Origin of the sequence: Paraburkholderia sp. 31.1, assembly GCF_014397645.1 — a bacterium.
In the GTDB taxonomy this organism is placed as follows: Bacteria; Pseudomonadota; Gammaproteobacteria; order Burkholderiales; family Burkholderiaceae; genus Paraburkholderia; species Paraburkholderia tuberum.
Window position 1 is genome coordinate 1 of record NZ_VZQN01000010.1, and the last position, 115343, is coordinate 115343.

General features: G+C 64.7%; 105 protein-coding genes, 1 tRNA gene, 1 pseudogene and 1 riboswitch (1 of these 108 running past the window's edge). Of the genes and pseudogenes, 60 read left to right on the forward strand and 47 right to left on the reverse strand.

Annotated elements, in window-relative coordinates; all coding sequences use genetic code 11:
* Positions 1-33 precede the first annotated feature (33 nt).
* From F6X37_RS09225 to F6X37_RS09235, 3 genes are all read right to left on the reverse strand, one after another.
* A complete protein-coding gene (locus tag F6X37_RS09225) occupies positions 34-912 on the reverse strand; it encodes an Ig-like domain-containing protein (RefSeq protein ID WP_187611174.1) in 879 nt (292 codons plus the stop codon).
* Between the two features lie 2 nt (positions 913-914).
* Positions 915-1346: a hypothetical protein gene (locus F6X37_RS09230; protein ID WP_187611064.1), complete on the reverse strand. Its 432-nt coding sequence runs from the start codon at positions 1344-1346 to the stop codon at positions 915-917.
* A gap of 88 nt (positions 1347-1434) precedes the next feature.
* Positions 1435-1650 carry a hypothetical protein gene (locus F6X37_RS09235; protein WP_187611065.1) on the reverse strand — a complete coding sequence of 72 codons (216 nt, stop codon included), beginning with the start codon at positions 1648-1650 and terminating at the stop codon, positions 1435-1437.
* A gap of 121 nt (positions 1651-1771) precedes the next feature.
* Here F6X37_RS09235 and F6X37_RS09240 point away from each other — a divergent pair, with 121 nt between their 5' ends.
* Positions 1772-2419 carry a LysE family translocator gene (locus F6X37_RS09240; protein WP_184062202.1) on the forward strand — a complete coding sequence of 216 codons (648 nt, stop codon included), beginning with the start codon at positions 1772-1774 and terminating at the stop codon, positions 2417-2419.
* A gap of 255 nt (positions 2420-2674) precedes the next feature.
* A complete protein-coding gene (locus tag F6X37_RS09245; RefSeq protein ID WP_090803240.1) occupies positions 2675-3463 on the forward strand; it encodes a sulfite exporter TauE/SafE family protein in 789 nt (262 codons plus the stop codon).
* Positions 3464-3504: 41 nt separating this feature from the next.
* Here F6X37_RS09245 and F6X37_RS09250 read toward each other — a convergent pair whose 3' ends face one another.
* Together F6X37_RS09250 and F6X37_RS09255 are read right to left on the reverse strand one after the other, a co-directional pair.
* Positions 3505-3753, reverse strand: a complete 249-nt coding sequence (locus tag F6X37_RS09250) for a hypothetical protein (RefSeq protein WP_184055491.1) — start codon at positions 3751-3753, stop codon at positions 3505-3507.
* 260 nt (positions 3754-4013) lie between these two features.
* Complete coding sequence (locus F6X37_RS09255) at positions 4014-4358, reverse strand: BON domain-containing protein (RefSeq protein ID WP_090803235.1); 345 nt, start codon at positions 4356-4358, stop codon at positions 4014-4016.
* 570 nt (positions 4359-4928) lie between these two features.
* Here F6X37_RS09255 and F6X37_RS09260 point away from each other — a divergent pair.
* The 3 genes from F6X37_RS09260 to F6X37_RS09270 all read left to right on the forward strand — a co-directional run bounded on the left by F6X37_RS09260 (position 4929) and on the right by F6X37_RS09270 (position 8300).
* Complete coding sequence (locus F6X37_RS09260; RefSeq protein ID WP_187611066.1) at positions 4929-6332, forward strand: TAXI family TRAP transporter solute-binding subunit; 1404 nt, start codon at positions 4929-4931, stop codon at positions 6330-6332.
* Between the two features lie 160 nt (positions 6333-6492).
* Positions 6493-7149, forward strand: a complete 657-nt coding sequence (locus tag F6X37_RS09265; protein WP_184074231.1) for a 2-hydroxychromene-2-carboxylate isomerase — start codon at positions 6493-6495, stop codon at positions 7147-7149.
* A 200-nt stretch (positions 7150-7349) separates the two neighbouring features.
* Positions 7350-8300, forward strand: coding sequence for a LysR substrate-binding domain-containing protein (locus F6X37_RS09270; RefSeq protein WP_090803229.1), 951 nt, complete (start codon positions 7350-7352; stop codon positions 8298-8300).
* On the opposite strand, the gene xdhC is transcribed toward F6X37_RS09270, so the two are convergent.
* Genes xdhC through xdhA form a run of 3 tightly spaced genes read right to left on the reverse strand, consistent with a single transcriptional unit; the run spans position 8297 to position 12840 of the window.
* Positions 8297-8887 (reverse strand): xanthine dehydrogenase accessory protein XdhC, encoded by a 591-nt coding sequence (gene xdhC, locus F6X37_RS09275; RefSeq protein WP_187611067.1) that lies wholly within the window; start codon positions 8885-8887, stop codon positions 8297-8299. The genes F6X37_RS09270 and xdhC overlap by 4 nt on opposite strands.
* 31 nt (positions 8888-8918) lie before the next feature.
* Positions 8919-11288, reverse strand: a complete 2370-nt coding sequence (gene xdhB / locus F6X37_RS09280; protein WP_187611068.1) for a xanthine dehydrogenase molybdopterin binding subunit — start codon at positions 11286-11288, stop codon at positions 8919-8921.
* 34 nt (positions 11289-11322) lie between these two features.
* Positions 11323-12840 (reverse strand): xanthine dehydrogenase small subunit, encoded by a 1518-nt coding sequence (gene xdhA, locus F6X37_RS09285; RefSeq protein WP_187611069.1) that lies wholly within the window; start codon positions 12838-12840, stop codon positions 11323-11325.
* A 227-nt stretch (positions 12841-13067) separates the two neighbouring features.
* On the opposite strand from xdhA, the gene F6X37_RS09290 reads away from it, so the two are divergent.
* Positions 13068-14279, forward strand: a complete 1212-nt coding sequence (locus F6X37_RS09290; RefSeq protein ID WP_187611070.1) for an MFS transporter — start codon at positions 13068-13070, stop codon at positions 14277-14279.
* Positions 14280-14407: 128 nt separating this feature from the next.
* On the opposite strand, the gene F6X37_RS09295 is transcribed toward F6X37_RS09290, so the two are convergent.
* The 6 genes from F6X37_RS09295 to F6X37_RS09320 form a co-directional block, all read right to left on the reverse strand.
* Complete coding sequence (locus tag F6X37_RS09295) at positions 14408-15697, reverse strand: oligosaccharide flippase family protein (RefSeq protein WP_187611071.1); 1290 nt, start codon at positions 15695-15697, stop codon at positions 14408-14410.
* Between the two features lie 31 nt (positions 15698-15728).
* The gene (locus F6X37_RS09300) at positions 15729-17465 is read right to left on the reverse strand and encodes a hypothetical protein (RefSeq protein WP_187611072.1); all 1737 of its coding nucleotides are present in this window, start codon (positions 17463-17465) and stop codon (positions 15729-15731) included.
* A gap of 58 nt (positions 17466-17523) precedes the next feature.
* Entirely contained in the window at positions 17524-18438 is a 915-nt protein-coding gene (locus tag F6X37_RS09305) for a glycosyltransferase family 2 protein (protein WP_090803220.1), read from the reverse strand.
* Between the two features lie 157 nt (positions 18439-18595).
* Positions 18596-19801, reverse strand: a complete 1206-nt coding sequence (locus F6X37_RS09310; RefSeq protein WP_090803218.1) for a hypothetical protein — start codon at positions 19799-19801, stop codon at positions 18596-18598.
* Between the two features lie 4 nt (positions 19802-19805).
* A complete protein-coding gene (locus F6X37_RS09315) occupies positions 19806-20906 on the reverse strand; it encodes a glycosyltransferase (protein WP_187611073.1) in 1101 nt (366 codons plus the stop codon).
* A gap of 142 nt (positions 20907-21048) precedes the next feature.
* Entirely contained in the window at positions 21049-23268 is a 2220-nt protein-coding gene (locus F6X37_RS09320; RefSeq protein WP_187611074.1) for a GNVR domain-containing protein, read from the reverse strand.
* A 220-nt stretch (positions 23269-23488) separates the two neighbouring features.
* On the opposite strand from F6X37_RS09320, the gene F6X37_RS09325 reads away from it, so the two are divergent.
* Positions 23489-23872, forward strand: coding sequence for a hypothetical protein (locus tag F6X37_RS09325; protein ID WP_187611075.1), 384 nt, complete (start codon positions 23489-23491; stop codon positions 23870-23872).
* 463 nt (positions 23873-24335) lie between these two features.
* Here the strand turns inward: F6X37_RS09325 and F6X37_RS09330 are convergent, their stop codons facing one another.
* The 5 genes from F6X37_RS09330 to F6X37_RS09350 all read right to left on the reverse strand — a co-directional run bounded on the left by F6X37_RS09330 (position 24336) and on the right by F6X37_RS09350 (position 30840).
* Positions 24336-25580 (reverse strand): glycosyltransferase, encoded by a 1245-nt coding sequence (locus F6X37_RS09330; protein WP_187611076.1) that lies wholly within the window; start codon positions 25578-25580, stop codon positions 24336-24338.
* A 92-nt stretch (positions 25581-25672) separates the two neighbouring features.
* Positions 25673-26557: a polysaccharide deacetylase family protein gene (locus F6X37_RS09335; protein ID WP_187611169.1), complete on the reverse strand. Its 885-nt coding sequence runs from the start codon at positions 26555-26557 to the stop codon at positions 25673-25675.
* A gap of 61 nt (positions 26558-26618) precedes the next feature.
* On the reverse strand, positions 26619-27872 hold the full coding sequence (locus F6X37_RS09340) for an NAD(P)-binding domain-containing protein (RefSeq protein ID WP_187611077.1): 1254 nt from the start codon (positions 27870-27872) through the stop codon (positions 26619-26621).
* Between the two features lie 35 nt (positions 27873-27907).
* Complete coding sequence (locus F6X37_RS09345; protein ID WP_262419844.1) at positions 27908-28897, reverse strand: carboxylate--amine ligase; 990 nt, start codon at positions 28895-28897, stop codon at positions 27908-27910.
* 719 nt (positions 28898-29616) lie between these two features.
* Positions 29617-30840, reverse strand: a complete 1224-nt coding sequence (locus F6X37_RS09350) for a pyridoxal-phosphate-dependent aminotransferase family protein (protein ID WP_090803207.1) — start codon at positions 30838-30840, stop codon at positions 29617-29619.
* 223 nt (positions 30841-31063) lie between these two features.
* Between F6X37_RS09350 and F6X37_RS09355 the strand changes: the two genes are divergently transcribed.
* A complete protein-coding gene (locus F6X37_RS09355) occupies positions 31064-32059 on the forward strand; it encodes a 2-hydroxyacid dehydrogenase (RefSeq protein ID WP_187611079.1) in 996 nt (331 codons plus the stop codon).
* A gap of 44 nt (positions 32060-32103) precedes the next feature.
* On the opposite strand, the gene F6X37_RS09360 is transcribed toward F6X37_RS09355, so the two are convergent.
* A complete protein-coding gene (locus F6X37_RS09360) occupies positions 32104-32685 on the reverse strand; it encodes a plasmid fertility inhibition factor family protein (RefSeq protein ID WP_410451214.1) in 582 nt (193 codons plus the stop codon).
* Positions 32686-32827: 142 nt separating this feature from the next.
* Here F6X37_RS09360 and F6X37_RS09365 point away from each other — a divergent pair, with 142 nt between their 5' ends.
* From F6X37_RS09365 to F6X37_RS09395, 7 genes and pseudogenes are all read left to right on the forward strand, one after another.
* Positions 32828-33646: a crotonase/enoyl-CoA hydratase family protein gene (locus F6X37_RS09365; RefSeq protein WP_184062228.1), complete on the forward strand. Its 819-nt coding sequence runs from the start codon at positions 32828-32830 to the stop codon at positions 33644-33646.
* Positions 33647-33745: 99 nt separating this feature from the next.
* Positions 33746-34138 (forward strand): SRPBCC family protein, encoded by a 393-nt coding sequence (locus F6X37_RS09370; protein WP_090803201.1) that lies wholly within the window; start codon positions 33746-33748, stop codon positions 34136-34138.
* Between the two features lie 198 nt (positions 34139-34336).
* Entirely contained in the window at positions 34337-35494 is a 1158-nt protein-coding gene (locus F6X37_RS09375; protein ID WP_090805596.1) for an MFS transporter, read from the forward strand.
* A 613-nt stretch (positions 35495-36107) separates the two neighbouring features.
* Positions 36108-36530 (forward strand): hypothetical protein, encoded by a 423-nt coding sequence (locus tag F6X37_RS09380; protein WP_262419845.1) that lies wholly within the window; start codon positions 36108-36110, stop codon positions 36528-36530.
* Complete coding sequence (locus tag F6X37_RS09385) at positions 36527-37081, forward strand: hypothetical protein (RefSeq protein WP_090803198.1); 555 nt, start codon at positions 36527-36529, stop codon at positions 37079-37081. Before F6X37_RS09380 ends, F6X37_RS09385 begins: the two co-directional genes overlap by 4 nt.
* A gap of 74 nt (positions 37082-37155) precedes the next feature.
* Positions 37156-38317 (forward strand): annotated as a pseudogene (locus tag F6X37_RS09390) (MFS transporter).
* 126 nt (positions 38318-38443) lie between these two features.
* Positions 38444-40222, forward strand: coding sequence for a PQQ-binding-like beta-propeller repeat protein (locus F6X37_RS09395; RefSeq protein ID WP_187611081.1), 1779 nt, complete (start codon positions 38444-38446; stop codon positions 40220-40222).
* Between the two features lie 107 nt (positions 40223-40329).
* Here the strand turns inward: F6X37_RS09395 and fahA are convergent, their stop codons facing one another.
* From fahA to F6X37_RS09410, 3 genes are read right to left on the reverse strand one after another with little or no spacing between them, the layout of a single operon-like run.
* A complete protein-coding gene (fahA, locus tag F6X37_RS09400) occupies positions 40330-41628 on the reverse strand; it encodes a fumarylacetoacetase (RefSeq protein ID WP_187611082.1) in 1299 nt (432 codons plus the stop codon).
* Positions 41625-42971 carry a homogentisate 1,2-dioxygenase gene (gene hmgA, locus F6X37_RS09405; protein ID WP_187611083.1) on the reverse strand — a complete coding sequence of 449 codons (1347 nt, stop codon included), beginning with the start codon at positions 42969-42971 and terminating at the stop codon, positions 41625-41627. Before hmgA ends, fahA begins: the two co-directional genes overlap by 4 nt.
* Positions 42972-43027: 56 nt before the next feature.
* Complete coding sequence (locus tag F6X37_RS09410; RefSeq protein WP_187611175.1) at positions 43028-43174, reverse strand: hypothetical protein; 147 nt, start codon at positions 43172-43174, stop codon at positions 43028-43030.
* Positions 43175-43441: 267 nt separating this feature from the next.
* Here F6X37_RS09410 and F6X37_RS09415 point away from each other — a divergent pair, with 267 nt between their 5' ends.
* A complete protein-coding gene (locus tag F6X37_RS09415; RefSeq protein ID WP_184062236.1) occupies positions 43442-44275 on the forward strand; it encodes an EAL domain-containing protein in 834 nt (277 codons plus the stop codon).
* 15 nt (positions 44276-44290) lie between these two features.
* Here F6X37_RS09415 and F6X37_RS09420 read toward each other — a convergent pair whose 3' ends face one another.
* On the reverse strand, positions 44291-45100 hold the full coding sequence (locus F6X37_RS09420; protein ID WP_187611084.1) for an IclR family transcriptional regulator: 810 nt from the start codon (positions 45098-45100) through the stop codon (positions 44291-44293).
* Positions 45101-45194: 94 nt separating this feature from the next.
* On the opposite strand from F6X37_RS09420, the gene F6X37_RS09425 reads away from it, so the two are divergent.
* The gene (locus tag F6X37_RS09425) at positions 45195-46385 is read left to right on the forward strand and encodes an acyl-CoA dehydrogenase (RefSeq protein ID WP_187611085.1); all 1191 of its coding nucleotides are present in this window, start codon (positions 45195-45197) and stop codon (positions 46383-46385) included.
* 74 nt (positions 46386-46459) lie between these two features.
* On the opposite strand, the gene F6X37_RS09430 is transcribed toward F6X37_RS09425, so the two are convergent.
* The gene (locus tag F6X37_RS09430; protein WP_184055435.1) at positions 46460-47098 is read right to left on the reverse strand and encodes a peroxiredoxin; all 639 of its coding nucleotides are present in this window, start codon (positions 47096-47098) and stop codon (positions 46460-46462) included.
* A 348-nt stretch (positions 47099-47446) separates the two neighbouring features.
* Here F6X37_RS09430 and F6X37_RS09435 point away from each other — a divergent pair, with 348 nt between their 5' ends.
* The 3 genes from F6X37_RS09435 to F6X37_RS09445 all read left to right on the forward strand — a co-directional run bounded on the left by F6X37_RS09435 (position 47447) and on the right by F6X37_RS09445 (position 48843).
* Positions 47447-47749 (forward strand): YqjD family protein, encoded by a 303-nt coding sequence (locus F6X37_RS09435; protein ID WP_026225611.1) that lies wholly within the window; start codon positions 47447-47449, stop codon positions 47747-47749.
* A 131-nt stretch (positions 47750-47880) separates the two neighbouring features.
* The gene (locus tag F6X37_RS09440; RefSeq protein WP_090803186.1) at positions 47881-48270 is read left to right on the forward strand and encodes a phage holin family protein; all 390 of its coding nucleotides are present in this window, start codon (positions 47881-47883) and stop codon (positions 48268-48270) included.
* Between the two features lie 57 nt (positions 48271-48327).
* The gene (locus F6X37_RS09445) at positions 48328-48843 is read left to right on the forward strand and encodes a DUF3318 domain-containing protein (RefSeq protein ID WP_187611086.1); all 516 of its coding nucleotides are present in this window, start codon (positions 48328-48330) and stop codon (positions 48841-48843) included.
* A gap of 79 nt (positions 48844-48922) precedes the next feature.
* Here the strand turns inward: F6X37_RS09445 and F6X37_RS09450 are convergent, their stop codons facing one another.
* The 7 genes from F6X37_RS09450 to glyA all read right to left on the reverse strand — a co-directional run bounded on the left by F6X37_RS09450 (position 48923) and on the right by glyA (position 53738).
* The gene (locus F6X37_RS09450) at positions 48923-49354 is read right to left on the reverse strand and encodes a type IV pilin protein (protein WP_018419513.1); all 432 of its coding nucleotides are present in this window, start codon (positions 49352-49354) and stop codon (positions 48923-48925) included.
* A gap of 22 nt (positions 49355-49376) precedes the next feature.
* Positions 49377-49847 carry a pilus assembly protein gene (locus F6X37_RS09455; protein WP_187611087.1) on the reverse strand — a complete coding sequence of 157 codons (471 nt, stop codon included), beginning with the start codon at positions 49845-49847 and terminating at the stop codon, positions 49377-49379.
* Between the two features lie 128 nt (positions 49848-49975).
* A complete protein-coding gene (locus F6X37_RS09460; RefSeq protein ID WP_187611088.1) occupies positions 49976-50782 on the reverse strand; it encodes a PilW family protein in 807 nt (268 codons plus the stop codon).
* On the reverse strand, positions 50779-51228 hold the full coding sequence (locus tag F6X37_RS09465) for a hypothetical protein (RefSeq protein ID WP_187611089.1): 450 nt from the start codon (positions 51226-51228) through the stop codon (positions 50779-50781). The genes F6X37_RS09460 and F6X37_RS09465 overlap by 4 nt, the downstream gene beginning before the upstream one ends.
* Positions 51225-51791: a GspH/FimT family pseudopilin gene (locus F6X37_RS09470; protein WP_187611090.1), complete on the reverse strand. Its 567-nt coding sequence runs from the start codon at positions 51789-51791 to the stop codon at positions 51225-51227. Before F6X37_RS09470 ends, F6X37_RS09465 begins: the two co-directional genes overlap by 4 nt.
* 213 nt (positions 51792-52004) lie before the next feature.
* On the reverse strand, positions 52005-52487 hold the full coding sequence (gene nrdR / locus F6X37_RS09475; protein ID WP_008919734.1) for a transcriptional regulator NrdR: 483 nt from the start codon (positions 52485-52487) through the stop codon (positions 52005-52007).
* 3 nt (positions 52488-52490) lie between these two features.
* Positions 52491-53738: a serine hydroxymethyltransferase gene (gene glyA / locus F6X37_RS09480; RefSeq protein WP_187611091.1), complete on the reverse strand. Its 1248-nt coding sequence runs from the start codon at positions 53736-53738 to the stop codon at positions 52491-52493.
* A 178-nt stretch (positions 53739-53916) separates the two neighbouring features.
* Positions 53917-54043, reverse strand: a riboswitch (ZMP/ZTP riboswitch).
* A 247-nt stretch (positions 54044-54290) separates the two neighbouring features.
* On the opposite strand from glyA, the gene ydfG reads away from it, so the two are divergent.
* The 10 genes from ydfG to F6X37_RS09530 all read left to right on the forward strand — a co-directional run bounded on the left by ydfG (position 54291) and on the right by F6X37_RS09530 (position 63027).
* Positions 54291-55037, forward strand: a complete 747-nt coding sequence (gene ydfG, locus F6X37_RS09485) for a bifunctional NADP-dependent 3-hydroxy acid dehydrogenase/3-hydroxypropionate dehydrogenase YdfG (protein ID WP_187611092.1) — start codon at positions 54291-54293, stop codon at positions 55035-55037.
* Between the two features lie 103 nt (positions 55038-55140).
* Positions 55141-55605, forward strand: a complete 465-nt coding sequence (gene ybgC, locus F6X37_RS09490) for a tol-pal system-associated acyl-CoA thioesterase (protein ID WP_187611093.1) — start codon at positions 55141-55143, stop codon at positions 55603-55605.
* 187 nt (positions 55606-55792) lie between these two features.
* Positions 55793-56470, forward strand: a complete 678-nt coding sequence (gene tolQ, locus F6X37_RS09495) for a protein TolQ (RefSeq protein WP_090803171.1) — start codon at positions 55793-55795, stop codon at positions 56468-56470.
* A gap of 10 nt (positions 56471-56480) precedes the next feature.
* Complete coding sequence (tolR, locus tag F6X37_RS09500) at positions 56481-56927, forward strand: protein TolR (protein ID WP_090803169.1); 447 nt, start codon at positions 56481-56483, stop codon at positions 56925-56927.
* Positions 56924-57943 carry a cell envelope integrity protein TolA gene (gene tolA, locus F6X37_RS09505; RefSeq protein ID WP_187611094.1) on the forward strand — a complete coding sequence of 340 codons (1020 nt, stop codon included), beginning with the start codon at positions 56924-56926 and terminating at the stop codon, positions 57941-57943. The genes tolR and tolA overlap by 4 nt, the downstream gene beginning before the upstream one ends.
* A gap of 139 nt (positions 57944-58082) precedes the next feature.
* Positions 58083-59375 (forward strand): Tol-Pal system beta propeller repeat protein TolB, encoded by a 1293-nt coding sequence (gene tolB / locus F6X37_RS09510; RefSeq protein WP_187611095.1) that lies wholly within the window; start codon positions 58083-58085, stop codon positions 59373-59375.
* Positions 59376-59407: 32 nt separating this feature from the next.
* The gene (gene pal / locus F6X37_RS09515; RefSeq protein WP_018419502.1) at positions 59408-59914 is read left to right on the forward strand and encodes a peptidoglycan-associated lipoprotein Pal; all 507 of its coding nucleotides are present in this window, start codon (positions 59408-59410) and stop codon (positions 59912-59914) included.
* Between the two features lie 20 nt (positions 59915-59934).
* Complete coding sequence (gene ybgF, locus F6X37_RS09520; protein WP_187611096.1) at positions 59935-60684, forward strand: tol-pal system protein YbgF; 750 nt, start codon at positions 59935-59937, stop codon at positions 60682-60684.
* A 183-nt stretch (positions 60685-60867) separates the two neighbouring features.
* Positions 60868-60943, forward strand: a tRNA-Lys gene (locus F6X37_RS09525).
* A 344-nt stretch (positions 60944-61287) separates the two neighbouring features.
* The gene (locus tag F6X37_RS09530; protein ID WP_187611097.1) at positions 61288-63027 is read left to right on the forward strand and encodes a hypothetical protein; all 1740 of its coding nucleotides are present in this window, start codon (positions 61288-61290) and stop codon (positions 63025-63027) included.
* 100 nt (positions 63028-63127) lie between these two features.
* Here the strand turns inward: F6X37_RS09530 and F6X37_RS09535 are convergent, their stop codons facing one another.
* From F6X37_RS09535 to F6X37_RS09545, 3 genes are all read right to left on the reverse strand, one after another.
* Positions 63128-64510 (reverse strand): sensor histidine kinase, encoded by a 1383-nt coding sequence (locus F6X37_RS09535; protein ID WP_187611098.1) that lies wholly within the window; start codon positions 64508-64510, stop codon positions 63128-63130.
* On the reverse strand, positions 64488-65210 hold the full coding sequence (locus tag F6X37_RS09540; protein ID WP_187611099.1) for a response regulator transcription factor: 723 nt from the start codon (positions 65208-65210) through the stop codon (positions 64488-64490). Before F6X37_RS09540 ends, F6X37_RS09535 begins: the two co-directional genes overlap by 23 nt.
* 148 nt (positions 65211-65358) lie before the next feature.
* Positions 65359-65826, reverse strand: a complete 468-nt coding sequence (locus F6X37_RS09545; protein WP_187611100.1) for an acid phosphatase — start codon at positions 65824-65826, stop codon at positions 65359-65361.
* 287 nt (positions 65827-66113) lie between these two features.
* Here F6X37_RS09545 and F6X37_RS09550 point away from each other — a divergent pair, with 287 nt between their 5' ends.
* From F6X37_RS09550 to F6X37_RS09570, 5 genes are all read left to right on the forward strand, one after another.
* The gene (locus F6X37_RS09550; RefSeq protein WP_187611101.1) at positions 66114-68285 is read left to right on the forward strand and encodes a TonB-dependent receptor; all 2172 of its coding nucleotides are present in this window, start codon (positions 66114-66116) and stop codon (positions 68283-68285) included.
* Positions 68286-68299: 14 nt separating this feature from the next.
* Entirely contained in the window at positions 68300-68989 is a 690-nt protein-coding gene (locus F6X37_RS09555; RefSeq protein ID WP_187611102.1) for a MotA/TolQ/ExbB proton channel family protein, read from the forward strand.
* A gap of 2 nt (positions 68990-68991) precedes the next feature.
* Positions 68992-69390, forward strand: a complete 399-nt coding sequence (locus F6X37_RS09560; protein WP_090803146.1) for an ExbD/TolR family protein — start codon at positions 68992-68994, stop codon at positions 69388-69390.
* Between the two features lies 1 nt (position 69391).
* On the forward strand, positions 69392-70117 hold the full coding sequence (locus F6X37_RS09565; RefSeq protein ID WP_187611103.1) for a TonB family protein: 726 nt from the start codon (positions 69392-69394) through the stop codon (positions 70115-70117).
* A 100-nt stretch (positions 70118-70217) separates the two neighbouring features.
* Positions 70218-71282, forward strand: coding sequence for a YncE family protein (locus F6X37_RS09570; protein ID WP_187611104.1), 1065 nt, complete (start codon positions 70218-70220; stop codon positions 71280-71282).
* Positions 71283-71342: 60 nt separating this feature from the next.
* Here F6X37_RS09570 and F6X37_RS09575 read toward each other — a convergent pair whose 3' ends face one another.
* Positions 71343-71666 (reverse strand): hypothetical protein, encoded by a 324-nt coding sequence (locus tag F6X37_RS09575; RefSeq protein ID WP_184055405.1) that lies wholly within the window; start codon positions 71664-71666, stop codon positions 71343-71345.
* Positions 71667-72398: 732 nt separating this feature from the next.
* Here F6X37_RS09575 and F6X37_RS09580 point away from each other — a divergent pair.
* The 3 genes from F6X37_RS09580 to F6X37_RS09590 all read left to right on the forward strand — a co-directional run bounded on the left by F6X37_RS09580 (position 72399) and on the right by F6X37_RS09590 (position 74680).
* Positions 72399-73058, forward strand: a complete 660-nt coding sequence (locus tag F6X37_RS09580; RefSeq protein WP_316251950.1) for a hypothetical protein — start codon at positions 72399-72401, stop codon at positions 73056-73058.
* 235 nt (positions 73059-73293) lie between these two features.
* Positions 73294-73668 carry a hypothetical protein gene (locus F6X37_RS09585; RefSeq protein WP_187611105.1) on the forward strand — a complete coding sequence of 125 codons (375 nt, stop codon included), beginning with the start codon at positions 73294-73296 and terminating at the stop codon, positions 73666-73668.
* A gap of 193 nt (positions 73669-73861) precedes the next feature.
* Complete coding sequence (locus tag F6X37_RS09590) at positions 73862-74680, forward strand: mechanosensitive ion channel family protein (protein ID WP_187611106.1); 819 nt, start codon at positions 73862-73864, stop codon at positions 74678-74680.
* Between the two features lie 123 nt (positions 74681-74803).
* Here the strand turns inward: F6X37_RS09590 and F6X37_RS09595 are convergent, their stop codons facing one another.
* A complete protein-coding gene (locus F6X37_RS09595) occupies positions 74804-75475 on the reverse strand; it encodes a VTT domain-containing protein (RefSeq protein ID WP_176078921.1) in 672 nt (223 codons plus the stop codon).
* A 194-nt stretch (positions 75476-75669) separates the two neighbouring features.
* Here F6X37_RS09595 and mutL point away from each other — a divergent pair, with 194 nt between their 5' ends.
* A complete protein-coding gene (gene mutL, locus F6X37_RS09600; protein ID WP_187611107.1) occupies positions 75670-77775 on the forward strand; it encodes a DNA mismatch repair endonuclease MutL in 2106 nt (701 codons plus the stop codon).
* Between the two features lie 47 nt (positions 77776-77822).
* Complete coding sequence (miaA, locus tag F6X37_RS09605) at positions 77823-78764, forward strand: tRNA (adenosine(37)-N6)-dimethylallyltransferase MiaA (protein ID WP_187611108.1); 942 nt, start codon at positions 77823-77825, stop codon at positions 78762-78764.
* A 121-nt stretch (positions 78765-78885) separates the two neighbouring features.
* Here the strand turns inward: miaA and purM are convergent, their stop codons facing one another.
* Entirely contained in the window at positions 78886-79953 is a 1068-nt protein-coding gene (purM, locus tag F6X37_RS09610) for a phosphoribosylformylglycinamidine cyclo-ligase (RefSeq protein WP_187611109.1), read from the reverse strand.
* Between purM and F6X37_RS09615 the strand changes: the two genes are divergently transcribed.
* From F6X37_RS09615 to panB, 7 genes are all read left to right on the forward strand, one after another.
* Positions 79952-80155, forward strand: a complete 204-nt coding sequence (locus F6X37_RS09615) for a hypothetical protein (RefSeq protein WP_184062286.1) — start codon at positions 79952-79954, stop codon at positions 80153-80155. The genes purM and F6X37_RS09615 overlap by 2 nt on opposite strands.
* 74 nt (positions 80156-80229) lie before the next feature.
* Entirely contained in the window at positions 80230-80982 is a 753-nt protein-coding gene (gene hda / locus F6X37_RS09620) for a DnaA regulatory inactivator Hda (protein ID WP_090803130.1), read from the forward strand.
* Positions 80975-81661, forward strand: coding sequence for an HAD family hydrolase (locus tag F6X37_RS09625; RefSeq protein WP_187611110.1), 687 nt, complete (start codon positions 80975-80977; stop codon positions 81659-81661). Before hda ends, F6X37_RS09625 begins: the two co-directional genes overlap by 8 nt.
* Entirely contained in the window at positions 81658-83295 is a 1638-nt protein-coding gene (gene pcnB, locus F6X37_RS09630) for a polynucleotide adenylyltransferase PcnB (protein WP_187611111.1), read from the forward strand. The genes F6X37_RS09625 and pcnB overlap by 4 nt, the downstream gene beginning before the upstream one ends.
* A 51-nt stretch (positions 83296-83346) precedes the next feature.
* Complete coding sequence (gene folK / locus F6X37_RS09635; RefSeq protein ID WP_090803125.1) at positions 83347-83889, forward strand: 2-amino-4-hydroxy-6-hydroxymethyldihydropteridine diphosphokinase; 543 nt, start codon at positions 83347-83349, stop codon at positions 83887-83889.
* Positions 83886-84566: a deoxynucleoside kinase gene (locus tag F6X37_RS09640; protein ID WP_090803123.1), complete on the forward strand. Its 681-nt coding sequence runs from the start codon at positions 83886-83888 to the stop codon at positions 84564-84566. The genes folK and F6X37_RS09640 overlap by 4 nt, the downstream gene beginning before the upstream one ends.
* A 37-nt stretch (positions 84567-84603) precedes the next feature.
* Complete coding sequence (gene panB / locus F6X37_RS09645) at positions 84604-85419, forward strand: 3-methyl-2-oxobutanoate hydroxymethyltransferase (protein ID WP_187611112.1); 816 nt, start codon at positions 84604-84606, stop codon at positions 85417-85419.
* A gap of 48 nt (positions 85420-85467) precedes the next feature.
* Here the strand turns inward: panB and pabB are convergent, their stop codons facing one another.
* The 4 genes from pabB to grpE all read right to left on the reverse strand — a co-directional run bounded on the left by pabB (position 85468) and on the right by grpE (position 91574).
* The gene (gene pabB, locus F6X37_RS09650; RefSeq protein ID WP_187611113.1) at positions 85468-87354 is read right to left on the reverse strand and encodes an aminodeoxychorismate synthase component I; all 1887 of its coding nucleotides are present in this window, start codon (positions 87352-87354) and stop codon (positions 85468-85470) included.
* 18 nt (positions 87355-87372) lie between these two features.
* Positions 87373-88512 carry a molecular chaperone DnaJ gene (gene dnaJ / locus F6X37_RS09655; protein ID WP_018419484.1) on the reverse strand — a complete coding sequence of 380 codons (1140 nt, stop codon included), beginning with the start codon at positions 88510-88512 and terminating at the stop codon, positions 87373-87375.
* 269 nt (positions 88513-88781) lie between these two features.
* Positions 88782-90731: a molecular chaperone DnaK gene (gene dnaK, locus F6X37_RS09660; protein ID WP_184067307.1), complete on the reverse strand. Its 1950-nt coding sequence runs from the start codon at positions 90729-90731 to the stop codon at positions 88782-88784.
* A gap of 255 nt (positions 90732-90986) precedes the next feature.
* A complete protein-coding gene (gene grpE / locus F6X37_RS09665) occupies positions 90987-91574 on the reverse strand; it encodes a nucleotide exchange factor GrpE (RefSeq protein ID WP_090803117.1) in 588 nt (195 codons plus the stop codon).
* A gap of 365 nt (positions 91575-91939) precedes the next feature.
* Between grpE and F6X37_RS09670 the strand changes: the two genes are divergently transcribed.
* Positions 91940-92101 (forward strand): hypothetical protein, encoded by a 162-nt coding sequence (locus F6X37_RS09670; RefSeq protein ID WP_167368620.1) that lies wholly within the window; start codon positions 91940-91942, stop codon positions 92099-92101.
* Here F6X37_RS09670 and F6X37_RS09675 read toward each other — a convergent pair.
* The 3 genes from F6X37_RS09675 to hrcA form a co-directional block, all read right to left on the reverse strand.
* Positions 92073-92480, reverse strand: a complete 408-nt coding sequence (locus F6X37_RS09675) for an RNA-binding S4 domain-containing protein (RefSeq protein WP_018419480.1) — start codon at positions 92478-92480, stop codon at positions 92073-92075. The genes F6X37_RS09670 and F6X37_RS09675 overlap by 29 nt on opposite strands.
* An 8-nt stretch (positions 92481-92488) precedes the next feature.
* Positions 92489-93559 (reverse strand): ferrochelatase, encoded by a 1071-nt coding sequence (gene hemH / locus F6X37_RS09680; protein ID WP_187611114.1) that lies wholly within the window; start codon positions 93557-93559, stop codon positions 92489-92491.
* A gap of 181 nt (positions 93560-93740) precedes the next feature.
* On the reverse strand, positions 93741-94760 hold the full coding sequence (hrcA, locus tag F6X37_RS09685) for a heat-inducible transcriptional repressor HrcA (RefSeq protein ID WP_187611115.1): 1020 nt from the start codon (positions 94758-94760) through the stop codon (positions 93741-93743).
* Between the two features lie 209 nt (positions 94761-94969).
* Here hrcA and F6X37_RS09690 point away from each other — a divergent pair, with 209 nt between their 5' ends.
* Complete coding sequence (locus F6X37_RS09690) at positions 94970-95872, forward strand: NAD kinase (RefSeq protein ID WP_090803112.1); 903 nt, start codon at positions 94970-94972, stop codon at positions 95870-95872.
* Positions 95873-95938: 66 nt separating this feature from the next.
* Positions 95939-97606, forward strand: a complete 1668-nt coding sequence (gene recN / locus F6X37_RS09695) for a DNA repair protein RecN (RefSeq protein WP_184034466.1) — start codon at positions 95939-95941, stop codon at positions 97604-97606.
* A gap of 105 nt (positions 97607-97711) precedes the next feature.
* Here recN and glnE read toward each other — a convergent pair whose 3' ends face one another.
* The gene (gene glnE, locus F6X37_RS09700; protein WP_187611116.1) at positions 97712-100507 is read right to left on the reverse strand and encodes a bifunctional [glutamate--ammonia ligase]-adenylyl-L-tyrosine phosphorylase/[glutamate--ammonia-ligase] adenylyltransferase; all 2796 of its coding nucleotides are present in this window, start codon (positions 100505-100507) and stop codon (positions 97712-97714) included.
* 264 nt (positions 100508-100771) lie between these two features.
* On the opposite strand from glnE, the gene F6X37_RS09705 reads away from it, so the two are divergent.
* The 6 genes from F6X37_RS09705 (at position 100772) to F6X37_RS09730 (ending at position 109972) form a co-directional block, all read left to right on the forward strand.
* On the forward strand, positions 100772-105034 hold the full coding sequence (locus tag F6X37_RS09705) for a YhdP family protein (protein WP_187611117.1): 4263 nt from the start codon (positions 100772-100774) through the stop codon (positions 105032-105034).
* Positions 105035-105187: 153 nt separating this feature from the next.
* On the forward strand, positions 105188-106051 hold the full coding sequence (locus tag F6X37_RS09710) for a carbon-nitrogen hydrolase family protein (RefSeq protein WP_187611118.1): 864 nt from the start codon (positions 105188-105190) through the stop codon (positions 106049-106051).
* An 87-nt stretch (positions 106052-106138) separates the two neighbouring features.
* Positions 106139-107605 (forward strand): metalloprotease TldD, encoded by a 1467-nt coding sequence (gene tldD, locus F6X37_RS09715; protein ID WP_187611119.1) that lies wholly within the window; start codon positions 106139-106141, stop codon positions 107603-107605.
* A gap of 416 nt (positions 107606-108021) precedes the next feature.
* Positions 108022-109095: a 3-deoxy-7-phosphoheptulonate synthase AroG gene (gene aroG, locus F6X37_RS09720; RefSeq protein WP_090805593.1), complete on the forward strand. Its 1074-nt coding sequence runs from the start codon at positions 108022-108024 to the stop codon at positions 109093-109095.
* A gap of 203 nt (positions 109096-109298) precedes the next feature.
* Positions 109299-109643, forward strand: a complete 345-nt coding sequence (locus tag F6X37_RS09725; RefSeq protein ID WP_090803103.1) for a type II toxin-antitoxin system RelE/ParE family toxin — start codon at positions 109299-109301, stop codon at positions 109641-109643.
* A complete protein-coding gene (locus F6X37_RS09730) occupies positions 109640-109972 on the forward strand; it encodes a helix-turn-helix domain-containing protein (protein ID WP_090803102.1) in 333 nt (110 codons plus the stop codon). The genes F6X37_RS09725 and F6X37_RS09730 overlap by 4 nt, the downstream gene beginning before the upstream one ends.
* 54 nt (positions 109973-110026) lie before the next feature.
* On the opposite strand, the gene F6X37_RS09735 is transcribed toward F6X37_RS09730, so the two are convergent.
* Complete coding sequence (locus F6X37_RS09735; RefSeq protein ID WP_187611120.1) at positions 110027-110581, reverse strand: cob(I)yrinic acid a,c-diamide adenosyltransferase; 555 nt, start codon at positions 110579-110581, stop codon at positions 110027-110029.
* Positions 110582-110852: 271 nt separating this feature from the next.
* On the opposite strand from F6X37_RS09735, the gene F6X37_RS09740 reads away from it, so the two are divergent.
* The 4 genes from F6X37_RS09740 to glcF form a co-directional block, all read left to right on the forward strand.
* A complete protein-coding gene (locus tag F6X37_RS09740; RefSeq protein ID WP_187611121.1) occupies positions 110853-112271 on the forward strand; it encodes an FAD-linked oxidase C-terminal domain-containing protein in 1419 nt (472 codons plus the stop codon).
* A 153-nt stretch (positions 112272-112424) separates the two neighbouring features.
* Entirely contained in the window at positions 112425-113918 is a 1494-nt protein-coding gene (locus F6X37_RS09745; RefSeq protein WP_090803097.1) for an FAD-linked oxidase C-terminal domain-containing protein, read from the forward strand.
* 182 nt (positions 113919-114100) lie between these two features.
* Positions 114101-115189, forward strand: coding sequence for a glycolate oxidase subunit GlcE (gene glcE, locus F6X37_RS09750; protein WP_187611122.1), 1089 nt, complete (start codon positions 114101-114103; stop codon positions 115187-115189).
* Positions 115190-115197: 8 nt separating this feature from the next.
* Positions 115198-115343, forward strand: partial view of a glycolate oxidase subunit GlcF gene (glcF, locus tag F6X37_RS09755; RefSeq protein ID WP_187611123.1) — the 5' end (the start) only. Its footprint extends 1081 nt past the window's final position; 146 of the gene's 1227 nt are visible here — the first part of the coding sequence; it begins with the start codon at positions 115198-115200; the stop codon falls past the right edge of the window.

The window sequence follows — 115343 nt, forward strand, 5'->3', positions numbered from 1 at the left end:
ATGAGAGAAGAGGGGCTCGTTTGCGAGCCAAATTCACCGAAATGAGCGTCGATTCGATTCGTTATCCAGAAAATTTGACGCGTCTTGATCTGCAAGCCGATCCGACAGTTCATTAATCAGCGTTTCCCTAGAGGCAATATAAACCCGCGAACGCCCGGGAATAACGGTAGGATCAATAGCTATCGAACGATTCGCCACTACATCAGCAAACCGACCATGTGCGGCGTCAGTTTCACTCAGGCGCGCTTGTGCAGGCTTGTTGAGGATATCCGGATTTCCGGCTGCATTTTTATGCCATCCGCCGCCGCCACCATTCCACCGGACGAAACGACGATCCAACGTCTCGCCGGTTCCCTGCATTGGTACGCCGGCTGCACCATATAGGAAGTCGTGCCGATGACTTCCAGACACGCCAGCCGCCTGAACCATTGGGCCGTGCGCATCACGTTCGTCTGCGATGATGTAATGCGTAACCTGAAAGCCAGCTTCGTACCATGCTTCCTTCAGCTTTATCCGCAGAGGAACTGCCGTTATATCTTCGTCGGCGACCTCAAGTGTCAGGTCTCCTGATTCGCGCGATTCGAGAATAACCGTCGCGCAACCGTCTAAATCGGTCGGGCCCGAGACCTGTACTGTGTCGTTCGGACGGCTACTGCTGATAGATATGGTGCGACCGAAAACAGAATTTTGTCGACGACTTTTCACTGTGACTTTGATAGCCAGACGGTACAGAATCTTTCCGTGCATCACACGCGAGGATGAGGGAATGATAGGCAACTTGTCACCGTAACTGTTGTCTGGAATATTCCACGACAACAGGTTCGCTGCAATCCGAACTTCAACGCATGAGTCCGGGTTCGTGTTCGTACACGCGGTGTCGTGAACCGTTAGCCAATCCGGACTTTCCGGCATCCCTATTTCTCCAATTGAAGTTTGAGGCTTGCTGTTCCGCGAGTAACTACGCGCACAGTGTGTCCGCTCTGGCTTGTGGTTCCCGTTATCACCCGTTTACCGTCGACGACAATTCTGTAACGCACGTTGGCGAGGGGTTGGCCATCGCTTTTTTTGAGCACGTAATACTCGTCGTGAGTGCGAATTTTCGACGTCAGCGCTGAGGCCGCCGTGCGACCGCGGCAATCGCACGCCCATGCATAACCCAGGGCGTCGGCCATTTCGTAACCGTTCGAATACAACCGAAGCCTATCCTGCGGAAACCATTCGCCAGTTTCGACGTTCATCGCCATTGCAGACGGCATTGGCGGGAAGTTTGCGTATATTGAATAGGTGACACGACAAACTTGGCACTCTTCCTCGCCCGCGGCACCTGCCTGTTTCTGTTGTCCCATTCGACCTCTTTTGATTTTCCAGAAAACACCCGGCAAATTAAGCATCTAAACGGGGGCACGGTCAATGATTTTAATTTGAGACAAAACTTCATTGACAGATATTAACGATTGCTCTGGCCATCTCATTTTTAGGCGATTTTTTCCCGATATCACGGCCAAACAAAAAAAGCGGCATTGAGCCGTAATGCCGTTCAGTTAAGCAACTGAGCGGCATTTTTGTTTTTCTGACAAAAGAGCCGTTGTAAGCGAGCGCGGCGATGTCAGCTTTCATCGCCATGCCGGCCGATGCGCTGAAGCGAGTCATCGCGCGTCGAGTCTCACCCATCCCCGCCCTTGCCCGCGATTTTCGGGATGGCTATGCTGGCGGGTGCGCCGGCTGCCCGCAGGCGACCGCCCCAACCAGAACAACGCTCGATAACCTGCCCATGTCCACCACCAGTCTGTTTTTCACGGCCGCCGGCGTCGGCCTCGCGATCGCCGCGCCGGTCGGCCCGATGGGCATGCTGTGCATCCGCCGAACGCTGAGCGGCGGTCCGCGCGCGGGACTCGCGATCGGCTTCGGCATCGCCAGCGGCGACGCGGCCTACGGGCTGATCGCGGCGCTCGGCCTCGTCGGCATTTCGCAGTTCATGCTCGCGTACGACCGCCCGCTGCATCTGCTCGCGGGCCTGTTCCTGCTATATCTCGGCGTGCGCGCGCTGCTGCAGAAGCCGCCCGCTGAAACCGCCGACGGCAATGGCAACGGCAACGGCAAGCTCGCGCAGATCGGCCGCGCCGGCGCGCTGCGTGCGTACGCGAGCGCGCTGCTGTTGACGCTGACCAATCCGCAGACCGTCATCATGTTCGCGGCGCTATTCACGACGCTCGCACCGCGCGGCGCGTTCTCGCCGGCCATCGCGCTGACGACGGTCGGCGGTGTGTTCGCCGGCTCGATCGCGTGGTGGTGCTGTCTGGTGACCATGGTGTCGCTCGCGCGTCATGCGATCGGCAGCAGGCTACGCGTCGCGATCGATCGCGTGGTCGGCTTCACGCTCGCGGCGTTCGGCGTCGTCGAAATCCGCCGCGCGCTCTGAGCGGCACCTCACACGCCACGCGGCACATCAGCGCCGTACACGCCGAACGCAGCCCGCTGCCAGCCGCGACGCGCTCCCCCTGAACAAGTGCCGCACGCTGGCGCGGCAGTTTTGCGACAATAGCGCCTTTCGCCGCTGAGGCGCCGGCCGACGCGGCCGTGCAGCGCACCGCACACCGCCGCACCCACCCGCCCCGGCGCGTACGCCGGTCTTGCCGCCCAACCCTTCACCCGCGCTGCGTCAGCTGTCCGTTCAATGGCTCTACCCCACATCGATCTGCTGTACTCCGTCTCCGGCCTGTTCGTCGGCTTTCTGGTCGGGCTGACGGGCGTCGGCGGCGGCTCGCTGATGACGCCGATCCTCGTCCTGCTGTTCAAGGTGCACCCTGCCACCGCGGTCGGCACCGACCTGCTGTACGCGGCCGCCACCAAGGCGACCGGCACGCTGGTGCACGGGCTGAAGGGCTCGGTCGACTGGCAGGTCACGCTGCGCCTCGCGGCCGGCAGCGTGCCCGCGGCGACCGTCACGCTGATCCTGCTGCATCGCTATGGAATGGATACGCCTGGCGCGGGCCGGCTGATCCAGGTCGTGCTCGGCGCGGCGCTGCTGATTACCGCGATCGCGCTGGTGTTCCGTCCGCAGCTCGCGGCGCTCGGCGCGCGCAAGCAACGCGCGCCGAGCCAGGCACGCACGCTCGCGCTGACCATGCTGACCGGAGCGACCCTCGGCGTGCTGGTGTCGTTGACGTCGGTGGGCGCGGGTGCGATTGGCGTGACGGTGTTGATGCTGCTGTATCCGATGCTGCCGACGACGCGCATCGTCGGCTCCGACATCGCGCACGCGGTGCCGCTGACCTTGCTCGCGGGCGCCGGACATTGGCTGCTCGGCTCGATCGACTGGTCGATGCTGCTGTCGCTGCTGGTGGGATCGCTGCCCGGCATCGCGATCGGCAGCTATCTGGCCTCGCGCGCGCCGGACGCGCTGCTGCGCAATCTGCTCGCCGCGACGCTGACGCTGGTCGGCGTGCGGCTGGTGTTGTCGTGAGGCGCTGAAGACGCGTCAAGCGCGCACGCCGCAACCCGTGTCTATTTGAAAAACCGGCAGGTCAGATCCGCCTCGAACTGCCTGACCCACTGACCGTGGCGGTCGTAATACGACTGTGACCAGCTGCCGCGCCGCACGGTGACGACCCGCTCGTGCGCCGGCTCACCGGGTGCCACGCTCGCGCTGATGTCGAAATGCGCGGGCGCGAAACCGTGTCGCGCGCACACCAGTTCGAATGCCGCGCGATCGCCGATCGGCAGATCGATATAGCGAAACAGCGTGGTTTCCATGACCTTGGCTCCCCCTTCCCTCTTGGTCACAGTACGCCTTGCGATGCGTCGGTAATGTGTCGCAGCGCACGAATCCGCGACGGCCGCGCCTCCATCAGGACCTGTGCGTGCGGCAAGCCGCATTGCTGCGGTCCCGCAAACCTCGCGAGTGCCACGCCATAAAACCGGCGGCGAAAAAAAAGCTCCGGCGATCATGCCAGAGCCTCCAGGTTGACCACCGCGCGACGCGGGCCTTGCGGCGCCGCGCGCACGCGTACCGCTTACTGCTGCACCACTTTGAGCTTGTTCGACACTGACATTACGCCGTCGACACCCTTGGCGGCTTCGCCGGCCGCATCGATCTGTCCCTGGGTCGGCACCGAGCCGGTCAGCGTCACTGCGCCGCCGCGCGCGCGCACGGCGATGTGCGACACGTCGAGACCCTGGGTCTTCGTCAGCGCGTGGCGCACCTTACGGCCAAGTTCGTGATTCGCTGCCTTGCCGGCCTTGACGGCGGCTGCCGCCGACGCCGTATCGGTTGCCGGAGCGTTTTGGGCGTAGACGTTGCACGCCACCGCCATCGCCACCACCGGACCCAGTGCTTTCAGAAAACCGACCGTCTTCATAGCTCTCTTCTCCTTGGTTTCACATTGGACCGCATGAACAAGCGGCATTGTTACGACTACGGGCGGCCGTCATCGCGCGAACGCGCGCGTGAGCGACGGCCATCAACGGCTGTGACACGATGTGCAAGAGGCGAGAGAGGCTGATTACCGGTAACCGGTAACCGGCAAACCGCGACGTCCGCCGACGCACCCGGTTCTTGTCCGTCTTGCCGGGGTCGCGCCGCAAACGTTGGATCGCGGTAGCGATGCACAATTTAATCTAGCCGGCACAGAAGCGCAAAGGATTTAGCGCGCGGCGTGGCGCGCCGACAGCGGGTGCGTCATGCGTGCCGGAGAGAGCAGACACGCTCCGTGGTCGCGCAAGAATTTGCACGGGCATCATGCCAGCGCTCATGCCGGCGTTCACCGTGGTGCTCACCATTTGTTACGCGTTTGTCGGCGTGACGGGCGGCTACGCGTTTCGCGGCCGCGCCAATCTCAGGTACCATCGGCGCGACGCGTGCTGGCGCGCGCCGCCCAAGCCGCCTTCGCGCATTCGAGCCCGATCGACCGCCGCTTTCAGATGATCCGATGAAGCCTGACACCGGCCGCACCCGCCCTACCCATCTCGTCGCCCGTTTTGTCGCGATCTCGTGGCGCGACCTGGCGGTCTCGTTCGGCCCGCTCGTGCTGCTCGTGATCGTCGCAATCTGGGCCGCCGTGCGGCTGATCCAACCCGCCCCGCCGAATACGCTGACGATTAGCGCCGGTCCCGTCGGCAGCACCTTCTGGATCGCCGCGCAGAAGTACAAGACGATCCTTGCGCGCAATCGCATTACGCTGAACGTGCTGGCCTCGCAGGGCTCGCAGGAAAATCTGAAGCGGCTGTTGGACCCGAACGCGGACGTCGACGTCGGCTTCGTGCAGAGCGGCATCGCGCCCGCCGCGGTGGACAAGGACAAAAGCCTGATGTCGCTCGGCAGCGTCGCTTACGTGCCGCTCGCGATCTTCTACCGCGGCGCCCCCGTCGACTGGCTGTCCGGGTTCAAGGGCGAACGCCTCGCGATCGGCCCCGAGGGCAGCGGCACGCGCGAGCTCGCGCTCGCGCTGCTGAAGGCCAACGGCATCGTGCCGGGCGGTCCGACCCAATTGCTGCCGCTAACGGGCGACGCCGCCGCCGACGCCCTGATCGACGGCACGATCGACGCGACCTTCCTCGCGGGCGACTCGGCGCAGCCGGCCGTGATGGGCAAGCTCTACCGCACGCAGAACGTGCGCTTCTACGATTTTTCGCAGGCCGACGCGTACACGCGCCGCTTTCCGTACCTGACGCAGCTGAAGGTGCCGATGGGCGCCTTCGACCTCGGCAAGAACCTGCCGGCGAACTCGATCAGCATCGTCGCGCCGACCGCCGAGCTGATCGCGCGCGATTCGTTGCATCCGGCGCTGTCCGATCTGCTGATCGAAGCCGCGCGCGAGGTGCACGGCGGCGCGACGACGTTGCAGCGCGCCGGCGAATTCCCCGCCCCGCTCGCGCACGACTTCCCGCTTTCGGACGACGCCGCGCGCTACTACAAGTCGGGCAAGAGCTTCCTGTACCGAACGCTGCCGTTCTGGATCGCGAGTCTCGCGGACCGCCTGCTGGTGATCATCGTGCCGCTGATCGTGCTGCTGGTGCCGGCGCTGCGCATCGTGCCCGGGTTGTACGCGTGGCGCGTCAAATCGCGCATCTATCGCTGGTACGGCGCGCTGATCGCGATCGAGCGCAGCGCGCTCAGCGAACATGCGTCGGCCGAACGCGCGTCGCTGATCGAGCGGCTCGACACGATCGAAGACTCGGTCAACGGCATGAAGATGCCGCTCGCGTACGCGGACCAGTTCTACGTGCTGCGTGAGCACATCGGCTTCGTGCGGCGGCGGCTCACGGAAAGCCGCGACACGCGGGGCGGGCTGGACGAGGCTGACGAGCAGGCGGCCGAAAAAGTCAAAGGCTGAGCGCCCATGACGATACCGCCGGAACCTACGCCCACCTGCCGCCACCAGGGGATATCGACCGGTGCAAGCCGGGACCGCACCGCGTAAGATCGCTACAATTTTGATGAGGTAACGGACGCGCCGTCCGCGTCGTCCGACACAGGCAATCCGGGAGACATTTATGACCGTTGGCATCGACGCCCAACAGCGGCAGTGGTTTTATGATTTCGTCTCGCCGTTCACCTACCTGCTGCTCGAGCAATACGACAAATGGCCCGGCTTCGACTTCGCGTTCACGCCGGTCGTGCTGAACGATCTGTATCGCCACTGGAGCCAGCGCTCCGCGTACAGCGTGCCCGCCAAGCGCACCTTCATGTACCGGCACGCGCTGTTTCGCGCGGAGCAGCTCGGCATTCCGTACAAAATGCCGCCCGCCCATCCGTTCGATTCGATGAAGCCGCTGCTGCTCGCGACCGCCGCGAACGGCGACGTGCAATTCGTGCGCGAGATTTTCCGCTTCATCTGGCGCGAGGGGCGCGATCCGTCGAGCGACGAAGCGTTCGCCGAGCTGTGCGAGCGCGTCGGCAAGCCGGACGGCCCGGAACTGATCCAGGACGAAGCCGTGAAGGCGCAATTGCAGCGCAATACCGCCGATGCGGTCGAACTCGGCGTCTATGGCGTGCCGACGTTCCGTCTGAACGATCAGCTGTTCTGGGGCGAGGACGCGCTGCCGATGGTGCTGTACTGTGCGCGCACGCCGAACTGGCTCGAATCGCGCGAGGTGAAGCGGATCAGTTCGCTACCGTGGGGGCTGCCGGACAAACCAACACCGGCATAACACGGCGGCCGCTGCGGGCCGCGCCCTGGTTGCGGCTTCGGCCCGAACGAATCGATGCCGGCAGGCGTCGCGCTGATGCCGGGCATACCGTGCCCGCTATGCCGCCGAAGCGCAAACGCGCCTAAGGTTAAGCTTTCGCACCCCACGCGCGCGCCGCGCGGCGAGCTCATCGGCAGCGCCCGCGCCACCACGCTTCGATCATGGACGACACCGCCGCCTCACTCGATATCTGGCTCGTGCGCGTGCTGCGCACGCTGCTCGTCGAGCGCAGCGTCACGCAGACCGCGTTGCGGCTGAACCAGACCCAGCCCGCGATCAGCACCGCGCTGCGCAAGCTGCGCGACACGCTCGGCGATCCGATTCTGGTGCGCGGCAAGTCGGGCATGGTGCCGACCGAATACGGCGAGTCGCTGCTCGCGGCCGCGCAGCGCGTGTTGCGCGATGTCGATTTCGTCGCGACGCCGCATGGCGATTTCGACCCGGGCCGCTCGCGCCGCACTTTTCGCGTCGCCGCGCCCGACTATCTGAACGACTTCTTCATGCCGACCGTGATCGCGCGGTTTCGCGAAGCGGCGCCGCATGCGCGGCTCGAAATCGAATCGCTGGGGCCGCTGCTCGATCATTCGGCCGCGCTCGACGCCGGCGAACTCGATCTGGTGATCGGCAACTGGCCGAAGCCCGATCCGCGCTTCGAGCGCAGCGACCTGTTCGCCGATACCGTCGTGTGCATGATGCGCGCGGACCATCCGCTGACACACGAGCCGCTCACCCGCGAAGCCTATCTGGCCGCGCCGCATCTCGCGCCGACACCCTACAGCGGCGCGCGCGGCGGCGCGATCGATACCGGCTTCGCGCGGGCGAAGGCGAGCCGGCGCATCGTCGCGACGCTACCCTACTTCGGCCTCGTCGCGCAGACGCTACTGCAATCGGATCTGATCTTCACGACGACGCGGCGCTTCGCGATGCACTACGCGAGCATGTTGCCGCTCGCGGTCGTCGACGTGCCGATCGCGTTTCCGCGCATCCGCTGCTATCAGTTGTGGCATCCGCAGCCGGATCGACCGAGCGATATCGGCTGGCTGAGGACGTTGATGTCCGAGGTGTCGGGTGAGCTGGTCGCGCGCAAGCCCCCGTTGCGCCGTATGGCCTAAACCGTGATCTGCTTCGTTGCGCGGACGTGGTTCGCGGCCTGCCCCAACGCATGAACCGTCGCGGCCTGCCGTGTCCTTAGTCGCAGCAGTTGCGCGCACACCGCAATCGCGATCGCGGCGGGCGCCTTGCCGATGATCCCTTCGACGCCGATCGGGCAGGTCATCTCCGCGAGCCGCTCCAACTCCACGCCTCGTTCGAGCAGTCGCCGCTCGAACTTCACGCGCTTCGTGTTCGAGCCGATCATGCCGAAGTAGCTGAAATCACGCCGTCGCATGATGCGCGAGGCCAGCGAAAAATCGAGCGCATGGTTGTGCGTCATCACCAGAAACCACGCGCCGGGCGGCGCCGCGTCGACGATCGCCTCGGGCGTGTCGGTCGCTTCGACCTGCACGTTGGGCGGCGTTTCGTCGGGGAACAGCTCGTCGCGTTCGTCGACCCACTGGACCACGCACGGCAGGCTGCCAAGCAGATGCGCGAGCGCATGGCCGACGTGTCCCGCGCCGAACAGCACGATGTGCATCGGCGTCGGCCGCGGTGCAAGCTCGGGTCCGCTCCCGCCCGGAGAACAGTTCAGGCGTGCTTCCATATTGCGCTCCCAACTCGTTTGCCACTCGCCATCACGCCCGCCGCGCGGCCGCCGTCGCGGCCCGCACCGCGCCGACCGCCTTCAGGATTTCCTCGCTGGTCGCGGGCGCATTGAGCGGCGGATTGACCTGATGGCCGCCGACCGCCGACACCGCGTCGCGCACCGCGAAGAACACCGAGAACGGCAGCAGCAGCGGCGGCTCGCCGGTCGCCTTCGAACGATGGATGCTGTCTTCCGCGTTGCGGTTCCTGAACAGCCTGACATTAAAAACCGGCGGCACGTCGTTGACTGTCGGGATCTTGTACGTCGAGGGCGCGTGCGTCATCAGCTTGCCGCCCGCGTCCCACCACAGCTCCTCGGTGGTGAGCCAGCCCATGCCCTGAATGAACGCGCCTTCCACCTGGCCGATGTCGAGCGCCGGATTCAGCGAGGCGCCGACGTCGTGCAGCGCATCGGCGCGCAGCACGCGCATTTCGCCGGTCAGCGTGTCGATCACGACTTCCGATACCGCCGCGCCATACGAGTAGTAGTAGAACGGCCGTCCTTGCAGCTTCGACTGATCCCAGTAGAGCTTCGGTGTCGCGTAGAAGCCGTCGGACCACAACTGGATGCGCGCGAGATAAGCCTTCGCGACCACTTCCTCGAACCGCACGGCGACCTCGCCGACCATCACGCGATCATGCGCGAAGCGCACGTCCCGCGGATTCACGCTGCCCGCGCCGAAGCGCTCGGCCGCGAACGCGGCGAGCCGCTCGCGCAACTGGCGCGCGGCGTCCTGCGCGGCTTTGCCGTTCAGGTCGGACCCGGTCGACGCGGCCGTCGCAGACGTATTGGCGACCTTGCTGGTATCGGTCGCGGTCACCCGAATCCGGTTGAAACCGACGCCGAGTTCATGCGCGACGACCTGCGCGACCTTCGTGTTCAGCCCCTGGCCCATTTCGGTGCCGCCGTGGTTCACGAGCACCGAGCCGTCGGTGTAGATATGCACGAGCGCGCCGGCCTGGTTGAAGTGCGTGACGTTGAACGCGATGCCGAACTTGACCGGCGTGAGTGCCAGGCCCTTCTTCAGGATCTCGTTGTTCGCGTTGAAAGCGTCGATCTCCTTGCGGCGCGCGCGATAGTCGCTGGTCGCTTCGAGCTCGTCGATCAGCTCGTGAATCACGTTGTCTTCGACCACCTGGCCGTACGGGGTCTGGTTGCGCTCGGTCTTGCCGTAGAGATTGCGGCGGCGCACGTCGAGCGCATCGATGCCGCACGAGCGCGCGACGTTGTCGAGGATGTACTCGATCGCGAACGCGCCCTGCGGGCCGCCGAAGCCGCGAAACGCCGTGTTCGACTGCGTGTTGGTCTTGCCGCAGAAGCCGTCGATCGAGACGTCCGACAGCCAGTACGCGTTGTCGAAGTGGCACAGCGCGCGCGTCATCACCGGACCCGACAGGTCGGCGGAAAAGCCGCAGCGCGAGGTCATGTCGACCGCGACGCCTTCGATCACGCCCTCTGCGTCGTAGCCGACTTCGTAGGTGTAGTGGAAATCGTGACGCTTGCCGGTCACCATCATGTCGTCGTCGCGATCCGGGCGCAGCTTGACCGGGCACAGCAGCTTCCACGCGGCGAGCGCGGCGCAGCACGCGAACAGCGCCGACTGCGATTCCTTGCCGCCGAAACCGCCACCCATGCGCCGGCATTCGATCAATACGTTATGCGATGCAACGCCCAACGTGTGCGCGACGAGGTGCTGCATTTCGGTCGGATGCTGGGTCGAGCAGTAGACGTGCATGCCGTCGTCGTCCTTCGGCACCGCGTACGAGATCTGCCCTTCCAGATAGAACTGCTCCTGGCCGCCGAGCCACATCTCACCGGCCTCGCGATGCGCGGCACGCGCGATCTTCGCGCCGGCGTCGCCGCGCGCGAGCTTCATCGGCGGCAGCACGAACTGGTTCGCGGCGCGCGCCTGCTGCGCGCTCAGCACCGCCGGCAGTTCCTCGTAGACCACCTCGGCGCGCCGTGCGCCGAGACGCGCCGCCTCGTGCGACGTCGCGACCACGATCAGCATCGGCTGGCCGACGTATTGCACGACGCCGTCGGCGAGGATCGGATCGTCGCCATGAACGATCGGGCCGACGTCGTTGACGCCGGGGATGTCGTCAGCGGTGAAGACCGCGACGACGCCGGGAGTCGCGCGCACCTTGTCGAGCCCGATCGAGACGATCTTCGCGTGCGCCTTCGACGACAGCCCCAGCGCCGCGTGCAGCGTGCCGGCCAGCTCGGGAATGTCGTCGGTGTAGGTCGCGCGGCCGCTTACGTGCAGATGCGCGGACTCGTGCGGACGCGACACGTGCACCTGGGTGAAGTCGTCGAGTTCCTGAACCTCTTTCAGGAACGGTTCGGCTTGCTGGTTCATGGTTGTGTTCTCCGTATCCTTGAACGCGCGGGGCTCAGGCGCTCGCGCCGGCCGGCGCGACCGCGCGCACGTCGACCGCGCTCTTCGGCAGCGGCTGCCGCGCGCGCGTTTCGAGCCAGAAGCGGTACAGCGTGTTCTTCGCCGCTTCGAGGCGGTAGTCGCTGCTCGCGCGCATGTCGGTGAGCGGCGCGTAGTCGGTGCCCAGCGCGAGCATCGCGGCCTGCGCGGTCGCCTCGTGCCATTCGGCGTCGCGCAGCACGGCTTCGGCATTGAGCGCGCGCTTCGGCGTCGCGGCCATGCCGCCGAACGCGATGCGCGGCTCGCGGATCGCGTCGCCGTCGGCGATGAACGAGAACGCCGCGCAGACGGCCGAGATATCCGAATCGAAGCGCTTCGACAGCTTGTAGGTACGAAAGCGCAGGTTCGCGCGCGCACCGCCGCGCGCGGGCACCTTCAGGCCGACGACGAACTCGTGCCCGGCCATGTCCTTCTTCTGATACGCGAGGTACAGGTCTTCGAGCGGCATCTCGCGCTCGATGTCGCCGCCCCGCACGATCACGCGCGCGCCGAGCGCGATCAGCCCCGGCATCGAATCGCCGATCGGCGAGCCGTTCGCGATGTTGCCGCCGAGCGTGCCGGCGTTGCGGATCGGCAGCGACGCGAAGCGCTGCCACATTTCGGTCAGCTCCGGGTACTGCTTCGCGATCTCGGCATACGCTTTTTCGACGCTGACGCCGGCGCCGATCTCGATCCAGTCGTCATTGGTTTCGAGCTTTTGCAGCTCGGCGATCTGTCCGACGTAGACGAGGTTGCCGAGCTCGCGCATCTGCTTGGTGACCCACAGGCCGATGTCGGTGCTGCCCGCGAGCAGGCGCGCGGCCGGTTCCTGCTGTTTGATCCGCGCGAGCGCCGCGACCGTGCGCGGCGCGGCGAAGCGCTGGCCCGCGTGCTCGTACTGAAACGTGTCGCGGCGTTCGAGCGTCGCGAGCGTGTCGGCGAGCGCCTTTACGTCGACTGGCGCTTGCGGCGCGGGCGCGTCGAACATGCGCTCGGCCGCGTCGACGATCGGCCGGTAGCCGGTGCAGCGGCACAGGTTGCCGGTCAGCGCATTGCCGATCGCCTCGCGCGACGGCACCGTGCGGTTCGCGCAGCCATGCTCGTGGCCGTGCTTCTCGTAGAGCGCCCACGTCGACATGATGAAGCCCGGCGTGCAGAAGCCGCACTGCGAGCCGTGGCAGTCCACCATCGCCTGCTGCACCGGATGCAGCGAGCCGTCCGGCTGGCGCAGGTCTTCGACCGTGAAGAGCGCGCGGCCGTCGAGGGTCGGCACGAACTGGATGCAGGCGTTGACCGCCTTGAACTCGACGCCGCCCGCCGGATTGCGCTCGCCGATCACGACGGTGCAGGCGCCGCAGTCGCCTTCGGCGCAGCCCTCCTTGGTGCCGGTGCAATGCGCGTCCTCGCGCAGATACTGCAGCACCGTGCGGGTAACGGGCGCGTCCTCGATTTCGCGGATCGCGTTGCGGTGATAGAAACGAATCGGCTCGGTCATGTCTCGGTGCTCTCGTCTGTTGCGTGTTTGCGCGGACACGCCGCGTCGATGGTTTGAAAGCTATCACCGTCAATAAACCTAACCCATAGCCTGAATCGCATGGGGGACATATTGTTCGCGCGATATGACCCGCCATTGATTCGTCCCATTTTTAAGCAAACCCTGCAAGGGAATCGGTTCCATGGGAGAATCACGCCTTCCCGCCGAATTCAAGTGTGGTTTTCCCGATGTCCACCGACTCCGCGTCCGCCCGCAGCGAATTTGCGACGACCCTGCAGATCATTCCGGTCGTCTTTTTCACCTTTCTTTGCTACCTCGCGATCGGTATTCCGCTCGCGGTGCTGCCCGGTTATGTGCACGGCGACCTCGGCTACAGCGCGGTGCTGGCCGGCGCGGCGATCAGCGTGCAGTACCTCGCGACGCTCGCGTCGCGGCCGCTCGCGGGCCGCTCGGCCGATACGCTCGGGCCGAAGCGCACGGTGTCGATCGGCCTGCTCGGCTGCGGCGCGAGCGGCGTGCTGCTGTTGCTCGCCGCGCTGACCGGTCGCTGGCCGGGGCTGAGCCTCGCACTGCTCGTGTGCAGCCGGCTCGTGCTCGGTTTCGGCGAGAGCCTGTGCGGCACCGGCGCGATCCTGTGGGGAATCGGCCGGGTCGGCACCTCCAACAACGCCCGCGTGATTTCGTGGAACGGCATCGCGACCTACGGCGCACTCGCGATCGGCGCACCGCTCGGCGTGATGATCTCGCGCTCGATCGGCTTTACCGCGCTCGGCATTCTGGTGATCGCGCTCGCCGGGCTCGGCTATTACCTCGCGCGTCTGATCGCGCCGGTGCCGGTCGTGCACGGCGAGCGGATGTCGTATCGCAGCGTGTTGACGCGCGTGCTGCCGCACGGCATAGGTCTCGCGCTCGGCTCGGCCGGCTTCGGTTCGATCGCGACCTTCATCACGCTGTTCTATGCGGCGAAGCACTGGCCGAATGCGGCGCTGTCGCTGACGCTGTTCGGCACGCTGTTCATCGGCGCGCGCCTGCTGTTCGCGAACACGATCAAGACCTACGGCGGCTTTCGTGTCGCAATCGCGTCGTTCTCGTTCGAATGCGCGGGTCTGTTGATGCTGTGGCTCGCGCCCGAGCCGCATATCGCGCTCGCGGGCGCCGCGCTGACCGGCTTTGGCTTCGCGCTGGTGTTTCCGGCGCTCGGCGTCGAGGCGGTCGGGCTCGTGCCGCCGGCGAGCCGCGGCGCAGCGCTGTCCGCGTACTCGGTGTTTCTCGATCTGTCGCTCGGCATTACCGGGCCGCTGGCGGGGTATATCGCCGGCGAGTTCGGTTACGGCTCGGTGTTCCTGTTTGCCGCGATCGCGGCTGCCGCGGCGGTCGTGCTGTCGACGGTGCTGTATCTGCGTAACGCGAAAGTAACCAGTCTGTCTACCGCGCAGTAAGCACTCGCAGTAAGCACTCGCAGTGAACGCGCGCAACGAACGCGCGGCGCTGACGCAACAAGGCCGCGACGCGCAAAGTCTTCACGACGCGCGCCGCGGCCATTCGATCCCGCTGTCCATCCTCGCGGCTAATCTCTCTCCGCCGCCATCTCCTGCTTGATCGTCGTCTGCGCGCGCACCGCGATCTGGCCGTGATTGATTCGGCTCGACACGTTGTACACGCCGATCAGCATGAACAGCTCGGTGGCGGCCACCGAGCACGCGGTGCCGACACCGCCCCAGAAGTAGATGCTGATCGGTGCCTGCACCAGATGGAACAGCGCGCCGTAGATATAGATCCGCTTCAGCAACGACTGATTGCCCGACGCGATGATCGTCAGCATCACCTGGGTCGTCGTCATGCCGACGATCGCCGGCACGAACACGAGAATGCGCAAAATGCGGAACGTCTCGCCGAACGCCTCGCCGAGAAAACGTCCGACAAACCATTCGCCGAGCACCGTAAAGCCGACCAGAATCAGCACCGCCGACGCCGCGAACGCGACCATGAAGCCGCGGTTGACCTTGTGGATATAGGCGATGTCGTTGCGCTCGTAAGCGACGCAGATCTTCGGAAAGAACGCCTGGATGGCCGGCGCCGTGCACGCGCGTAGCGCGTTGGTGAGTCGCTCGGCCGCCACGTAATAGCCGACCGCGCCCGGGCCGCTGATCATGCGCAGCATGATCACGTTCGCGTACATGTACACGGACGTCAGCGCCGAACCGAGAAAGATGTGATACGCCTCTTTCGCCTCGGCCATCACGTCGGCCCAACTGACCCGCACGCTCAGCAGGATCTCGCGCTTCCAGATCAGCGCGCCCATCAGGATCACGCCGCACACGAAGGTCGGCGCATATTGCAGAGCGGCCGCGAGCATCACGTCGTCGCGAGTCCTCACGAACAGGAACAGCGGAATCAGCAGACCCACGCGCGTCGCGAGCAGCGTGCCCGCGAGCACCGGCAGGCGCTGCGTGCCTTCGTAGAAGCAGCCGGGCGTCAGCACGCCGCCCCAGATCACGAGCGAGCCCAGCAGCGTCGCACCGCGCTCCTGCGGCGACATGTGCGCGGCGAAGGCCCAGCCGACCAGCACCAGCGAGCACAGCAACGCGAGAATCGCGCGGCCGATCGTGGTCGACCAGTAGATGCGGTTCACGACCGCCGGGTTATCGATGTGCACCGCCACCTTGCGCGCGCTCGACAGGCCGAAGCCGAAGTCGACGATGACGAGAAGAATCTGCGAAATCGATTGCGCGTAACCGATCACGCCCAACCCGGCGGGCCCAAGTACGTGCGACAGATACGGCAACGTAACGAGCGGCAGCACGTAGTTCAGTGCGTACACCGAATACAGCGCGATGATGACGTTTCTCGTCGACACAATCGTCCTGTTTGCAGTAGGCGGTTAAAACTCACGTCGAAAAAACAGAGTACGACACGAAAGCAGGTTCACTTAGTGCGATATCGATCTTGTTGTAGCGATCGTCTTCGCCATTTGCGTTCAACACCGCGCTCTTCACCGCATTGCCGATCAGATTGCTGACCACGGTCTGGTAGTTGGCGTCGGTTGCGTCGGTTGCGAACAGGATTTCGGCGAGTAGAGCATGGCCGCGTGTGGCCGCGCGCAACACCACGCGGCCCGAGGTCGAGCGCAGCACGTTGATCGCGATGCGCGTCGTCTCCTGCGACACGGTCTGGTTTCCACAATGCAGCGCCGCCGCGACGCCGCCGCGTTCGTAGCCGACGCCGAGATTCAGCGCATGCACGAGGCTCGCGTCCTTGCCGCCCGCGATCGCGCCGCCGCCCGGATACGCCTTGGCGTAACCGACGATCGTGTCACCCGCGCGATCGCCGAAATTGCCCTGAATCGTGATGCCGTCGAGCGGTGTGCTGCCCGGCGCGGTCGAACTGCCGTACACGAACTGCGGGCCGTCGCAGCCGGCGTTCTCGTCGTCCTGGCCGGGACGGTAGCGATTGCCCACGATCGTCGCCGCCTGCTGGTAATCGATCTGGATGTGGCAACTCTGACCGGGCGGCACATCGAGGTACGACGGATGGCCGCGCGTCGAGAATTTCCAGCGGCCGATCTTGCCGTCGCCGCCGCAACCGTTGCGCGAGAAGTAATTGCCGTTCACCACCTTGCCCCAGTTACCGCTCTTCATATAGACGCCGGCAAAGCCATTGCGATCGAACACCGCGCCGACGATCAGCGACTCTGCGCCGAGAATCACGCCGTGTCGCGCGTTCCATTCCCAGCGTCCGCCGATCACCTGCCAGAAGTTGTCGACGATATCGGCGCCGGCCGTATGGCAGAACATGCCGATGCAATTGATCAGCGAGCCGTCGGTGTGCTCGGTCGCGTAGAAGCCGCGCTCGCACATGTACGCATAGCAGCGCTCGAGCGTCGAGGTGACGCCGAGTTCGTAGCCCGCGCGCGAAAATCCGATCGCCGTGCAATGACTAGCCCCGGCCGACGTACCGAAGTGGATGCCGATCGCCGTGTTGCCGGTGTGCGCCGGATAGTTGGCGAGGTAGTAGATGACCTTGTCGTAATGCGCGGGCCGCACCTGCACATGCTCGACGAACGCCGAGTCGCCGAGCGTCAGCGCCGCCGACCTCGGGCCGCCCGAGTCCTGTCTCTCCAGCACGGTCGCCGCCATCGCGATGTCGGTGATCACCACGTATTCGCCGCCGCCGTCGCCGCGCAGTCTCGAGCCGTTCGCGGTGGCCAGGTCGCCGGTGTAACGCCAGATGCCGCGCGGTAGATACAACCCGCGCGCACCGCTCGCGAACGCTTCCCTGAGTTCAGCGCCGCAGTCGTAACCGGACGCGCCGCGTTGGATTGCCGCCAGCCGGTGCGGATCGACGAAGCGCGCGACGCTGACCTCGAGTCCCGCGACGATGTCGCTGAGCGTCTTCAGATAGCTCGGCGCAACCGGTTCCGATGCGGCACGCTCGGGCACGGACGCGGCGACGCGCAGGATGCCGCCGGCGCCGTCGCCCGCGCCGTTGCCCATACTCGCGAACGCGCCGCGCTCGCGCAGCGCGTGCCCCGTCGCGCGCGCGATGCCCAAATCGGCTGTGCTTGCACTGGCCCCGGCCAGGCCACCGAGCAGGAACGTCTTGAGCGCCTGTCGCCGGGTTTTCATCTAGCCTTCCCCCATTGCGTTACTCCGTTCTTTTTTCACGTCGAGACATCGACAGGCATCAGTCCACCGTGATGCTTTGCCCCTGCTCGGCGGCCGCCGGACGCGCGCTCACGGTCATGGGAACCGGCACCGCACGCGCCTTCGCGCTGCGACTCAGGCCCTGCACGCCTGGCGGTCTGAACAGCGGCACACGATACTTGCGGCTGAAACGCCACAAGCTGTTCATATGCCGGCGCCCCGCCTTGCTCAGGAAGCCCGCCGCCGACGCACGCTGATGCTCGTGCGTGAGTCGCGCACCCGGCACGCACAGCACGCGGTAGCCCGCCTGCCAGATGCGCGCGCAAAAATCGACGTCCTCCATATAGAGAAAGAAGTGCTCGTCCATGCCGCCGAGTTCGCCGAATAGCGCGCGCCGCACGATAAAGCCCGTGCCCAGCACCCAGTCGGCCTCGAACGGCGTGCCCGCGGCCCACGCTTCGCGCATCATGTGGTTGTCGATGCGGCGCTTGAACGCGCCGAGCCGCCCGAGCGGCGAACGCCGGCCGAGTATATCGAGCACCGAATAAAAGCGCCGCGCGGAAAACTGCCGCTCGCCATCCGGATAGACCAGATCGAGACCGACGAGGCCGACATCCTTCTCCGTTCTGAACAACTGCACCGCGTTTTCGAGCGATGTATCGACGAAATAGGTGTCCGGGTTCAGCACGAGCACGAGTTCGCGCAGACAACCGACCATGCCGAAATTGACGCCGGCTCCGAAGCCGCGATTGATCGACGTTTTGACGAGCCTCACTCCCGTCGGAAGCGTCTCCCTCAGATAGGAAAACGAATTGTCGGGCGAAGCGTTGTCCACCACGACGATGTCCTCCTTATCCGCAATCGAAAGTTCTAGCACGGAGCGCACGCAATTTCCGACCAGTTTTGGCGTGTTGTAATTGACGATCACCACGCTAAACATTCCCTTCAGGTTCATCCCCACCTCCTGCTTTACATCAGGTGTTCGTGGAATTACCCCCAAACACGGCTTTCTGGTTCTTGCACCTTGCTTCGCGCTGTTCGCGCGCACTACCGACTACCCACTGCTCGTCCGCGCGATGCAGACGATCTGGAGCGCACTGCCTTCCGGTTCGCTACGTGCTGTCTGGACGCGGTCCGCCCACGTAATCGAACACTGGCAATGTCATCAGGATGAAGACAAACGGAATCACTTCGATCGATTGATAGAAGAGCGTTTGAAATAAAGCGGCCCACATGCACAACGAAATCCGGCTCGCGCTGCTCGCGAGTTTCGTCACCGATATCAGCACGCCGTAATAGAAGATCGCGCCCATCAGGCCGATATTCAGAATCTGCTGCAGCACGCTCGATTCGACGACGCCGAACTCCTGTTTTACCGGCTCGGGTGCCGAGTTCGTGACGAGCCCAAAGTACGTGCCGGCGATCACGTTGACCGGCAATACGAGCGACTTGGCCTTTTCCCATGCTTCGGTGCGGCCGTCGTTGCCGTCCGATTGCAGATCGGTCGCGCCCATCATCCGTTCGGTGCCGACGTTGACGACACTATCGTTCTGACTGCTCACCGCGACGCCGAAGATCATGATTGCCATCGTCGCGAACACGGTGGCAACGATCAGTTTCGCGTTTCTCGTGATGAACTGGATCGGCGCCTGCACGAACGCGAGCCCGAACGTGCCGAGAATGATCAGCATGCCGCTGCGCGACAGCGCCGAGAAAATCGCGAAGCTGAGCACCGCGCACGCGAGGCCCGACAGCACGTTCCTGCGCACCAGATAGTCGACGCCGCACAGCGACGCGGCAATCGCGACGAACAGCGGGTAGTGCAGATAGCTGCCGGTCAGCGACGGCGCGCGCAGATTGTCGAAGCCGTACGTCGCGCCGGGCAGATCGATCGGGAAGACGTTCTGCTGCTGCGCGAGCGCGACACCCGCCTCGATCAGCGCGATCAGCACGAGCCCCGCATAGGCGACGCGCGGCTGCACGAAGCGCCTCTGATAGTTCGAGATCGCGTAGAAGTAGATGAACAGCGTGAAGATGAAGACGAACAGATAGGACGGCCCGAACTCACCGGTGAGCGCGAGCGTCGCGACGATCGACAGCCCGGTCGAGAACAGCATGCCCACGAGGAAGCCGAACGACAGGCGTCCTTCGTCGCGGAAGTAAGCGGCGATCGCCGTCGGCGAGATGTACCACACGAGCAGCCCGACGATGCCGCCGACCTGGATCAGATAGGCGGCGTCCTTGCCGATCAGATACTCGAGCACGCCGCGCGAGGCACACAGCACGACGGCCAGCAGATAGGCGATGGTTGCGATCATGGTGTCAGGCCTGATACGCCACGGAGGCGTTGACGTTGACCGGATCACCGCGGTAGATGCGCTCGATCACGTCCTGGAACTCATCGATTTCGCAGACGTTGAGCAAGGTGCCGTCGTGCTCGACGCCTTCCGCGCCGAGCGGCGTCGAGACGACCGGCAGTTGCGCCGCGAGCATTTCGAGCGTCTTGAGCTTGACGCCGGCGCCCGACAGCAGCGGCACCACGCCGATATCGGCGGACTCGAAGTACTTGCCCGGATTTTCGACGAAGCCGGTCACGCAAATATCGTCGCCATTCAGGCGCTTTACGCGGTCGCTCGGATCGGAGCCGACCACGAACAGCTTCAGTTGCAGGCCGCGCCGGCGCAGCGGCAGAAAAATCGTGTCGATGAAATTGAGCAGCGCCTCTTCGTTTTCACGGCGTTGCATCGCCCCCCAGAACAGGATGTTGCCTTTCTCGACCGTGTCTTTCGAGCGCCGCACTTCCTTCAGAAACGCCGGCAGTGAGATCGGCACGACCTGCAACGTGCCGACCCCGGGGTACAGGCCGTTGATCAGCTGCGCGTCCTTGCTGGACAGCACGAGCACCTTGTCGGCCAGCTTCAGCAGACGCTGCTCGAGCATGAAGGTCTGCCGGGTGAACAGCCATCCTTCGATGGACTTGACGCGCAATATGACCTGGATCTGCAAGTCATGCGCGCACATCACGATCTTCACGCGGTCGTGGAAACGCTCGCGCAGATTCTGGGCATACGCAAAACATTGCGAAAACTCGAGCCGCACGGTGTCGTATCGGTTCCTGTCGACGAGTTCGCAGAGGAACTTGCCGATCGCGGGTTTATAGCGCGAGAACAGGCGCGGTGAAAAAGTCAGCGGATTCGCGAGGAACGACGGAATCAGGTCGAACCGGCTCACGTACTGGATGTACACGTTGCGCACGTTCGCGCGAAACTCGATGGCTTGTTCGTCGACCGGCACGCGCGACACGATCAGCACGTCGAGCTCCGATTCAGCGCTCAGTTTGATCAGGTAGTCGTAGGCCAAACGGTGGCCAGCTTGCGGCGCGTTTTTCTGAGGCAGAAAAGGCGTGACAAATAGCTGTTTCATCCGAGTAGTCCCTTGCCTGTACGGTATGCGCTCGGCAGGCGCGGCCGTAAGATCCCTTCGCATTGCCATGTTGCTGTTCTGATCGGTCCAGTCGGGCGCTACGCCCCGCACCGCGGGCGCGTCGCGAACCAGGCGCCCGGGCTTATCTGTCGTACGGTTTGTAGATGTAGGCCGCGTAGCGATAGCGTCCGTAGCCGTAGCTGTAGCGTCCCGGCCGCATCCGCAGTCCGTTCATGATCACGCCGCGCACCGGCAGGCCGACCTTCTGCATCTGGCGGACCGACTCACGCAGCTCGCCGATGCCCGTGACACCCTGACGCGCGACGAAGAACGTCGTACCTGCCACGCAGGCGAGCCGGACCGCATCCGCGGCGAGCAGCACCGGCGGTCCGTCGAGCAGCACGACGTCGTAGCCGGTCGCGACCTGGCGCAGCACCGCTTCGAGCCGTGTGTTCGACAGCACGTCGCTCGGGCTCGCCACCTGGCGGCCGCTCGCGATGAAGTCGACACCCTGGAAACGGGTCGCGCGAATCAGCTCCTCGGGACGGCACGCGCCCTGGATCAGATCGGTGAGGCCAGGACCGCGATCGCCGCCGAGATGCCGATGCAGGAAGCCGCGACGCAGGTCGCCGTCAATCAGCAGGACGCGCTTGCCGGTCGCACCGATTACCGCGGCGAGATTCAGCGACACGAACGACTTGCCGATGCCCGGCGTCGGGCCCGTGATCAGCACGATATGGTTGCGCGCCTTGGTCATCGTGAATTCGAGCGCGGTGCGAAAGCCACGCAGACTTTCGATGGCCGGATCGATCACCGCTTCGCCCGCAAGCACGAGCGCCTTCGATTCCGGACGGCGACGGCTGTGCGCGAACCGCTCTTCCTGACGGCTGAACGGCACGCTCGCGTAGACCGGCAAACCGGTGCGCAGCTCGACTTCGTACGGATCGTCGATCGCGTCGAACAGACGCTGACGCACGAGCGCGATCACCGAGCCGACGAACACGCCCAGCATCAGCGCGCCGATGATGATCAGCAGCGGCTTGGGCCGCACCGGCGTATCGGGCGCGACGGCGCCGTCGACGATGCGCACGTTGCCGGACTTACCCGCCTTGATCAGCTTCAGCTGTTCGAGCGTATTGCGCAGCGACGTATCGAGCTCGGTGCCGACCTGCACGTCGCGCTGCAGGCGCAGCACGTTCTGTTCGAGCGGCGGCAGCGATTGCGTCCGGCTCGCGAGATCTTTCGCTTCCTGTTGCGCCGCATGCAACTGCGCGTTGACCGACTGCACGGCCGGATGCTGCTCGGTGAAGCGCGTCAGCAGTTCATTGCGCTTCTGTTGAAGTTCCGCGAGCCGCGTCTGCGCCTGAACCGACAGCTGCAGCAGGTTGGTCGCTTCCTCGCCGAGATCGACGGTGCCATGCTTCGCGCGGAAGTCGTTGAAGCGCGTTTCCGAAGCGGAAAGCTGCTGGCGCATCTCCGGAAGCTGTATTTCGAGGAAACGGATCGAACGCTCCGCTTCCTCGGATTTGCGCTTCAGGTTCTGGCTCACGTATTCGCCAGCGATGGTCGCGAGAATCGCGCTGATCTTCTTCGGATCGCTGCCTTCGAGCGACACGCCGAGGATGTCCGATTCCTTGCCTTTTTCCGAAATCGTCAGTTCCTTGCGCAGCTTTTCGGTCGTCGTCAGCGCGGACTGGCGCCGCACTTCGAAGGTCGCGCCGGGATTCGCCTCGATCCGGTCGACGACGAGCGTGAGCGGCCCGTAGTTGGTCGTCGCGCTCAGCGGTTGGCCGACCGTGCCTTCGAGCTTCAGCTTGCCGTATTGCAGCTCGTAGCTCGATCCCTCGCCCATCTTCAGCACGAACGGACGGTCGAATAGCTCTTCGGGGACGTCGAATTTCGACACCGTGATGCGCTCGTTGCCGTACACGTAGCCGTGCGGTCCCGGCGTCGACAGATGATCGGAGTGACGGGCGAGCCAGCGGCCGAACAGCGGGAAGTAGCGCGGCGCCGCTTCGATGTCGAGATTGAGCTTGTCGACCGCGCGGCCCACCACCATGCGCGAGCCGATCACCTGTGCCTCGCCTGACGTCGCGGTCTTCACGTCGAACATCGCGGACACGTCGCCGATCACGCTCCTGGACGAGGTACCCGCGTTCTCCTCGACCTGCACCAGAATGTCCGCGCGATACACGGGTTGGGAGAACACCGAATAAGCGATGCCGAGCGCGACCGCGATGGCCGTCGTGATCGCAATCAGCTTGCGATTGTCGTACAGCGCATCCAGATAATTCGCGAAGCCTGCCGGCGCATGTTCGCTGTTGTTGTTGCGGCTATCGAATGGTGCACTGCTTTGGTTCATGCGAGTTCTCCCAAAGTCTCTACGGATTGCCACTTGTTCCCGGCGCCGGGACCGGCACCTCGCCGCATCCAGTCACGCCTGTGTCCAGCGAGCTGACCGCCTCGATCGGACGGGGGTAGCTGATTTACGCCACATCGGCTACCTTTGTGTGTAACAGCGCCTATGCGAGGTCGGCTCTTTTCCCTAACATCGCACCACATGCTTTCTTACGGATCCCGAAATGAAAAAACTTCTTGCCGCCGTCATGCCCGTCTTGCTGAGCGCCCAGGTGGGTTACGCCCAGAGCATCGTGTCCGCCGCCTCTTCGGCTTATGCGCCGAGTTATGTCGCCAAACACTCGCAACTCGACGCGATGACGCCTCATGCGGCCAGTTCCACCACGCTCTACGGCTCCCCGTCGGATTTCGCGTACGCTAAAAAGAACCGCTATGTCGCGCCCAACGTGTACACCCAAACCAAAAACAGCCTTCCGAAGCAGAAACGTACAAGCGTTGCACAGCCTGTCCGCGGCAAGAACTCAGCGGACCCCTACGGCAGCGATTTGTGGAATTCAGACCAGACCTACGCGTCTCCCGAGACCGCCGATCCGTACAGCGTGCGCTGAGCTGTAGCGCATCACCGTCTGGACCCCCCGTATCGCCGATGTGGCCGCTTGCGGCCACATTCCTGTTTGGTTTGAACTGACTGCCGGGCCCGGTCGCGAAGATTCCCCGATTAGCCGCGTCTCGTCCGCCGTTTTTCCACGCAAACGCTCACGACATGCACATGCTTTTGTTCTGATGAGTCTGGCTTTTTCGCCGACCGATTGAGCCGGTCATCGCCAACTCCGCGCCGTCACCGCGGCCTCGTTTACTCTGTCGAGCCACGCGCTTCAGCGCTCGATAAAATGCCTTTCCTTGGCGATCATAATATTCAGAGAGCCCGTCCTTACAACGTTCGGCAGCGCACACAAAAGCCGATTGCTACAGGATTGCTTCAGGCAAATCACGCGATAAAAAACACGTGTTCAAAACGACGATAACGGCACGGATATACACGCCGTTTGCCACAATCAGCGCCGACTATTTTCAGGGCGCCGGACGCGGATTATCCGCATAGCGCGCGCGACGGCGCGACGGCGCGACGTGCGTCGAACTTTCGCCGATGTGCATGATTTCAGCCAGACGCCGCGCGTAATGCTCGGGCAGATATTCTTCGACGTCGTACTTTCTGTGCTCATCGGCCAGATGAATGGCGAGTTCGCCGAGCGCCTGTTTCAGACTGCCCGGTTCGAACTTGAACTTGATCTTGTTGCCGACCGATTCCGCGGTCACCGCCATGCTGCCGCCATCGCGAACCAGCACCGGCAGACCGAGCATCGCCGCCTCGATCACGACAAGGGGCGCGTTCTCCGCGCCCACCGACGGCACGACCACCGCATCGGCGAACTCGCGCATGGCGGGAAACAACTGCTGCTGCGGCATCGTGCCGAACAGGATCAGCTTGCGCTGTGCGATCAGCGACGCGTAGCGCTGCTCGATCGCCGCGCGGTCCGGGCCGTCGCCGTACACGCCGATGCAATTGATGCGCTCGAAGCCCGTCGCCTCGCACAGCGTCAGAAATTGCAGCAGGCCTTTCTCCGGCGAGATCCGTCCGACGAACGCGATGTTGAAGCGCTCCTTGTCACGCACCGTGACGACTGGCATCGCGCTGGGCACCGCCGACGGATTGTGCACGATGACCGTATTCTCGATGCCGACGCGATGCAGCGCCTGCTGCATGAACAGGCTCGGACACAAGATCCTGTCGAACACGCGCGCGGGCTGATAGGCCGCGCGCACCGCGTGCCACCACGCCTTCGTCATCAGATCGTGCACGAGGCCCTTCGGCGTCGGCCGCAACGTGAAGACCGCGCGTGTGCGCAGCACGTCGAGCGGCAGAATGATCGGACGCTTATCCTTGTCGAAGTACTGCAGCGACGGGTTGTAGTAGACGAGGTGATAGTCGTGGCAGGTGTGATACGCGCGATAACCGAACTGACGCTCGTGCCGCGCGATCACGCTGAGAATCGAAGGCGACAGCACGTTGTGGTAGTTGTGCACCATCAGCCGATGCGGCCGGAAACGATGCAGCGCCTTTTCGAGCGCGCGCGCGGCGGTCGTGTTCCAGGAGCGCGACAGCATCGTCGAGCGCGCGGAAAACTGGCTATCGTCGAAACGCTCGACCTCGACGCCGGGCAGCGTGCCCAACAGCTCGGCCGATTGTTGATAGACCACTTCCGCGCCGCCCATGTGCGCGTAATCGTTGATCACCAGTACCCTGCAGCGCTGCATGTCCCCTCCTGTCGTATGCCCCTCGTGCCGTCTCGCGAAAAACCCGGACGGCGTTGCCCGGACGAATCGCTTCGTCCAGGCGCTCCCTCTGTTCAAAACTGCGGAAACTTGCCGCGCCAGCCTCCACCCTCGCGCAGATAGCGCAGAAACAGCGCAATGCCGCTCAATTGCGCCGCGAAGCGCAGCGTCGATGCCGCATCGTCGATGATGATCGTGCGCAGCCGGTACGGATCGGTGTGCTGATCGTTCCAGCCGATGTCGCAGGTGCGCGCGGTTTTGAAGCCCGCGGCCCGCACGAACTCCACTTCGCGTTCGCCGTAATTGCCGTTCGGATACGCGAAGTGTTCGCACGGTTGTTGCAGCAGCGCCGCGATCTCATGGCGGCTGTCGCGGATTTCGGCCTCGCTTTCAGCATCGCTGCAATGCGTGAGGATCGGATGGAAGCGCGTATGCGCCTGGAAGTCGATGTGCTCGCGCATCGCCTGCATCGCTTCGATCGACAGGCCGGTCGGCCGGTCGTCGCCGTCCTGCTGGTAGCCTTGGGCCGCCAGCGCGGCGAGGCGCTCGTCGTTCGTCATCCGCTTCAGACGTTCATGGCCGACGCGCAGCGAGCCCGGATGCAGCCACCAGTGACTGCGCGGCCGTCCGACAATGCGGCTGCACAGGAAGATCGTCGGGCGCACGTTGTGCTTGATGAACACCGGCAACAGCTTCGCGTTGCCCGCGTGGCCGTCGTCGAGCGTGATCGCCACGCGTGGCCGGCCGCGGCCGGGCGCGCTGACGTCGGTCAACGGCACGAACTCGCACAGCTTGCCGAGATAAGTCAGGTGACGGTCGAGCGTGTCCGGATCGGGATCGTGATAAAGCAGCACGGCCACGCGATCGCGCCACAGCACCTTGCGCGTGAACCACGCGAGACCCGAAATCAGGACGAAGCCCGCGAGCATCTCCTTCACGAGCGTCTTGTAGCGCTTCATGCGGCGCCCGCGGTCGCTGTCGGACAGGTGCGAGCGCGCAGACGCGCCCGTTGCTTGGGTCTTATTCACCTGAGCGCTCCGGCATGGGTGCATGGGCGACGGGCCACGTGCGTTGCCGCGCACCCGCTTTCAACGAACCGATAATGTGCCGCGCCACGGTCGGCGACGCGTGCTTGGTTCCATAGACGAAGCGCATCACGGGCCCGAAGCTGTGCGCGCACGCGGGTCCGATCACATAGAGGCCGCGCACGCGCGTTTCGTAGTGCGACGTCAGATCGGGCATGCCGCCCTGATTCGAAATCGCGTCGGCCAGATCTTTGGACAGGAACGCGTGCTGCCGCATGTCGGTTTTGAAACCGGTCGCGGCGATCACGTGATCGGCGCTCACCCGCGCTTGCTTGCCATCGCTCAGCACGTTCAGTACGACGCGGTCGTTTTCGATCGCCGCGGAGCGCACCACGGTGCGATGCGAGATCTGCACCTTGCCGACCACGCGATCGTGCAGCCACCACGCGCCGGACGCGCCGTACGTGTGCTCCATGATCTGCTTGCGGCGTCGCGGGTCGAGCATGTGGAACACGCCGGGAAATTCGGACAGGAACAGCGAGCGCCAGCCGCGCCCCAGTCCCGCGTCGGGCCCCTTGATGCGCGACAGGATGTTGCGACCGCCGTGCGGCCGCTCATGCCACACCACGCTGCTCTCGCGCATCAGCACATGGGCGCGCGCGCCGAGCTCGTTGAGCAGCGCGGACAGCCCGAGCGCCGACTGCCCGCCGCCGACGATCGCAATGTCCTTGCCGCGCGCCCACTCGAGGTTCCCATACAGCTCCGAATGCGACGCATATTGCGCCGGCAAGTCCCGCAGCGCCGGCGGGGTTTGCGCGAAGCCCTTCAGGCCGAGCGCGATCACGACTCTGCGCGCGGCGAGCGAGCGGCCGTCGCTCAGCGACAGCTGGAACTGATCGCCGACGCGGCGCAATGCGAGCACGTCGACCGGCTGGATTTCGCCGACCAGATTCGACTGGAACCACAGCCCGTACTCGACGAAGGTTTCGAGCGGCAGCGCCATGCCGAGCGGTTGGTAAGGCAGTCCTGTCAGGCGGCAGTAGTCTTCGACGGTAAAGCCGCTGCGCGGCGCGTGCAGGCTCGACGCGAAAGCCTCGGAGCGCAGCAGCATGCCGGGCGGCATGTAGTTGCGCCACGCTCCCATCGGTTCCCCGAGGATCTGGTGATCCACGCCGGCGGCCTTCAGATGCGCGGCAAGAGATGACCCGTAGGGCCCCGCGCCAATGATGATGGTATCGGTCAAAGACATGCTGGTCTCCAGGGGAACGGCTTTCGTTGCCAGCGTCAGGCTTTGGCCTGATGCGACTCGGGCGCCCTGATCGCTTTTTTCCAGCTGCGCTTCATGCGTCGCAGCGGATTCATCACGACATAGTGCTGCAACGCTGGGAGCGGATCGTTCCAGCGGAAATAGCCATCGAAAATTTTCGTGCGCTCGCTCAGCAATTCGGGCGGCGGCCGGTCGGAAAACGTCGCGCGCCACGCAACCGGTTGCCGGCTCAGGCGCTCGACGGGCAATGGCAGGCCGAGTTCATGGCGGTACGCAGCAAGCGGAATGTTGACGCCGCACAGCGTCGCGATCTCCTCCTGCCAGTCCGTGCGGCCGACCGTGGGCTCGACCATCACGAACTCGTTGTAGTTGTCGTCCCACTTGTACTCGATGCTGCCCATGCCGTCGAAACCGGCCAGCTCGGCGAAGCGCCGCGTCAGCGGTTCGAGCGTCCCGCGCGCTTCGGGCGCGGCCACGCAGATCGCGGTATTGCCGACACCCGGCGGCGAGCTCAACACCTTGCGGCCGGTGAACATGCTGACCATGTTGCCGTCGGCGCCGCGATAGAACAGCGTGAAGTGGATGTTGCTGTCAGGCCCCTCGATCCACTCCTGCGCGATGATGCCGCCCGGCGTCGCGAGCATCGCGATAGCGCGATCGCGTGCATGCTGCAGCGTGTCGACGCGCACCGCGCGTTCTTTCTCGCCGCGCAGCACGTTGCGCTTGTCGTCCGGTTTCAGCACGCACGGGTAGCGCAATTCGGCCAGCCGTTCGATGTCGGCAAGCTTGTCGAGCACGACCGAGCGCGGCACCGGAAAGCCATGCCGCTGCGCGAATTCGTGAAAGCGCGCCTTGCTCGACAACATCTTGACGGTGTCGTCGGCCGGCAAGCGGAACCGATACCAGTGCGACAAAGCCGCCCGATTTTCCGACACCGCATGCACCGCGTCTTCGTCGGTCAGAATCAGAACTGGCAGACGATCGAACCGCTTGCCGAGTTCGATCATTTCATCAACGAATATTTTCCCGACAAAACTCTTTACCTGATGCGCATGAACGTGTCGGCACCACGTCGCCGCGCGGGTCCTCGTATCGACTGCGACAACCGGAACGCGGGCCTGCGCGAGCGACCGCGCCACCCCCAGTCCGTTCAACTCTGCTCCAACGATAACCCCTGCCGATTGACCTGAGTCGTATGCGCTCGCCATAGTGTCGATATCCTTGCTTCGTACGTGCGTGGACCCTCGAAGACAGTCTTCGAGACTCCACGCGATCGAATTATCGAATCGGATAGAAATCCTTTTTTGTTGCCTCGCGGGGGCGCTTTGGCGTTAAAGCTTGGTTCCGGCGGCATGCATGCATGAGCGCGGCAGGCACGTCCTGGCACGCGCCGTGTGTCGAATCATGGTCTTGCGATTTACCGCAGCGTGAGCATTGCGCTGCTCTTGCCTTGACCTACTTTACGTTTCGGCCTGATCTCGATACGTGCGCCGGCGCACAGAGAACAATAGAAAGTAAGAAAGGAAGAAAACCCTTTAGAAAGGCGCAGAGCCTTATTCCGTAAGGGTTTGGACGATTTCGCCATTGTTATGTAAAAACGTTGCGAAGCATTAATTTATTGCAACACAATAATGGCGGAAAAAAACTTTCTAATGGGACTATAAAGTGCTGGATCGCACAAAAGATATGCGCTGCGAATGCTATTCGTAGCGCATCGGAAAAATGCTTATTTACCTTCGCTCAAGCCGCGCTCGAGCGCCGCGACACCCGCCGGCAGATCGACGTTGACGCCGAGATCGACCATCGTGCGGCCCAGCGCATGCACGGTGCGAAACAGGTTGTGCTCGCGGCACTGTTCGCCCATCTGGCCGATACGCACGATCGGCAGACCGAACGAGCCGGAGATTTCCACCTGATGCTGCCGCGAGATATGCGCGCAGACGTCGGTGGGACTGAGGCCGTCCGGCACTTCGATGCCGACCACCGAATTCAGGCGGCAATTCTCCGGCGCATACAGTTGCAGGCCCATCGCGGTGACGCCTTGTTGCAATGCGAGCGAGCATTTCAGATGGCGCGCGAAGCGCTTCTCCAGCGTCTCCGCGCAGACGAGCCGCAGCGCCTCGTGCAGCGCGAGCACGCCCGACACCGGCGCCGTGTAGTGATACCCGGCGTTGTGCCAGAAGTTTTCCGCCAGCGACGCATCGAGGCACCAGTGCGTATTGGGCGCCGTGCGGCCTTTGACCCGCGCCCAGGCCGCGTCTGAAAACGCAATCAGCGACACGCCCGGAATCGATGACAAGCCCTTCTGGCCGCCGGTGATCACCGCGTCGATGCCCCAGATATCCATTTCGAGCGGCATCGTGCTCAGCGTGCAGACAGCGTCGACGATCACGAGCGCGCCCGCTTCCTTCGCAAGCGCGGCAATGTCTTTCAGATGATGATTCCACACGGTGTTCGAGGTCTCGCCCTGCACGACCGTGACGACCTCGGGACGCTCGCGGCGTAGCGCGTCGGCGATCTGGTCCAGACTCGCGACCGTGCGGTCCGCGACTTCGAGCATGCTCACGCGCGCGCCGACGCGCCGGCCCATTTCGCCCATGCGGTCGCTGAAGAAGCCGTTCTTGATGCACAGCATGCGCGTGCCTTCCCACGCGAGATTGGAGATCGCCATCTCCATCGCGCCCGATCCCGGTCCCGCGACGCCGAGCACCCACTTCGACTGCGTCTGGAACACGTAGCGCGCCATCGTTTTCACCTGGTTCACCACCTTCGCCATCGTGCCGCCCAGATGGTTGATCACGATCGCATTGGCCTTCGCGACCGCGGCGGGAATCGGCACGGGGCCGGCGCCCATCATCAGCAGCGGTTCTTCGGGAAGGATGGCGTCGAGTGATTCGACAATTGGACAGGGGACGGACGAAGCAACGGTAGTAGAGGTTGAAGTCGGCATGATTGGTGTATGAATGTGAAGCGCAAAGGAACGAACGGCCTCGCGGCAGGCACGCCGCTCGAGGCCGTTCGTCCGATCATTCACCGAACCGCGCGATCGCGCAAGTTTTTTGGCCAAGGTAGCCAGCCGTCATGCGCGAGCGGTACCCGCGTTCACCACATCACCCTACTCTTTCATTCGCGAAGTCGCCTAACATCGAGAAACAGCTTCTTAGGAGCCCGATATGCGCACGATCCTGTTCAGCAGTCGTCAATACGACGTCGATACATTCACTGAGGCCAATGCCGCGCATGGCTATGAACTGCATTTCCAGGAATCCCCTCTCGACAGCGAGACCGCGATCCTCGCGCATGGCTACGACGTGGTCTGCCCGTTCGTCAACGACAGCGTCGACGCCGCCACGCTCGAACGGCTTCATGCGGGCGGCACGCGCATGATCGCGCTGCGCTCGGCGGGCTTCAATCACGTCGACCTCGCGGCGGCCGAGCGGCTCGGCATGCCGGTCGCACGCGTGCCGGCCTACTCGCCGTACGCGGTCGCCGAACATGCGGCCGGGCTGATTCTCGCGCTGAACCGGCGCCTGCCGCGCGCGGTCGCGCGCACGCGCGAAGGCGACTTCTCGCTGCATGGGCTGCTCGGCTTCGACCTGCATGGCAAGACGGTCGGCGTGATCGGCGCGGGCATCATCGGCCGGGTGTTCGCGCGCATCATGGCGGGCTTCGGCATGCAGGTGCTCGCCTACGATCCGGAGCCGCCGGCCGACGAACTGCTCGCGCTCGGCGCGCGCTACGTGCCGCTCGATACCTTGCTCGCCGAATCGGACGTCGTCAGTCTGCATTGCCCGCTGTTGCCCGACACCTATCACCTGATCGACCGCGCCGCGCTGGCGAAGATGAAGCGCGGCGCGATGCTGATCAACACCGGGCGCGGCGGGCTCGTCGAGGCGAACGCACTGATCGGCGCGTTGAAGGACGGCCAGCTCGGCCATCTCGGGCTCGACGTGTACGAGGAAGAAGGCGGCATCTTCTTCGAGGATCATTCGAATCTGCCGCTACAGGACGACGTGCTCGCGCGTCTGTTGATGTTTCCGAACGTGATCGTCACCGCGCACCAGGCGTTCTTCACGCGCGAGGCGATGACCGAGATCGCGCAGACCACGCTCGCGAACATCGCGGCGTGGCAGGCGGGCACGCCGCGCAACGTCGTGCAAGCGGGGTAGCCGTGATAACCCAGGCGTACGCGAATTGCCGCGGACCGCGAAAGTTAGACGTCGCTGTCGCTGCCCGACTGGGTCGCGCGAATCGCGGTGCGGGCATCATCGGCCGCGCCGCACAGCTCACGCAGCAATCCCGCCTCGCGCTCGTGCACTTCGACCGGACACCAGCGCGCGCCCGCTTCGGCCAGATAGCGCGCGCGATGCTGGCCGTTGCGAAACGCCACCACCCCCTCGCGCTCGATGCCGACCCAGCCGAGCAATCCCGGCGCGCGACGCGTGGAGATCGTCACGTAGGGCATCTGCGGAATCCGCGGGCTGTCGGGATCGAGAAACTCGCGAATGCCGCGGACCTTGCCCGCGTGCCATTCGGCGACCGGCTTCAGCACGTAATCGGTGTTGTCGCGATTCGCGCACACGAGCAGCTTGCGCAGATCGACGAGCACGACCTGGTGACGTGTGCCGTCGGCGACGAAGACGCGCTTCAGACGCACATGGTCGTACCACGCATGCTCGTGCAACGGCACGATCCAGACAGCTTCGGCGTAGCCCGGGGCGGGGGCCGGCGATGAATTGGGCAAAGGCAGGGACAAAGGCAGGCTCGGCAAGCTGGCGGCAGGACGCCAGAGCATTAATAGAGCGCTAACGCTACGAGCCGGACGTGACGGAAACATGACAGCCTACCGGATTAATTATGCTGCATGAGCGCATGGCAACACTGCCTGATCGACAGGCAAGCGGGGAGCTTCAGATACCCTTCAGGTACACATAACGATGATAGCCTTCCAATATTTTAATAACCATGTGCGAATCGAGTCGAATGACGGCAACGGCGTCGCTACGATCGTGCTGGAGAGGCCCGCGCGGCGCAATGCGGTCGATCGGCAGGTGGCCGAGGCGTTGAGCGCTGCGTTCAGCCGCTTCGAGGCCGAGCCGGCGTGGCACGCGGCCGTGCTGTTCGGCGCGGGCGGCACATTTTGCGCGGGCGCGGACCTAGGCGCGCTCGCCGACGCGCCGCGCCGCAATGAGCTGCACGCGGACGGCAGCGGCCCGGGGCCGATGGGACCGACACGCACATGCTTCAGCAAGCCGGTGATCGCCGCGATCGCCGGCTATGCGGTGGCGGGTGGGCTCGAGCTTGCCGCGATGTGCGACCTGCGCGTCGTCGAGGAAGATGCGGTGCTCGGCGTGTTCTGCCGGCGTGTCGGCATTCCGCTGATCGACGGCGGCACGATCCGGCTGCCGCGACTGATCGGTCTGTCGCGTGCGCTCGATCTGATCCTGACCGGCCGCGCGGTCGATGCGCGCGAGGCGCTTTCGTTCGGGCTCGCCAACCGCGTGGTGCCGAAGGGCGAAGCGCGCGCGGCTGCCGAGCAACTGGCCGCGGAGCTCGCCGCGTTTCCGCAGGCGGCGCTGCTCGCCGATCGTCGCTCCGCGCTCGAGAACAGCACGCTGGACGATCTCGCCGAGGCATTGCGGCGCGAAGGCGCGGGCGGCTACGCGGCGGTCTTCGCCGAGGGCGTGGCGGGCGCGGCGCGCTTTGTGTCCGGCGCGGGCCGTCATGGCGACACGTTCAACGCGGATCGCGGATAAGACGGCGCCGCGCGATCGGTGACAGGTTTGCAATCGCCGGTCGCGACACCCCCGCGCGCACGAGACCTGGGTTGCCCGAAACGAACAGGAGGAAATGCGATGGCGACGATCTACCGGGAAATCGCCGTGGCAACCACCGCGGCCGATGCGTGGGCCGCGCTGCGCGATCCCGCCGGGGTCGCCCGCGTATTCGCGGGCGTGCTGATCGCGGCGCGCATGGAAGGCGACCTGCGCTGGGTCACCTTCGCCGACGGCACCGTGGTCGAGGAACGCGTGATTGCCGTCGACGATGCCCACATGCGGCTCGCCTACTCGGTGGGCGGCGGGCGCTTCGAGCATCATCATGCGACGCTGCAGGTCGTGGCCGACACGTCCGCACATTGCCGCGTGATCTGGATCGCCGACTTCAAGCCCGACGATCGCAGCAACGTGGTCGAAGCGCTGACGGATGCGGGCTGCGCGGCACTCGGGCGCAACCTCGCGCGGCGCTGAACGCCGCCCGGCGGCTCGGGCTCCCGCCGCCGCGTTCCACAAAAAACAACAGCTTTCCGGACAGCCTGCAAGCCAGATTTGACTTAGGTAGAATCCCCTACTGTTTTTCCCTGGCCGGCGACCGCGTTTCCGCCTTCGGAATCGCCCGCCCGACGCCCGTTGTTCGCGCCGCTTCACGCGTCACACCCCATCATCGCCATGCCATTGCCTCTGCTTGCCCTTGCCGTTGCCGCGTTTGGAATCGGTACCACCGAGTTCGTCATCATGGGCCTGTTGCCCGATGTCGCGCGCGATCTGTCCGTGTCGATTCCGGCGGCTGGCATGCTGGTGTCCGCGTATGCGCTCGGCGTCACGATCGGCGCGCCGATCGTCGCGATCGCGGTTGCCAACATGCCGCGCAAGAAGGCGCTGATGAGCCTGATCGGCGTGTTCATCGTCGGCAATCTGCTGTGCGCGATCGCGCCCGGCTACGCGGTGCTGATGGCCGCGCGCATCGTCACCGCGTTCTGCCACGGCGCGTTTTTCGGCATCGGCTCGGTGGTCGCAGCCGGGCTCGTCGCGCCGAATCGCCGCGCGCAGGCAATCGCGCTGATGTTCACCGGCCTCACGCTCGCCAACGTGCTCGGCGTGCCGCTCGGCACCGCGCTCGGCCAGGCGGTCGGCTGGCGCGCTACTTTCTGGGCCGTGACCGGCATCGGCGTGCTGGCGGCGGCCGCGCTCGCGGTGTGCCTGCCCGCGAAGATCGAGATGCACAAGGCGAGCCTCGTGCGCGAATTCAGCGTGCTGAAGAACCCGCAGGTGCTGATGGTGCTCGGTATCAGCGTGTTCGCGTCGGCGAGCCTGTTTTCGACCTTCACCTACATCACGCCGATTCTCGAAGACGTGACCGGCTTCACGCCGCACGCGGTCACCCTGGTGCTGCTCTTGTTCGGCCTCGGCCTGACGGTCGGCAGCACGCTCGGCGGCAAGCTCGCGGACTGGCGGCTGATGCCCTCGCTGGTCGCGTTCCTGATGGCGATCGTCGTGATCCTGTGCGTGTTCGCGGGCACGATGCACGCGCGCACTCCGGCGATGCTGACCGTGTTCGTGTGGGGGGTGCTCGCATTCGCGATCGTGCCGCCGCTGCAGATGCTGATCGTCGATCGGGCGAGCCACGCGCCGAATCTGGCGTCGACGCTGAATCAGGGGGCGTTCAACCTCGGCAACGCGACCGGCGCATGGCTCGGCGGCATGGCGATCGGCGCCGGCGCACCGCTGACGACGCTGCCGTGGGTCGGCGTCGCGACCGCGCTCGGCGCGCTGTTGTTGACGTTGTGGTCGGTGTCGATCGAGCGGCGGGTGGCGGTGGCGGGGTGAGCTTGCCGGGCATATTGACGATGCGCGAAATGGGGTATTCCATTCCGGCGCGCGACAGCCGCTGTTCCGCGCCGATGCACCGGTATTCGATGTCCGCCAGCAACGACGAGCGGCTCTGAGGGTAAGAGCCTCGTTCGACAGCATTTCAGCCAGCGAGTGGAAATGATCTGCAACAGATCTTGAGCCGGGCGCCGAGGCCAATACCCGCTTCCACTCACGCTTTTCCGCGAACACAGCTTTCGCGACGTGCAGTGACGGGCGCGGCGTGCGGACCATCGTGCCAGGTTGTCGGCTCACCAATTCTCAACGCACGCAAGTTCGACGGCGACGCACAAACGCGTCCGACGGTGACAGCAAATCGTGACCGCTGTCATCGATTTCGAGCCAGGCAGTTTATCCACACATGTCCACGCCGTTTCCTTAAACAGTCTCCGAATCGTCGTTTGCCTGGAATGGTAAAAGACCGACAGTCAGGGCTCTCTTCGACGCCCGCCCACCCACCGTTCCACGTGATGCAAAGGCCATTTTCGACGAAGACCTCGGCTGCATCATTGGATACAAGAAGGAAGTAGCCGGCGTATTCCGTATCTATACATTGGACGGCGGGGAGTCCTTGAGCGAAAAGCCGCTGGAAGCCCCTCTGATCGATCCGCTCGACGTGCTGTTTCTCGTCGGTGGCATCTGGACGGCTGGCACTCGAGGCATCACGCGAGCAGGGATAAGAGGAGTAGGCTCCGCGATCGACCGGACCACGCTGTTTCGTTTACGTACGCGATACCATGCGCTGATGCAGCGGCCTTTGCGTTTTGCCGCTGCACCGCTCGCGCATATGGGAAATCCCGGACGCTATGTACCCGTTCACATCCTTCGCCTCACCCTGAAATATGGCAAACGTGCCACCGACCCCGCAGGGCACACTGGCGTGTTTCAATACACCTATCCAATCACGCGCAATGGCACAGCATATATGCTCGAAGTCGTCGTGCGGGAGAGCGACTACACCGTTCTGCACTTTGCCTATAAACCTCTTCCATGAAGCATCCCACCGTCTACACGACTGCCCCTGCCACCGGCGTTTCCGCCACGGTGCGGTGGGATGAAGAAAGCTCCACGCTGTTCTGCGAGGTCAACTATTCACCTTTGCCTTCGCCGCGGGAACCGCAAAGCAGTCTCAGCGACTTGCTGGACGTGCGCTTCGGCATCGGCACACCTTCCTATGTCCTGACGGCGGGCACCTTGTCGATGCTTCTCGATCAGCATCGCCGGTTGACCCGGTTGGACTTTTACACGAATCCCGAGCGGTGGACGGTCCGCATGTCTGAACCACTCACAGACCCGACCGACAGAACTCCGCACATCGAGACAGAATTCGACGAGCACGGACATGCGGACGACATGGAACCACCGGTGATCGTTTACGAGCCTCGTGACGGCACCCTTTACCTGTCGTGGGGCCCCGTGTCTCACTGGTACGGTATCGCGCCAGCGCTCGCGATCGGCGTCGCTGACGACAAGCGCCTCACGCAGATTCGTCTGCACGGTCTGACGATACCGCCGCGGAGCAGCAAATCCGCGCCTATCGAGTAAGGATCGCACACGAGATCGAGCAAATCTCGCGGCAAAGATACGCGCGACCCACACGCGTAGTAGCATCCCCGCCGATGAAAGTCATCTTCACCTGCGATTTCCTCGCGCTGATCCTGAGCGTCGCTGTCGTCGGACTCGGCAGCGGCGCCACCCTTCCCCTCACCGCTCTGGCGCTCGCTCAAGCCGGTTACGGCACCGACGCGGTCGGTCTGTTGAACCGCCGCGCAGGCGGGCGGCGGTCTCGCCGTGGTGCCGCTCGCCGGCTGGATCGCGGCGCACTTCGGTGGCCGCCAGGTGATCGTCGGCGCGGTGCTGGTGGTTGCTTGCGCGACCGCATTGATGCAGCTCACCGCGAACCTGTGGCTATGGGCGCTGCTGCGCGTGCTGTGCGGCGCGGCGCTGATGCTGCTGTTCACGATCGGCGAAGCGTGGGTCAACCAGCTCGCCGACGATGCGTCGCGCGGCCGCGTGATCGCGATCTACGCGACCAACTTCACGCTGTTCCAGATGTCGGGCCCGGTGCTGGTGAGCCAAATCGCGGGCTTCACGCAGGGACGGTTCCTGCTGTGGGGCGCGATATTCCTGCTTGCGTTGCCGCTGCTCGCGACGATCCGTGCCACACCGCACGCATCGAGCGACGAACACGCCGGGCACGGCGACTGGCGCCGCGTACTGCCGCGCATGCCCGCGCGCGTGATCGGCACCGGCTTCTTCGCGCTGTTCGACCCGATCGCACTATCGCTGCTGCCGCTGTTCGCGATGTCGCATGGCATGTCGAGCGAAGTGGCCGTGCTGTTCGCGTCGGCGCTGCTGCTCGGCGATACGACGATGCAGTTTCCGATCGGCTGGCTCGCCGACCGGCTCGGCCGCGAACGTGTGCATATCGGCTGCGGCATCGTGGTCGTCGCGTTGTTGCCGCTGCTGCCGTGGGCAGTCGGCTCGCCGTGGCTGCGCTGGCCGCTGCTGTACGTGCTCGGCGCGGCCGCGGGCGCGATCTACACGCTGTCGCTGGTGGCCTGCGGCGAGCGCTTTCGCGGTGTCGCGCTGGTGTCGGCGAGTTCGCTGGTCGGCGCGTTGTGGAGCGCGGCGAGCTTCGGCGGTCCGCTCGTCGCCGGCGCGTTGATGAAAACGGTCGGCCACGAAGCGGTGGTCGGCGTGCTGTTGTGCGCGGCGCTCGCGTTTCTGGCGGCGGCGTGGTGGGAGCGTCGGCGGATCGCGCTGCAGGCGCCGAGTTGACGAATAGACGCTAATTGCTGGCTTTTACGATCTATACGCAGGGTGATAATCTCAACCCACGTTGCGCGGACACTCGACGAACGGCCCATATTTCGTGGCGCCGCCGCAAGCAACGGGGAGTCCGCCATGGTCTCGATGCGCCTGTTGCTCCGTGCCAGCCTGTTGGGCACGGCGATCGCGGTAGCCGCGATCGTCGCGGCGAACTGTGGAGGCGGCGGAGGCGGAAACAGCAGTGCCCCGACGGGCGGGAGCGTCGGCGGCAGCGGCGCTTCCGGCGCATCGGCCCCGGCCGCAGCGAGCGGCGGCAGCACCACCAGCGGTGGCACCACGAGCGGCGGCACCACCACCGGTAGCACCGGCGGCTCGGGCACCCCGATGGGCGGCACATCGGCGGCAGCCGTGCGCGACGTGCTCACCTATCACGACGACATCGCGCGCACCGGCCAGAACCTCGGCGAAACCACGCTGACGCCCGCCAACGTGGCGGCTTCGACGTTCGGCAAAGTCGGCTTCTTTAGCGTCGACGGCAAGGTCGACGCGCAGCCGCTATTCGTCGCTGCGCTGGCGATCGCGGGCGGCACGCACAACGTGCTGTATGTCGCGACCGAGAACGACAGTGTGTACGCATTCGATGCCGACACCGGCGCGACCCTGTGGCAGGTGCGCACACTCGGCACCGGCGAAACCCCGAGCGACGACCTCGGCTGCAGCCAGATCGTGAACACCATCGGCATCACCTCGACACCGGTGATCGACCGTTCGCGCGGCACGCACGGCACGATCTACGTCGTCGCGATGTCGAAGGACGCGGCCGGCGGCTACCATCATCGCATTCACGCGCTCGACCTCGCGACCGGCGCCGAGCTGCTGAACGGTCCCGCCGAAGTCGCCGCCTCTTACCCAGGCAGCGGCGCGGGTAATACGAACGGCGTCGTGCCGTTCACCACGTCGTTGTACGCGGAGCGCGCGGGGCTGCTATTGCTCGGCAACACGGTCTACACGACGTGGACCTCGCACTGCGACGACGGCGGCTATACGGGCTGGATCATGGGCTACGGCGCCGACACGTTGCAGCAGACCACCGTGCTCAACCTGACGCCTAACGGCATCGGCGGCGCGATCTGGATGAGCGGCGCGGGACCGGCGTCGGACGGCTCGTCGATCTATCTGCTCGATGCCAACGGCACGTTCGACACGACGATGACGTCGAGCGGCTTCCCCGCCAGCAAGGATTTCGGCAATACGTTCCTGAAGCTCGGCACGGCGGGAGGCCTGTCGGTGGCCGACTACTTCGCGATGACGAACGTCGTGCAGGAGGCCCACGACGACATCGACCTCGGCTCCGGCGGCGCACTGGTGCTGCCGGACCTGACCGACGCGAACGGCACCGTACAGCATCTGACGCTCGGCGCGGGCAAGGACAGCACCATCTACGTGCTGAATCGCGACTCGATGGGCAAGTTCAACCCGGCGGCCGACAACATCTATCAGGAGATTCCCGCGCAGCTGGCCGGCGGCGAGTTCGGCATGCCCGCCTATTTCAACGGGCGCGTGTATTTCGGCTCGGTCGGCGATCATCTGAAGGCGTTCACCGTGACCAACGCGAAGCTGTCGATCACACCGACCGCGCAAAGCGCGATGACGTTCGCCTATCCCGGGACGACGCCGAGCATCTCGGCGAACGGCACCACGAACGGCATCGTGTGGGCCGCCGAAAACGGCACCGTCGCGGCCTTGCATGCGTTCGACCCGATCACGCTCAACGAGCTGTACAACAGCAACCAGATGGGCACGCGCGATCAGTTCGGCACGGGCAACAAGTTCATCACACCATTGATCGCAAACGGCAAGGTGTATGTCGGCACGACGAATGGGGTGGCCGTATTCGGGTTGCTGGGTGGGTGAAGCGGACGACGCGCCGATTCATTGCGACACGGTATGCCCAAGGTCTCGCACAAACGACGAGGGCCGGCATACCGCGCCGGCCCTCGCTCATCGTGACTGCCGCGCGCTCACCCTCGCGCCGGCAGAATCTCTGCGGCACACGCGCCGAACCCCACGCGATACCCGTCGCCCTGGCACCAGCCGACGAGCGTCAACTCATCGCCGTCCTCGATGAACGTGCGCGTGCCGCCCTCCTTCAACGCCAGCGGCTTCTTGCCGTTCCACGTCAGCTCCAGCAGGCTGCCGTACGAATCCTCGGTCGGCCCGCTGATCGTCCCCGAGCCCATCAGGTCGCCCACCCGCGTATTGCAGCCCGCCACCGTGTGATGCGCGAGCTGCTGCGCCATCGTCCAGTACATGTATTTGAAGTTGGTCCGCGCGATCGTGCTCGCTTGCCGCGCGGGTTGCGCACGCAATGTCACTTCGAGGTGAATGTCGAACGCATGCTTTCCTCGATGCCGCAGATAGGCGAGCGGCTCTGGCTCCTGCACCGGCTGCGCGACGCGGAAGGGTTCGAGCGCGTCGAGCGTGACGACCCACGGTGAGATCGTCGTCGCGAAGGTCTTCGCATTGAATGGGCCGAGCGGCACGTATTCCCATTGCTGGATGTCGCGCGCGCTCCAGTCGTTCAGCAGCACCATGCCGAAAATGTGCGCCTCCGCGTCCTCGCACGCGATCGGCTCGCCCAGCGCATTGCCGCCGCCGATGATGAAACCCGTCTCCAGTTCGATATCGAGCTTGCGGCTCGCGCCGAACACCGGACGCTCCTGGTCGGGCAACTTCAGCTGACCATTGGGACGACGCACCGGCGTCCCACTCACGACCACCGACGACGCCCGTCCGTTGTAGCCGATCGGCATCTCCGACCAGTTCGGCAGCAGCGCATTCTTCGGATCTCGGAACATCGCGCCGACATTGGTCGCGTGTTCCTTCGATGAATAGAAATCCGTGTAGCCCGGAATCTGCACCGGCAGATGCAGACGCGCATCAGCCGCGCGCACGAGCACCTTCGCGCGCAACGCGGCATCGTCGCGCAGCGTCGCGGTGTCGCGCGCGAGCAGTTGGCTCAGCTGGATACGCACGCTGCGCCACACGTCGCGGCCAAGTGCGAGGAAATCGTTCAGCGCATCGCGCGCGAACACGTTGTGCGCCGGCACGTTCAGCAGACCCGCGGCCTGCAATCCGGCGAGATCGACGATCTGATCGCCGATCGCGACGCCCACGCGACGCACGTCGTTGCCACGGTCGCTGAAAATGCCGAACGGCAGGTTCTGGATCGGGAAGTCGCCAGCCGGGTCGTTGGCCGACTCGATCCAGCTCTTGCGCGACGCATCGAGCGTCGCCTGGAGATCGTTCACCGCGTTCATCGTTGCTCCGGATTGAAGTGTTTCTTGAGGCCTTGCCAGCACTCGTAGTAATGCGCCTGCAGTTGCGCGGTTTCGAGCGCGAAGCGCGTCGGCTTGATCAGCGTGCGGGTCTCGAACATGAAGGCCATCGTGTCGTCGACCTTCTTCGGCACCGAGGTATCGAGATGCGACGCCTTCTCGAACGTGTCCGCGTCCGGGCCGTGGCCCGTCATGCAGTTGTGCAGGCTCGCGCCGCCGGGCACGAAGCCCTCGGCCTTCGCGTCGTAGACGCCATGCACGAGGCCCATGAACTCGCTCGCGACGTTGCGATGGAACCAGGGCGGCCGGAACGTATCTTCGGCGGCGAGCCAGCGCGGCGGGAAGATCACGAAGTCGATCGTATCGACGCCCGGCGTGTCGCTTTGCGATTGCAGCACGAGGAAGATCGACGGATCCGGATGGTCGAAGCTGATCGAGCCGATCGTGTTGAAGCGGCGCAGGTCGTATTTGTACGGCGCATAGTTGCCGTGCCATGCGACCACGTCGAGCGGCGAATGGCCGATGTCCGCGCGCCACAGATTGCCGTTCATCTTCGCGACGAGTTCGAATGCGCCTTCGCGGTCTTCGTATGCGGCGTGCGGCGTCAGGAAATCGCGCGGATTCGCGAGACCGTTGGAGCCGATCGGCCCCAGTTCCGGCAGACGCAGCAGCGCGCCGAAGTTCTCGCAGATATACCCGCGCGCGCTGCCGTCCGGCAGGCTGACCGCGAAGCGCACGCCGCGCGGAATCACCGCGATCTCGAACGGCTCGACGTCGACTCGGCCCATTTCGGTCGCGATATGCAGGCGCCCCTGTTGCGGCACGATCAGCAGTTCGCCGTCGGCGCTGTAGAAGAAGCGATCGTGCATCGAGCGGTTCGCCGCGTACAGATGGATCGCGCAACCGCTCATCGCTTCGGCCGAGCCGTTGCCCGCCATCGTGACCCAGCCGTCGATGAAATCGGTCGGTTCGCTGGGCATCGGCAGGGGGTCCCAGCGCAGCTGGTTCGGCGGCGTCGGCGGCACCTCGGCGAAGTTCGCGACGAGCCGCTCCGACGGCATCGACGTGAACGGCTTGTGCATGGCCGCCGGACGAATCCGGTACAGCCACGAGCGACGGTTGTGACCGCGTGGCGCCGTAAACGCCGTGCCCGAAATCTGTTCGGCATACAAACCATAGGCCGCGCGTTGCGGCGAATTGCGGCCGGTCGGCAGCGCGCCCGGCAATGCCTCGGTCGCGAATTCATTCGCGAACCCCGACTGATAGCCGGGCTCGATTTCAGGACGCAGGCGTTCGTCGGCCGGCGTACGTGTTGAGGTATCCATACAAGGTTCTCCGCGAGTTGCTCGATTCTTTCCCGGTTGATACGTGATCTTTGCAGTCAGGCGCAGGCCGGCTCCGCTTCGGACGCGCGGCTGGGTTGCCGCGTCGCACCGGCGAGCACGACCACCAGCAGCGCCGAGCACAGCACCGGCAGCGCCGCCGCATGAAACAGCGCGGCATTCGACCAGTTCAACGCGATCAGCATTGGGTCGTCCCCTCTGGCTGGCTAAAATTGTATTTTACGAATAGTAAAACGAATTACGAATAGTGAAACTAACGTATACCCTTGGAAACACGCCGGCGAACCTCGTCATTCCGCGCTCAGCCCCGGCCGATAAGCGTGAGGCCAATAACGATATGAGCATTTTGTTAATCTGCGCAGGGCGCGTACTGCTACCATCAGTGAATGCGGCCATCGCGTCGCGCTGCCACGCGCCCGGTGCGCGTTCATCGTCGCCTTTCATTTGCCTTCATGATTTCGCCGACCATCCCCGATCTGATCGCCCGCGCCGCTCATCACCCGTTTCTCGGCGAGCATCTGGCAATGGGACAAGGCGGGCACGCCGGCATCGCGCTCGCACATTTCGATGGCATCGAGCTCACGAGTGCCTACGAGCCGATCTTCGACATCAGCGTGCACGGGCTTGCGCAGTCGCTGTCATGCGGCGCGGAAGGGGTCGACCGCTTCGGTGATGAGCTCGGCTTTCAGGCGGTCACGCACCGGCTCGACGCGCCGCCATTCGAGGTGTTCGATCCGTTCGACAACATCGCCGACGATCAGCAGCTGGTCGCGCTAGACCGCATGTCGCGCGCGCTGCACGCAATCAACTTCTTCGGCCCGCAACGGCATGGGTTGCTGTTTCTGCGGGTGCACGAGAGGCTGTTGAAGAGCGTGAAGTACGACCACGGCCGGCATTTTTCGAGCGTGCTGACCTCGTTCAATTTGAGTCCGACGCGCATCGTGATCGAGTTGCCGGCGGCGGCGGTCGCACACAAGACGTTCCTGGGCTATCTGACGCGCAGCTATCAGCACTACGGGTTCAAGGTGGCGGGCAATCTGTCGAACGCGGGGCAGATCCTGTCGGTATCCGAAACCGCGCGGCTCGACTTCATCAAGATGGATGCGGCGGCCGCATTGCGCGACGCGACCGTGAAGCCGCTCGTCGGCTACGCGGGCCGGCTGCGGGTGCCGCTGATTTTCAATCGCGTGATGGATGAGGCGCAATTCTCCGCGCTACAGCAGTACGACGTGCGGTTCGTGCAAGGGCCATTATTCAACGCGCATTATCACGACCGGGCGGCGTGACCCGGTGTGGGCCCGTTAGCCGGGGCGCCCCGGCATTACCTCAGCCGGCTCCCCCAGCCGCGCCGCGAGCGCCTTCAGGCGCGGCGCGACATTCTCGCGAAACACTTCCTCCCCCATCGACGACGCCGGCCCGCTGCAGCTGAGCACGAGCCAGCGGTTTTCGCGCGGCTCGCGAAACGGCACCGCGACTGCGTTCACGTCGTCATGCCACGCACGAAACGAGTAGCAGCATCGCTCGGTCGCGAACGCGGCGATCTCCTGTTCGGCTTCGGCGACGAGCATCGCCCCCACTCTGCCAGCCGCTTTTTTCAGTTCCGCGAGTAACGCGGTACGCGCGTCGGGCGGCTGCACGGCGAGATAGGCGCGGCCCATCGAGCTCGTCAGCATCGACAGTTTCGAGCCGGATGCCAGGCCGAGCGTCAATGCGGTTTCGCTGCGAATCGTCTCCAGATACACCATGTCGAGCCCGTCCCGGCACCCGAGCGAGACCGCCGCGCCGACCTCGCGCGCCAGGCTGCGCAGGTGCGGGCGTGCCAGTTCGAGCATGTCGGTGCCCGACAGCAGCGCGAAACCGAGCGACAGCACGCCCGCGTCGAGCGCATATTTGCCGTGTCTTTCGTCCAGCCGCAGATAGCCGAGCACGGTCAGCGTGTAGGCGAGCCGGTTCACGGTTGCCTTCGGCAGACCCGTTCGTTCGACGAAATCCCGATTGCCGAGCATCGTCTCGCCTGGCCGGAACGCGCGCAACAGGTCCAGCCCGCGAGCAAGGGCGACGACGAATTTGCGTTCGTCGAGCGAAGCGGAGAAAGTGGATGGCGGCGTCATAGGGTGATACACTCGGGCGTCATTTGCAAAACATTGTTTCGCAAAGCGGAACCCTAGTCAAGCGGGTTCTGAGCGAGAAATCAGGAGATACGTCATGGCCGTAGCCGCGCAGTTTCACTGGGAAGACCCGTTGCTGCTGGATCAGCAGCTCACCGAAGACGAACGTATGGTGCGCGATGCCGCTGCGGCTTACTCGCAGGACAAGCTGCTGCCGCGCGTGCTGGAGGCGTTCCGCCACGAAAAGACCGATATCGGGATCTTTCGCGAAATGGGCGAGCTTGGCCTGCTCGGTCCGACGATTCCCGAACAGTACGGCGGCCCCGGTCTGAACTATGTCGCGTACGGGCTGATCGCGCGTGAAGTGGAACGCGTCGACTCCGGCTATCGCTCGATGATGTCGGTGCAGTCGTCACTGGTGATGGTGCCGATCTACGAATTCGGCTCGGACGCGCAGAAGGAAAAATATCTGCCGAAGCTCGCGCGCGGCGAGTGGATCGGCTGCTTCGGCCTGACCGAGCCGAACCACGGCTCCGATCCAGGCAGCATGGTCACGCGCGCGAAGAAGGTCGATGGCGGCTACTCGTTGTCGGGCTCGAAGATGTGGATCACCAATTCGCCGATCGCCGACGTGTTCGTCGTGTGGGCGAAGCTCGAGGAAGACGGCCAGGACAACATCCGCGGCTTCATTCTCGAGAAGGGCTGGAAGGGTCTGTCGGCACCGGCGATCCACGGCAAGGTGGGTCTGCGAGCGTCGATCACCGGCGAAATCGTGCTCGACGAAGCGTTCGTGCCGGAAGAGAACATCATGCCGGGTGTCAGCGGCCTGCGCGGTCCGTTCACGTGTCTGAACTCGGCGCGCTACGGCATCGCCTGGGGCGCGCTCGGCGCGGCTGAAGCGTGCTGGCACATCGCGCGTCAGTACGTGCTCGATCGCAAGCAATTTGGCCGGCCGCTCGCCGCGAACCAGCTGATCCAGAAGAAGCTCGCCGACATGCAGACCGAGATCACGCTCGGGCTGCAAGGCGTACTTCGCCTCGGCCGCATGAAGGACGAAGGCACGGCCGCGGTCGAAATCACCTCGATCATGAAGCGCAATTCGTGCGGCAAAGCGCTCGACATCGCCCGCCTCGCGCGCGACATGCTCGGCGGCAACGGCATTTCGGACGAGTTCGGCGTCGCGCGTCATCTGGTGAACCTCGAGGTCGTCAACACCTACGAAGGCACCCACGACGTTCATGCACTGATCCTCGGCCGTGCGCAGACCGGTATTCAGGCGTTCTTCTGATTCCGATGCTGGTGTATCGATAATGCAAAAAAGCCGGTTCCTTCGAACCGGCTTTCTGGTTCATGCCGCGCCGCTTACCGGTTCGGCTGCGGCGTCAGGCGCAGGTACGGACGCAACGCCTTGTAGCCCTTCGGGAATTTCTGCTTGATGACTTCCTCGTCCTTCAGCGACGGCACGATCACGACGTCATCGCCCTGCTTCCAGTTGCCCGGCGTCGCGACCGAGTGACTGTCGGTCAGTTGCAGCGAATCGATCACGCGCAGCACTTCATCGAAGTTGCGGCCGGTGCTCGCCGGGTACGTGATGATCAGACGCACCTTCCGGTTCGGATCGATGACGAACAGCGAACGCACCGTGAACGTTTCGTTCGCGTTCGGGTGAATCATGTCGTACAGCCCGGAGACCTTGCGATCGCCGTCCGCGAGAATCGGAAAACCGACGTTGGCGGCCTGCGTCTCGTTGATGTCCTTGATCCACTCCTTGTGCGACTCCGCGCTGTCGACCGACAACGCGATCGTCTTCACGTTGCGCTTTTCGAACTCGCCCGCGAGCTTCGCGGTCAGGCCCAGCTCGGTGGTGCAGACCGGCGTGAAGTCGGCCGGATGCGAGAACAGCACGCCCCAGCTATTGCCGAGCCACTCGTGAAACCTGATGCGGCCAATGCTCGACTCCTGTTCGAAATCCGGCGCAATGTCGCCAAGACGTAGACTCATAGTGCATCTCCTGTAGGTATTCGGAAGGTATCCGGATAAGGTCGCGGGCGTGTGCCCGCGGCGGCCAGTCACGATAAAGCATAAGGCCGCGGTGGTACATGGCGAACCAACATCGCGTCAGTACTTTATGTGTTTTTGTAATTTTCTCCCGTTTGACGGAAACTTTGCGGGACAGATCAACTCAATCCAGATACCGGTCTGGAGCAGAGCGCCCTCAAACGGGTGTCTTGACGCCACGCGCTGGCGGGAACGAATCGTGCAGCGGCGGCATGCAACCGGCACTATGCTCGCCAGCGACCGTTTCTTTGGTTACGATTTACGCGTAGCGTGAGACAAAGGGAGCTGTCAATGTCGGAAGTCAACAAGGAGAGATTGATGTCGGATATCAAAACCGTCCTCGCGGACGCTGAAGACCTGCTGAAACAGGCCGCGAGCGCTACCGGCGAACGCGCGTCGGAACTGCGCGAAACCGCGCTGACGCGCCTGAAGCAGGCGAAAGAAAAGGCAGCCGACGTTCAGGTCGTGGTCGTCGAAAAAGGCAAGAAGGCCGCTCGCGCCACCGACGACTACGTGCACGAGCATCCGTGGGCGTCGATCGGCATCGCCGCGGGCATCGGCGTGGTGGTCGGTCTGCTGATCAATCGCAAGTAAAGGCCGGTGAGGCCGCCGGAGCAGGCATGTCCGGCGCACCGGCGACACGGGCGGACCGGCGCGAGCCTCGCCGGTCCCCTTCTGCTGGCGCGCACGCGCCGGCCAGGCCCTCACGCGCAACGCCCACAGCCATGACGACCGAAACACACTCGCAGCGCGCAGAACGCAGCCCGTTGCGCCGTATTCTCAGTTCCGTGTTTGCGATCCTGCAGACGCGGCTCGAACTGGTGGGCATCGAACTCGCCGAGGAAAAAGACCGCCTGCTCGGCGTGCTGTTTCTCGGTCTTGCCGCGACGATGCTCGCCACGATGGCCTTGATCGCGTTGACCGCACTCGTCGCCATTGCCTTCTGGGACACCTACCGATGGCAGGCGCTTGCCGGCATCACCGCGGTCTACGCGATTGCCGGGCTCGCCTGTGCGCTGAAGGCGCGCAGCGGTTTGCGCAACGCGCCGATGGTATTCGAAACGACCATCGCGGAGTTCGAAAAGGATCGCGAAGCGTTTCGCAGCCGCGACTGATGGGAAAGTTCGTCTGCATCCGATCCATCGCCTCACCCTCACTGCCGCCGACACGCCATGAGCCCCTCCCGTCCTGATACCGCCTTTCGTAACAAGCGCCATCCGTCGAAGGATCTGAGCGCGCCGCATCTGCGGGCGCTGCGCAAGGAATTGCTGCTCGTGCGCGCGGACGTCGAGCGCGTCGAGCTCGCACGGGCCACCTTCGAACTGCGCCAGGCCGTCACGCATTTCAGCTGGCTCAGGTTCGTGATCCCCGGCTTTGGCGGCGTGCGCGTCGGTAAAGGGCCAAAGGCGAGCGTGCTCAACGCGGGCACGATCGGCGCGTTGCTCAAGCAGTACCCGTTCATCAGCTCGATCGCTTCGCTGTTGCTCGCCAAACCGCTGCGCGCGAGGGTCGTCGCGAGCGCGAAGCCCGCGCTCAAGTGGGGCAGCCTTGCGCTCGGCGCGTGGGAAGCGTTCCGGATCTGGCAACAGATGAAGAACGAGTCGGCGGCGGCGCGGGCGGCCGCGGCAGCTTCCGCTACGGCGCAGTCGCCGGCGGCGCAGGACGATTCGTTGCGAAGCGGCTATTGAGGTCGTGGCCGCTGCGAGTGGCAGCAATCTATCGGACCTCCCGCTCGCAAGGTTGCGTGTGTCGGACTTCAATCACCCGCTAACTGGTATTCCAGCATTCGCTGCTCGTGGGCGTCGCGCCGCTCGCATCGTTTCTATTGCCTCGCTGACCCGTCGCATCTAGCGTGAACGTGCCGCACGGGTCGTCGCGCATCGGGCCCGCTTCCGCGGGCGCCGCTTCGATCGAATAGCCGCCGTTCGTGTCGTCCGCGGGCAGCACGCGCACGCGATACACCGGGGCGCCGAACTGCGGCGCCTGATCGATACCCGGTGGCAAGGCCGGCGCCCCATCGCTCGCCGCGGCCTCGACGAATTGCGCAGCCCGATATAACGCCGACGCCGCATCGATGCGATGCGTGCGCGCAATGTGGCTGCGATACGAAGGGATCGCAAACGCGGCGAGCGTGGCGGCAATCGCGAGCGCGATCACGAGTTCGAGCAGCGTGAATGCGGATGTGTTCGGCCTTTTCATACGTGTCCAGTCGGTGCGTTCCTCAGAATGGTCTTGCTGCAACGCGCCGCCAATGACGTTCGATCGCGCCATCTTCGGTCACGACCTCCTTCTGCAACCAGACCTGCGACTCGCTGCTCCGCCCGAAGCCGCGCGCGGTCAGCAGATAAGCGCTGGCGTTGGGTCGACTCGCGAGACGCCAAGGCTCGATCAGGCATTGCGGCGCGCGCGATGATCCCGGCCATTGCGCCACAGGCGTGATGGCGCCTGCGTCGAACGCGGTTTCAAGCCTCCATTGAGTCGGCTCGCCGGATGTGAGCGGTGCATCGCGCGCGTCGCCACTTGCCGATAGCACGTTGCGCTCGCACCAGCTCAGCGCCGAATCCGCCGCGTGGAAAGCCTGCAGATAGCCCTGCACATTGGTCGCCGCGCGAGCGGCCGCGAGCGATGTTTCGAACCATATCGCGGACGTGGCGAGCATCATGGCCGAGATCAACAGCACGATGGCTAGCACGACGCCGCGTTGATGCGCCCGTCGGGCACCGCCCTGACAATTTCGCCAACCTAAGTGTTTCGCTGTTCCGCCTGGCCCGCCGCATATGTCGTACGCGCGGCCGCGTTGCGTTGCTGTGCCGCGATCCATCACGACGACGCCTCCGCGCGATTACGCAGCGCAACGCGGCGGGAAAACACCTGTCGAGGCCGCAGGTCGGTACCGAGTGTACTCACGCCATCGCAGTCGATGTACTTCGAACGCTGTCCTTGCGGCGCGCCGCGCACCAGCACGCAGACATCGACCGCAACGACGTTCGCCCATTGATCCGCCGCCACGGCCGACGCATTCACCGCATCCGCCGCGCCGTCCAGCCAGTAGCGCAACCGCACGCGCTCGACGCCTTCGATCAGCGGCTGCGCGGACCCCGCATTGCCGCTGCCCACGCAGTAAAGCTCCGGCTCGCCGGTCGAGCCGCTGACGTTGGCGAAGTAGCGATTCACCACCGGCGCGCCCTCATCGCCAAGGACCGCGTCGCTGCTTTTGACGGCCTGTCCGACACAGTCGGTGACCTGACCGCTCGACGATGGCCATGTCGATACGACGTCTGCGACGTAACGGATCGCGACGCCATCCGAGCCGGTGCTCAAGGCGGTGCAAGCGAGGCTGTCGTCGACGCCGGTCGGACGACCGCCCGAGCAGCCGAATAGCGCAGGCGCCGCGTTGTAGCCAATGACATCGGCAGGGACGAAGCCGGCCATCTGCAATTGCTGGCCGATCAGCATCAGCGCGGTCAAGCCCGCTTCGCGGATTCGGGTCGCGTTGCTCGCCTGCACGAACGCGTTGCGCTGCGCCGTGTAAAGGGACACGGCGCCCGCGATCACGAGCAACCCGAGCGCCATCGCGATCAGGAATTCGATTAGCGTATGACCGAGTGGGCAATGCGGCCGCTTCATTTCGCGAACGCCAACGCGACACACGACGATCCAGCCGGTGCATCGACGTCGCCGCAAGGCTCCGCCGGCTGGGCGCTCGCATCGCCCAAAGCGGGCCGGTCCCGCACGGACGCCCACGTCACGCGCGCCGCCGCGACCGCGCCGCTCTCGCCAATCGATGCGTCGCCGTGCGGCAGCAGAACGCTCGCCCAGGTGCGCCATTGATTGAGCGCGACATCGCCCGTGGAAGGCGTGCGCGTCGCTTCGGCAATCGAGTCGGCTATCCACGCGGCGCTCTCGCGCAGCGTCATCGCGCGCGCTTCGCGTGCGATCCACACCTGAACCGCGATCAAACCCAGCGCGCTCACCGCGACCAACGCGACCGCCAGCATCACCTCGATCAACGAGCTGCCATTACATGTCGATGTGTGCACACGCAAACCGGTGTTGAATGCGGGCTGTCTCATGACGTCGCTCCGCACGCGCCCTCCGAGATCCGCGCGCGACCTCCTGCAGCGACACTGATGCAGCGCCGCCACGGGTTCCCCTGCATCGATTTCGATGGGCTTCGCGGTGCGATATCAAAACTTCGAAACGCGCCGATCAGTTGCCCAGCCGGCGGGGTGAACGTCATATCCGTCTGCACGCCGGCGATGCTCACCGCCGCGAGCGCCGGCTGCGCGCGCAACAACGACGGCTTGCCGCCACGTTCGGCGAATACGGCCCAGCCGCAGGCCCAGTCGGCGATGCCGCCGGCGCAGGCTTGGCCCGACGCGAGACAGACGCGCGCTGCATCGACGCGGCACACCGTGATGCGCGCACCGCGCCGCAGCGCCTCGCTGCGCGCGTAGGCGAACGTGGACAGCAGCGCCTTCGAGCGCGCGTCGACCTGATCTCGCATATGCCATGCGGCGAACGACGGCACCGCCATCACGGCCATCAGCATCACGAGCGCTATCACCGCCAGCGTTTCGACGAGTGTGAAACCGGCGCGCGATGGCCGGTAAATCCCCTTGAATTTCATCTGCATCCCTGAGCGTTGCGAACGGATGCAGCCAATCTAGCGATTTGCGAGCGCGCCGACCATCGTCCGAATGGCCAGGTGGCATTCAGACGTTAGCGCGCGCAACAATGCACGTGACGATCGATCACGGAGGCGGGAGAAGCGATGCGTGAAAAAAAGCGCGAAATGCGCGAGGCGATGGATGCGAATGACCGCAGCTCAGCTGCGACACGCGTGCGCTCAGCGCTTGCGGGAAGGCTTGGGTGGGGAAGAGGCGCGGCGGAATTCCTCGATCACGTCCTCGAATTCGGAGACGTCTTCGAAGCGCCGGTACACGGAAGCGAAACGGACGTAAGCGATCGTGTCGAGCGCGCGCAACTCGTTCATCACGAGTTCGCCGAGGCGCTCGCTACGCACCTCGCGCTCGCCGCTGCCGAGCAGCTGATACTCGATACGGGCGACAGCCGCTTCGATCGCGTCCACCGCAACCGGGCGCTTGCGCAGCGCCAGTTGCATGCTCGCGACGATCTTGCGGCGATCGAATTCCGTGCGCGTGCCGTCCTTCTTGACGACCGACGGCAACGCCAGCTCGACCCGCTCATACGTCGTGAAACGCTTGTCGCAGGCCGGGCAGCGGCGGCGCCGGCGGATCGTCGCGCCGTCTTCGGATACGCGCGAGTCGACGACTTGCGTATCGGCATGGCGGCAGAAGGGGCAATGCATGGTTTAGCCGTAAACCGGAAAGCGCTTGGTCAGATCGGCGACCTGAACCTTCACGCGCTCGATCGTCGCGGCATCTTCCGGGTTGTCCAGCACGTCGGCGATCAGGTTGCCGACCTGCTCGGCTTCCTTCACGCCGAAGCCGCGCGTGGTCATGGCCGGAGAACCGAGGCGGATACCCGAGGTCACGAACGGCTTTTCCGGATCGTTCGGGATCGCGTTCTTGTTTACCGTGATGTGTGCCGCGCCGAGTGCCGCTTCCGCAGCCTTGCCGGTGATCTTCTTCGCGCGCAGGTCGACCAGCATCACGTGGCTTTCGGTGTGACCCGACACGATGCGCAGACCGCGCTTGACCAGCGTTTCAGCAAGCACACGCGCGTTCTCGACGACCTGCTGCTGATACGCCTTGAATTCCGGCGAAAGCGCTTCCTTGAACGCGACGGCCTTCGCGGCGATCACGTGCATCAACGGACCGCCCTGGATGCCCGGGAAAATCGCCGAGTTGATCGGCTTCTCGAACTCGGCCTTCATCAGGATCACGCCGCCGCGCGGGCCGCGCAGGCTCTTGTGCGTGGTGGTGGTGACGAAATCGGCGTGCGGCACCGGGTTCGGATAAACGCCCGCGGCGACGAGACCGGCGTAGTGCGCCATGTCGACCATGAAGTACGCGCCGACCGACTTCGCGATCTTCGACATGCGTTCGAAATCGATGCGCAGCGCGAACGCGGACGCGCCCGCTACGATCAGCTTCGGCTTGTGTTCTTGCGCGAGCTTCTCGGCGGCGTCGTAGTCGATGTCTTCGGCTTCGTTCAAGCCGTAGCTGACCACGTTGAACCACTTGCCCGACATGTTGACCGGCGAGCCGTGCGTGAGGTGGCCGCCGTGCGCGAGGCTCATGCCCATGATCGTGTCGCCCGGCTTGAGCATCGCGAAGAACACGCCCTGGTTCGCCTGCGAGCCCGAGTTCGGCTGCACGTTCGCGGCTTCGGCGCCGAACAGCTGCTTCACGCGGTCGAGCGCCAACTGCTCGGCAACGTCGACGTATTCACAGCCGCCGTAATAGCGTTTGCCCGGATACCCTTCGGCGTACTTGTTCGTGAGTTGCGAGCCTTGCGCGGCCATCACGGCCGGGCTCGTGTAGTTTTCCGACGCGATCAGTTCGATGTGCTCTTCCTGACGGCGGTTTTCCTGCTCGATGACCTTCCAGAGTTCAGGATCGACGTTGGCGATGGTGCTTTGGGCTCTGTCAAACATACGGGTTCCGTTGAGTGTTTTCAGGTTGACCGGATCGTGCGCCGAATCCTGCGTAGAGGGTACACAGCGGGGTACGCAGCGCTTTGGGCGGCGAGGCTTGCCCTGACGTGGCGAATGGAGAGTCGCCGCACACGCGAGGCGAGCCAGCCACCGTCAGCGCAGATTAATGCGCGCGGTTCACGGCTGCCCAGGCGAACGGCAAAACGGCACCCTGCGCTTCACGGTGGGTTGTTCCACCTTGAACCCGATTGGTTGAATCGGCTGAGTCGGACGACTCGGTTCTATCGCCAGTCACGCAGGGTCGAGCGCGTTAGTGTATTGGAAGAGGCCCGAATAGGCAACCGACTTGCGGGTGCTCCGGCGGCCGCTGGCGGGGCCTCCGGACGGTTTGGCGGCCCCGCTGCGCAACCATCCGAGGAAAGCGCGCCGGTCGCGCCGCGCACCCGTTGCGCGCCGCCGCGGCAGCCGCCGATCCGGCTCGTGCATCCTTGCCGCAGCGTGCCATTGGAAGTAGGCTTTGGGCCTTTGTCTCTTACCGACCAGGGAACTGCAATGATCGTGTTTGTCACAGGAGCGTCGGCCGGATTCGGCGCCGCCATCGCCCGCTCGTTCGTCAAGGGCGGCCATCGTGTCGTCGCCACTGCACGCCGCAAGGACCGTCTGCAAGCACTCGCCGACGAACTCGGCGACGCGCTGCTGCCGTACGAGCTCGACGTGCGCGATCGCGCCGCCGTCGAAGCCGTGCCCGCCTCGCTGCCGGCGGACTTCGCCGCGATCGACGTGCTCGTCAACAACGCCGGCCTCGCGCTCGGCACCGAGCCGGTTCACAAGGCAAGTCTCGACGAATGGAACACCATGATCGAGACCAATTGCACGGGCCTCGCGCAGGTCACGCATGCGCTGTTGCCCGGCATGGTCGAGCGCAACCGCGGGCATATCTTCAATCTGGGTTCGGTGGCGGGCCGCTGGCCGTACGCGGGCGGCAACGTGTACGGCGCGACCAAGGCGTTCGTGCGCCAGTTCAGCCTGAACCTGCGCGCCGACCTCGCCGGCACCGCGCTGCGCGTGACCGACATCGAGCCGGGTCTTTGCGGCGGCACCGAATTCTCGAACGTGCGATATCGCGGCGACGACGACAAGGTCGCCAAGGTGTACGAAAACGTGCAGCCGCTGACGGCCGAAGACATCGCCGATTCCATCTACTGGATCGCCACGCGCCCAGCCCACGTCAACATCAACACGATCGAGCTGATGCCGGTCGCGCAGTCGTTCGCCGGTCTGTCCGTGCATCGCGGCTGAGTTTGAAGGCGGGCGGCCGGCAAAACCGGCTCCCATCGCCGCCGACGCCCGCCACAAGCAACTCACACTTCGAAACAGACCCCGGGTTGTGCGTTCCGGTAGAATGCGCCGCATGAATATGTCGACCAGCCAGCCAGGCACGGAAATCGGCTATACGTGGCCGATCCGCGTGTACTACGAAGATACCGACGCCGGCGGCATCGTGTTTTACGCCAATTACCTGAAGTTTTTCGAACGCGCTCGCACCGAATGGCTGCGCGCGTGCGGCGTCGACCAGCACCGGCTTGCGGAAGAAAACGACGCGATTTTCATCGTGCGCAGTACCGCGGTCGATTACCGGGCTCCGGCCCGACTCGACGACATCGTGAAAATTATCAGCCGGATCGAGCGTCTTGGCCGAGCTTCGGTAGACTTCGTGCAGGAAGCATGGCGCGACGGCACGCTGCTTGCTACCGGTTCGGTCCGGATTGGCTGTGTGGACCGCGCGACGCTGCGGCCAGCCGCGATCCCGCCGTCGGTTCTCGCCGCGCTGCGGCACGGGCCGGGCACTAGCGAGAGCGCTGACTGAACGACGGCGGCATGTCAACGGACGATCCCTGAGCCTCGTTGTTACGGGGCCAGTGAACTCATACCGGTCAGGTAACACAAAGCATGGTTCGGCTTCGATACCGCCGAAGCTTCCGTTTTGCCCACGGCAAGCTTGAAGCGGCCTTGCAGCCGGACGCCCCCTTCCCGGGACGTTAAAACGAACCTTTATGAACACTACACAAGATCTGTCGATCGTTTCACTCGTACTCAACGCGAGCCTGCTGGCCCAGGCCGTCATGGCTCTGCTGCTGTTGCTGTCGCTACTCTCCTGGACTTTCATCTTCCGCAAGTGGTTTGCGATTCGCCGGGCGCGCGCGCAAACTGAACGCTTCGAGCGTGATTTCTGGTCGGGCGGCGACCTGCAGGCGCTGTATCAGAGCGCCGCGAACAACCGTCACAGGATCGGCGCGCTCGAGCGGATTTTCGAGTCCGGCATGCGGGAATTCCTGAAGGGCAAAGAGAAGCGCCTGAACGATTCGGGCGCGATTCTCGACGGCGCCCGGCGCGCGATGCGCGCGGCGTTCCAACGCGAAATGGACGTGCTCGAAGCGAATCTGGCGTTCCTCGCGTCGGTCGGTTCGGTCAGCCCGTATATCGGTCTGTTCGGCACGGTGTGGGGGATCATGAATGCGTTCCGCGGCCTCGCCAACGTGCAGCAGGCCACGCTCGCGAACGTCGCGCCGGGCATCGCCGAGGCCCTGACCGCCACCGCGATCGGCCTGTTCGCCGCAATTCCGGCCGTGGTCGCCTACAACCGCTACGCGCACGACATCGACCGTCTGGCGATCCGTTTCGAAACCTTCATCGAAGAGTTCTCGAACATCCTGCAGCGCCAGGCACACTGAGGAGGCCATGATGGCAGGCTCCCGTTCCTCCAGCATGCGCGGCTCGCGCTCGCGTCGCGCAATGGCCGACATCAACGTCGTGCCGTACATCGACGTGATGCTCGTGCTGCTAGTGATCTTCATGGTCACGGCGCCGCTCGTCGCGCCGTCGATCGTCAATCTGCCGACCGTCGGCGGCGCGGCGCCCCAACAGCAGACGCCGCCCGTCATCGTCAACATCCGCGCGGACGGCAATATGAGCGTCAAGTACAAGGACGACTCCGGCGCGCAGCAGCAGGAAGACATGACGAAGGCTGGCCTCAACGGTTTCATCGCCGATCGGGCACAATCGCACCCCGATCAGCCCGTCGTGATCGCCGCCGACAAAACCGTGAAATACGAAGTCGTGATGAACGTGATGTCCGAGCTGAAGGCTCGGGGCGTCAAGCGCGTCGGATTGCTCGTCAAATCGCAATGATCCGCAAGAACTCCGAATACCCGCTTCAGCCGCCGCGTGAACGCGGCACCGGGCGAGCTTTTCTGTTCGCGCTGGTGATGCATGCGCTGCTCGGATTCTTCCTGTATCGCGGCATCCAATGGCAGAACAGCACGCCCGAGGGCGAGCAAGCGGAACTGTGGACAGAGGTGCCGGATTCGGCGATTCCGCGTCCCGTCGTCACGCCGCCGCCCACGCCGGTCGCCCCTGCTCCGCCCGTGCGCGACGAACAGGCCGACATCGCGCTGCAGGAAAAGAAGCGTCAGCAGCAGGAAGCGGCTCGCGCGGCCCAACTGGCCGAACAGCAGCGCCAGCTGAAGCTGAAAGAGCAGCAGGAAGCGGAAGCGAAGCGTCAGCAACAGCTGGCGGCCGAACAGGCGGCCCAGCTCGCGGCGCAGAAGGCCGCGAAGCTCAAGCAGCAACAGCAGCAGGCCGAGAAGCTCAAGCAACAGCAGCTCGCCGAGCAGCAGAAGCAACAGCAACTGAAAGAACAGCAGGAGCAGCAGCAAAAGCAGGCTCAGACAGAAGCGCAGAAGAAGGCCGAGGCGGAGAAAGCGGCGAAGGCCAAGGCGCAAGCCGATGCGGCCGCGCAGGCGAAAAAGCAGCTCGACAACGAACGTCGCGCGCGGCTTGCGCAGATGCAGGGTCTGGCTGGCGGCGTGGGCGGCAGCAGTTCGAGCAGCAACGGACTGGGCAAGAGCGGAACGGGTAGCGGCTCGGGCGGCACGGCGGCATCGCCGGGTTACGCGGACAAGGTACGACGGCTGGTGCTTCAGCATGTGAACTGGGGCGGCGAAACGGAAGGTCTCGAGACCGTGGTCGCCGTGCGTTGTTCGCCGGACGGCAATCAGCTGAGCGCAAGCATTACCCACAGCAGCGGCAACGCCGCGTGGGACGCCGCCGCGTTGCGGGCGGTGAAAGCCTCCGATCCGATGCCTCGGGACGTCAATGGCAAGACGCCGGACTACTTCACTATCACGCTGCGTCCGGCGGCTTGATGTGCAGGCTGACAGCCGACCGGCGGCCAACGCCGCGCCCCCACCCGGCGCGGCGTTGCGCGGGAACGAAATAGCCGTTTTCCGGTCTGTCTGCTGTCTTCGAGTATTAAGTAAAACCGTTTTGAGGAACCCATACAGCATGAGTTTGATGACCAAGCTAGGCCTGCGAACACTCGTGGCAACGTGCCTGATCGCCGTCGGCGGCGCCGCCAACGCACAACTCAACGTCCTCGTGACGGGCGTCGGATCCACTCAGTTTCCGATCGCAACGGCGAATTTCGCCAATGAAGCGAACTCCCCGCAGCAGGTCAGCACGATCGTGCGTCAGGATCTGCAACGCAGCGGCAAATTCACGAATATCGACGCAGGCTCGACGCCGGTGTCCGAGACCGATTCCGTCGACCTCGGCGCATGGAAGGCGAAGGGCGCCAACGCGTTCGTCGCGGGCAGCGTGAACCGCCTGCCGAACGGCCAGTACGAAGTGCGCTTCAAGCTGTACGACACGGTCAAGGGCGAAAGCCTCGGCGGCCTCGTGCTGGTGAGCCCGGAAAGCGGTCTGCGCATGAGCGCGCACAAGGTCGCGGACTACATTTACGCCAAGCTGATGGGCAATCGCGGCGTGTTCGCCACGCGCCTGTCGTATGTGGTCAAGTCGGGCAACCGCTACCAGCTGCAGATCTCGGATTCGGACGGTCAGGACGCGCACATCGCGCTGTCGAGCCCCGAGCCGATCATCTCGCCGGCCTGGTCGCCCGACGGCACCAAGGTCGCTTACGTGTCGTTCGAGAAGAAGAAGCCGATCGTCTATATCCACGACCTGCCCACGGGCCGGCGCATCGTCGTATCGGACCAGAAGGGCAACAACAGTGCGCCGGCGTGGTCGCCGGATGGCCGCACGCTCGCCGTCGCGCTGTCGCGTACCGGCAATACGCAGATTTTCGCGGTCAACGCGGACGGCAGCGGTCTGCGTCGTCTGACGCAAGGCAGCTCGATCGACACCGAGCCGACCTACTCTCCTGACGGTCAGTGGATCTATTTCACGAGCGACCGCGGCGGCGCACCGCAGATCTACAAGATGCCGGCGCAAGGTGAAAGCGCGGGCGGCGCGCAACGCGTCACGTTTACGGGCAGCTACAACACCAGCCCGCGTGTGAGTCCTGACGGCAAGGAGCTTGCCTACATCTCGCGCGTCGGCGGTGCATTCAAGCTGTACATCCAGGACCTGCAAGGCGGATCCGCCACGGGCCTGACGGACACGACACATGACGAATCGCCGAGCTTCGCGGCGAACGGTCAGTACATTCTTTACGCCACTCAGGTGAACGGCCGTGGCGTGTTGGCCGCAGTATCGACCGACGGTCGCACTCGGCAGGTCCTGTCCGTTCAGGGGGGCAGCGTACGCGAGCCGTCCTGGGGCCCGTTTATGCAATAACGTTGATGCAATAACACAAGGAGAGTAATCAAATGATGTCCAAACTTCGTTTCGCATTCGCCGTCGTGATGGTCGGTGCACTGGCCGCATGTCACTCGGGCGTCAAGCTCGACGAAAACGCCAACAAGGGCGCAGGCTCGGCCCAACCGAACCCGAACGACGTCGCGACGGTCAACGTCGACCCGCTGAACGATCCGAACAGCCCGCTCGCGAAGCGCAGCATCTACTTCGACTTCGACAGCTACTCGGTGAAGGATGACTATCAACCGCTGCTGCAACAACACGCGCAATATCTGAAGAGCCACCCGCAGCGTCACGTGCTGATCCAGGGCAACACCGACGAGCGCGGCACCAGCGAATACAACCTCGCACTCGGCCAGAAGCGTGCTGAAGCCGTGCGTCGTTCGCTGTCGCTGATGGGCGTGTCGGATTCGCAAATGGAGGCCGTGAGCCTCGGCAAGGAAAAGCCGCTGGCAACGGGTCATGACGAAGCGTCGTGGGCACAGAACCGCCGCGCCGACCTCGCGTATCAACAGTAAGTCAACGGGTGGTGAGCCGAATGACGCATCGTTTCTCCTGGCTGCGGTTTGCCGCAGCGGCCTGCGTCGCGGGCACGGCCCTCACGGCCGTGCCCGCCCATGCGGGCATGTTCGACGACGATCAGGCCCGCCAGGCCATTCTCGATCTGCGCTCGAAGACCGATAGTCTGTCGAGCCAGCTATCGGCGGCGCAACGCACGATCCTCGATCAGTCCAACCGTCTCGACCAGCTCAACCAGCAGGTCGCGACGCTGCGCGGACAGAACGAGGACATGGCGAACCAGCTCACGACGCTGCAAAAGCAGCAGAAGGACTACTACACCGATCTCGACACGCGCCTGAAGAAATTCGAGCCGCAGCAACAGACGGTGGACGGCGTCCAGGGCGAGGTGCAGCCGGGTGAAACCGATGCGTTCAACGCGGCTTCACAGCAATTCCGCAGCGGCGACTTCAAGAACGCGGCGGCATCGTTCCGCAGCTTCATCTCCAAATATCCGAACAGCCCCTATCAGCCGACCGCGCAATACTGGCTCGGCAACGCGCTGTATGCACTGCGCGACTACAAGGGTTCGACGGCGGTCTGGCAAGGTGTCGTGAAGAACTATCCGCAGCATCCGCGTGCACCGGAAGCGCTGCTCGCGATCGCGAACAATCAGCTTGAACAAGGCCAGAAGGCCGCGGCGAAAAAGACGCTCGAGCAGATCGTCGCGCAATACGCCGGCTCGGACGTCGCGCAGTCGGCGCAGAACAAGCTGTCGCAGATCAAGTAGATCGTGGTGTTGGATTGATCACGTTTTGATGTAGTCGGCAGTAACGCGCAGTGTCCGAAGTGATAGCCACGCGCGCCTCTCGCTGGGAAGCCCGGGTAGTGATGCCCGGGCTTTTCATTTTGGGCGACGGTCTTGCCGAGTTGACAGGGCATTGGTGCGCCGATATAATTTCGCTTCTCTTTTGGGTCGTTAGCTCAGCTGGTAGAGCAGCGGACTTTTAATCCGTTGGTCACAGGTTCGAATCCCGTACGGCCTACCAAAAGATTCGAGGGCTGACATGCGAAAGCATGTCGGCCCTTTTCTTTTTCCTTTGCCCGCGTGTGCAAACAGGTACGCGCGCGGCAAGCGAGCCGCCTCTTCCCCGCCCGCCTCTTCCCCGCCCGCCTCAACGTAGCCTTCCGTTCAGGCACTGCCCTCCGCCCTCCAACGCCGCCCCAAAAAACCAGGCATCCCGCAACGACATCGCGCCAACGCGCCAGCGCATTCTTATCTTTTTAGTAATTTTCGATTCATGTTTGTGCCACGGGTGGTTTGTAGCCTCGCGACTTGCAATACCGGCTGCAACTTTCAAAAAATTTCACCCACCCTACTCAAACACACAGAATGCAAACCACCCTGAAGGCGCTTCCGATCGCGGTTCTGATCTCCGCCATCTACGGCTGCGGCGGCAGCACCCAAAACCCGTCGAGCACGAGCGCGCCGCAAGGCACCACGAGCAGCACCCCGGCCACGACGACGCCCTCGACTTCCGCCAGCAACTACACGGCTGGCAACCTGCTGATCTCGCGCACGGCCTATGATCCGGCATACGTCGTGAGCGGCACGCTGCCTTATAACGCGACGCCCACGACCACCAATGCATCGCCCGTGACGGCCGTCACGCCCGGCGGCTTTCCGAACGTGTTCACCAACGATTCGAACGACGCCAACTTCGGCGTGACGTCGGAAGCGTATCTGGACCAGTGGGCACCGAACGCGACGAGCCCGTCGCAAACGCTGGACATCACCGCGCTGGCCGCGAAAAGCAACGTGAATTTCGCCACCAGCTTCGCCTCGAAGTCGGAGCTCGCGCTGAACGTGTCGCTGGATCAGAAATCGCTGACCTTCACCGGCTACAACGCGTCGATCGACCAGCTCGATATCTCAAACACGAATACGCCAGGCGTGGTCGACACGACGAATACCGACGTCGCAACGCCTACCTACCGTACCGTCGCGCAGCTGAATTTCGCCGATAACAGCCTGTCGTTCACGAACACCAACGCATACGCCGGCAACAACAGCCGCGCGGCCGTGCTCGCCAACGGCATGTACTACATCGTCGGCAATGCCGGCAATTCGGGCAAGAATCCGAAGCCGACGACGGCCCAGCTCGACATGCTGACGATGAACACCGGCGTGCAAAGCATCGCTCCGGGCAGCCAATGCGCGTTCACGCAAGTGATCGGCGCATTCCAGTCCGGCACGGGCTCCGGCACGTACGCGGTCGCACCGGCTGGAACGGCGTGCTCGCTGGCGTCGATGGGTTCGATCACGGGCGGCAGCTCGACCGGCGACCAGTTCGGCTTCTCGATCGCGAGTCTGCCGACCACGCCCGCGACGGCCGCCGACAAAACCGGCAAGGACGCCAACTACCGCGGCCTGTTCGTTGGCCCGGACGGCACGATGTATGTCTCCAAGGGCAGCGGCGGCAACGGCGTGAACACGGTGTACCAGGTCGGCGTGACCGGTGCGCTCGCCAATGGCGGCAAGTTGCCGCAAAACGCCGCGATGACGATCGTGCCGGGCTTCACGATGGCCCTCGCGACCAACCTGACGGCGCTCACGTCGCCTAGCCAGGTGACCGGCACGGTCTATCCGTTCGGCATGTGGATCCCCGCGTCGAATCCGTCGATCATGTTCGTCGCCGACGAAGGCGACAGCACGCCGGGCGACCAGGTGAGCGGCAGCGGCGGCCTGTGGGTCTATCAGAACCAGAACGGCACGTGGAAGCCGCTCGCCAACCTGACGACCGGCCTGAACCTCGGCACGGCCTACACGGTGACGGACACGACCGGCGCGTACGGTACGAAGGGCGCGAGCTATACGACGACGCCTGACGGCTTGCGCAACATCACGGGCCAGGTCAACAGCGACGGTTCGTTCACGATCTACGCCGTGACCTCGACGATCGGCAACAGCCTCGGCACCGCGTTCGATGCGGGCGCCGACTCGAACCAGCTCGTCAAGATCACAGTGGGCATCAACGGTTCGACGGTGAGCTCGGCGAAGGGCTTCACCGTGATGCAGACCGCGCCGTATGGCCAGGCGCTGCGCGGCGTCGCACTCGTGCCGAAGTCCTGAGCGGGTTAGTGGATTCAAAAGAAACGACCTGCCATCCGGCAGGTCGTTTTTTCTTGCACGCTCCAACGTAAAATCCGTCGCGAGCAATCGCCGTCTCGCCTCAACGCGCCGGCAGTCCCGCATTGAACCGCAACACGATCCTGCAGCCTGGCGTGTTGTCGTGAATCTCCACGACGGCCTCGTGCACCCGCGCGATCGCGGCCACGAGACTCAAGCCGACGCCATGCCCCGAAGTCGCCGCCTCCTGCCCGTTTCTGCTGCGATAGAACGGACGCAGGACAGCATCGCGCTCACCTGCCTCGATACCGGGTCCAGTATCCGCAACCTGCACGACGGGCCTTCCCGCTTCAAGCGTTGCTTGCAGCGTCACCGCGCCGCCACCGGGCGTGAACTTCAGCGCGTTATCGAGCAGATTCTCGATAGCGCCGAACAGCAGATCCACGTCGCCGCGCGCGAAAACTGGTTCGGACGCCAGCACCGCGACCGACAAACGACGGTTCTCCGCGACCGGCTCGTACAACTCCGCGACGTCGCGCAGGATGGTGTCCAGCGACACGTCGCAGAAGCTCGCGCGTCTGACATCCGCTTCGACCTCCGCGATCCTCAATAGCGCGGTGAAACGGTGCAGCACGACGTCCGATTGCGCGATCGCGGTGTCGACGGCGCTCGTGTAGTCGTCGACGGTATGCGAGCGGCGCCGCGCGCGCTCGAGGCCCGCGCGCAGATGCGTCATCGGCGTGCGCAGATCGTGCGCGATGCCCGCGCACACGCCGCGCACTTCGGCCACCAGCCGCTCGATTTCATCGAGCATCAGGTTGACGATTTCCGCCAGACGGTCGAGATCGTGATGCGTGCCGCGATTCGACAGACGCCGACTCAACTGGCCCGCCATGATCTCGCGCGCCGTCAGACTCATCGAGCGGATACGCCGGTTCGACATCGCGTGAAGCGCGGCGCCGCAGCCGACGGCAAGCAGAATCGTCAGCATGAGCCCGAGGCACAGGATCTTCACGAGCGTATGGTCGAAATGAATGATCTCGTCGATCGAGTGACCGACGACCACCCGCAGACCGCTACGCGTCGGCACGATGATGCCGCGAAAATGACTGGCCAGCGACGGCGGCCCGTCGTCCATTGCTTGCGTGTAGTAGAACGGCCGGCGCTCGCGCTCGGCCGGCAACGCGTGGATATTGCCGGCGAGCCAGCGGCCTTCTTCGTCGAACACGCCATAGGGCCGGCTGCTCGCGATGTCGCGCCGGCTCAGCGCCGCGATATTGGCGATCGCCTCGGCGCGGCCGATCGAGCTGAACTCGGCCACTTCTCCGCGCAGCCGTTCATCGACCTCGTGCAGCAGATACGTGTGCATCATCCAGTAGAGCATCGCGAACAGCACGACCGCGCAACTGATGAACACCATCAGCAGCCATGTGACGTTGTTCGCCGGCAGGCGCAGCCAGCGCCTATTCGCCGGCACGGAGGACATAGCCGACATTTCGAACCGTGTGGATCATCAGCGAAAACCGTCCGTTCAGACTGATCTTGCGGCGCAGGTGACCGATATGCATGTCGATCACGTTGGTCTGCGCATTGAAGCGGTAATTCCAGACCGACTCGAACAGCATCGCGCGCGTCACAGGCTGCTCCGTATGCAGCATCAGGTATCTGAGCAACTGGTACTCGCGGGGCTTCAACTCGATCGACTCGCCCGCCCGGCTGACCTGGCGCGTGCCAATATCGAGCACGAGATCGCCGACGCTCAGCATGAGCGGCTGCTCCGAGGAAGAGCGGCGGCGCAGCAGCGCATTGAGGCGCGCGGTCAATTCCAGACTGTCGAACGGTTTGGTCAGGTAATCGTCGCCGCCGGTGCGCAGGCCGCGCACGCGTTCGTCGACCGCTGACAGCGCGCTCAATATCAGCACCGGCGTCTCTTTGCCGACGTTGCGCAACGTGGACAGAATCGACAAGCCATCCACGTCGGGCAGCATCCGGTCGAGCACGACGGCGTCGAAATCGCCGTTGAGCGCGCGCAGCAGGCCGGCATGGCCGCTCGGCACGCTTTCCACCGCGAAGTCGTAGTCCTCGAGCGCGGTGGAGACTTCGAGCCTCACGCGCTCGTCATCTTCGACGATGAGAATGCGGGGTCGGCGCCCCGCGGGGTAGTTGATCGCTGCTCTGCTTTCCAAGAGGACGTCGTTTCCTGTGGTCGTGCGTCGCCGCATGAACGGCGACGTCAATAGCGGGGGCCGCCTATGCGGGCGCGGAGTATGACATGGCCATGTTGCTGCTTCATGACGCGTCCCGCGCGGAGCCGAAAACCGTTCACACGTGCAACTAGCCGAGCTTCAGTGCCGCGCGCACTTGCGCCTTCGCATCGGCAAAGTCGCGCTGAAAATCCGGATTGGCCATCAGCGCCGCCGCGACGAGCGTTCCGTCGATGCGACCCGCTTCGACATCGCTCGGATAGTGGACGACGTCGACGACGCGGTTCATGCCGAATTCGCGCCCACGCGCGAATAGCGCATCGCGCTTCCCGGGGACCATTTGCGCGAGCAGGATCGCGCACAGATAGCCGAAGGTCGCATGACCGCTCGGGTACGAGTGGTAGTCGTCGCCGGGCCGCTTCGGCACGATCGGTTGCACGTCGCGGCTCGCGATGAAGGGCCGCGCGCGGCTAAAGAAATGCTTGCCGCCTTTTGCGACCCGCTCGGCATCGTGATCGACGGCTTCGAACAGCGCAGCGGTTTTCGGCAGACCAGCTTCGTTGAAGTCCGGTCCGAGCACATCCGCGAAACGGAACACGGACTTGGTGGCGCGAGCAGCACGCCAAGCGGAATTTGACGGGCGTCGAGATAGCTCGCCTCCGCGGACGGTGCGGCGTAACTCGCCGTATGAATGCGCGGTGTCCACAAACTTACAAACCTGAGCGCGTCGCGTAGCGTCAGTGCGGATCGCGCTGTTGTGGGGCATCCGTAATAGCAACTTTAGATTCGTAAGATACCGATCACTTCGCATTAACGGACGGTTGATAGCATCCCGCCTCGTTCGACTACCAGTTCATCGCCCCACTCGCGAAAGGATGCTGCACCATGCAACGGGTTAGTTTTCCCCTTAGAAAGAAGCCGCTGACGCAATTCGTTCTTGCCACACTGTGCGCGGCCGGCGCGCAGATCTCGCATGCCCAGACCTCGGGCGATCTCGGCTCCGTGCAAAGCACGGCCGTCTCGTCATCGAACAGCGGCACGGCCACCAGCACCAACGCGCAGTCGGCACCGGCACAGGCGCCTTCGCAAGGCTCGCTCACTGCAACCCAACCGCAGTCGGTGATCAGCCGGCACTACATCGAAAACAGTACCGCTCCGACCGCGAACTACAGCGAGATCGTGCAGATCGCGCCGAGTGTGTCGAATGTTTCTCCGAACGGCTCCGGCCTGATGGAATCGCAGAGCCTGTCCATTCGCGGCTTTCAGGACGGTCAGTACAACGTGACATTCGACGGCATCCCGTTTGGCGATACCAACGACTTCACCCATCATTCGACGTCGTTTTTCTCGAACCGGGTGCTCGGCAATATCGTCGTCGACCGCGGTCCCGGCGACGCTTCGCAGATCGGCTTCGCCACCTTCGGCGGAACGATCAGCCTGCAGTCGAGAAATCCGTCGGCATCGCCGGCATTCTCGGTGCTCGGCTCGTACGGCAGCTTCGACACATGGCAGGCCGGCGCCGAGTTCAATACCGGCTATCTGCAGCAATGGGGCGATGCGCGCGCAATGGTCGGCTATGCGCAGAGCAGCAGCGACGGTTATCTGACCAACGCGGACCAGCGCCGTCAGAACGTCTACTTCAAGCTCGACAAGCCGATCGGCGACAACACGCTGCTCACGCTGTTCGCGACTTACAACAACATCCGCCAGAACGTGCCGCTCGGCGCGACGGCCGCGCAGATCCAGCAGTTCGGTCCCAACTTCGGTCTTGGCGCCGACCCGACGAGTCAGGCCTATGCCGGCTACAACTTCGACAAGATCAACACGGACTTCGAATACATCGGCGTGAAAACGAAGGTCGCCGAGTGGGTGATCGACAACAAGCTCTATACGTACGGTTACTACCACAACGGCTTCAACGGCCTCGACCCGAACGGTGAAACGCCAAACGGCACGATCTTCGGCCCGAACAACGTGCCGGGCCAGGAAATGAACAACAACTACCGCGCGTTTGGCGACGTCCTCGCGCTCGAGCGGCAGCTCGGTCCCGGCAAGCTGCAGACCGGCATGTGGATCGCGCACCAGTCCAACTTCCGCGACAACTTCAATGTCGATTCGTCGCTGAACTTCGCGTTCATCTCGCAGAACTTCACGATGAACGACACGATGCTGACGTTTCAGCCGTATCTGCAATACGCCTGGCAACTGCAGAACGGTTTGACGATTACGCCGGGACTCAAGTACGTGTCGTTCAACCGCAGCATCGATACGCCGATGAACCAGAAGACCGGTGAGCCGCTCGATTTCAGCCACACGTGGGACAAGGTGCTGCCGTCGTTGACGCTGCACCAGCAGATCACCCCGCAATGGAGCGCGTATGCGCAGTACGCGCAGGGCTTTCTCGCGCCGAACCTGAATGTGTTCTATGTCAACGATCCGACCGTCTCGGGACAACCCGATCCGGAACAGACCGACAACTACCAGATCGGCACGACGTACAAAACGGGGCGTCTGACCGTCGCCGCCGATCTGTACTACATCAACTTCCGCAACGCGGTGACGAGCCGCACGGTCGGCAACAACGTGATCTTCTCGAATGCGGGTGGTGCGACCTACAAGGGCGTCGAAACCGAAGCGACCTTGTCGGTCGGCGACGGCTTCAGCCTGTACGGCAATCTGACCTTCAATTCGGCCAAACAGAAGAGCACCAATACGTGGATGCCCAACGCGCCGCAATCGACGGCCGCCGCCGGCGTGCTCTACGAACGCGGGCCGCTCAACGGTTCGTTGCTGATGAAGTTCGTCGGCCATCAGTATGGCGATACCGGCAACACCCAGCCGATCGGCGGCTATGCGATCACCAACTTCGCCAGCTCATACACGTTTGCCCGACTCGCACCGTGGACGCATGACACGCGCCTCGGCTTCCAGATCGACAACCTTTTCAACCGCACCAGCATCAATGCGCTGGCCGGCTACACCGCCGCGGACAACACACCGCTTTACTGGACCATCCCGGGCCGCGCGTTCGTCGCGACGCTGTCCACCGATTTCTGAACGGAGCTTCTTTCATGACTGTCGATAACCTGCTGCACCTCGCGAACAATTCCGGTGGCGTGTTGTATGTGATTGCCGCCATGCTGTTCGTTGCCCTGACGATCATCATCGAGCGCTCGTGGTTCCTGCAGCGCGCATCGAGCGGCAGCCGCGCGGTGCTCGACCAGGTCGACCGCCTCGAACAACTGAACGCCGCCTCGCTGACGGCATGCGCCGAACAGTTTCAGGCGCTGCCGATGGCGAGCCTGCTGAAGGTCGCCGGCCGGCTTGCCGGTCAGACGTCGCGCGATGAGCTCGATGCGTGTCTCGACGAAGCGATCATGCGCGAAGCACCGAACATCGACCGCTTCCTGTGGGTGCTCGACACGATCGTCACGCTCGCGCCGTTGCTCGGTCTGTTCGGCACGATCGTCGGTATGTTCAACGCGTTCCAGGTGCTGTCGAATCCGGGCAACGCACCGACCCAGGTCACGGGCGGCGTGGCCGAGGCACTGATCGCGACGGCGTCGGGTCTGTTCGTCGCGATGATCGGCCTCGTGTTCTTCAACGGTCTGCACAACCGCGTAAGAGGCGTCGTCCATCAGCTCGAAACCCTGAAGGCGGCGCTCGTGAACCGGCTTGCGGCCAGAACGCATGAGTCGGTCAAGCCGGTGCATGAAGTGCCGCGCCCGGTGGTCGGCAAATTCGCCTCGCAGGGAGTCTGACGATGAAGTATTTCGAGGCGCGAAAGGCGCGCATCGAGATCATCCCGATGATCGACATCATGTTCTTTCTACTGGTGTTCTTCATCATGATCACGCTGCACATGATCCCGAACGCGGGGCTGCGCTCGCAGCTGCCGTCGAGCGCCACGGCGCAAGCGCTGCCGCCGCCGCAGGTCACGGTAACGCTCGCGACCGACGGCAGTCTGTCGGTCGACGGCCGCACGCTGAGCCTTGCGCAATTGACCACCCTGCTCGCCGCCCGCACGGACGTCGCGCATACGGTCGTGACGATTGCCGGCTCGAAGCAGGCGCAGATCCAGCACCTCGTCTCGGTGATGGACGCGTGCCGCGCCGCGGGCGTATCGCAAATCGCGCTCGCCGCGCAGCCTGTGGCGAACTGATATGGCAACCGTACCCGCCTGCGGGATCGTGCAGCAACGAACGCGCCTATTGCCGGCCGCCGCCATCGCGCTCGTCGCGCAAGCGCTGGTGCTCGGCGCGACGATTGCGCTGCTCACGCATACGACCCGGGTGTCTTCCGTATCGCATGAAGCGCCGCCAACGCTGCTGACGCTGGCGGCACCGGCTCCCGCGCCGCAACCGCCGCAGCCGCCTGCGAAGCCCGTGCCGCCTCCCGCGCGGCCGGTCGTACCCGTGCGCCATGCTGCGCACACGCCCGCGAAGCCCGTAACGGCCGCGGTGCCGAAGCGCGTGCCGACTCCGGTGCCGGTGCAGCCCGCGGCGACACCGACCGTGCCGCCATCCGCGCCCGCGCCGCAACCGCCAGCTCAGCCCGCGCAACCGCCCGCACACGCTACGGCGCCGGTTGCAGCCGCGCCTACGCCAAGCTTCGAGGGTGCCCTGCGCGCGGCGATTCAGGCCGCGCTGCGCTATCCCGAGTCGGCCCGCATGGCTGGCATGACGGGCCGCACACGCGTCGCGTTCCGGTATCGCGACGGCGTCGTGTCCGACCTCAGCGTCGTGGTGTCGAGCGGTATCGGACTGCTGGACCGCGCAGCGCTCGCAGCCGTGCGCGACGCCGCTTATCCGAAACCCGAGTCCGCATTCGTGGGCAAAACGCTCTCGGAGCAATTGTGGGTCGACTTCAAACTCGACGACCACGAATGATGATCCGCTAACGCCCAACCGCACGAGGGACGTCATCCGCCCACCGGAATGGCGTCCCTGTTCCCAATCCATCCGCAGTACCAGTAAGAATCTACTCAACGTGAAACTGAAAAATATCCTGTCCGCCTTGATCGCCGGCGGCGTCGCTTCCCTGCTCGCGCTGTCGAACGTCCATGCGGCGACGGGCGCCAACGCCGATCAATTCGAAATCGCGAAACGCTATGGCCTCGAAGGCGGCGAGCGTTGGGATTACGTGGCGTACGACGCTGTTCGCCAGCACCTCTTCATCAGCCGCGACACGCACGTGCAGGTGATCGATACGCGCTCCGGCAAACCGGTCGGCGAGATCGCCAACACCGACGGGGTGCACGGCTTCGCGTTCGTGGAGGACCTCAAGCTCGGCTTCGTCACCAACGGCCGCGCCAATACGGTGAGCGTCGTCGATCTCGACACCCTCAAGGTCGTCGACAGCATCAAGGCCGCGGGCCCCGACCCGGACGGCATCCTCTACGTGCCGGCCTTGCGGCGCATCTTCGTGAGCAATGGCCACGACGGCAGCGTCAGCGCAATCGACGTCGCGACGCGCAAGGTGGTCGCCACGATGAGCGTGGGCGGCAAGCCGGAGGCGCTCGCGGCGGACAGCCACGGGCACGTGTTCGTCAATGTGGAAGATCGCGCCGAGATCGTCGAGATGGACGGTCGGTCCGCGACGGTGCTGGCGCATTGGCCACTCGCGCGGTGCGAGTCGCCGACCGGACTCGCGATCGATCCGGCGAGCGAGCGCCTGTTTTCGGTTTGCGCCAATCACCGCATGATGATCGTCGATGCGACGTCGGGCCGTCGCGTGGCCGAGGTGCTGATAGGGGGTCACCCCGACGCGGCGGCTTTCGATCCGGCCTTGAAGCTCGCGTTCAGTTCGAACGGCGCGGACGGCACGCTGACGATCGTGCATGAAGACGATGCGGACCATTACACGGTCGCGCAGAACATGCCAACGCTGGAAGGCGCGAAAACGATGGCGCTCGATGAACAGCAGCACCGGATCTATCTGGTGTCGTCGAAGTTCGGCGCGGCCGACCCGGGCACGGCTGCCAATTCTCATCCGCGCGCGACGGTCATCCCCGGTACGTTCGAAGTGCTCGAGGCGCAGCTCAAGGCACGCTGACGCGCGGCATCGACGCACGGCCGCCCGTTGATCGCGGCGGCGCGTCAAACATCGGTTCGCCTAGATGAGGCCGTGCGCGACGCCGCTCGGCATCGCCCAGCGCTCGCTGTCGTTCGACACGCCGAAATCGGCGGCCCGTAGTGAAACGGTGGCCGAGCAGGCCGTCGCACGCTTCGCGCTAGCGCGCGCGAGGATGCGCTGCTCGTGCACATAGAAGAATTCGAGTTGGCGCGCGTCGGACGCTTTTCGTTGGAGCTCGAACACATCCTCGAGCACGCGCCGCGACACGTGAAAACGCTGAAGTCCGCGGCCAAGCCGGATCTGAAAGACAACACCGTCGCTGTTATGCGGCACCGCTGCCCAGATAAGCGGAATGCTACTCATGGAGCCCCCGTAACTGGATCTTCACGTCAGGAACATTGACGATTTCATCGTCGCACGGATAAACGCACGGCGCGACTTGTCAAAATTAAACAAGGTTGATTTGTCGTTTTCACCACAGTGGCAGGTGTTGCGACACGACGCCCCAGCGAATCCTTACTCGACAGCAGTCCGTCGCTTGCGCCGCGCGGTCGTTCGCCGGGTACGATGCAATGCGGCCCGATTTAATTTGCCACGCTTCTCGCTGATTTTTCGGTGGCCGGCCATGCAGAAGAATCATTCGCTTTTGCGTCGGGAATCCACACGCAAGGAATATGCGTTGGCTCGTTTGCGTCTTGCCACGAGCCGCCTTATGCGCGCTGAGTCAGAAGCTGAAAAGACACTCGCCACCTGCTGGATGAAGGCGTGGGCAAGCGTCATCGGCGATGCGCAGTTCCCTAAGCTTCCTTACCGACCGGCCACACCCAAAGCGAGGCGGCGCTCCTCGCCAAGGCCCCGCGATTGACATCTGCCGTCGCTCGAACTGAATGGCGACGCGGCGACATCGTCGCGCACTCCAACCCCATTCATTGACCGTATGGTTCGCCACCTCACAGACCGTCTACGCCCTCTGCTCGCATGATCGCTTCACGACGCCTTCGAGCGTTCGCGACAAACAGAGCAATAAAGAAGAGACGACAAAACGGCGAGCGCGTCCCGTAACGATCGGGCTGCCCCGCCGCTCGGGGGATACCCGTGAAAGCTGGAAAGGTAATCTGGGTAGTGGCTTTGCCGTGTCTGATCGAAACGTCGCATGCGCAGGAGGTCTATCTGCAAGGCGGCACACTGGGCATCGGAGTTGGCGCGGCGTGGAGCGTCACGTCGTGGTTCGGCGTGCACGCAGACTTCAATGCGATCAATTTGTCGCACAACTTCGAGGTTGGGGGCAATCGCTACGAAGACGGCATACGGCTGCGTCAGGGCGGTCTCTACGGCGATTTCTTTCCGTGGGCCGGCACCGGCTTTCGCGCGACAGCGGGCCTGCGTCTGACCGACAACGAAGTCAGCGGCAACTCGGTTCCGACCAACGGCATGTACGTATTCGAGGGCAAAGCCTCGCCGGCCTTTCCTGGCGAATACGCGACGGCGACCGCCCGATACCCGACCGCGATGCCCTACCTTGGCATCGGCTATGGCTTGCACCCCAGAGCCAAAGGCTGGGGGCTCGTGGTCGATCTCGGTGTCGCCTACGGCATTCCGAAGACCTCGTACACACTGTCGCCGGCACTGTCGCAGGCCGCGGGACCGGAGATGAGTCAGCAGATCATCAACACCGGATCGCAGCAACTGCGCGATAAGGTCTCGCCTTATCGATGGTATCCCACGTTGCAGCTCGGCATTTCTTATCGCTTCTGAGGCGCCGCGCACGGAAACCGTCGCAGTACTATAAATTTGCGAAGGACTTTTCACATTCCGATTGCATAAAAAAACAAACGAAAGAAAGCGCGATACGACTTTCGCTTTTTCTGGTTATTTATCGAGATGAAAAGATATGCAATGATCGCCGCCGAATCAGCGGAGCATGTCTGAACCTTGCGCCAGCATACGTTCCGGCAACCCCACGGCCCATTGCTTTTTCATTGAACCGATAATGACCACCTTTATGTTCGATCTGCTGTCGAACCTCGCCTTGTTCGCCATCGTATCGATGGCCTGTCGACTGTATAACCGGTTCGGGTCGGGTGCCGCGCTGAGCGGCCCTGCGATTTTCATCGTGATCGCGCTGGCCGCATGCGTGCTCGACGGCTTGTTGACGTTTGTCGTGTTCGCCGACGCGCAGAACCGCTATGGACAATTCGCCCTGCCGACGTCGTTTCTTCAGCGTGCTGGCGCGTATGCGCTCGCGATCGTGATCGCGTTCACGTGGCATCGGATATCGAGGCGCCGGCGCGCCGTGAAAAGCGACCCGGACAACGCGGTTGTCATCCAGACGTCACCGTACTCCGAATCGCGGCTGCGCATGTGAGCCCGGCGCGCCCCGACCGGCTTTTCACGTACGCCCCGCCATGTTTCATCTCTGTATTGCCGCCGCGAGCAGGGCAGGAACGGTCCTTGCGCATGCGGGCGCCGTCGGCTATAACTCCCGAAGACCGCGCGTTGTGGGTCATGGCACCACCGTCGTTCAATCCGTTGATGGCAACCTATAACGAGGAAACATCTTGGATATCGAAACCGTACGTGCATTCATCATGACCCGTGGCATCGACATCGGCACCAAGGTCATCGGCGCAATCGTGCTGTGGCTCGTCGGCCGCTGGATCATCGGGCTGATCTCCAACCTGTCGCGCAAGCTGCTCGCACGCAACGGCCGGGTCGACCCGACACTCGCCCACTACCTCGCGTCGATTCTCGCCGGGTTGCTGAACCTGCTGCTCGTCCTCGCGATCCTGGAAATCTTCGGTGTGCAGACGACGTCGTTCGCCGCGTTGCTCGCCGGCCTCGGCCTCGCGATCGGTACTGCGTGGGGCGGCCTGCTCGCGCATTTCGCGGCCGGCGTGTTCATGCAGGTGCTGCGGCCGTTCAAGGTCGGCGATTTCGTCATGGCCGCGGGCGTCACCGGCACCGTCACGGAGTTGGGCCTGTTCGGCACCACGATCGTGACGCCGGACAACGTGACGACCATCATCGGCAACAACAAGATCTTCTCCGACACGATCTCGAACTACAGCGTGCTGCCGTTCCGGCGCGTCGAGCTGACCGCGAAGATCGCCAATGGCGTCGATCCGACCGATGCGATCGCGCGTTTGAAAGCCGCCGTCGCGAAGATTCCGAACGTGGCCGAAAACCCCGCGCCGGATATCGAGGTCTTGAGCTTCTCGCCAGAAGGACCGCTGCTGTGCGTGCGCCCTTACTCGTCCAACCAGAACTACTGGCAGGTCTACTTCGACACCAATCGCGCGATCGTTCAGACCTTCAAGGAAGCCGGCTATCCGACGCCGGAAACGCCACTCGCACCGCGCGCGATCACGCGCGATTGATCTGATCGAACCTCCGAGCGCACCCGACACGGGTCGTCGGCACGGCGGCATGAAAAAAGGCGTCGCGAGATTCGCGACGCCTTTCGTGTTTTCAAGGCCCGAAATACCGCAAACAACTCGTCATCAACGCGTACTCGCGTTCGCGCCATTCTTGCGCAGCATCTTCCACAGCGCGCCGAGCACGATCGGTACGATCGCCGCGCCGATACCGACCAGCACGATCACGTTCAGATACTGACGGATGAACGGGATGTTGCCGAAGAAATAGCCGAGCAGTGTCAGCAGCAGCACCCACAACAGCGCGCCGACGACGTTGAACATCTGGAAGCGGCTCCACGTCATCGACGACGCGCCCGCGACGAATGGCGCAAACGTCCGCACGACCGGGATGAAACGCGCGAGCACGATCGTCTTGCCGCCGTGTTTCTCATAGAAGTTGTGAGTCTTCTGCAGCGCGGCGCGATCGAGAAAGCGCTCGAGCACCGGAATGTGCGTATTGAACACGCGCGGTCCGATCGCGCGGCCGATCAGATAGTTGGTCGTATTGCCCGAGACCGCCGCCACCAGCAGCAACAGGATCAGCAGTCCGAGATGCATCTGCCCGGTCGCGCAGAACGCGCCGCCGATGAACAGCAGCGAATCGCCCGGCAGAAACGGCAGCACCACGAGCCCCGTTTCAGCGAACACGATCGCGAACAGCACCGCGTAGACCCAGGCACCGTACACCTGAATGAAGTCTCCGAGAAACTTGTCGATGTGCAGGACAAGATTGGCGAAATGTAGCAGCGTATCCAAGGAACGTCCTTTTAAACCAGCGTATGCGTAGAGGGAAAACGGCCGCCGCGCGACCCTGCAACAGGCGCAGCGAGCGGCGGGCCGACCGCTGCGAATTGACCGCGACATGATACCGAAAGTGCCTCGGGTCGAATGAAAATCTGCTGGTTGGGCGTCTGCGCGGGCGGCGTGCGCCAAGTCGCTATAATTTCGCCATGTCCGAATTCTCCGAAACGCCTGCGGGCACCGCGGCCGCGGCCGCACCTTCCGACGCCTCCCGCGCGGCGCCCGTGCCGCGTCCGTTGCGCGCCATCCAGCCGCTCCCCGATCAATTGATCAGCCAGATCGCCGCCGGCGAAGTGGTCGAGCGGCCGGCGTCGGTAGTCAAGGAGCTGCTCGAGAATGCGCTCGACGCGGGCGCGCAGACGCTGCGCATCCTGCTCGACGAAGGCGGCGTCAAACGCATCTCGATCACCGACGACGGCTGCGGCATCCCCGAGAACGAACTCGTGCTCGCCCTGACGCGCCATGCGACCAGCAAGATCCGCTCGCTTGCCGAGCTCGAAGCGGTCGCGACGCTCGGGTTCCGCGGCGAAGCGCTGGCGTCGATTGCGTCGGTCGCGCAGATGAGCATCACGAGCCGCACCGCAGATGTGCCGCACGCGGTGCGCATCGACGCGGAAACCGGCGTGCTGAGTCCCGCGGCCGGCACCCAGGGCACGACGATCGAAGTCCGCGAGCTTTACTTCAACACCCCGGCACGCCGCAAATTCCTGAAAAGCGAACAGACCGAACTCGGCCACTGTCTTGAACAGATCCGCCGCGCTGCGCTCGCGCGGCCGGACGTCGCGATCTCGGTGCTGCACAACGGCAAGGCCGTCGAGCACTGGAACGCGAGCGAGCCGCCCGCGCGGGTTGCGAAGATTCTCGGCGAGACGTTCGCGACCGCCCATCTGCCGCTCGGCGAATCCGCCGGTCCGCTTGCGATCTACGGCTGCGCCGGTCTGCCGACCGCGAGCCGCGGTCGCGCCGATCAACAGTATTTCTTCGTCAACGGCCGCTTCGTGCGTGACAAGCTGCTCACGCACGCGGTGCGCGCCGCGTATGAAGACGTGCTGCACGGTGAGCGTTATCCGTCGTACGTGCTGTTCCTCGATTTGCCGCCCGAAGGCGTCGACGTGAACGTACATCCGTCGAAAATCGAGGTGCGTTTCCGCGATTCGCGCTCGATCCACCAGTTCGTGTTCCATGCGGTGCAGCGCGCGCTCGCTCGGCACGCGGGCGCGTCGCCTGAAACGACGGCGGGCGGGCATGCGGCGCACCTGGAACCGTCGGCCGGCGGACCGGCTTCATCTGGTTCGACGCCGCCGGGTGTCACAAGCGGCGTAGCCGACGGCATTGGCGCGGGCGCCGGTCTTTCGAGCGGCGCGGGCTTCGGCGCGGGAAACCGCGGCGTCCTTGGCGGCGGCAGCGGCTTCAGCAGCTTCGGCGCCCCGGCCGCCTCGCAGCCTGGCAACACGTGGATGCGCCAGGCACGCATGACGCAAGGCACGCTGCCGGTCGCGCAACCGCTCGCCGGTTACGACGCGCTGTTCGGCCGCAAGGATCCGCTTGCCGGCCGGGTCGAAGGCGCGTCGCTGTTCGAAGCGCGCGACTCCGCAACCGACGCGACGTCGCCATACGACGCAGCACCGTTCGCGCCGCGCCCGGCTTCCCCCGCATTCGACGCCACCGACGACCAGCCGCTCGGCTTCGCGCTCGGCCAGATCCACGGCATCTACGTGCTCGCGCAGAACCGCCAAGGGCTCGTAATCGTCGACATGCATGCGGCACACGAGCGCATCCTGTACGAGCAGTTCAAGAGCGCGCTCGCCGACCGCGCGATCGCCGTGCAGCCGCTACTGATCCCGCAGACGATGCAGGCCGATCCGGTCGAAATCGGCACGGTCGAGGAAGAGCGCGATACGCTCGATGCGCTCGGCTTCGACCTCGCGGTGCTGTCGCCGACCACGCTCGCGATCCGCGCGGTCCCCGCGCTTCTGAAAGACGCCGACCTGCAAGCGCTGGCGCGCGCGGTGCTGTCCGACCTGCATGCATTCGGCGGCTCGCGCGTGCTGACCGAGCGTCAGCACGAACTGCTCGGCACGCTCGCGTGCCATCACGCGGTGCGCGCGAACCGGCGTCTGACGCTCGACGAAATGAACGCGCTGTTGCGCCAGATGGAAGCGACCGAGCGCGCCGATCAGTGCAACCACGGGCGTCCAACCTGGTATCAGCTGACGCTGGCCGATCTCGATCGGCTGTTCATGCGCGGGCAGTAACGGCGCTGCGTTTCGATCACACCGTTGCGCCGCGCGCCCGCTTGCCCATGACGTCACACCCTACCCCCATCCCGTGCCTGCTCGGCCCGACCGCGTCCGGCAAGACCGCCGCCGCGCTCGCGCTCGCCGCGCGGCGGCCGGTCGAAATCATCAGCGTCGACTCGGCGCTCGTCTATCGCGAGATGGACATCGGCACCGCGAAGCCGACCGCGGAAGAACGCGCGGTCGCGCCGCATCATCTGATCGATATCGTCGATCCGGCCGACTCGTACTCGGCCGCGCAGTTTCGCGCCGATACGCTGCGGCTCGTCGGAGAAATTCATGCGCGCGGGCGGCTGCCGCTGCTGGTCGGCGGCACGATGCTGTACTACAAGGCGCTCACGCAGGGGCTCAACGACCTGCCCGCCGCCGATGCCGAAGTACGCGCGAGACTCGACGCCGACGCCGCCCGCGACGGCTGGCCGGCGCTTCACGCGCGGCTCGCCGCGCTCGATCCGGTCACGGCCGCGCGTCTCGCGCCGAACGATTCGCAGCGCATCCAGCGCGCGCTGGAAGTGTTCATGCTGACCGGCCAGCCGATGTCGACGCTGCTCGCCGCGCCCGCGCGCACCGACGACGCCGCATCGGCACGCTTCGTGCCGGTCGCGCTGGAGCCGTCCGAGCGTGGCGTGCTGCACGCGCGCATCGAGCAGCGCTTCGATTCGATGCTCACGCACGGTTTCGTCGATGAAGTGGTGAAGCTGCGCGCGCGCGGCGACCTGCTGGCCGAGATGCCGTCGATGCGCTGCGTCGGGTATCGGCAGGTGTGGGAATACCTCGATGGCGCGGTCGACTATCGGACCATGCGCGACAAGGGCGTCTTCGCGACGCGGCAACTCTGCAAGCGGCAGCTCACGTGGCTGCGCAGCATGCCGGAAAGACAGGTGGTGGATTGCTGCGATCCGCACGCGACGGCGCGGGTGGTGGAGTTGATCGAAACGCTGGTTTGAGGCGCCGATCAGCGTGGGGGAATCGGAGGGACGTAAAGCAGGAATTTGAAGCGGGGAATGTGAAGCAAAGGATTCGAAGCCCGCGCGGCGCACCATTGCGGCACGCCGCCCTCGTCAACCTTTAGACCACGACCGTCTGCGCTTCACCCGCTGCGCTTTCACGGACCGTGCCGATCTTCCAGACCTGCTCGCCCGCTGCGGACAGCAGACCGATCGCCGCTTCGGCATCCGCGGCCGACACGATCACCGCCATACCGATACCGCAGTTGAACACGCGGTGCATTTCCGCATCGGCGACGCCGCCGTGCTTCTGCAGCCACGAGAACAGCGGCGGCAGCGGCCATGCGCGATGGTCGAGCTCGGCCGTCAGGCCTTCGCGCAGCACGCGCGGAATGTTCTCGACGAGGCCGCCGCCCGTGATGTGCGCCATACCCTTGACCTCGATCTGCTGCATCAGCGCGAGCAGCGGCTTCACGTAGATGCGCGTCGGCGCCATCAGCGCGTCGGCGAGCGTGCGGCCGTCGAAGTCCGCGTTCAGATCGGGATCGGCACGCTCGATGATCTTGCGCACCAGCGAAAAGCCGTTCGAATGGATGCCGCTCGACGCGAGCCCGAGCACCACGTCGCCCGACGCGATCTTGCTGCCGTCGATGATCTTGCTCTTTTCCACCGCGCCGACCGCGAAACCAGCCAGGTCGTATTCGCCGTCCGGGTACATGCCCGGCATTTCCGCGGTTTCGCCGCCGATCAACGCGCAGCCCGACAGCTCGCAGCCGTGCGCAATGCCCTTCACGACGGTCGCCGCCGTGCCGACGTCGAGCTTGCCGCAGGCGAAATAGTCGAGGAAGAACAGCGGCTCGGCGCCCTGCACGAGGATGTCGTTGACGCTCATCGCGACCAGATCCTGGCCGACCGTGTCGTGCTTGTTCAGCTGGAACGCCAGACGCAGCTTGGTGCCGACGCCGTCGGTGCCGGACACGAGCACCGGCTCCTTGTACTTCTTCGGCACTTCGAACAACGCGCCGAATCCACCGATGCCGCCCAGCACGCCGTCGCGCAGGGTTTTCTTGGCAAAGGGCTTGATGGCGTCGACGAGGGCGTCACCCGCATCGATGTCCACGCCGGCGTCGCGATACGACAAACCTTGGGCCGAATCGGTTGAAGGCTCGGCGGATTTCGGTTGATTCATGGGGAAAAGCTCGAAGGTCGGTAAAATGCGATTTTACCCGATGCTGGCCGCCTGGCTGGAATTCACGCGTTCCGACGATATCCTGGAAACGACATTGCAACACGACACCCCGATTCCGGCGCCGCCGACCCGCGCAATTGCGCCAGCCGTGCTTCGCGACGCGCGGCCTCACGACCCGGCGAGCACGCTTCACGACAACTGAGCGCCTGGCAACCTTCCAGGCCCCGAGGTCCGGGCCACTCGCGGCCTGAGCCTCATTTTCGGCATTAACCTACTGTGCTTCGTCAACTGACGCTCGATCTCGGCACCCCGCCGCCATCGACATTCGACAATTTCTTCGCCGGCGCGAACGCCGAGCTGGTCACGCGCCTGCGTGAGCTCGACGACGCGCTCGCCTCCGGACCGGTCGCCGATCGCACCTTCTACATCTGGGGCGAAGCCGGCAGCGGCCGCACGCACCTGCTGCAGGCGCTCGTGCACGAAGCGCCGCCGGGGCATGCGCGCTTCGCCGGGCCGCAAAGCAGCCTCGCCGCCTTCGGCTTCGATCCGCGCGTCGCGCTCTATGCGATCGACGACTGCGACGCGCTGTCGGCCGCGCAGCAGATCGCCGTGTTCAACCTGTTCAACGAAGTGCGCGCGCATCCGACCAGCGCGCTCGTCGCCGCGGGCAACGCGGCGCCGATCGGCATGACGGTGCGCGAAGATTTGCGCACGCGCCTCGGCTGGGGACTGGTGTTTCACCTTGCGCCGTTGCCCGACGACGCGAAGGCCGCGGTGTTGAAACGCGCGGCGCGCGAGCGCGGCATCATGCTCGCCGACGACGTGCCCGCCTACCTGCTCACGCACTTTCGCCGCGACATGCCGAGCCTGATGGCGCTGCTCGACGCGCTCGACCGCTTCTCGCTCGAACAGAAACGCGCGGTCACGCTGCCGCTGTTGCGCACGATGCTCGCGTCGCCCGACCCCGCCGCCGCACCGGGTTCACACGCCGCTCTTCCCGCTTCAAGTAAAATAGGCGCCCATGGCTAACCTTGCACTCTTCGATCTCGACCACACGCTCATTCCCACCGACAGCGACCACGAATGGGGCCGCTTCATGGTGAAAAAAGGCATGGTCGACGCCGAAAATTTCGCCCGTGAAAACGATCGCTTTTACGCCGACTACAAGGCCGGCAAGCTCGACATTCACGCTTATCTGATCGCCATGCTGACGCCGCTCGCGAAGTACACACGCGCGCAGCTCGCTGACTTTCACGCGCAGTACATGCACGAGGTCATCACGCCGGCCATCCAGCCGGTGGCGCTCGAACTCGTGAAACAGCATCGTGAAGCGGGCGACCTGTGCTGCGTCGTCACCGCGACCAACGAGTTCATCACGCGGCCGATCGCGCAGGCGTTCGGCGTCGACACGCTGATCGCGTGCGAGGCGGAGACCGTCGGCGCGGAGCCGCACGGCGCCTACACCGGTCGCCCCACCGGCACGCCGAGCTACAAGGAAGGCAAGATCGTGCGCACCGAAATGTGGCTCGCGTCGCTCGGCAAGAGCTGGAGCGACTTCGAGCACAGCTATTTCTATAGCGATTCGCACAACGACATCCCGCTGCTCGAAAAAGTCACCGATCCCATCGCGACCAATCCGGACGACACGTTGCGCGCCCATGCGCAAGCCAAAGGCTGGCGCATCCTCGAACTCTTCCAACCCTCGTGATCAAGAAACTCATCCGCAAGCTATTCGGCCAGGACACGGCGACCGCTGACGACACGCTCTCCGCCGCCGCCAGCGTCGACGGCAATGCCAATGCCAATGGCAAGCCGCCGGCGCGCGGCAAGTCCGTATCCGGCACGACCGTATCCGGCACGACCGCTTCCGGCACGGCCGCGCGGCCGCGCCGCAAGTCCGCAAGTGCCGCTGCTGCCGCGCAAGCGCCGCGCGAGCCGGACGTACCCGTCATCATTCCGCACGACGTGCACGGCATCGACCCCACGCTGATCTCGCGCAATGCGATCCGCGTGACCGAGGGCCTGCAACAGGCGGGCTTCCGTGCGTTCATCGTCGGCGGCGCGGTGCGCGATCTGCTGCTCGGCGTCAAGCCGAAAGACTTCGACGTCGCGACCGACGCGACCCCCGAACAGGTGCAGAAGCTGTTCCGCCGCGCGCGCATCATCGGCCGGCGCTTCCAGATCGTGCACGTGCAGTTCGGCCAGGAAATCATCGAGACCTCGACGTTCCGCGCGCTGGTCGATCCGCCCGCGGCCGACGCGCCGCCGCCGAAGCGTCTGAAGCGCGACGAGCTCGACCGCCGCACCCACGCGGTCGATGCGAGCGGCCGCGTGCTGCGCGACAACGTGTGGGGCGAACAGCACGAGGACGCCACGCGCCGCGACTTCACGATCAACGCGATGTACTACGATCCGGCCACGCAAACCGTGCTGGACTACCACAACGGCATGGCCGACATGCGCGCGCGCCTGTTGCGCATGATCGGCGACCCGGCCACGCGCTATCGCGAGGATCCGGTGCGCATGCTGCGCGTCGTGCGCTTCGCCGCCAAGCTCGACTTCGACATCGACGACGCCACGCGCGCGCCGATCGAGAAGATGGCCGATCTGATCAACAACGTGCCCGCCGCGCGTCTGTTCGACGAAATGCTGAAGCTGATGCTGTCGGGTCACGCGCTCGCGTGCCTGAAGTGGCTGCGCCAGGAAGGCCTGCATCACGGGCTGTTGCCGCTGCTCGACGTCGTGCTCGAGCAGCCGACCGGCGAAAAATTCATTTCTCTGGCACTCTCTAACACAGATGCACGCGTGCTCGCCGGCAAGCCGGTGTCGCCGGGCTTCCTGTTCGCGACGCTGTTGTGGCACGACGTGCAGCAGCGCTGGCAGAAGTTCGAGGCCGAAGGCGAGTATCCGGTGCCCGCGTTGCATCGCGCGATGGACGAAGTGCTCGACATGCAGACCGAAAAGCTCGCGATCCACAAGCGCTTCTCGGCCGACATGCGCGAGATCTGGGGCCTGCAGCTGCGCCTCGAAAAACGCTCGGGGCGCAGCGCGCTGAAGCTGCTCGAACACCAAAGATTTAGAGCGGGGTATGATTTCCTCCTGTTGCGCTGCGCATCGGGCGAACTCGACGAGTCGGTCGGTGCATGGTGGACGGAGTTCATCGAAGGAGACGTCGCCGCGCGCGAGACATTGCTCACGCAAGGCGGGAAGGACCGGAGCCCAAGAAAACGACGGCGGCGCGGTGGCGCCAGAAGCCGCAAATCAGGTGACGGAGTGGAGGGCGGCTCGTCCGCCGAACGCACGGACAACGACGCGGGCCTCGAAGGCTCGCACGAAGACTGACGCGGCGTTCGCGGAAAAGCCGTCAAAACGATAGTTGCAGGAAGATATGCCATGACGGTTGCTTATCTTGGCCTCGGCGCGAATCTCGGGGACGCGCGCCAGACCCTGAAAGACGCGGTGGTGTGCCTCGCACAACAGCACACCATCACCGTGCTCGCCAAATCGAGCCTGTATCGCACTGCCCCGATCGACGCGGGCGGCGACGACTATTTCAACTGCGTCGTGAAGCTGGAAACGACGCTCCCCGTGCGGCATCTGCTCGCGCTGTGCCACAAGATCGAGCATCAGTTCGGCCGTGAGCGGCCGTTCCGCAATGCGCCGCGCACGCTCGATCTCGACATCCTGCTGTATGGCGATCAATCGATCGACGAAGCCGATCTGATCGTGCCGCACCCACGCCTCGTCGAGCGCGCGTTTGCGCTGGTGCCGCTCGTCGAGATCGACGCGGCGATCGTCATTCCGCTGCATGGCCGGGCCGCCGCGCTGCTCGACAGCGTGAGCGATCAGCGCATCGAGAAAGTAAAGTCGCCCTGCCAGTGCCCGATGCTCAATGCGCTGACCGGCAATTCCGCCGAGAAAGGCCGCTGCGAATGAGTTCGCCGCCGCTCACGGTCACCGCGCCGCAGCTGCGCCCGCCGTTCGGCTATATCGCGATCGAAGGGCCGATCGGCGTCGGCAAAACCTCACTCGCGCGGCGCCTCGCGCAACGCTGGTCGATGCACGAACTGTTCGAACGCTCGCAAGACAATCCGTTTCTTGAACGCTTCTATCGCGACACCACGCGCTATGCGCTACCGGTGCAGTTGCACTTCGCGCTGCAACGCGCGCAGCAGGCGCAGGAAGTCAGCGCCGCGCAGGCGAGCGGCACGCCGCTGATCGCCGACTTCATCACGCAGCGAAACGACATCTTCGCGCGTCTGACCTTGCAGGAAGACGAGTGGCAGTTGTACCGCGCGCTTGCCGTGCGGCTCGACGTCAGCGCGCCGGAGCCGGACTTCGTCGTTTATCTGCAGGCGAGCCCGGAGGTGCTGTTCGCGCGCATCCAGAAGCGCGCGGTGCCGATGGAGCTGCAGATTTCCGATGCCTATCTGCGCGCGCTGTGCGACGCGTACAACGAATTCTTCTACCACTACGACCGCACGCCCGTGCTGACGGTCAACGCCGAACACCTGAATCCGCTCGACTCCGACGCGGACCTTGCGCTGCTCGCCGAACGCATCGAGACGATGCGCGGCCGCAAGGAATTCTTTGTCAAAGCCACGTCGCTGTAAGCGGCGCGGCTGGTTCATTTTTTTCACTGGATTGACCATGACTTATTTGCAGGAAGCGAGCCGGAGCGCGATCACCGTGCCGAAACTGCAGGCAATGCGCGACGCTGGTGAAAAAATCGCCATGCTCACCTGTTACGACGCGAGCTTCGCCGCGCTGCTCGATCGCGCGGGCGTCGACGTGCTGCTGATCGGCGACTCGCTCGGCAACGTCCTGCAAGGCCAGGCGACCACGCTGCCGGTATCGCTTGCCGACATCGCGTATCACACGGCGAGCGTCACGCGCGCGCGGCCGTCGGCGCTGATCGTCGCGGACCTGCCGTTCGGCACTTACGGCACGCGCGAAGACGCATTCAGGAGCTCGGTCGAACTGATGCGTGCGGGCGCGCAGATGGTCAAGCTCGAAGGCGGCGAATGGCTCGCCGACACGGTGCGGTTTCTGGTCGAGCGCTCGATTCCGGTGTGCGCGCATGTGGGTCTCACGCCGCAGTCGGTGCATGCGTTCGGCGGCTTCAAGGTGCAGGCCAAGACCGAAGCGGGCGCGAGCCAGCTGCTGCGCGATTCGCTCGCCGTGCAGGAAGCCGGCGCGCAATTGATCGTGATGGAAGCGATCCCGTCGCAACTCGCGGGCGAGGTCACGCAGCAGCTGCGCATTCCGACGATTGGTATCGGCGCGGGCCTCGGCTGCTCGGGTCAGGTGCTGGTGCTGCACGACATGCTCGGGATTTTTCCTGGCAAGCGACCGCGCTTCGTGAAGGATTTCATGCAGGGACAGCCGAATATTCAGGCGGCCGTCGAGGCGTATGTGCGGGCGGTAAAGGACGGCACGTTTCCCGGCGCCGAGCACACGTTCTGATGCTTCATTGCCGCGCGAGCGCGCGGCATTCCCGTATTTTTCAGTGTTCTAACCAACAAGCCGTGCCGGCACCGCGCCGCGCAACGCGTTGCACACGAGCAGCGCTTCGGCGTTCAGCACATCCGCCCGCGTCAGCACTTTTTCACCTGCCCGCAAGCCCGACGCGTCGTCGAGCAACACGCTTCGCATTACACCTGGCAGCACGCCTGACGCGAGCGGCGGCGTCCACCATTGTCCCGCGAGCTTCACGAACACGTTCGACCTGCCGCCTTCGGTCAGCTCGCCCCGTTCGTTGAAAAACAGCGTATCGAAGGCGCCCTTCGCTTCGGCTTCGCGCCAGCCGCGGTCGTAGTCTGCCCGGCGCGTGGTCTTGTGGCGCAGCAGCGGATCGGCGGCGCGGGTCGGCGCGAACTGCGCTTCGGGGCCGAGCAGAACAGCAACGATCGCATCCGCCAACGGCGCAAGTATCGCGGCCGAGATCTGGGTCACCCCGCTCTTGCTCAAAGCAAGCCGCATTCGATGCGGCATCTGCGCCGGGAGCGTGGCGCACCGCGCTGAAATCTCCCCACGAATGCGCGCTTCGTCGAACCCGAAGCCAAGCGTCGCGGCGCTCGACGACAAGCGCCGCAGATGCCGCTCGACGTGCCGCACGCCGTCTTCCCGCGTCGCGTACATCGTTTCGAACAGTTCGAAACCCGGCTCGGCGCCCATCAGAAAACGTGCTTTCAATCGACACTCCTCGTGCTCGTCGGCGGCCACGCTGTCGAGCACGATGCCCGCGCCGATGCCCATGCTGCCGCGCAGACCGTTCGTGCCACCGTCTGACGCCGATGACGCAGTCAACGTCAACGTGCGAATCGCGACCGACATGCAAAAGTCGCCGCAATCGTGATCATCGCCCGGCGCATCGAGCCAGCCGATCGCGCCGGTATAGAGCCCGCGCGGCGTGCTTTCCAGTTCGTCGATCAACTGCATCGTGCGATGCTTCGGCGCACCGGTAATCGAGCCGCAGGGAAACAGCGCGCGCAGGATCGTCGCGAACGAGGTGCCGTCGAGCAACGTCGCCTCGACAGTCGACGTCATCTGCCACACCGACGCATACGGCTCGACCGAAAACAACGCCGGCACGCTGACCGAGCCGATCCGCGCGACTCGCGACAGATCGTTGCGCAACAGATCGACGATCATGACGTTCTCGGCGCGGTTCTTCGGATCGGTCGCGAGGAACTCGGCGTTACCCCGGTCGACGGCAGGATCTTGCGAGCGCGGCGCCGTGCCCTTCATCGGCCGCGCGCGCAACGTCGGGCCGTGCTTTTCGACGAACAGTTCGGGCGAACACGACAGCACCCACGCATCGTCCGGCAACGCGATCAGCGCGCCGAACGACACGGGCTGGCGCGCGCGCAACCGCCGATAGAACGCGAGCGGCGAGCCGAACACGTCGAAGCCGAGGCGGTACGTGTAGTTGACCTGATAGGAATCGCCCGCGCGCAGGGCGGCGTGAATCGCGTCGATGGCCGCGTGGAACTCGGCGCGATCGACGCTCTCGCGCACGTTCGCGGTGCCCGCGACCGACGGCTCGAAAGCGCCGTTGTCCCGCGCCGTCAGCCATGCGTCGACCTCGTCGCGCGAAAGCTTCGCACAACGTTCGAACAATAAAAAACGCAGCGTGGCATTGCCACGCTGCGTTTCAGAAGACCGGCGCGCATCGAAACCCATCAGCGCGCGGCCAAATTCATAATCGGCGAGCACGACGGCGTGCAAACCGCTCCGGGTATCCGCCGCGACGCTGTCGCACACGGCTTCGAGCTGCGCCGCCTCCGTGCAGACCCGCTCGCGCACGAAACCCGTGTACAAGCGGCTCGACGGAAGCGCCGCCGTTGCACCGCAATCGTCGAGCAGCGCGAACGCCGCGCCGCGACTGTCCACCGTCATACTGACCGCCGAATCAAATCAATCGAAAAAGCTCTTTACGCGATCGAACCAGCTCTTGCTTTGCGGACTATGCCGCGAACCGCCTTCCACGAGCGCCTTTTCGAACTGCTTGAGCAGATCGCGCTGCGCTTCGGTGAGCTTGACCGGCGTTTCAACCTGCACGTGTACGTACAGATCGCCGGCGATGCTCGAACGCAGCCCCTTGATGCCCTTGCCGCGCAAACGGAACGTCTTGCCGGACTGCGTGCCTTCCGGCACCGTGAAGCTGGCGCGACCGGCGAGCGTCGGCACCTCGATATCGCCGCCGAGCGCCGCGGTAGTGAACGGGATCGGCATCTGGCAATGCAGATCGTCGCCGTCACGCTCGAACACCGAGTGCTGCTTGATATGAATCTCGACATACAGATCGCCCGACGGACCGCCGTTGATGCCCGGCTCGCCGTTGCCGGCCGAGCGGATGCGCATGCCGTCGTCGATACCGGCCGGGATCTTCACTTCGAGCGTCTTGGTTTCCTTCACCTTACCCGCGCCGTGGCAGTGATTGCACGGCTCGGGGATGTAGGTGCCGGTGCCGTGGCACTTCGGGCAAGTCTGCTGGATGCTGAAGAAGCCCTGCGACATGCGCACCGAACCCGAGCCGCTACAGGTCGGGCAGGTTTCCGGCTTGGTGCCCGGCTTCGCGCCCGAGCCATGGCAGACTTCGCACGAAACCCAGCTCGGCACGCGAATCTGCGTGTCGTAGCCGTGCGCGGCCTGCTCGAGCGTGATTTCCATGCTGTAGCGCAGATCGGCGCCGCGATACACCTGCGGGCCCGCGCGGCCGCCTCCGCGTGCGCCGCCGCCGGCCGCCTGGCCGAAGATGTCGCCGAAGATGTCGCCGAATGCATCGGCAAAGCCGCCGAAACCTTGCGCGCCGGCCCCACCCATGTTCGGATCGACGCCCGCGTGACCGTACTGATCGTACGCGGCGCGCTTTTGCGAATCCGACAGCATTTCATAGGCTTCCTTCACTTCCTTGAAATGCTCTTCCGCATCCTTGTGACCCGGATTGCGGTCGGGGTGGTGCTTCATCGCGAGCTTGCGATAAGCCTTCTTGATTTCGTCGTCGCTCGCGTTCTTTGCGACGCCCAGAACCTCGTAGTAATCCCGTTTCGCCATATCGGTTCAACGCCGCCGCGCAAAGCGACGCGGTAGCTCCTTGTGAATGCTGTGGAGTCTCACGACTCGTCCGGCCGCTGTCTGCGCCGCGCCAGGGCACGGTTCAAAACAACGCCCTCCATAAAACGAACGTGCCCGGAGAGCCCCAAAAAGGCTCGCCAGGCGCGAAAACCGCTCTTGCACTTTGGGCGCCCCGGGGGCGCCGTTCTCGTGCAGCCGGGCCGCGCACATTGCTGTGCACGGCTTTACGGTCGGATGCCGACCTGGCTTTAGTCTTTCTTCACTTCCTTGAAGTCAGCGTCGACCACATCGTCGGCCTGCTGGCTCGCACCCGCCGATGCACCGGCACCGCCCGCCGCGCCCGCCGCCGCTTCAGCACCTTGCGCAGCCTGCATGTCGGCGTACATCTTCTCGCCCATCTTCTGCGAGGCCGTGGCCACCGCTTCGATCTTCGCTTCGATCGCGGCTTTGTCGCTCGAGTTGCTCTTCAGCGCGTCTTCGAGGTCCTTCAACGCGGCTTCGATCTTGTCCTTCTCGCCAGCTTCGAGCTTGTCGCCGTACTCGGTCAGCGCCTTCTTCGTGCTGTGGACGAGGGCGTCACCCTGGTTGCGGGCGTCGGCCAGCTCACGCAGCTTGTGATCTTCTTCCGCGTTCGCTTCGGCGTCCTTCACCATCTTCTCGATTTCGGCTTCGGACAGACCCGAGTTCGCCTTGATCGTGATGCGGTTCTCCTTGCCGGTCGCCTTGTCCTTCGCGCCGACGTGCAGAATGCCGTTCGCATCGATGTCGAAGCTCACTTCGATCTGCGGCACGCCGCGCGGTGCCGGCGGAATGCCTTCGAGGTTGAACTCGCCGAGCAGCTTGTTGCCCGCTGCCATTTCGCGTTCGCCCTGGAACACCTTGATCGTCACGGCGCCTTGATTATCATCAGCCGTCGAGTAGACCTGCGCGTGCTTGGTCGGGATCGTCGTGTTCTTGTTGATCATCTTCGTCATCACGCCGCCGAGCGTTTCGATGCCGAGCGACAGCGGGGTCACGTCGAGCAGCAGCACGTCCTTGCGGTCGCCCGACAGAACCTGGCCCTGGATCGCGGCACCAACGGCCACGGCTTCGTCCGGGTTCACGTCACGGCGCGGATCCTTGCCGAAGAACTCCTTCACCTTTTCCTGCACCTTCGGCATACGGGTCATACCGCCGACCAGGATCACGTCGTCGACTTCGCCGACCTTCACGCCCGCGTCCTTGATCGCGACGCGGCACGGCTCGATGGTGCGTTCGATCAGGTCTTCGACCAGCGCTTCCAGCTTGGCGCGCGTGATCTTCAGGTTCAGGTGCTTCGGACCCGATGCGTCCGCCGTGATGTACGGCAGGTTGATTTCGGTCTGCTGGCTCGACGATAGCTCGATCTTGGCCTTTTCAGCCGATTCCTTCAGGCGCTGCAGCGCGAGCACGTCTTTCGACAGATCGACGCCCTGCTCCTTCTTGAACTCGCCGATGATGTAGTCGATGATGCGCTGGTCGAAGTCTTCGCCGCCGAGGAACGTATCGCCGTTCGTGGACAGCACTTCGAACTGCATTTCACCGTCGACGTCCGCGATTTCGATGATCGACACGTCGAACGTACCGCCGCCCAGGTCGTACACCGCGATCTTGCGATCGCCCTTTTCAGCTTTGTCCAGACCGAACGCGAGAGCCGCGGCGGTCGGTTCGTTGATGATCCGCTTGACTTCCAGACCGGCGATGCGGCCGGCGTCCTTGGTTGCCTGACGCTGGCTGTCGTTGAAGTACGCCGGCACCGTGATCACGGCTTCCGTGACGGTCTCGCCAAGGTAGTCCTCAGCGGTCTTCTTCATCTTGCGCAGGACTTCGGCGGAGATTTGCGGCGGCGCGAGCTTCTGGTCGCGCACTTCGACCCACGCGTCACCGTTGTCGGCCTTGATGATCTTGTAGGGCATCAGGCCGATGTCCTTCTGCACTTCCTTCTCTTCGAAGCGGCGGCCGATCAGGCGCTTGACCGCGAACAGCGTGTTCTTCGGGTTCGTGACCGACTGACGCTTGGCCGGCGCGCCGACCAGGATCTCGCTGTCATCCATGTAAGCGATGATCGACGGCGTGGTGCGCGCGCCTTCCGAGTTCTCGATGACCTTGACCGAGTTGCCTTCCATGATCGCCACGCACGAGTTCGTCGTGCCGAGGTCGATACCGATGATTTTGCCCATTTTTACAAATCTCCTGACTTTGATCGCTGCGGAAAGCGCCCGGTTGACCCATTTGGCGGCGGGACGATCCGCTCTCAATTCATACCTGCACTCAAAATAAGTGCGGCCACATCGTTTTCAAGACCTCTTTTGCGATGCGGTCTTTAATTTTTTTCAATCACGGGGCGAGGCGCCTGAATCTTCGCGGCACGTAGCGATGCGAAGCGACGCAGCAGACGCCACCGGCGCAAACGCCCGGAGCGAGTGTCGACGTGATTACTTCGGCGCCGCGACGGTCACGAGCGCGGGACGCAGTACGCGATCCGCGATCACAAAGCCCTTTTGCAGCACCGCGACGACGGTGTTCGGCTCCTGGTCGGCCGGCACCATCGAAATGGCCTGATGGCGATGCGGATCGAACTTTTCGCCGACCGGATTGATCGCCACGACGCGACCCTTCTCGAGCGCGCCGCTCAACTGCCGCAGCGTGAGCTCGACGCCTTCGCGGACCTTCTGCAAGTCGTCGGACGAATGGGCGACGGCCGCCTCGAGACTGTCGACCACCGGCAGCAGATGCTCGGCGAAGCTCTCGATCGCGAACTTGTGCGCCTTGGCGACGTCTTCCTGAGCGCGCCGGCGCACATTTTCGGTTTCGGCCTTCGCGCGCAGGAAGCTTTCCTGCAACTCGGCGATCTTCGCCTGAGCGTCGGCCAGCGCCTGCTCGGCGGCACCCTGGGCCGGTTCCGCGGGGGCGCCGGTGTCCGGCTGTTGAGCAGCGGCCCCGGCCGCCTCGGCGGCCTGGCGCGCGGCTTCGTCGGCGGGCGTGGGATTCTGGCTCGTCGGGTTCTCTTGCGTGTTTTCCATGTCGCTGAAAGTCGTTAAAAAGTAAAAGCCAAAGGCGGTGCAAGCCGTTCCGACACAGTACGATTCATGCTTTGCAAAATCGCGACACGCGTCTTCGCGCCGATCCGCCAGACCGGACCCCAGATGGGGCCTGAAAAAGCCGTTTCAAGCGGGTCGAGGGTTTTTTCGCACCACCGACGTGCAGGCGAAATGCGCCGTAACAAGCCTCAACGTGGCGCAATCAGATAGAGATTGAGTGCAGCCCGCAACTGACCTATTCTCCAGTCATGGAGCGGCAACGCCACGTTAACCCTAATCTGACGTAAGCGTTACCGACACCTGACAGTCGTTCCGATAGCCTGTTTCAGCCCATCAAGGGGAGTACCGTGAAACTGACCTTTGCAATCGGCGTGGTCGCACTGGTACTGATCGCGGGCACCACGACCATCTGCATGTCCGGTGCGGTCAACGACCACACCACCGAGTACGGCGGCGCACACGCCACCGTGGAGCAGTTTCTCAATCCCCACCTGAAAATCTGTCGATAGTGCGCCGGTCGCGTTTGGTCGGTCGGCCGTGCAGCGCGGCGGCCGGCTCGTGATAGACCTTGCGCCGTTCCTGCTCGACCTGCCGCTTCGCCTTGCTCTGCGCGGTTTCCACATAAAGCGTCTGCGCGACGCTCGCCGGACCGCGTACATCGCATACGCCGAGCACCTCCACCTGCCACACGTAGCGCTCGATCTCGATTTCGACCAGATCGCCGACACGCACGTCCTTCGCCGGCTTCACGGCGACGCCGCCGATACGCACCCGCCCCTTGTCAACCGCCTCCGCGGCCAGCGAACGCGTCTTGAAGAAGCGCGCGGCCCACAGCCATTTGTCGATGCGCAGTTTCGCGCCCGGTTCGGTTGAAATGCGGTAGTTCATCTGCGTATTCAAGCTCCTGTCGTGTGCGGCACCGGCACCGCCTGCACGGGCCAGCCCTGCAGATGCTGCGCAACGATTTCGCCAAGCGCGGCAACCCACGGCTGCGACGCGTTCAGACAGGCGATCCGGTGAAACTCCTTGCCACCCGCCTGCAGAAATTCGCCGCGCCCTTCCATGCCGATTTCCTCGATCGTTTCGAGGCAGTCGGCGGTGAAACCCGGGCAAAACACGTCAGCACGCCGCACGCCTGCCGCGCCGAGTTCCTTCAACGTCGGCGCCGTGTAGGGCTGCAGCCATTCGGCATTGCCGAAGCGCGACTGGAACGTGATGCGGCATTCGACCGACGTCAAATCGAGCGCCTGCATCAGCAGCGCGCCGGTCTGCTGGCATTGCTCGTGGTACGGGTCGCCGAGGTCGAGCGTGCGCTTGGGCACGCCGTGGAAACTGAGCACGAGCTTGTCGCCCGCCGCGAAATCGGGGCGGCCGTGCAGATGCCAGTAGTGGTGCACCTGTGCGGCGAGCGCCGCGATGTACGCCGGGTGATCGGCGTACTGGCGCACGGTGCGGACTTCCGGCTGGTTGCGCATGCGCTTGAGCGCGGAAAAGGCTTCGTCGAACGCGGTCGCGGTGGTCGACGCCGAATACTGCGGATACATCGGCATCAGCAACACGCGCTCGGCGCCCGCGAGCTTCAGCTGGTTCAGCATTGCCGGAATGCCGGGCGTGCCGTAGCGCATCGCGTAGTCGACCAGCACCGTGTAGTCGTTCAGTTGCAGCAGATGGCGCAGGCCCTCGACCTGCTTTTCGGTGTGGACGCGCAGCGGTGAGCCCTCGGGCATCCACACCGCCGCATACTTCTTCGCAGAGCTGCGGCCGCGCAACGGCAGAATCAGCAGACGCAGAATGAGCTGCCACAGCAGCGCCGGAATTTCGACCACGCGAGGATCGGACAGGAACTGCGCGAGGTAGCGGCGCACCGCGCGCGGCGTCGGCGCGTCGGGCGTGCCGAGATTGATCAGCAACACGGCGACGCGATGCGACGTGGCGTTCTGTGAAGGCCGCTCGAGGTCGAAGCGCATAGGTAGCAGAAATCACCGCATTTTGCGGCGAGTCGATTCAATGGAGATTCATTATAGCGGCGCGGGTTCTGCCCGGCGCCGCCAGAGACCCCTGGCCATTCGGACGATTGGCAGACACCGCGCGTTCGCGCATCATGATCGCCACGGACTGCGATGACGACAGTTCTACGGAGCCCGAGGACTACTGCTGGCTGAGCGTAATGGACAACAGCCGCGCGGTTATGTCCACGATCGGAATCACGCGGTTGTAGGCCATGCGGGTCGGTCCGATCACACCGAGCGTGCCGACGATCTTGCCGTTCACCTCGTACGGCGCGGTGACGACGCTCATTTCCTCGATCGGTACCAGATTCGATTCGCCGCCAATGAATATTTGCACGCCCGCCGCGTGACTCGACACGTCGAGCAACTGAAGGAGGCTGGTCTTCTGGTCGAACACATCGAACAGCTTGCGCAGGCGCGCCATGTCCGACGAAAGATCGGCGACTTCGAGCAGATTGCGCTCGCCCGAGATCAACACGGTCTCGCCGGTGTCGGATTCGTCGGTGCTGGCGGTGACGGCCGCGTGCATCAGCGAGGTCATGTCGCCACGCAGCTCGTCGATTTCCCCGCGCAGGCGGCGGCGCACCTCGTCGAACGAGAGGCCCGCGAAGTGCGCGTTGATGTAATTGGAGGCTTCCACCAGCTGCGAAGGCGAAAAGTCGCGCTGGGTGGCGAGGATGCGGTTTTGCACGTCGCCTTCGGGCGTCACGATGATCAGCAGAATGCGCTGGTCGGACAGGCGCATGAATTCGATCTGCTTGAACACGTGGCTGCGACGCGGCGTGAGCACGACGCCGGCGAACTGCGACAGATTTGACAGCACGCTCGCCGCCGCGGCGACGATCTTCTGCGGCTCGCCCACCTGCAGCGTGGTCTTGACGGTGCGCGTCACCGCCTCCTCGTCGGCGGCGGATTCGACGGTCAGCATCGTGTCGACGAACAGGCGGTAGCCGCGTGGTGTCGGAATGCGCCCTGCCGACGTATGCGGACTGATCACGAGCCCCAGATCCTCGAGGTCCGACATCACGTTACGGATCGTGGCCGGACTCAGTTCGAGGCCCGAATAACGTGACAGCGTGCGCGAGCCGACCGGCTGACCTTCGGCGATGTAGCGCTCAATCAGCGTTTTGAGGAGGGTTTGTGCGCGAGGATCTAGCATGACGAAAAATTTTAGCTCAATGGCATCGCAGCCGTGAGCGCCCGCGGCGCCCGCTCCCGGCGAATGCACCGCCGTCGGCGGGCTCGCATGTCATCGGGTCTCACCATTCTAACGATAATCGCGACATACGCAGACGCCCTGCGTGCGCCGCCCCACAACCGGGTTGGTCTGCGGTTCTTTTCAGGCCCTACCTATGGTGTAATGCCGGCATGCAAGTGACCAGCCAGTTCAAGACCGTCGCGCTCGTCGGGCGCAGCAATACGCCAGGCATCGGCGAGCCGCTGACCGCGCTCGCCGCCTGCATCGCGAAGCTCGGCCTGGAAGTCGTGTTCGAAGCAGACACCGCCGCCGAGATCGGCGTGACCGACTATCCGGCGCTGCGTCTCGCCGAGATCGGCGCGCGCGCCGACGTCGCCGTGGTGCTAGGCGGCGACGGCACGATGCTCGGCATCGGCCGCCAGCTCGCGCCGTATCGCACGCCCTTGATCGGCATCAACCACGGGCGGCTCGGCTTCATCACGGACATTCCGATCTCCGACATGCGCGAGATCGTGCCGCAGATGCTGTCCGGCAATTTCGAGCGCGAGGAGCGCGTGCTGCTCGAAGCGCGCATCGTGCGCGACGGCACGCCGATCTACCACGCGCTCGCGTTCAACGACGTGGTGGTCAACCGCAGCGGCTTCTCGGGCATGGCGGAGTTGCGCGTGTCGGTCGACGGCCGCTTCATGTACAACCAGCGCTCGGACGGCCTGATCGTCGCGACGCCGACCGGCTCGACCGCGTATTCGCTGTCCTCGCAGGGGCCGATCCTGCATCCGCAACTACAGGGCATCGTGCTCGTGCCGATCGCGCCGCACGCGCTGTCGAACCGGCCGATCGTGCTGCCGGACGAATCGAAGGTCAGCATCCAGATCGTTTCCGGGCGCGAGGTGAACGTCAATTTCGACATGCAGTCGTTCACGTCGCTGGAGCTCGGCGACACGATCGAGGTGCGCCGTTCGCGCCACACGGTGCCGATGCTGCATCCGGTCGGCTACAGCTACTACGCGACGCTACGCCAGAAGCTGCACTGGCACGAGTACCCGTCGCACGAAGAAGACCCGAGGCCGTAAGCGGCACTTTGATTTCGCACGCCGCCGCGGCCGCCACCCGAATCCCAAGCTCACCCGACGACCTCCATGCTTCGCCACCTCTCGATACGCGACTTCGTCATCGTCGCCGCGCTCGACCTCGAATTCGACAGCGGCTTTACCGTTTTCTCGGGCGAAACCGGCGCCGGCAAATCGATCCTGATCGACGCGCTCGCGCTGGCACTAGGCGCGCGCGCCGAGGCGAGCGTCGTGCGCACCGGCGAGAGCCGCGCCGACATCACCGCGGAGTTCGAGACGCACGCACAGGTCGATCAATGGCTCGACACGCAGGCGCTCGGCGCGGCCGACGACGGCCAGCACGGCGGCACCGTGATGCTGCGGCGGGTGGTCGACGCGAACGGCCGCTCGCGCGCGTTCATCAACGGTACGGCGGCCACGCTCGCGCAGCTGCGCGAGGTCGGCGAGATGCTCGTCGATATTCACGGCCAGCACGCGCACCAGTTGCTGATGCGCCCCGACGCGCAGCGCGAGCTGTTCGACACGCACGCGGGCCTGTCCGACCTGGCCGCCGCCGTCACGCGCGCGTGGCGCACGTGGCGCGACAAGGCGCAGGTCGTCGAGCACGCGCAAACGCGCGATCGCGAGCTGCAACTCGAACGCGAGCGACTCGCGTGGCAACTCACCGAACTCGACAAGCTCGCGCCACAGCCGGGCGAATGGGAAGAAGTCAACACCGAGCATCGGCGGCTGTCGCATTCCGCGAATCTGATCGACGGCGTGCAGGGAGCGCTCGGCGCGCTGTCCGAATCGGACGACGCGATGATCACGCATCTCGGCTCGATCGTGTCGAAGGTGCGCGACCTCGCGGAGATCGACCCCGCGCTGAACGACGTGCTCGCCGCGCTCGAACCGGCCGAAATCCAGTTGCAGGAAGCCGCGTATTCGCTGAGCCACTACGCGCAGAAGCTCGAGCTCGATCCGGAGCGGCTCGCGCAGGTCGAAAAGCGCCTCGACGCGCTGCACTCGGCCGCGCGCAAGTTCCGCCTGCGGCCCGAGACGCTGCCGGAAGAACACGCAGAGCGGCGCAAGCAACTGGCCGCGCTCGACGCCGCCGCCGACCTCGACGGTCTGCGCGCCGCCGAGGCGCAAGCGAAGGAAGTGTTCGTCGCCGAGGCGAAAAAGCTGTCGAAGGCACGCGCGAAAGCAGGCAAGGCGCTCGGCGAGGCGGTCACGACCGGCATGCAGGAACTGTCGATGAAAGGCGGCAGCTTCGAGGTCGCGCTGGTGCCGCTGCCCGAAGGCGGCGCGCACGGGCTCGAGCAGATCGAGTTCCGCGTCGCCGGTCATGCCGGCGTGCCGCTGCGGCCGCTCGCGAAGGTTGCGTCAGGCGGCGAACTCGCGCGTATCAGTCTTGCGCTCGCAGTGATCGCGAGCGCGGCCAGCCCGACACCGACCCTGATCTTCGACGAAGTGGATACGGGCATCGGCGGCGGCGTGGCCGAAGTGGTCGGACGGCTATTGCATCAGCTCGGCGAGGCGCGCCAGGTGCTGTGCGTGACCCATCTGCCGCAGGTCGCCGCGCGCGGCGATCATCATTTCCAGGTCGCAAAGATGAGCAACGGCACCGGCGGCACGCTCAGCAGCGTGAGCTCGCTCGACAAGGCGAGCCGCATCGAGGAAGTCGCGCGCATGCTCGGCGGCCTCGAAATCACGGCGACCACGCGCAAGCACGCGAAGGAAATGCTGGCCGCCTGAAATTGCGCCGCGCATAGGCGGCCGCACACGGCTGAGTCGGCTTGGCCGGGACGTCACACCGATCCCGGCCGCGCATGATGCGCGACGCGAAGTGCGTGAGCGCCCTTACCCAAACACCCTCTTCCACAACGCCAGCACCGCCTCGCGCTCGGCCGCCACCAGCGCCGGATCGACCCGCGCCTTCTCCATCCCATCGAGCCGCAGCGTGTGCTGCAGCTTGCGATAGCGCCGATAGGCGGCGCCGACCGTCTCCGCTTCCGCTTCGCTCATCAGCCCGAAACGCGACACCTCACGCAGCAGCGCGATATTGCCGGTATTGCGGATCAGTTCGGGATCGCGCGCCGCATGCAGCAGCACCCAGTACTGCACGGTGAACTCGATATCGACCATGCCGCCGCGGTCGTGCTTCAGGTCGAACAGCGCCGGCGTATGGTTCGGGTGTCCCGCCTCGACACGCACGCGCATCTCGACGATCTCTTTCGCGAGCGGCGCCGCTTCGCGCGGCGTCGTCAGCACCTGTTCGCGGATCGCCTCGAACTTCGCGCCGATCTCCGGATCGCCCGCGCAGTAGCGCGCACGCGTCAGCGCCTGATGCTCCCACACCCACGCGGTATTCGCCGCGTCGCCCTCGCGCAGCTGGTAGCGACGGAACGCATCGAGGTCGGTGACGAGCAGGCCCGACTCGCCGTTGGGTCGCAGCCGCAGGTCGATGTCGAACAATGTGCCGGCGCCGGTCGCGGTGGTCAGCCATGTGATCAGACGCCGTGTGTAGGTTGCGTAGACGTCGGCGGCGGCATCGCCGGGATCGTCGTACAGGAAGATCACGTCGAGGTCCGACGCGTAGCCGAGCTCCTTGCCGCCGAGCTTGCCGTAGGCGATCACCGCGAAGCGCGGCACGTCGCGATGACGTTTGGCCAACTGCTTCCACACGGCTTCGATCGTCACGTCGAGCACCGCGTCGGCGAGCTCGGACAGCCGGTCGCTGACGTGCTCGACGGACAGCTTGCCGGCAAGATCGATCAGCAGAATGCGGAACACCTCGGCCTGATGCGCGTGACGCAGCAGATCCATCTGCTGCTCGACGCCATCGGCGGCGGCGAGCCGCAAACGCAACGTACGCTTGAATTCAGCCCAGTCGAACGGACTGTTGATCGCCTCGACGTCGAGCAGCTCGTCGAGCAGCTGCGGATGGCGGATCAGATAGCCGGCCGCCCAGCGCGAGCCGCCCAGCACCGACAGCACCTGGTGCAGCGCCTGCGGATACTCGGTCAGAAGCGCCAGATACGCGCCGCGCCGGCTCACCGCTTCGAGCAGATCGAACAGGCGCGCGACCGTATCGCCGCGCCGCCCGGCCGGCTCCAGCGTGCGCGCGGCTTCGAGCGCGCGCTGCGCGACGATGTCGAAACGCTGCCGGCTGCGCTCGTTCAGGCCCGTGTAGCGCGACGAGCGCCACACCGCCTGCAGCCGGGCGAGCAGCTCACCGGGCTCGGCCACCCCCAGTTCGACGAGGCGCGCGCGCAGTGCGTCGTCGGCGCTATCGTCGGCGAGCGCGCTGCTCCACACCCACGCGGCCGCGCCGTCCTCGGGCGCGCCGCAACCGTCGCGGCCGCCCACCTTGTCGGCGAAAATCTGGTCGAACTGCTGTTCGACGAACTCGCGATGCGCGTCGAGCTTCGTCATCAATTGCGGGTAGTCGTCGCAGCCCATCACGCGCGCGAGCGCCATGCGGTCTTCGGCATCGACGGGCATCGCGTGGGTCTGCGCGTCGTTGCGATATTGCAAACGATGCTCGAGCTCCCGCAGAAAGCGATACGCCTGCGACAGCTTCACGCACACCGACGGATCCATCAACCCATTCGTGGCCGCGTGGCGCAGCACGGCGAGCGTCGGCCGCACGCGAAAGCCGGCGTCCTGGCCGCCGCGGATCAGCTGGAACACCTGCGCGCTGAATTCGATTTCACGGATGCCGCCACGGCCGAGCTTGATGTCGTCGGCCTTGTCGGGGCGCATCGACGCGCGGCGCTGCGCCTCCTGGCGGATCTGCAGATGCAGCGCGCGAATCGCGCTGATCACGCCGAAATCCAGATAGCGTCGATAGACGAACGGCGTGACGATCGCCCCGAGCTGCTTCTGCAGCCGCTGCGCCGAGGCGCTCGCGCCCTCGGACACGAGCCGGCCCTTGATCCACGCGTAGCGCTCCCACTCGCGGCCCTGCACATAGAAATACTCTTCGAGCATGCCGAGGCTGCATACGAGCGGCCCCGAATCGCCGTTCGGCCGCAGACGCATATCGACGCGAAACACGTAGCCGTCGGCGGTGACTTCGGCGAGCGCGCCGATCAGCCGCTTGCCGAGCCGCGTGAAGAACTCCTGGGTCGCGAGCGGCGAGCGCTGGCCGCCGGCGGTCTCGCCGTCGTCCTCATAGACGAAGATCAGGTCGATATCCGACGACACGTTCAGCTCGCGCCCGCCGAGCTTGCCCATACCGACCACGCCAAGCGTGAGCCGTTCGCCCTGCTGGTCGCGCGGCTCGCCATACAGCGCTTCGAGCTCGGCGCTCAGCACCGTCAGCGCGCGCTGGATCGTCGTTTCCGCGAGATCGGTCATCGCGCCGGTGACTTCGGCGATATCGGCCTCGCCGGCCAGGTCGCGCTCCATCACCGCGCAGAATACTTCGGTGCGCAGCTGGCGCAGCGCGCGCTTCAGCGCATCTTCGTTGACCGGCGCACCGGCTGGGCCCGCCGCCTCGGCGCACAGTTCGTCGAGACGCGCGTCGATGCGCTCGCGCGTCAGCAGTTCGTCGGCCAGCGCGCCGACATGCGCGACCAGTTGCGGGCGGGCCGCGGCGGCGCGCGCGGCATAGTGCGAATAGCTGGAACTCAGGAGGGTGGCGTCAGTCATCAAAAATCTGGCTCGCTCGTTGCTTGATCGAATTTGTCCGGCGGTATTCTGACGGTGTCCGGGTGTCGTTCCGGGGTCGTTGTCGTGTCGTTCCGTCGTGCCATCGGCATGCGGCGACAAGCGTGCCGGCCCCCATGCCGGACGGCCTCGCCAATCGCCGTCACGGGCCATCGGACAGGGTTTGCAGGAGGTCCGCCGACGCTTTCCCGTGTGATACATTTCGTCGTTAACACGCAAAACTACCATACGCCCAGCCGCCGCAGCATGTCCGAGCGAAACGAATCCGCCGACCCGCAAACCCCACCGCAGGTCCGGCATGTGAGCGGAAGCGACCACATCGTGCTGCGTCGGACGTTGCGCGTGCTCGCCGCGCTCGCGCTCGTCCTCTATTTCATCGCGGGCGGACTGTTTCTGGGTTTGCGCTACGTGGTGCTGCCGCGCGCCGACATGTTCCGGCCGCGCATCGAAGCCGCGGTCTCCGACAAGCTGCGCACCCAATTCACGATCGGCCGGCTCGCGCCGCACTGGAGCGGCTTCCAGCCAGGGCTCGATGTCACGAATCTCGTCATCCGCGATCACGACGGCCAACCCGCGCTGACGATTCCGCACGCCACCGCGTCGGTGTCCTGGCGCTCGCTGTGGGAGTTTCATCTGGCGCTGTCGAGCCTGATCGTCGATCAGCCGGACGTGCTGGTGTCGCGCAGCGAGGACGGCGTGCTGTCGGTCGCGGGCGTGCCGGTGCCGACGCGCCACAGCGGCAACGACGCGCTGTCCACCTGGTTGTTGCGTCAGCAGGCGATCGTCGTGCGCGGCGGCGTGCTGCGCTGGCGCGACGCGACGCGCAACGAACCCGAACTGGCGCTGCGCGACATCCGCATCGCGATCCTCAATGACGGCCGCGACCACCGCATGGCGCTGCAGGCGCCACCCGACGGCCAGGTGCTGAAAGGCCCGCTCGACTTCCGCACGCACTTCCGCCACGCGCCGCTCTCGGCGCTCGGCAAGCCGATCAACTGGAGCGGGCAGGTGTACATGTCGACGGGCCCGGTCGATCTGCCGACGCTCGCGCGCTACATCCAGTTCCCGATCGAGACGTTCGCCGGCCGCATCGACAATGCAATCTGGATCGACTTCAGCGAAGGCCGCATGACCCAGGCGACCGGCCAGTTGAGCGGTTACGACGTCGCGATGCGCGTGCGCCCGACCCAGCCAAGGCTGCTCGTGCCGATCACCCACTTTCTGTGGCGCGTCGAGGCAAACGAAGGCGAGTACCGGCTGCAGCTGTCGGACCTGCGTGCCGAGCTCGGCCAGCCGCCGCTCGAAGACGGCACGCCGCTCACGCGCATCCTGCGCTTCCGGACCCTCGACAGCCGCTACCGGATGGCGTCGCAGCAGCATGGGCAGCTTTTGAGCGTCAGCGGCGATCGCGTCGATCTCGGCATCCTCGCCGAATTCAGCCGCGCGCTGCCGCTGCCGCGGCACTTTCTCAATGAACTCGTGCGCATCAATCCGCGCGGGCGCGTCGCGAACTACGTGATCGAGCTCGAGCGCGGCAAGCCGGAATCCGGAGAAGTGGGCAGCGACCGTCGGCCGACGGGTGCTGAACCGATCGAGCGTTATCGCTTCAAGGGCGATTTGCAGGGCATCAGCTTTGCCGCCCAGGAGCCGGGGCCGGGCCTGACGCCGCGCGGCCACCCGCGCGCCGGCGTTCCCGGCATCGAAAACCTGTGGGGCAACGTCGACGCCGATGAAAAAGGCGGCCACGCGAACTTCGATACGACCAACGTGGCGATCACGCTGCCGGGCGTGTTCGACGATCCGCGTCTCACGCTTGCGCGTCTGCACGGCCGCGCCGACTGGACGATGGGCACGAAGGCACCGGGCGACACGCGTCCCGCGTTCGCGCTCAAGCTCAACGATTTCAGCGTATCGAACCCTGACGTCGAGGCGAGCGCGACTGCGAGCTACAGCAATCCCGGCCACGGCCGCGGCTCGCTCGACCTGAAAGCCGACTTCCGGCGCGCGCAGGTGACGCACATCGCCCGCTATCTGCCGACCGCGGTCAGCGAAAAGCTGCGCATTTACCTCGGCCACGGCTTGCAGGCTGGCGTGTCGCGTGGCGGCACGATCGAAGTGCACGGCGACCTGACCAAGTTCCCCTACGCGCGCGACCCCGACGCCGGCATCTTCCGCATCGTCGCGCCGTTCACCGGCGGCAAGTTCGATCCGACGCCGTTCCCGCCGCGCAACATGCGCAACGGCACGCCAAACGTTTGGCCGCCGCTCGACGGCATCGACGGCGTGTTCGAGCTCAAGCAGAACGTGCTGCGCTTCGACATCGACCGCGGCCGTTACAAGCGCGTCGCGCTGACCGGCGTGAACGGCCGCATCGACGACCTCGGCACCAAAGGCTCGAACCTAACCATCCAGGGCAACGGCCGTGGCCCGCTCGCCGATATGCTCGACTACGTGAACGGCAGCTCGCTCGGCATCATGGCGCGGCACCAGACCGAAAAAATTCGCGCGGAAGGGCCCGCGTCGCTCGCGCTGAAGCTGACGATCCCGCGTACGCCGAAGCCGCATATCGGCGTGGAAGGTGCGCTCGGCTTCCAGAACAATCGCCTGAGCGTGAGCAATGCGCCGTCGCTGTCGCAGCTGAACGGCCGGGTGCGCTTCACCGAACGCACGGCCGAGGTCGAGCGGCTCTCCGGCCAGTTCCTCGGCGGTGACGTGCATGCGAACGGCGGCTTGCGGCAAGACGGCACGTACGCGCTCGCGCTCAACGGCCACATCGCCGTCGATGCCGCGCGCGAACTGCATCTGCATGGCCCGGCCGCACAGGTGCTCACGCATATGAGCGGCAGCGCGCCTTATGCATTGCGCGTCACCGGCGCGAAGGGCCGCCTGCCGGAGGTCAGCGCCAACTCTGATCTGAGCGGCCTCGGGCTCGATTTTCCAGCGCCGTTCAAAAAGACTGCCGGCACGCCGATGCCGCTGCACTTCTCGGTCAATCCGTCGACGCTGCCGGGCGAAGCCGGCCTCGAACGCGCCGACCTGACGTTGGGACCGGTCGCCGCCGCGTATCTGCTGCGCTATCGGCCGAACGCGCAGCCGCGTACGTCACCGACCGTCGTGCGCGGCGCGATCGGCGTGAACCGGCCGGTCGACCTGCCGTCCGAGGGCGTGGTCGCCGCGGCGGACATCAAGGAGATCGATGCCGACGCCTGGCGCGCGCTCGCCGCGCAGCTGCGCGCGGGCGTGAGCGCGGGCGGGGCGAATGGCGTGAACGGCGGTGCGAACGGCGGCAATACCGCCAGCAGTGCGGCCACACCCGCGGCCGCGCCTACGGCCGTGCCGAATCCCATGCTCACGCAGTTCCTGCCGAACCGCTTCGCGCTGCACATCGACATGCTTACGCTGCTCAAGCGTCACTGGGACAACGTGATCGTCGGCGCGTCGCACGCGGACCGCACGTGGCAGGCGAACGTCGCGTCGAATCAGGTGTCAGGCCACGTGTCGTGGCTGCCGGGAGCGACCCGCGAATCGCCGGGCGAACTCCAGGCGCGCTTCGCGCGCGTCGTGATTCCGTCGGTCGCGGACAAGGACCTGCTCGGTCCGGCGATGTCGGCGCCCGCGCTGAACATGCCGTCGATCGATCTGGTCGTCGACGAGCTGATCGTGCACGATCGCAACGTCGGCCGGCTCGAGGTCGACGCGCACAACTTCGAAGAAAACGGCGTGCCGGTCTGGCAGCTCGACAAGCTCGACGTGACGAACCCCACCGCGACGCTGAGCGCGACCGCGAACTGGCGCACCTCGACCGAACTGCCCACCTCGGCCGACGAAGCCATGCCGCGCCGCACCGTGTTCGATTTCAAGCTCGACATCAAGGATGCCGGCGCAATGCTCGAGCGCTTCGGTCTGCCGAGGACGCTCAGGGGCGGCACCGGCTCGATTCAGGGCAAGGCCGTGTGGCAGGGCGGCCCGACCACGATCGACTATTCGACGCTGAACGGCAACCTCGCGCTGGATCTACACCACGGTCAGATCCTGAAGGTCGATCCGGGCGTCGCGACGCTGCTCGGCGTGCTGAGCCTGCAAAGCCTCGCGCGCATCGCCACACTCAATTTCCGCGATGTGATCGGCGAGGGCCTGCCGTTCTCGAGCGTGACGGGTACCGCGCAGATTCATGACGGCATCGCCCGCACCGACAACTTCAGGATGGTGACCGCGCCGGCCCGCGCCGAGATGGTGGGCTCGGTCGACATCGCGCAGAAGAGCCAGGACCTGCACCTGCACGTAGTGCCGACCGTCAGCGCCGGCTCCGCGGTGATCGCCGCGACGGTCATCAATCCGCTGATCGGCCTCGGCGCGCTGATCGCCGATATCGCGTTCACGCATGGGGTGTCGCACGTATTCGCGCGCGACTACGCGATCACCGGCTCGTGGTCGAAACCGCACGTCGAGCGGGTGACGGGCGAACGGGGTAAGATTGACGCTCCGGCTTCGACCGTGGAAGCGCACTGAGCTCCGGTTTCCCTGGCGCCGCCGTCTCGAACCACGCGGCCGCTCGTGCCGCTCTATCGACTCAATGCGCCAACGGGGCCGAGCCAGCCCAGAACCATGCATGCGGCGCCCGCGCTTCACACCGCCGCCCGCCGGGAGTCTTTCGACACGCTCATGAGCGAAACACACGTCACTTCATCCGCATCCGCCGCAACCTCCAGCGGCCTTGTAGCCAGCCCCTTCCGGGTCGCCGCGCTGCAGATGGTCAGCTCGCCGGATCGCGATCGCAATCTCGCCGACGCAGAGCGCCTGATCGCCGAAGCCGCCGCCGACGGCGCGCAACTCGTGCTGCTCCCCGAGTATTTCTGTTTCATGGGCTTCAAGGACACCGACAAGCTCGCCGTGCGCGAGCCACATCAGGACGGCCCGATCCAACGCTTTCTCGCCGACGCCGCGCGCCGCCACCAGATCTGGGTGATCGGCGGCACCCTGCCGCTGAACGCACCGGAGCCGTCGCGCGTACTGAACACGACGCTGGTGTTCGACCCGAGCGGCAACGAGGCCGCGCGCTACGACAAGATCCACCTGTTCAACTTCGAAAAGGGCGAAGAATCGTTCGACGAAGCGCGCACGATTCGACCCGGCACCTCGGTGCAAAGCTTCGAGGCGCCATTCGGCCGGGTCGGCCTGTCGGTCTGCTACGATCTGCGCTTTCCCGAGCTGTACCGGCGCATGGGCGACTGCGCGCTGATCGTGGTGCCGTCGGCGTTTACCTACACGACCGGCCGCGCGCATTGGGAGCTGCTGCTGCGCACTCGCGCGATCGAAAACCAGTGCTACGTGCTCGCCGCGGCGCAAGGCGGCAAACATGAAAACGGCCGCCGCACCTGGGGCCACAGCATGCTGATCGACCCGTGGGGCGAGATCGTCGCGGTGCGCGACGAGGGCGCCGGCGTGGTCGCGGGCAACCTCGAACGCGCGCGCATCGACGAAGTGCGGCAAAGCCTGCCGGCATGGCGTCATCGCGTGCTGACCTGAAACCGACATTGAAACTGCGGCGCCTGCCACGCATATAGCGACGCAGGCGCTCCCCGACCCCTTCGTATCGAGCAGAACATACTTCGCATGAACATCATCGAACCCGGTATCCGTAATCTCGCCGCCGCCAAGGACATCCTCCTCACGCCCTATGGTCTCGACGAATCGCTGCTCACGCGCACGCTCGCCGAAATCTTCACGCACCGCGTCGACTACGCGGACCTGTACTTCCAGACCACCCGCAGCGAAGCGTGGAGTCTCGAGGAAGGCATCGTGAAGTCGGGCAGCTTCAGCATCGATCAGGGCGTCGGCGTGCGCGCCGTGTCGGGCGAGCGCACCGCGTTCGCCTACTCGGACGACCTGTCGCCCGAAGCGATCCGCCAGGCGGCCATCGCCACGCGCGCGATCGCCAAGGCAGGCGGCGGCAAGCAGAAGATCCAGGTGGCGTCGTCGCTGACCGGCATCGCCGGGCGCGATCTGTACCTGCCGTCCGACCCGCTGCATTCGCTCGACGCCACCGCCAAGGTCAAACTGCTCGAGCGCATCGAGCAGATGGCGCGCGGCCGCGACCCGCGCATCCAGCAGGTGATGGCGGGCCTCGCCGGCGAATACGACGTGGTGCTGGTCGCGCGCAGCGACGGCGGCTTCGCGGCCGACATCCGGCCGCTCGTGCGTGTCTCGGTGACGGTGATCGCCGAGCAGAACGGCCGCCGCGAAATCGGCAGCGGCGGCGGCGGCGGGCGTTTCGACTACGGCTATTTCACCGATGAAGTGCTGTCGCGCTATGTCGACGACGCGGTGCACGCCGCTCTCATCAATCTCGATGCGCGTCCGGCGCCGGCCGGCGCGATGACCGTCGTGCTCGGGCCGGGCTGGCCCGGCGTGCTGCTGCACGAGGCGATCGGCCACGGGCTCGAGGGCGACTTCAACCGCAAAGGGTCGTCGGCATTCGCGGGACGCATCGGCGAGCAGGTCGCCGCGAAGGGCGTCACCGTGGTCGACGACGGCACGCTGCCGAATCGTCGCGGCTCGCTCAATATCGACGACGAAGGTAATCCGACCCAGTGCACGACGCTGATCGAGGACGGCATCCTGAAGGGCTACATCCAGGACACGCTGAACGCGCGTCTGATGAAGATGCCGGTCACCGGCAACGCTCGGCGCGAATCGTACGCGGCGCTGCCGATGCCGCGCATGACCAACACGTACATGCTGAACGGCGACAAGGACCCGCAAGAAATCCTCGCGTCCGTGAAGAACGGCCTGTATGCGGTGAACTTCGGCGGCGGTCAGGTCGACATCACGAACGGCAAATTCGTGTTCTCGGCCTCCGAGGCGTACATGATCGAGAACGGCAAGATCACGTATCCGGTCAAGGGCGCGACGCTGATCGGCAGCGGACCGGAATCGCTGAAGTACGTCACGATGATCGGCAACGACATGAAGCTCGATTCGGGCGTGGGCGTGTGCGGCAAGGAAGGCCAGAGCGTGCCGGTGGGCGTCGGTCAACCGACGCTGCGCATCGAGCGGATGACGGTCGGCGGCACGGCCTGATTTCGTCACGGATGCACGCTTCGCGCACGCAAGGCGCGAAGTGTGCGGGTTTTCCGCATTTTTCGACGCCCCAGCTTGTCAGCCGAGCCTGTACCGGGTTATAAACTCACTCACCCTTTTTGACCAGCGACGCATTCACTTCGCCATGTCCGCCAAGTTTTATTTTTACTTTTTTTGGTATCTCAGACCGCTGGCGGATCGAGAGGGGTGTTAGTGCACGCAGGACACCGAGAATTCCCGAAAAACCGCCAGCTAGCCTGGCGGTTTTTTTTCGTCTCACGCTTTTCGATACCTGACTGACATTTTGTCGTTGACCATTTTTTGATCGTCGTCCGCTCTGGCCTCGCTGTTTGATCACTGACTGATCGCCCCCGTTGCCCGCGCGAACACGCTACGAACCGATTCAGGAGAACAACATGCCCCCGCACAATACCGATGATGTCCGCATTCGCGAATTGAAGGAACTCACGCCGCCCGCTCACCTGATCCGCGAATTTGCCTGCGACGAGACGGTTTCCAACGTGATCTACGACTCGCGCACCGCGATGCATCGCATTCTGCACGGCATGGACGATCGTCTGATCGTCGTGATCGGCCCGTGCTCGATTCACGATCCGAAGGCCGCGATCGAATACGCGGGGCGTCTGATCGAGCAGCGCAAGCGCTTTGCCGGCGAACTCGAAGTCGTGATGCGCGTGTACTTCGAAAAGCCGCGTACGACGGTGGGCTGGAAGGGTCTCATCAACGACCCGCATATGGACAACAGCTTCAAGATCAACGAAGGTCTGCGCACCGCGCGCGAGCTGCTTCTGCGCATCAACGAACTCGGCCTGCCGGCCGGCACCGAGTACCTCGACATGATCAGCCCGCAGTACATCGCGGATCTGATCTCCTGGGGTGCCATCGGCGCGCGCACGACCGAATCGCAGGTGCACCGGGAGCTGGCTTCGGGACTGTCGTGCCCGGTCGGCTTCAAGAACGGCACGGACGGCAACGTGAAGATCGCCGTCGACGCGATCAAGGCCGCCTCGCAGCCGCACCATTTCCTGTCGGTCACGAAGGGCGGCCACTCGGCGATCGTATCGACCGCGGGCAACGAGGACTGCCACGTGATTCTGCGCGGCGGCAAAACGCCGAACTACGACGCCGACAACGTCAACGCGGCCTGCGCGGACATCGGCAAGGCGGGTCTCGCCGCGCGTCTGATGATCGATGCGAGCCACGCGAACAGTTCGAAGAAGCACGAAAACCAGATTCCGGTGTGCGCGGACATCGGCCGTCAGATCGCCGCGGGTGACGAGCGGATCGTCGGCGTGATGGTGGAGTCGCACCTCGTCGCGGGTCGCCAGGATCTGCAGGAAGGCTGCGAGCTCACGTACGGCCAGAGCATTACCGATGCATGCATCGGCTGGGACGAGAGCGTCGCGGTGCTCGAAGGCCTTGCCGAAGCGGTCAGACAGCGCCGCGTCGCGCGCGGCAGCGGCAACTGAACACCTGCCCCGCCGCCACTGCGGGGGCTTGTCGGCAGTCCGTAGAAGAAACCCGGTTCAATATCGAACCGGGTTTTTTTATTGGCCATTCGGACGAATGGTACTCAGCCTGCTGCCTCGATATCGTCATAGCTCGTTGCCTGGTCGCTTACACGCTTGACCAGGCCGGAGAATGCGTATAAGATTTTATACATGAGGTGGCGATGGAGCAGGAAAAAGAAATTCGCTGGTTAGGCTCCAGCTACCGTGATTTGCTCGCTTTTCCCAACGAAGCGCGTCGTCTCGCAGGGTTTCAGCTTCACAAGATTCAGTCAGGACTCGACCCTGACGACTGGAAACCGTTCGAGTCTATCGGCGCGGGAACGCGCGAAATTCGCATCAGAGACGAGGACGGCATTTTTCGCGTGATGTACGTCGCCAAATACGCCGAAGCGCTGTACGTGCTGCATTGCTTTCAGAAGAAAACGCAGAGGCTCGGACCGCACGACAGAAGAATTGCCGAAACGCGCTACCGCGCCATCACCCATTACAGGACCACCCAGCCATGACGATCGACACCAACATTCGTCACGTAACGCGAGCCGGCGCGAACGTGTTCCTCGAACTCGGTTTTTCCGCCGATGAAGCGAAACGCCTTCACGCGGCGTCGCAAAAGCAGATCAACGACACGCGGCTGCTCAAGGAACAGCTGATGACCGAGCTGTCCACGTGGATCGAACAGCATCATCTGAAGCAGGCCGAGGCGGCCGAAATCCTGATGGTGTCGCGCCCGCGCGTGTCCGACGTCGTCAACAAGAAAACCACCAAGTTCACGATCGACACGCTCGTGGAAATGCTGAGCCGCATCGGCAAGCCGGTCACGCTCGCCGTCGGTTGAGCGTCGGCTCGTGCGAAGCACCGTGCGTGTCCATGCGCACATGTGCGTCGCCATTCACGGCGCGCCGCGATCGTGCTGCCACAGCACGTCGGTGCCGCCGTCCGCGCGATTGAGCACGCGCGCCAGCACGAACAGCAGATCCGACAGCCGGTTCACGTACTGACGTGGCGCCGCGTTCAGCGCCTCGTGTTCGCCAAGCGCGACGATCGCCCGCTCCGCGCGGCGGCAAACGGTACGGCACACATGCGCGAGCGCGGCCGCGCGCGAACCGCCCGGCAGAATGAATTCCTTCAGCGGCGGCAGCGTGGCGTTGTAGTCGGCGAGCCAGCCGTCGAGCTGCGCGAGATGCTGTTCGGAAATCATCGTGTGACCGGGAATGCACAGCTCGCCGCCCAGATCGAACAGGTCGTGCTGGATTGCGACCAGCGCCGCGCGTACGTTCTCGGGCAGGTTCTCGCACAACAGCACGCCGAGATTCGAATTGAGTTCGTCGACGTCGCCAATCGCGGCGATACGCGCGCTGTCCTTGCGCACGCGGCGGCCGTCGCCGAGACCGGTGGTGCCGTCGTCGCCGGTGCGAGTGGCGATCTTGCTGAGGCGATTGCCCATGACGTCTCCCATGTATTAGTGACGATGCTGCCAGCTGGTTTGTCCATATTGCACGCATCGCGAAATCGCCGCCATTATATGAGCGGAAGCCGACCCAGCGCTGCCTGGCGGGCGAACGGCGTAAAATGAAACACTTGCTGCAAACAGACCGTTATTTAAAGAAACTTTCATGGGACCGGAGCAAGCGTTGAAGCGCCAACTCCGATCGAGCTAAAGCATGGGACCGGAGTAAGCGCTGTAGCGCTAACTCCGGTCGACACAGGAGACATGCGTGAACCATCCCGTGCCGCCGGCGCCGCTACGCCGGCCGTTTCCCGCCGAATTGCTGAACCAGCTAAAAGCCGCTTTCGGCGATCGCGTTTCCGTTGCCGAAGCCGTGCGTGCGCACCACGGCCGCGACGAATCACCGTTCGATCCGCAACTGCCTGACGCCGTCGTGTTCGCGCGTACAAGCGAAGACGTGCAAACCGCCGTCAAGCTGTGCGGCCGGTACGACGTGCCGATCATTCCGTACGGCAATGGCTCGTCGCTCGAAGGACATCTGCTTGCCGTGCAAGGCGGCGTGTCGATCGATCTGTCGGAAATGAACCGGGTGTTGTCGATCAACGCCGAAGACCTGACCGTCACCGTCGAGCCCGGCATCTCGCGCAAGCAACTGAACGAAGCGCTGCGCGACACCGGCCTGTTCTTCCCGATCGACCCCGGCGCGGACGCGAGCATCGGCGGCATGTCGGCAACCCGCGCGTCGGGTACCAACGCCGTGCGCTACGGCACGATGCGCGAGAACGTGCTCGGCCTGACGGTCGTGCTCGCCGATGGCCGCGTGATCAAGACCGGCTCGCGCGCACGCAAATCGTCGGCGGGGTACGACCTCACGCGCCTGTTCGTCGGCTCGGAAGGCACGCTCGGCGTGATTACCGAAATCACGCTGCGCCTCTATCCGCAGCCGGAGGCGGTGTCGGCCGCGGTGTGCACGTTCCCGTCGATGGGCGATGCGGTGCGCGCGGTCATCGAGACGATCCAGATCGGCGTGCCGATCGCGCGTGTCGAGTTCGTCGACTCACTTGCGATCCGCTCGATCAATCGCCATTCGAATCTGACACTGCGCGAAGCGCCCACATTGTTCTTCGAATTTCACGGCACCGAGGCCGGCGTCAAGGAACAGGCCGAACTCGTGCAGGAAATCGCCGCACAGAATGCCGGTGAAGGCTTCGAATGGGCGACGCGCCCCGAAGACCGCAGCCATCTGTGGAACGCGCGTCACAACGCGTATTTCGCGATGCTGCAACTGAAGCCCGGCTCGCGCGCGGTCACCACCGACGTCTGCGTGCCGATCTCGCGTCTCGCGGAGTGTGTGGTCGAAACGGAGCAGGATCTGTTGGCCTCGCCGCTGCCCTGCCCGATCGTCGGCCATGTCGGCGACGGAAACTTCCACGTCGCGATCCTGATCGACCCGGACAAGCCCGAAGAGCTCGAGGAAGCCGAGCGCCTGAACCATCGCATCGTGCAGCGCGCGCTGCGGATGGACGGCACCTGCACCGGCGAGCATGGCATCGGCCTGCACAAGATGGGCTTTCTGCTCGAGGAGCACGGCGACGTCGCGGTCGACACGATGCGCTCCATCAAGCGCGCGCTAGACCCTCGCAATCTGATGAACCCGGGCAAGATTTTCGCCTGGGCGGCGGCCTGATCGACATTGCGCATGCCGGCCGCGGCAAACCGCTGACGCGCCCGGCGGCAACCGCGCCAAGCTGAACACGCAAGTGATGCGAAGCAGGCAGCACGAAACAGCCGGCTCGAACCAGCAAGCCGGACCGGCGCAAGCCACGAGGAGACAACTCACATGAACGCACCCGCTGAACTGTCGGCCGAAGTCCTCGCGCAGCGTCAGCGCGAAGTCGTGCAGGCACTGATGGCCGTGTTGCCGACCCACTGTCTGCTGTATCGCGAAGAAGACACCGTCGCGTACGAATGCGACGGGCTCGCCGCGTACCGGCGTCTGCCGCTCGCGGTCGTGTTGCCGGAAACCGAATCGCAGGTGCAGCGCATCGTGCAGATCTGCCATCGCCTCGAGGTGCCCATCGTGCCGCGCGGCGCGGGCACCGGGCTGTCCGGCGGCGCGATGCCGATTCGGCACGGCGTGGTGGTATCGCTCGCGCGCTTTCGCAAGATCGTCGAAGTCGACTCGTACGCGCGCATCGCGACCGTGCAGCCGGGCGTGCGCAATCTGGCGATCTCCGAAGCCGCGGCGCCGTATGGTCTTTACTATGCGCCGGATCCGTCGTCGCAGATTGCCTGCACGATCGGCGGCAACGTGTCGGAGAATTCGGGCGGCGTGCATTGCCTGAAGTACGGCCTCACCGTGCACAACGTGCTGCGCGTGCGCGCGGTCACGATGGAAGGCGAGATCGTCGAATTCGGCTCGCTCGCGCCCGACGCGCCGGGGCTCGATCTGCTCGCGGTGCTGATTGGCAGCGAGGGCATGTTCGCGATCGTCACCGAGGTCACCGTCAAGCTGATCCCGAAGCCGCAAACCGCGCAGGTCATCATGGCCAGCTTCGACGACGTCGTCAAAGGCGGCGACGCCGTTGCGGGCATCATCGCGGCGGGCATCATTCCGGCCGGCCTCGAGATGATGGACAAGCCCGCCACGCGCGCGGTCGAGGAGTTCGTCAACGCCGGCTACGACCTCGACGCGGCGGCGATCCTGCTGTGCGAATCGGACGGCACGCCCGAGGAAGTCGCGGCCGAGATCGTGCGCATGACCGCGGTGCTGCGCGAGCACGGCGCGACCCGTATCCAGATTTCACGCACGGAAGCCGAGCGCCTGCGCTTCTGGTCCGGGCGCAAGAACGCGTTTCCGGCCGCCGGCCGCATTTCGCCGGACTACTACTGCATGGACGGTACCGTGCCGCGCCGCAGTATCGGGCCGCTGCTCGCGCGCATCGAGGAGATGGAGAAGACCTACCAGTTGCGCTGCATCAACGTATTCCATGCCGGCGACGGCAACATGCACCCGCTGATCCTGTTCAACGGCAACGACCAGGACGAGTGGCATCGCGCCGAGTTGTTCGGTTGCGACATCCTCGAAGCTTGCGTCGAGCTGGGCGGCACGGTGACGGGCGAGCATGGCGTCGGCATCGAGAAGATCAATTCGATGTGCGTGCAGTTCTCGCCCGAAGAGCGCGACACGTTCCACGCGGTCAAGCGAGCATTCGACGCGCCCGGCCTGTTGAACCCCGACAAGGGCATCCCGACGCGGGCGCGCTGTGCCGAATACGGCAAGATGCACGTGCGCGGCGGCCTGCTGCCTCATCCCGAGCTGCCGCGCTTCTAGCGGCTGGCGTTTGCAGCGCGCATCCACCGTTGGCCGCGCCCGCACTGATGCTGGCGCGGCCTGCGCGGCGCTTTGCGCCCTCTCCTCCAGACCGATGCCGCGCCCCGTCATGCGGGTGCGCTCCGGCTTGCCAGCGAGCCGCCGCCCGGTACAATCAAACGAAACACAACGAGCAGGCCACCATGGAAGAGGACGACATCGTCGCCGTATGGTCCGAACGCGTGCGTTCGGCCAGCGCCGAGGGACGCGCGCTGCGCATCCGCGGCGGCGGCACCAAAGACTGGTATGGCCAGACGCTGGAAGGTGAGATCCTCGACACGCACGCTTATCGCGGCATCATCGCGTACGATCCGGCCGAGCTCGTGATCACCGCGCGCGCGGGAACACCGCTGCTGGAAATCGAAGCCGCGCTCGCCGAGCACAACCAGATGCTGCCGTTCGAGCCGCCGCACTTCGGGCCGCAGGCCACCTTCGGCGGCTGCATCGCCGCTGGCATTTCGGGGCCGCGCAGGCCGGCCGTCGGCGCCGCGCGCGACTTCGTGCTCGGCGCCGTCGTGATGAACGGCCAGGGGCAGGTGCTGCACTTCGGCGGCCAGGTCGTCAAGAACGTCGCGGGTTACGACGTGTCGCGGCTGCTCGCGGGCTCGCTCGGCACGCTCGGGCTGATCCTCGAGCTGTCGGTCAAAGTGCTGCCGCGGCCGCAGGTCGAAGCCACGCTGAAGTTCGACATGAACGGCACCGACGCGGTACGCAAGCTCAACGAATGGGGCGGCCGGCCCCTGCCGATCACCGCGAGCGCATGGCGCAACGGCACGCTCGCGGTGCGCCTGGGCGGCGCGGAAGCCGCGGTCAAGGCAGCGCGCACCGGGCTCGGCGGCGAAGTCGTCGATGCGGTCGAAGCTGAACGCTTCTGGGCCGGCCTGCGCGAACAGACCGATTCGTTTTTCGCGGGCATTCCACCGAAGGCCGCGCTGTGGCGTCTCGCGCTACCGTCGATCACCGAGCCGCTGCAGCTGCCCGGCGCGCAACTGATGGAATGGGGCGGCGGCCAGCGCTGGTGGATCACCGACACCGACGCGCAAACCGTGCGCATCAGCGCGAAACAGGCCGGCGGCCACGCGACCATCTTCCGCAGCGGCCACGGCTACGACCGCGGCGCCGGCGTATTCACACCGCTGCCCGCGCCGCTGATGAAAATCCATCGCGGCCTCAAACATGCATTCGACCCGGCCCGCATCTTCAACCGCGGCCGTCTCTACTCCGACTTCTGAGCGACGCGATGCAAACCAACCTCGCGGACTTCATTCGTAATACGCCCGATGGCAACGAAGCGGACGCCATCCTGCGCAAATGCGTGCATTGCGGTTTTTGCACGGCCACCTGCCCAACCTACCAACTGCTTGGCGACGAGCTCGACGGCCCACG

Coding starts and splice junctions, on each gene's coding strand:
- F6X37_RS09225 (WP_187611174.1), bottom strand. CDS start 912: ATGCCGGAAAGTCCGGATTGGCTAACGGTTCACGACACCGCGTGTACG.
- F6X37_RS09230 (WP_187611064.1), bottom strand. CDS start 1,346: ATGGGACAACAGAAACAGGCAGGTGCCGCGGGCGAGGAAGAGTGCCAA.
- F6X37_RS09235 (WP_187611065.1), bottom strand. CDS start 1,650: ATGACTCGCTTCAGCGCATCGGCCGGCATGGCGATGAAAGCTGACATC.
- F6X37_RS09240 (WP_184062202.1), top strand. CDS start 1,772: ATGTCCACCACCAGTCTGTTTTTCACGGCCGCCGGCGTCGGCCTCGCG.
- F6X37_RS09245 (WP_090803240.1), top strand. CDS start 2,675: ATGGCTCTACCCCACATCGATCTGCTGTACTCCGTCTCCGGCCTGTTC.
- F6X37_RS09250 (WP_184055491.1), bottom strand. CDS start 3,753: ATGGAAACCACGCTGTTTCGCTATATCGATCTGCCGATCGGCGATCGC.
- F6X37_RS09255 (WP_090803235.1), bottom strand. CDS start 4,358: ATGAAGACGGTCGGTTTTCTGAAAGCACTGGGTCCGGTGGTGGCGATG.
- F6X37_RS09260 (WP_187611066.1), top strand. CDS start 4,929: ATGAAGCCTGACACCGGCCGCACCCGCCCTACCCATCTCGTCGCCCGT.
- F6X37_RS09265 (WP_184074231.1), top strand. CDS start 6,493: ATGACCGTTGGCATCGACGCCCAACAGCGGCAGTGGTTTTATGATTTC.
- F6X37_RS09270 (WP_090803229.1), top strand. CDS start 7,350: ATGGACGACACCGCCGCCTCACTCGATATCTGGCTCGTGCGCGTGCTG.
- xdhC (WP_187611067.1), bottom strand. CDS start 8,887: ATGGAAGCACGCCTGAACTGTTCTCCGGGCGGGAGCGGACCCGAGCTT.
- xdhB (WP_187611068.1), bottom strand. CDS start 11,288: ATGAACCAGCAAGCCGAACCGTTCCTGAAAGAGGTTCAGGAACTCGAC.
- xdhA (WP_187611069.1), bottom strand. CDS start 12,840: ATGACCGAGCCGATTCGTTTCTATCACCGCAACGCGATCCGCGAAATC.
- F6X37_RS09290 (WP_187611070.1), top strand. CDS start 13,068: ATGTCCACCGACTCCGCGTCCGCCCGCAGCGAATTTGCGACGACCCTG.
- F6X37_RS09300 (WP_187611072.1), bottom strand. CDS start 17,465: ATGAAAACCCGGCGACAGGCGCTCAAGACGTTCCTGCTCGGTGGCCTG.
- F6X37_RS09305 (WP_090803220.1), bottom strand. CDS start 18,438: ATGAACCTGAAGGGAATGTTTAGCGTGGTGATCGTCAATTACAACACG.
- F6X37_RS09310 (WP_090803218.1), bottom strand. CDS start 19,801: ATGATCGCAACCATCGCCTATCTGCTGGCCGTCGTGCTGTGTGCCTCG.
- F6X37_RS09315 (WP_187611073.1), bottom strand. CDS start 20,906: ATGAAACAGCTATTTGTCACGCCTTTTCTGCCTCAGAAAAACGCGCCG.
- F6X37_RS09320 (WP_187611074.1), bottom strand. CDS start 23,268: ATGAACCAAAGCAGTGCACCATTCGATAGCCGCAACAACAACAGCGAA.
- F6X37_RS09325 (WP_187611075.1), top strand. CDS start 23,489: ATGAAAAAACTTCTTGCCGCCGTCATGCCCGTCTTGCTGAGCGCCCAG.
- F6X37_RS09330 (WP_187611076.1), bottom strand. CDS start 25,580: ATGCAGCGCTGCAGGGTACTGGTGATCAACGATTACGCGCACATGGGC.
- F6X37_RS09335 (WP_187611169.1), bottom strand. CDS start 26,557: ATGAAGCGCTACAAGACGCTCGTGAAGGAGATGCTCGCGGGCTTCGTC.
- F6X37_RS09340 (WP_187611077.1), bottom strand. CDS start 27,872: ATGTCTTTGACCGATACCATCATCATTGGCGCGGGGCCCTACGGGTCA.
- F6X37_RS09345 (WP_262419844.1), bottom strand. CDS start 28,897: ATGATCGAACTCGGCAAGCGGTTCGATCGTCTGCCAGTTCTGATTCTG.
- F6X37_RS09350 (WP_090803207.1), bottom strand. CDS start 30,840: ATGCCGACTTCAACCTCTACTACCGTTGCTTCGTCCGTCCCCTGTCCA.
- F6X37_RS09355 (WP_187611079.1), top strand. CDS start 31,064: ATGCGCACGATCCTGTTCAGCAGTCGTCAATACGACGTCGATACATTC.
- F6X37_RS09360 (WP_410451214.1), bottom strand. CDS start 32,685: ATGCTCTGGCGTCCTGCCGCCAGCTTGCCGAGCCTGCCTTTGTCCCTG.
- F6X37_RS09365 (WP_184062228.1), top strand. CDS start 32,828: ATGATAGCCTTCCAATATTTTAATAACCATGTGCGAATCGAGTCGAAT.
- F6X37_RS09370 (WP_090803201.1), top strand. CDS start 33,746: ATGGCGACGATCTACCGGGAAATCGCCGTGGCAACCACCGCGGCCGAT.
- F6X37_RS09375 (WP_090805596.1), top strand. CDS start 34,337: ATGCCATTGCCTCTGCTTGCCCTTGCCGTTGCCGCGTTTGGAATCGGT.
- F6X37_RS09385 (WP_090803198.1), top strand. CDS start 36,527: ATGAAGCATCCCACCGTCTACACGACTGCCCCTGCCACCGGCGTTTCC.
- F6X37_RS09395 (WP_187611081.1), top strand. CDS start 38,444: ATGGTCTCGATGCGCCTGTTGCTCCGTGCCAGCCTGTTGGGCACGGCG.
- fahA (WP_187611082.1), bottom strand. CDS start 41,628: ATGAACGCGGTGAACGATCTCCAGGCGACGCTCGATGCGTCGCGCAAG.
- hmgA (WP_187611083.1), bottom strand. CDS start 42,971: ATGGATACCTCAACACGTACGCCGGCCGACGAACGCCTGCGTCCTGAA.
- F6X37_RS09410 (WP_187611175.1), bottom strand. CDS start 43,174: ATGCTGATCGCGTTGAACTGGTCGAATGCCGCGCTGTTTCATGCGGCG.
- F6X37_RS09415 (WP_184062236.1), top strand. CDS start 43,442: ATGATTTCGCCGACCATCCCCGATCTGATCGCCCGCGCCGCTCATCAC.
- F6X37_RS09420 (WP_187611084.1), bottom strand. CDS start 45,100: ATGACGCCGCCATCCACTTTCTCCGCTTCGCTCGACGAACGCAAATTC.
- F6X37_RS09425 (WP_187611085.1), top strand. CDS start 45,195: ATGGCCGTAGCCGCGCAGTTTCACTGGGAAGACCCGTTGCTGCTGGAT.
- F6X37_RS09430 (WP_184055435.1), bottom strand. CDS start 47,098: ATGAGTCTACGTCTTGGCGACATTGCGCCGGATTTCGAACAGGAGTCG.
- F6X37_RS09435 (WP_026225611.1), top strand. CDS start 47,447: ATGTCGGAAGTCAACAAGGAGAGATTGATGTCGGATATCAAAACCGTC.
- F6X37_RS09440 (WP_090803186.1), top strand. CDS start 47,881: ATGACGACCGAAACACACTCGCAGCGCGCAGAACGCAGCCCGTTGCGC.
- F6X37_RS09445 (WP_187611086.1), top strand. CDS start 48,328: ATGAGCCCCTCCCGTCCTGATACCGCCTTTCGTAACAAGCGCCATCCG.
- F6X37_RS09450 (WP_018419513.1), bottom strand. CDS start 49,354: ATGAAAAGGCCGAACACATCCGCATTCACGCTGCTCGAACTCGTGATC.
- F6X37_RS09460 (WP_187611088.1), bottom strand. CDS start 50,782: ATGAAGCGGCCGCATTGCCCACTCGGTCATACGCTAATCGAATTCCTG.
- F6X37_RS09465 (WP_187611089.1), bottom strand. CDS start 51,228: ATGAGACAGCCCGCATTCAACACCGGTTTGCGTGTGCACACATCGACA.
- F6X37_RS09470 (WP_187611090.1), bottom strand. CDS start 51,791: ATGCAGATGAAATTCAAGGGGATTTACCGGCCATCGCGCGCCGGTTTC.
- nrdR (WP_008919734.1), bottom strand. CDS start 52,487: ATGCATTGCCCCTTCTGCCGCCATGCCGATACGCAAGTCGTCGACTCG.
- glyA (WP_187611091.1), bottom strand. CDS start 53,738: ATGTTTGACAGAGCCCAAAGCACCATCGCCAACGTCGATCCTGAACTC.
- ydfG (WP_187611092.1), top strand. CDS start 54,291: ATGATCGTGTTTGTCACAGGAGCGTCGGCCGGATTCGGCGCCGCCATC.
- ybgC (WP_187611093.1), top strand. CDS start 55,141: ATGCGCCGCATGAATATGTCGACCAGCCAGCCAGGCACGGAAATCGGC.
- tolQ (WP_090803171.1), top strand. CDS start 55,793: ATGAACACTACACAAGATCTGTCGATCGTTTCACTCGTACTCAACGCG.
- tolR (WP_090803169.1), top strand. CDS start 56,481: ATGGCAGGCTCCCGTTCCTCCAGCATGCGCGGCTCGCGCTCGCGTCGC.
- tolA (WP_187611094.1), top strand. CDS start 56,924: ATGATCCGCAAGAACTCCGAATACCCGCTTCAGCCGCCGCGTGAACGC.
- tolB (WP_187611095.1), top strand. CDS start 58,083: ATGAGTTTGATGACCAAGCTAGGCCTGCGAACACTCGTGGCAACGTGC.
- pal (WP_018419502.1), top strand. CDS start 59,408: ATGATGTCCAAACTTCGTTTCGCATTCGCCGTCGTGATGGTCGGTGCA.
- ybgF (WP_187611096.1), top strand. CDS start 59,935: ATGACGCATCGTTTCTCCTGGCTGCGGTTTGCCGCAGCGGCCTGCGTC.
- F6X37_RS09530 (WP_187611097.1), top strand. CDS start 61,288: ATGCAAACCACCCTGAAGGCGCTTCCGATCGCGGTTCTGATCTCCGCC.
- F6X37_RS09535 (WP_187611098.1), bottom strand. CDS start 64,510: ATGTCCTCCGTGCCGGCGAATAGGCGCTGGCTGCGCCTGCCGGCGAAC.
- F6X37_RS09550 (WP_187611101.1), top strand. CDS start 66,114: ATGCAACGGGTTAGTTTTCCCCTTAGAAAGAAGCCGCTGACGCAATTC.
- F6X37_RS09555 (WP_187611102.1), top strand. CDS start 68,300: ATGACTGTCGATAACCTGCTGCACCTCGCGAACAATTCCGGTGGCGTG.
- F6X37_RS09560 (WP_090803146.1), top strand. CDS start 68,992: ATGAAGTATTTCGAGGCGCGAAAGGCGCGCATCGAGATCATCCCGATG.
- F6X37_RS09565 (WP_187611103.1), top strand. CDS start 69,392: ATGGCAACCGTACCCGCCTGCGGGATCGTGCAGCAACGAACGCGCCTA.
- F6X37_RS09575 (WP_184055405.1), bottom strand. CDS start 71,666: ATGAGTAGCATTCCGCTTATCTGGGCAGCGGTGCCGCATAACAGCGAC.
- F6X37_RS09585 (WP_187611105.1), top strand. CDS start 73,294: ATGACCACCTTTATGTTCGATCTGCTGTCGAACCTCGCCTTGTTCGCC.
- mutL (WP_187611107.1), top strand. CDS start 75,670: ATGTCCGAATTCTCCGAAACGCCTGCGGGCACCGCGGCCGCGGCCGCA.
- miaA (WP_187611108.1), top strand. CDS start 77,823: ATGACGTCACACCCTACCCCCATCCCGTGCCTGCTCGGCCCGACCGCG.
- F6X37_RS09615 (WP_184062286.1), top strand. CDS start 79,952: ATGGGGAAAAGCTCGAAGGTCGGTAAAATGCGATTTTACCCGATGCTG.
- purM (WP_187611109.1), bottom strand. CDS start 79,953: ATGAATCAACCGAAATCCGCCGAGCCTTCAACCGATTCGGCCCAAGGT.
- F6X37_RS09625 (WP_187611110.1), top strand. CDS start 80,975: ATGGCTAACCTTGCACTCTTCGATCTCGACCACACGCTCATTCCCACC.
- folK (WP_090803125.1), top strand. CDS start 83,347: ATGACGGTTGCTTATCTTGGCCTCGGCGCGAATCTCGGGGACGCGCGC.
- F6X37_RS09640 (WP_090803123.1), top strand. CDS start 83,886: ATGAGTTCGCCGCCGCTCACGGTCACCGCGCCGCAGCTGCGCCCGCCG.
- panB (WP_187611112.1), top strand. CDS start 84,604: ATGACTTATTTGCAGGAAGCGAGCCGGAGCGCGATCACCGTGCCGAAA.
- pabB (WP_187611113.1), bottom strand. CDS start 87,354: ATGACGGTGGACAGTCGCGGCGCGGCGTTCGCGCTGCTCGACGATTGC.
- dnaJ (WP_018419484.1), bottom strand. CDS start 88,512: ATGGCGAAACGGGATTACTACGAGGTTCTGGGCGTCGCAAAGAACGCG.
- dnaK (WP_184067307.1), bottom strand. CDS start 90,731: ATGGGCAAAATCATCGGTATCGACCTCGGCACGACGAACTCGTGCGTG.
- grpE (WP_090803117.1), bottom strand. CDS start 91,574: ATGGAAAACACGCAAGAGAACCCGACGAGCCAGAATCCCACGCCCGCC.
- F6X37_RS09675 (WP_018419480.1), bottom strand. CDS start 92,480: ATGAACTACCGCATTTCAACCGAACCGGGCGCGAAACTGCGCATCGAC.
- hemH (WP_187611114.1), bottom strand. CDS start 93,559: ATGCGCTTCGACCTCGAGCGGCCTTCACAGAACGCCACGTCGCATCGC.
- hrcA (WP_187611115.1), bottom strand. CDS start 94,760: ATGCTAGATCCTCGCGCACAAACCCTCCTCAAAACGCTGATTGAGCGC.
- F6X37_RS09690 (WP_090803112.1), top strand. CDS start 94,970: ATGCAAGTGACCAGCCAGTTCAAGACCGTCGCGCTCGTCGGGCGCAGC.
- recN (WP_184034466.1), top strand. CDS start 95,939: ATGCTTCGCCACCTCTCGATACGCGACTTCGTCATCGTCGCCGCGCTC.
- glnE (WP_187611116.1), bottom strand. CDS start 100,507: ATGACTGACGCCACCCTCCTGAGTTCCAGCTATTCGCACTATGCCGCG.
- F6X37_RS09705 (WP_187611117.1), top strand. CDS start 100,772: ATGTCCGAGCGAAACGAATCCGCCGACCCGCAAACCCCACCGCAGGTC.
- F6X37_RS09710 (WP_187611118.1), top strand. CDS start 105,188: ATGAGCGAAACACACGTCACTTCATCCGCATCCGCCGCAACCTCCAGC.
- tldD (WP_187611119.1), top strand. CDS start 106,139: ATGAACATCATCGAACCCGGTATCCGTAATCTCGCCGCCGCCAAGGAC.
- aroG (WP_090805593.1), top strand. CDS start 108,022: ATGCCCCCGCACAATACCGATGATGTCCGCATTCGCGAATTGAAGGAA.
- F6X37_RS09725 (WP_090803103.1), top strand. CDS start 109,299: ATGGAGCAGGAAAAAGAAATTCGCTGGTTAGGCTCCAGCTACCGTGAT.
- F6X37_RS09730 (WP_090803102.1), top strand. CDS start 109,640: ATGACGATCGACACCAACATTCGTCACGTAACGCGAGCCGGCGCGAAC.
- F6X37_RS09735 (WP_187611120.1), bottom strand. CDS start 110,581: ATGGGCAATCGCCTCAGCAAGATCGCCACTCGCACCGGCGACGACGGC.
- F6X37_RS09745 (WP_090803097.1), top strand. CDS start 112,425: ATGAACGCACCCGCTGAACTGTCGGCCGAAGTCCTCGCGCAGCGTCAG.
- glcE (WP_187611122.1), top strand. CDS start 114,101: ATGGAAGAGGACGACATCGTCGCCGTATGGTCCGAACGCGTGCGTTCG.